Annotated in this window: 106 protein-coding genes, 2 tRNA genes and 4 pseudogenes (1 of these 112 only partly in view); 53 read left to right on the forward strand and 59 right to left on the reverse strand. The window is 54.8% G+C overall.

The window, feature by feature from the left end; genetic code table 11:
- Positions 1-11: 11 nt before the first annotated feature.
- The 5 genes from ECL_RS13010 to hpxU form a co-directional block, all read right to left on the reverse strand.
- Positions 12-749: an amino acid ABC transporter ATP-binding protein gene (locus tag ECL_RS13010; RefSeq protein WP_013097221.1), complete on the reverse strand. Its 738-nt coding sequence runs from the start codon at positions 747-749 to the stop codon at positions 12-14.
- A complete protein-coding gene (locus ECL_RS13015; protein ID WP_044159433.1) occupies positions 730-1,386 on the reverse strand; it encodes an amino acid ABC transporter permease in 657 nt (218 codons plus the stop codon). The genes ECL_RS13010 and ECL_RS13015 overlap by 20 nt, the downstream gene beginning before the upstream one ends.
- On the reverse strand, positions 1,386-2,051 hold the full coding sequence (locus tag ECL_RS13020) for an amino acid ABC transporter permease (RefSeq protein ID WP_013097223.1): 666 nt from the start codon (positions 2,049-2,051) through the stop codon (positions 1,386-1,388). The genes ECL_RS13015 and ECL_RS13020 overlap by 1 nt, the downstream gene beginning before the upstream one ends.
- Before the next feature lie 4 nt (positions 2,052-2,055).
- Complete coding sequence (locus tag ECL_RS13025) at positions 2,056-2,838, reverse strand: transporter substrate-binding domain-containing protein (RefSeq protein ID WP_044158620.1); 783 nt, start codon at positions 2,836-2,838, stop codon at positions 2,056-2,058.
- Between the two features lie 192 nt (positions 2,839-3,030).
- Positions 3,031-3,870: a MurR/RpiR family transcriptional regulator HpxU gene (hpxU, locus tag ECL_RS13030; protein WP_013097225.1), complete on the reverse strand. Its 840-nt coding sequence runs from the start codon at positions 3,868-3,870 to the stop codon at positions 3,031-3,033.
- 145 nt (positions 3,871-4,015) lie between these two features.
- On the opposite strand from hpxU, the pseudogene hpxW reads away from it, so the two are divergent.
- From hpxW to hpxZ, 4 genes and pseudogenes are all read left to right on the forward strand, one after another.
- A pseudogene (gene hpxW / locus ECL_RS13035) lies at positions 4,016-5,599 on the forward strand (oxamate amidohydrolase).
- 10 nt (positions 5,600-5,609) lie between these two features.
- Positions 5,610-5,798, forward strand: a complete 189-nt coding sequence (hpxX, locus tag ECL_RS13040) for an oxalurate catabolism protein HpxX (RefSeq protein ID WP_013097226.1) — start codon at positions 5,610-5,612, stop codon at positions 5,796-5,798.
- Positions 5,795-7,189, forward strand: coding sequence for an AtzE family amidohydrolase (locus ECL_RS13045; protein ID WP_044158617.1), 1,395 nt, complete (start codon positions 5,795-5,797; stop codon positions 7,187-7,189). The genes hpxX and ECL_RS13045 overlap by 4 nt, the downstream gene beginning before the upstream one ends.
- Entirely contained in the window at positions 7,189-7,575 is a 387-nt protein-coding gene (gene hpxZ / locus ECL_RS13050) for an oxalurate catabolism protein HpxZ (RefSeq protein ID WP_013097228.1), read from the forward strand. Before ECL_RS13045 ends, hpxZ begins: the two co-directional genes overlap by 1 nt.
- A gap of 115 nt (positions 7,576-7,690) precedes the next feature.
- On the opposite strand, the gene puuE is transcribed toward hpxZ, so the two are convergent.
- From puuE to ECL_RS13065, 3 genes and pseudogenes are all read right to left on the reverse strand, one after another.
- Complete coding sequence (gene puuE, locus ECL_RS13055; RefSeq protein ID WP_226836439.1) at positions 7,691-8,590, reverse strand: allantoinase PuuE; 900 nt, start codon at positions 8,588-8,590, stop codon at positions 7,691-7,693.
- A pseudogene (gene hpxA, locus ECL_RS13060) lies at positions 8,508-9,384 on the reverse strand (allantoin racemase). Before hpxA ends, puuE begins: the two are co-directional and overlap by 83 nt.
- Positions 9,384-10,100: a GntR family transcriptional regulator gene (locus tag ECL_RS13065; RefSeq protein ID WP_013097231.1), complete on the reverse strand. Its 717-nt coding sequence runs from the start codon at positions 10,098-10,100 to the stop codon at positions 9,384-9,386. The pseudogene hpxA and the gene ECL_RS13065 overlap by 1 nt, the downstream one beginning before the upstream one ends.
- A gap of 144 nt (positions 10,101-10,244) precedes the next feature.
- Between ECL_RS13065 and ECL_RS13070 the strand changes: the two genes are divergently transcribed.
- Both ECL_RS13070 and guaD read left to right on the forward strand, forming a co-directional pair.
- Positions 10,245-11,753, forward strand: a complete 1,509-nt coding sequence (locus ECL_RS13070) for an NCS1 family nucleobase:cation symporter-1 (protein ID WP_013097232.1) — start codon at positions 10,245-10,247, stop codon at positions 11,751-11,753.
- The gene (gene guaD / locus ECL_RS13075) at positions 11,753-13,069 is read left to right on the forward strand and encodes a guanine deaminase (RefSeq protein ID WP_013097233.1); all 1,317 of its coding nucleotides are present in this window, start codon (positions 11,753-11,755) and stop codon (positions 13,067-13,069) included. The genes ECL_RS13070 and guaD overlap by 1 nt, the downstream gene beginning before the upstream one ends.
- Here the strand turns inward: guaD and uraH are convergent.
- Both uraH and uraD read right to left on the reverse strand, forming a co-directional pair.
- Entirely contained in the window at positions 13,049-13,372 is a 324-nt protein-coding gene (gene uraH, locus ECL_RS13080; RefSeq protein WP_013097234.1) for a hydroxyisourate hydrolase, read from the reverse strand. The genes guaD and uraH overlap by 21 nt on opposite strands.
- Entirely contained in the window at positions 13,369-13,869 is a 501-nt protein-coding gene (uraD, locus tag ECL_RS13085; RefSeq protein WP_013097235.1) for a 2-oxo-4-hydroxy-4-carboxy-5-ureidoimidazoline decarboxylase, read from the reverse strand. The genes uraH and uraD overlap by 4 nt, the downstream gene beginning before the upstream one ends.
- 240 nt (positions 13,870-14,109) lie before the next feature.
- On the opposite strand from uraD, the gene hpxO reads away from it, so the two are divergent.
- Genes hpxO through ECL_RS13100 form a run of 3 tightly spaced genes read left to right on the forward strand, consistent with a single transcriptional unit; the run spans position 14,110 to position 17,279 of the window.
- Positions 14,110-15,264, forward strand: coding sequence for an FAD-dependent urate hydroxylase HpxO (gene hpxO / locus ECL_RS13090; RefSeq protein WP_013097236.1), 1,155 nt, complete (start codon positions 14,110-14,112; stop codon positions 15,262-15,264).
- Between the two features lie 17 nt (positions 15,265-15,281).
- Entirely contained in the window at positions 15,282-16,316 is a 1,035-nt protein-coding gene (gene hpxD, locus ECL_RS13095) for a molybdenum cofactor-independent xanthine hydroxylase subunit HpxD (RefSeq protein ID WP_013097237.1), read from the forward strand.
- Positions 16,317-16,328: 12 nt separating this feature from the next.
- A complete protein-coding gene (locus tag ECL_RS13100) occupies positions 16,329-17,279 on the forward strand; it encodes a PDR/VanB family oxidoreductase (protein ID WP_013097238.1) in 951 nt (316 codons plus the stop codon).
- A 44-nt stretch (positions 17,280-17,323) separates the two neighbouring features.
- Here ECL_RS13100 and ECL_RS13105 read toward each other — a convergent pair.
- A tRNA-Ser gene (locus ECL_RS13105) sits at positions 17,324-17,411 on the reverse strand.
- 236 nt (positions 17,412-17,647) lie between these two features.
- Here ECL_RS13105 and ECL_RS13110 point away from each other — a divergent pair.
- The 3 genes from ECL_RS13110 to ECL_RS13120 are packed head-to-tail and all read left to right on the forward strand — an operon-like array spanning position 17,648 to position 20,453.
- Positions 17,648-18,652, forward strand: a complete 1,005-nt coding sequence (locus tag ECL_RS13110; RefSeq protein ID WP_013097240.1) for an ABC transporter substrate-binding protein — start codon at positions 17,648-17,650, stop codon at positions 18,650-18,652.
- Positions 18,652-19,683 carry a FecCD family ABC transporter permease gene (locus ECL_RS13115; RefSeq protein ID WP_044158598.1) on the forward strand — a complete coding sequence of 344 codons (1,032 nt, stop codon included), beginning with the start codon at positions 18,652-18,654 and terminating at the stop codon, positions 19,681-19,683. The genes ECL_RS13110 and ECL_RS13115 overlap by 1 nt, the downstream gene beginning before the upstream one ends.
- Complete coding sequence (locus tag ECL_RS13120; RefSeq protein ID WP_013097242.1) at positions 19,680-20,453, forward strand: ABC transporter ATP-binding protein; 774 nt, start codon at positions 19,680-19,682, stop codon at positions 20,451-20,453. Before ECL_RS13115 ends, ECL_RS13120 begins: the two co-directional genes overlap by 4 nt.
- A 49-nt stretch (positions 20,454-20,502) precedes the next feature.
- Here the strand turns inward: ECL_RS13120 and ECL_RS13125 are convergent.
- Positions 20,503-20,590: transfer RNA gene (locus ECL_RS13125), tRNA-Ser, on the reverse strand.
- Between the two features lie 143 nt (positions 20,591-20,733).
- Positions 20,734-22,362, reverse strand: a complete 1,629-nt coding sequence (locus tag ECL_RS13130; protein ID WP_013097243.1) for an ABC transporter substrate-binding protein — start codon at positions 22,360-22,362, stop codon at positions 20,734-20,736.
- 269 nt (positions 22,363-22,631) lie between these two features.
- On the opposite strand from ECL_RS13130, the gene yccA reads away from it, so the two are divergent.
- On the forward strand, positions 22,632-23,291 hold the full coding sequence (yccA, locus tag ECL_RS13135; protein ID WP_013097244.1) for an FtsH protease modulator YccA: 660 nt from the start codon (positions 22,632-22,634) through the stop codon (positions 23,289-23,291).
- An 87-nt stretch (positions 23,292-23,378) separates the two neighbouring features.
- Positions 23,379-23,708, forward strand: a complete 330-nt coding sequence (gene tusE / locus ECL_RS13140) for a sulfurtransferase TusE (RefSeq protein WP_013097245.1) — start codon at positions 23,379-23,381, stop codon at positions 23,706-23,708.
- Here tusE and yccX read toward each other — a convergent pair.
- Complete coding sequence (yccX, locus tag ECL_RS13145) at positions 23,705-23,986, reverse strand: acylphosphatase (RefSeq protein ID WP_013097246.1); 282 nt, start codon at positions 23,984-23,986, stop codon at positions 23,705-23,707. The two genes, tusE and yccX, sit on opposite strands and share 4 nt — an antisense overlap.
- A gap of 92 nt (positions 23,987-24,078) precedes the next feature.
- Between yccX and rlmI the strand changes: the two genes are divergently transcribed.
- Together rlmI and hspQ are read left to right on the forward strand one after the other, a co-directional pair.
- Positions 24,079-25,269: a 23S rRNA (cytosine(1962)-C(5))-methyltransferase RlmI gene (rlmI, locus tag ECL_RS13150; RefSeq protein WP_013097247.1), complete on the forward strand. Its 1,191-nt coding sequence runs from the start codon at positions 24,079-24,081 to the stop codon at positions 25,267-25,269.
- A 60-nt stretch (positions 25,270-25,329) separates the two neighbouring features.
- On the forward strand, positions 25,330-25,647 hold the full coding sequence (gene hspQ, locus ECL_RS13155) for a heat shock protein HspQ (protein ID WP_013097248.1): 318 nt from the start codon (positions 25,330-25,332) through the stop codon (positions 25,645-25,647).
- 33 nt (positions 25,648-25,680) lie between these two features.
- On the opposite strand, the gene ECL_RS13160 is transcribed toward hspQ, so the two are convergent.
- Positions 25,681-26,097 (reverse strand): CoA-binding protein, encoded by a 417-nt coding sequence (locus ECL_RS13160; protein WP_013097249.1) that lies wholly within the window; start codon positions 26,095-26,097, stop codon positions 25,681-25,683.
- A gap of 172 nt (positions 26,098-26,269) precedes the next feature.
- Here ECL_RS13160 and csgI point away from each other — a divergent pair, with 172 nt between their 5' ends.
- Both csgI and mgsA read left to right on the forward strand, forming a co-directional pair.
- Positions 26,270-26,932 (forward strand): curli synthesis inhibitor, encoded by a 663-nt coding sequence (csgI, locus tag ECL_RS13165; protein WP_013097250.1) that lies wholly within the window; start codon positions 26,270-26,272, stop codon positions 26,930-26,932.
- 80 nt (positions 26,933-27,012) lie between these two features.
- Complete coding sequence (gene mgsA, locus ECL_RS13170) at positions 27,013-27,471, forward strand: methylglyoxal synthase (RefSeq protein WP_013097251.1); 459 nt, start codon at positions 27,013-27,015, stop codon at positions 27,469-27,471.
- A gap of 83 nt (positions 27,472-27,554) precedes the next feature.
- On the opposite strand, the gene helD is transcribed toward mgsA, so the two are convergent.
- A complete protein-coding gene (gene helD / locus ECL_RS13175; RefSeq protein ID WP_044158573.1) occupies positions 27,555-29,609 on the reverse strand; it encodes a DNA helicase IV in 2,055 nt (684 codons plus the stop codon).
- 122 nt (positions 29,610-29,731) lie between these two features.
- Here helD and ECL_RS13180 point away from each other — a divergent pair, with 122 nt between their 5' ends.
- Entirely contained in the window at positions 29,732-30,178 is a 447-nt protein-coding gene (locus tag ECL_RS13180) for a YccF domain-containing protein (RefSeq protein ID WP_013097253.1), read from the forward strand.
- A 19-nt stretch (positions 30,179-30,197) separates the two neighbouring features.
- Positions 30,198-32,360, forward strand: coding sequence for a YccS family putative transporter (gene yccS / locus ECL_RS13185; protein WP_013097254.1), 2,163 nt, complete (start codon positions 30,198-30,200; stop codon positions 32,358-32,360).
- Here the strand turns inward: yccS and ECL_RS13190 are convergent.
- The gene (locus ECL_RS13190) at positions 32,317-32,943 is read right to left on the reverse strand and encodes a TfoX/Sxy family DNA transformation protein (RefSeq protein WP_013097255.1); all 627 of its coding nucleotides are present in this window, start codon (positions 32,941-32,943) and stop codon (positions 32,317-32,319) included. The genes yccS and ECL_RS13190 overlap by 44 nt on opposite strands.
- Positions 32,944-33,160: 217 nt before the next feature.
- Between ECL_RS13190 and sulA the strand changes: the two genes are divergently transcribed.
- Both sulA and ompA read left to right on the forward strand, forming a co-directional pair.
- Positions 33,161-33,670: an SOS-induced cell division inhibitor SulA gene (gene sulA, locus ECL_RS13195; RefSeq protein WP_013097256.1), complete on the forward strand. Its 510-nt coding sequence runs from the start codon at positions 33,161-33,163 to the stop codon at positions 33,668-33,670.
- A gap of 354 nt (positions 33,671-34,024) precedes the next feature.
- Entirely contained in the window at positions 34,025-35,080 is a 1,056-nt protein-coding gene (gene ompA / locus ECL_RS13200; protein WP_044158562.1) for a porin OmpA, read from the forward strand.
- A 63-nt stretch (positions 35,081-35,143) separates the two neighbouring features.
- Here the strand turns inward: ompA and matP are convergent, their stop codons facing one another.
- On the reverse strand, positions 35,144-35,596 hold the full coding sequence (matP, locus tag ECL_RS13205; RefSeq protein WP_013097258.1) for a macrodomain Ter protein MatP: 453 nt from the start codon (positions 35,594-35,596) through the stop codon (positions 35,144-35,146).
- A 186-nt stretch (positions 35,597-35,782) separates the two neighbouring features.
- On the opposite strand from matP, the gene ECL_RS13210 reads away from it, so the two are divergent.
- On the forward strand, positions 35,783-37,543 hold the full coding sequence (locus ECL_RS13210; protein ID WP_013097259.1) for a Lon protease family protein: 1,761 nt from the start codon (positions 35,783-35,785) through the stop codon (positions 37,541-37,543).
- Positions 37,544-37,611: 68 nt separating this feature from the next.
- Positions 37,612-38,130, forward strand: coding sequence for a bifunctional 3-hydroxydecanoyl-ACP dehydratase/trans-2-decenoyl-ACP isomerase (gene fabA, locus ECL_RS13215; protein WP_013097260.1), 519 nt, complete (start codon positions 37,612-37,614; stop codon positions 38,128-38,130).
- A 72-nt stretch (positions 38,131-38,202) separates the two neighbouring features.
- Here the strand turns inward: fabA and rmf are convergent, their stop codons facing one another.
- From rmf to rlmKL, 6 genes are all read right to left on the reverse strand, one after another.
- A complete protein-coding gene (rmf, locus tag ECL_RS13220; RefSeq protein ID WP_013097261.1) occupies positions 38,203-38,370 on the reverse strand; it encodes a ribosome modulation factor in 168 nt (55 codons plus the stop codon).
- 255 nt (positions 38,371-38,625) lie between these two features.
- Entirely contained in the window at positions 38,626-39,192 is a 567-nt protein-coding gene (pqiC, locus tag ECL_RS13225; RefSeq protein ID WP_013097262.1) for a membrane integrity-associated transporter subunit PqiC, read from the reverse strand.
- On the reverse strand, positions 39,189-40,829 hold the full coding sequence (gene pqiB / locus ECL_RS13230) for an intermembrane transport protein PqiB (protein ID WP_013097263.1): 1,641 nt from the start codon (positions 40,827-40,829) through the stop codon (positions 39,189-39,191). The genes pqiC and pqiB overlap by 4 nt, the downstream gene beginning before the upstream one ends.
- A 4-nt stretch (positions 40,830-40,833) precedes the next feature.
- Complete coding sequence (gene pqiA / locus ECL_RS13235) at positions 40,834-42,087, reverse strand: membrane integrity-associated transporter subunit PqiA (protein ID WP_028027912.1); 1,254 nt, start codon at positions 42,085-42,087, stop codon at positions 40,834-40,836.
- Between the two features lie 13 nt (positions 42,088-42,100).
- Positions 42,101-44,008 carry an ABC transporter ATP-binding protein gene (locus ECL_RS13240; RefSeq protein WP_013097265.1) on the reverse strand — a complete coding sequence of 636 codons (1,908 nt, stop codon included), beginning with the start codon at positions 44,006-44,008 and terminating at the stop codon, positions 42,101-42,103.
- Between the two features lie 12 nt (positions 44,009-44,020).
- The gene (gene rlmKL, locus ECL_RS13245; RefSeq protein ID WP_013097266.1) at positions 44,021-46,129 is read right to left on the reverse strand and encodes a bifunctional 23S rRNA (guanine(2069)-N(7))-methyltransferase RlmK/23S rRNA (guanine(2445)-N(2))-methyltransferase RlmL; all 2,109 of its coding nucleotides are present in this window, start codon (positions 46,127-46,129) and stop codon (positions 44,021-44,023) included.
- Between the two features lie 100 nt (positions 46,130-46,229).
- Between rlmKL and ECL_RS13250 the strand changes: the two genes are divergently transcribed.
- Positions 46,230-47,339, forward strand: coding sequence for a YcbX family protein (locus ECL_RS13250; protein WP_013097267.1), 1,110 nt, complete (start codon positions 46,230-46,232; stop codon positions 47,337-47,339).
- Here the strand turns inward: ECL_RS13250 and zapC are convergent.
- Together zapC and pyrD are read right to left on the reverse strand one after the other, a co-directional pair.
- Complete coding sequence (gene zapC / locus ECL_RS13255) at positions 47,336-47,878, reverse strand: cell division protein ZapC (protein WP_013097268.1); 543 nt, start codon at positions 47,876-47,878, stop codon at positions 47,336-47,338. The two genes, ECL_RS13250 and zapC, sit on opposite strands and share 4 nt — an antisense overlap.
- Before the next feature lie 165 nt (positions 47,879-48,043).
- Positions 48,044-49,054: a quinone-dependent dihydroorotate dehydrogenase gene (pyrD, locus tag ECL_RS13260; RefSeq protein ID WP_013097269.1), complete on the reverse strand. Its 1,011-nt coding sequence runs from the start codon at positions 49,052-49,054 to the stop codon at positions 48,044-48,046.
- A gap of 249 nt (positions 49,055-49,303) precedes the next feature.
- On the opposite strand from pyrD, the gene ssuE reads away from it, so the two are divergent.
- Genes ssuE through ssuB form a run of 5 tightly spaced genes read left to right on the forward strand, consistent with a single transcriptional unit; the run spans position 49,304 to position 53,544 of the window.
- Positions 49,304-49,879 carry an NADPH-dependent FMN reductase gene (gene ssuE, locus ECL_RS13265; RefSeq protein ID WP_013097270.1) on the forward strand — a complete coding sequence of 192 codons (576 nt, stop codon included), beginning with the start codon at positions 49,304-49,306 and terminating at the stop codon, positions 49,877-49,879.
- Complete coding sequence (locus ECL_RS13270) at positions 49,872-50,834, forward strand: sulfonate ABC transporter substrate-binding protein (RefSeq protein ID WP_013097271.1); 963 nt, start codon at positions 49,872-49,874, stop codon at positions 50,832-50,834. The genes ssuE and ECL_RS13270 overlap by 8 nt, the downstream gene beginning before the upstream one ends.
- Positions 50,831-51,976, forward strand: a complete 1,146-nt coding sequence (ssuD, locus tag ECL_RS13275) for an FMNH2-dependent alkanesulfonate monooxygenase (protein ID WP_013097272.1) — start codon at positions 50,831-50,833, stop codon at positions 51,974-51,976. Before ECL_RS13270 ends, ssuD begins: the two co-directional genes overlap by 4 nt.
- 9 nt (positions 51,977-51,985) lie before the next feature.
- Positions 51,986-52,777, forward strand: a complete 792-nt coding sequence (gene ssuC, locus ECL_RS13280) for an aliphatic sulfonate ABC transporter permease SsuC (protein ID WP_013097273.1) — start codon at positions 51,986-51,988, stop codon at positions 52,775-52,777.
- Positions 52,774-53,544 carry an aliphatic sulfonates ABC transporter ATP-binding protein gene (gene ssuB, locus ECL_RS13285; protein WP_013097274.1) on the forward strand — a complete coding sequence of 257 codons (771 nt, stop codon included), beginning with the start codon at positions 52,774-52,776 and terminating at the stop codon, positions 53,542-53,544. Before ssuC ends, ssuB begins: the two co-directional genes overlap by 4 nt.
- 51 nt (positions 53,545-53,595) lie before the next feature.
- Here the strand turns inward: ssuB and pepN are convergent, their stop codons facing one another.
- Positions 53,596-56,208 (reverse strand): aminopeptidase N, encoded by a 2,613-nt coding sequence (gene pepN / locus ECL_RS13290; protein WP_013097275.1) that lies wholly within the window; start codon positions 56,206-56,208, stop codon positions 53,596-53,598.
- 425 nt (positions 56,209-56,633) lie between these two features.
- On the opposite strand from pepN, the gene ECL_RS13295 reads away from it, so the two are divergent.
- Complete coding sequence (locus tag ECL_RS13295; protein ID WP_013097276.1) at positions 56,634-56,873, forward strand: DinI family protein; 240 nt, start codon at positions 56,634-56,636, stop codon at positions 56,871-56,873.
- Between the two features lie 102 nt (positions 56,874-56,975).
- Positions 56,976-58,096, forward strand: a protein-coding gene (locus ECL_RS13300) for an IS3-like element ISSen4 family transposase (RefSeq protein WP_087451024.1) whose coding sequence is annotated in 2 segments (ribosomal slippage) — positions 56,976-57,234 and positions 57,234-58,096 — 1,122 coding nt in all. Because the reading frame shifts where the segments join, the coding sequence is not laid out codon by codon here.
- A 28-nt stretch (positions 58,097-58,124) separates the two neighbouring features.
- On the opposite strand, the pseudogene ECL_RS13305 reads toward ECL_RS13300, so the two are convergent.
- The 3 genes and pseudogenes from ECL_RS13305 to ECL_RS13315 form a co-directional block, all read right to left on the reverse strand.
- Positions 58,125-58,634: pseudogene (locus tag ECL_RS13305) on the reverse strand (helix-turn-helix domain-containing protein); the annotation flags it as partial.
- Between the two features lie 167 nt (positions 58,635-58,801).
- Positions 58,802-59,949 (reverse strand): IS3 family transposase gene (locus tag ECL_RS13310; protein ID WP_088581786.1). Its coding sequence is split into 2 segments (ribosomal slippage): positions 58,802-59,712 and positions 59,712-59,949, totalling 1,149 coding nucleotides; the frame shifts between segments, so codons are not numbered across the junction.
- Between the two features lie 44 nt (positions 59,950-59,993).
- Positions 59,994-60,176 (reverse strand): transcriptional regulator, encoded by a 183-nt coding sequence (locus tag ECL_RS13315; RefSeq protein WP_072072180.1) that lies wholly within the window; start codon positions 60,174-60,176, stop codon positions 59,994-59,996.
- A gap of 49 nt (positions 60,177-60,225) precedes the next feature.
- Between ECL_RS13315 and ECL_RS13320 the strand changes: the two genes are divergently transcribed.
- The 16 genes from ECL_RS13320 to ECL_RS13390 all read left to right on the forward strand — a co-directional run bounded on the left by ECL_RS13320 (position 60,226) and on the right by ECL_RS13390 (position 72,677).
- On the forward strand, positions 60,226-61,011 hold the full coding sequence (locus tag ECL_RS13320) for a S24 family peptidase (RefSeq protein ID WP_102135191.1): 786 nt from the start codon (positions 60,226-60,228) through the stop codon (positions 61,009-61,011).
- Between the two features lie 175 nt (positions 61,012-61,186).
- Complete coding sequence (locus ECL_RS13325; RefSeq protein WP_044158727.1) at positions 61,187-61,618, forward strand: helix-turn-helix domain-containing protein; 432 nt, start codon at positions 61,187-61,189, stop codon at positions 61,616-61,618.
- Between the two features lie 66 nt (positions 61,619-61,684).
- On the forward strand, positions 61,685-62,071 hold the full coding sequence (locus ECL_RS13330; protein WP_044158724.1) for a S24 family peptidase: 387 nt from the start codon (positions 61,685-61,687) through the stop codon (positions 62,069-62,071).
- Between the two features lie 106 nt (positions 62,072-62,177).
- A complete protein-coding gene (locus ECL_RS13335; RefSeq protein WP_006811079.1) occupies positions 62,178-62,402 on the forward strand; it encodes a hypothetical protein in 225 nt (74 codons plus the stop codon).
- Positions 62,395-62,802: a hypothetical protein gene (locus ECL_RS13340; RefSeq protein WP_013097278.1), complete on the forward strand. Its 408-nt coding sequence runs from the start codon at positions 62,395-62,397 to the stop codon at positions 62,800-62,802. Before ECL_RS13335 ends, ECL_RS13340 begins: the two co-directional genes overlap by 8 nt.
- Positions 62,774-62,995: a ParE family toxin-like protein gene (locus ECL_RS28005; RefSeq protein WP_023332562.1), complete on the forward strand. Its 222-nt coding sequence runs from the start codon at positions 62,774-62,776 to the stop codon at positions 62,993-62,995. Before ECL_RS13340 ends, ECL_RS28005 begins: the two co-directional genes overlap by 29 nt.
- Positions 62,992-63,405 carry a hypothetical protein gene (locus ECL_RS13345; RefSeq protein WP_013097279.1) on the forward strand — a complete coding sequence of 138 codons (414 nt, stop codon included), beginning with the start codon at positions 62,992-62,994 and terminating at the stop codon, positions 63,403-63,405. Before ECL_RS28005 ends, ECL_RS13345 begins: the two co-directional genes overlap by 4 nt.
- Positions 63,405-63,983 carry a hypothetical protein gene (locus ECL_RS13350; RefSeq protein WP_013097280.1) on the forward strand — a complete coding sequence of 193 codons (579 nt, stop codon included), beginning with the start codon at positions 63,405-63,407 and terminating at the stop codon, positions 63,981-63,983. Before ECL_RS13345 ends, ECL_RS13350 begins: the two co-directional genes overlap by 1 nt.
- Before the next feature lie 11 nt (positions 63,984-63,994).
- Positions 63,995-64,738, forward strand: a complete 744-nt coding sequence (locus tag ECL_RS13355; RefSeq protein ID WP_044158720.1) for an ORF6N domain-containing protein — start codon at positions 63,995-63,997, stop codon at positions 64,736-64,738.
- Positions 64,739-64,740: 2 nt separating this feature from the next.
- A complete protein-coding gene (locus ECL_RS13360) occupies positions 64,741-65,112 on the forward strand; it encodes a hypothetical protein (RefSeq protein ID WP_044158718.1) in 372 nt (123 codons plus the stop codon).
- Positions 65,096-65,353, forward strand: coding sequence for an excisionase family protein (locus ECL_RS13365; protein WP_013097283.1), 258 nt, complete (start codon positions 65,096-65,098; stop codon positions 65,351-65,353). The genes ECL_RS13360 and ECL_RS13365 overlap by 17 nt, the downstream gene beginning before the upstream one ends.
- Positions 65,354-65,397: 44 nt before the next feature.
- Positions 65,398-66,690, forward strand: a complete 1,293-nt coding sequence (locus ECL_RS13370; protein ID WP_013097284.1) for a tyrosine-type recombinase/integrase — start codon at positions 65,398-65,400, stop codon at positions 66,688-66,690.
- A gap of 184 nt (positions 66,691-66,874) precedes the next feature.
- Positions 66,875-68,077, forward strand: a complete 1,203-nt coding sequence (gene pncB, locus ECL_RS13375; RefSeq protein WP_013097285.1) for a nicotinate phosphoribosyltransferase — start codon at positions 66,875-66,877, stop codon at positions 68,075-68,077.
- A 165-nt stretch (positions 68,078-68,242) separates the two neighbouring features.
- Positions 68,243-69,643 (forward strand): asparagine--tRNA ligase, encoded by a 1,401-nt coding sequence (asnS, locus tag ECL_RS13380; protein WP_029882977.1) that lies wholly within the window; start codon positions 68,243-68,245, stop codon positions 69,641-69,643.
- Between the two features lie 605 nt (positions 69,644-70,248).
- On the forward strand, positions 70,249-71,304 hold the full coding sequence (ompF, locus tag ECL_RS13385) for a porin OmpF (RefSeq protein ID WP_013097287.1): 1,056 nt from the start codon (positions 70,249-70,251) through the stop codon (positions 71,302-71,304).
- A 182-nt stretch (positions 71,305-71,486) separates the two neighbouring features.
- Entirely contained in the window at positions 71,487-72,677 is a 1,191-nt protein-coding gene (locus tag ECL_RS13390; protein WP_013097288.1) for an amino acid aminotransferase, read from the forward strand.
- Between the two features lie 57 nt (positions 72,678-72,734).
- Here ECL_RS13390 and ECL_RS13395 read toward each other — a convergent pair whose 3' ends face one another.
- The 7 genes and pseudogenes from ECL_RS13395 to cmoM form a co-directional block, all read right to left on the reverse strand.
- Positions 72,735-73,382 (reverse strand): MBL fold metallo-hydrolase, encoded by a 648-nt coding sequence (locus tag ECL_RS13395; protein WP_013097289.1) that lies wholly within the window; start codon positions 73,380-73,382, stop codon positions 72,735-72,737.
- Between the two features lie 20 nt (positions 73,383-73,402).
- The gene (mepK, locus tag ECL_RS13400; RefSeq protein ID WP_013097290.1) at positions 73,403-73,954 is read right to left on the reverse strand and encodes a peptidoglycan L,D-endopeptidase MepK; all 552 of its coding nucleotides are present in this window, start codon (positions 73,952-73,954) and stop codon (positions 73,403-73,405) included.
- A 174-nt stretch (positions 73,955-74,128) separates the two neighbouring features.
- Positions 74,129-75,952 (reverse strand): L,D-transpeptidase, encoded by a 1,824-nt coding sequence (ldtD, locus tag ECL_RS13405; RefSeq protein WP_013097291.1) that lies wholly within the window; start codon positions 75,950-75,952, stop codon positions 74,129-74,131.
- Positions 75,953-76,132: 180 nt separating this feature from the next.
- Positions 76,133-80,582 (reverse strand): annotated as a pseudogene (mukB, locus tag ECL_RS13410) (chromosome partition protein MukB).
- The gene (mukE, locus tag ECL_RS13415; protein WP_013097294.1) at positions 80,582-81,286 is read right to left on the reverse strand and encodes a chromosome partition protein MukE; all 705 of its coding nucleotides are present in this window, start codon (positions 81,284-81,286) and stop codon (positions 80,582-80,584) included. Before mukE ends, mukB begins: the two are co-directional and overlap by 1 nt.
- A complete protein-coding gene (mukF, locus tag ECL_RS13420) occupies positions 81,267-82,589 on the reverse strand; it encodes a chromosome partition protein MukF (protein ID WP_013097295.1) in 1,323 nt (440 codons plus the stop codon). The genes mukE and mukF overlap by 20 nt, the downstream gene beginning before the upstream one ends.
- Before the next feature lie 3 nt (positions 82,590-82,592).
- Complete coding sequence (cmoM, locus tag ECL_RS13425; protein WP_013097296.1) at positions 82,593-83,372, reverse strand: tRNA uridine 5-oxyacetic acid(34) methyltransferase CmoM; 780 nt, start codon at positions 83,370-83,372, stop codon at positions 82,593-82,595.
- Positions 83,373-83,496: 124 nt separating this feature from the next.
- Between cmoM and elyC the strand changes: the two genes are divergently transcribed.
- Positions 83,497-84,276 carry an envelope biogenesis factor ElyC gene (gene elyC, locus ECL_RS13430; protein ID WP_013097297.1) on the forward strand — a complete coding sequence of 260 codons (780 nt, stop codon included), beginning with the start codon at positions 83,497-83,499 and terminating at the stop codon, positions 84,274-84,276.
- On the opposite strand, the gene ECL_RS13435 is transcribed toward elyC, so the two are convergent.
- The 13 genes from ECL_RS13435 to ECL_RS13495 all read right to left on the reverse strand — a co-directional run bounded on the left by ECL_RS13435 (position 84,253) and on the right by ECL_RS13495 (position 99,179).
- Positions 84,253-85,146: a YcbJ family phosphotransferase gene (locus ECL_RS13435; RefSeq protein ID WP_013097298.1), complete on the reverse strand. Its 894-nt coding sequence runs from the start codon at positions 85,144-85,146 to the stop codon at positions 84,253-84,255. The two genes, elyC and ECL_RS13435, sit on opposite strands and share 24 nt — an antisense overlap.
- A gap of 142 nt (positions 85,147-85,288) precedes the next feature.
- Positions 85,289-86,035 (reverse strand): 3-deoxy-manno-octulosonate cytidylyltransferase, encoded by a 747-nt coding sequence (gene kdsB / locus ECL_RS13440; protein ID WP_013097299.1) that lies wholly within the window; start codon positions 86,033-86,035, stop codon positions 85,289-85,291.
- Positions 86,032-86,214, reverse strand: a complete 183-nt coding sequence (ycaR, locus tag ECL_RS13445; protein ID WP_013097300.1) for a protein YcaR — start codon at positions 86,212-86,214, stop codon at positions 86,032-86,034. The genes kdsB and ycaR overlap by 4 nt, the downstream gene beginning before the upstream one ends.
- Positions 86,215-86,259: 45 nt before the next feature.
- Positions 86,260-87,489 (reverse strand): winged helix-turn-helix domain-containing protein, encoded by a 1,230-nt coding sequence (locus ECL_RS13450; protein WP_013097301.1) that lies wholly within the window; start codon positions 87,487-87,489, stop codon positions 86,260-86,262.
- Between the two features lie 44 nt (positions 87,490-87,533).
- Positions 87,534-88,511 carry a tetraacyldisaccharide 4'-kinase gene (gene lpxK, locus ECL_RS13455; RefSeq protein WP_013097302.1) on the reverse strand — a complete coding sequence of 326 codons (978 nt, stop codon included), beginning with the start codon at positions 88,509-88,511 and terminating at the stop codon, positions 87,534-87,536.
- Positions 88,508-90,256: a lipid A ABC transporter ATP-binding protein/permease MsbA gene (gene msbA, locus ECL_RS13460; RefSeq protein ID WP_013097303.1), complete on the reverse strand. Its 1,749-nt coding sequence runs from the start codon at positions 90,254-90,256 to the stop codon at positions 88,508-88,510. The genes lpxK and msbA overlap by 4 nt, the downstream gene beginning before the upstream one ends.
- 36 nt (positions 90,257-90,292) lie before the next feature.
- A complete protein-coding gene (locus tag ECL_RS13465) occupies positions 90,293-92,557 on the reverse strand; it encodes a ComEC family protein (protein WP_044158715.1) in 2,265 nt (754 codons plus the stop codon).
- A 214-nt stretch (positions 92,558-92,771) separates the two neighbouring features.
- A complete protein-coding gene (gene ihfB, locus ECL_RS13470) occupies positions 92,772-93,059 on the reverse strand; it encodes an integration host factor subunit beta (protein ID WP_003858233.1) in 288 nt (95 codons plus the stop codon).
- Positions 93,060-93,229: 170 nt separating this feature from the next.
- Positions 93,230-94,903: a 30S ribosomal protein S1 gene (gene rpsA, locus ECL_RS13475; RefSeq protein ID WP_008499966.1), complete on the reverse strand. Its 1,674-nt coding sequence runs from the start codon at positions 94,901-94,903 to the stop codon at positions 93,230-93,232.
- Positions 94,904-95,014: 111 nt separating this feature from the next.
- On the reverse strand, positions 95,015-95,698 hold the full coding sequence (gene cmk / locus ECL_RS13480) for a (d)CMP kinase (RefSeq protein ID WP_013097305.1): 684 nt from the start codon (positions 95,696-95,698) through the stop codon (positions 95,015-95,017).
- A gap of 185 nt (positions 95,699-95,883) precedes the next feature.
- The gene (gene aroA, locus ECL_RS13485) at positions 95,884-97,167 is read right to left on the reverse strand and encodes a 3-phosphoshikimate 1-carboxyvinyltransferase (RefSeq protein WP_013097306.1); all 1,284 of its coding nucleotides are present in this window, start codon (positions 97,165-97,167) and stop codon (positions 95,884-95,886) included.
- 68 nt (positions 97,168-97,235) lie between these two features.
- Positions 97,236-98,324 (reverse strand): 3-phosphoserine/phosphohydroxythreonine transaminase, encoded by a 1,089-nt coding sequence (gene serC, locus ECL_RS13490; protein ID WP_028028021.1) that lies wholly within the window; start codon positions 98,322-98,324, stop codon positions 97,236-97,238.
- Positions 98,325-98,486: 162 nt separating this feature from the next.
- A complete protein-coding gene (locus ECL_RS13495; protein ID WP_013097308.1) occupies positions 98,487-99,179 on the reverse strand; it encodes a DUF421 domain-containing protein in 693 nt (230 codons plus the stop codon).
- 127 nt (positions 99,180-99,306) lie between these two features.
- Here ECL_RS13495 and ycaO point away from each other — a divergent pair, with 127 nt between their 5' ends.
- The 4 genes from ycaO (at position 99,307) to pflA (ending at position 105,604) form a co-directional block, all read left to right on the forward strand.
- Positions 99,307-101,067 carry a 30S ribosomal protein S12 methylthiotransferase accessory factor YcaO gene (gene ycaO, locus ECL_RS13500; protein WP_038981416.1) on the forward strand — a complete coding sequence of 587 codons (1,761 nt, stop codon included), beginning with the start codon at positions 99,307-99,309 and terminating at the stop codon, positions 101,065-101,067.
- A gap of 406 nt (positions 101,068-101,473) precedes the next feature.
- Positions 101,474-102,331 (forward strand): formate transporter FocA, encoded by an 858-nt coding sequence (gene focA / locus ECL_RS13505; RefSeq protein WP_013097310.1) that lies wholly within the window; start codon positions 101,474-101,476, stop codon positions 102,329-102,331.
- A 51-nt stretch (positions 102,332-102,382) separates the two neighbouring features.
- Entirely contained in the window at positions 102,383-104,665 is a 2,283-nt protein-coding gene (gene pflB / locus ECL_RS13510) for a formate C-acetyltransferase (RefSeq protein ID WP_013097311.1), read from the forward strand.
- Between the two features lie 198 nt (positions 104,666-104,863).
- Positions 104,864-105,604, forward strand: coding sequence for a pyruvate formate lyase 1-activating protein (gene pflA, locus ECL_RS13515; protein WP_013097312.1), 741 nt, complete (start codon positions 104,864-104,866; stop codon positions 105,602-105,604).
- Positions 105,605-105,640: 36 nt separating this feature from the next.
- Here the strand turns inward: pflA and ECL_RS13520 are convergent, their stop codons facing one another.
- The 9 genes from ECL_RS13520 to ECL_RS13560 all read right to left on the reverse strand — a co-directional run.
- The gene (locus tag ECL_RS13520) at positions 105,641-106,168 is read right to left on the reverse strand and encodes an anti-virulence regulator CigR family protein (protein WP_013097313.1); all 528 of its coding nucleotides are present in this window, start codon (positions 106,166-106,168) and stop codon (positions 105,641-105,643) included.
- A gap of 123 nt (positions 106,169-106,291) precedes the next feature.
- Positions 106,292-107,440 carry an MFS transporter gene (locus tag ECL_RS13525; RefSeq protein ID WP_013097314.1) on the reverse strand — a complete coding sequence of 383 codons (1,149 nt, stop codon included), beginning with the start codon at positions 107,438-107,440 and terminating at the stop codon, positions 106,292-106,294.
- A gap of 274 nt (positions 107,441-107,714) precedes the next feature.
- On the reverse strand, positions 107,715-108,578 hold the full coding sequence (locus ECL_RS13530) for a dimethyl sulfoxide reductase anchor subunit family protein (RefSeq protein WP_013097315.1): 864 nt from the start codon (positions 108,576-108,578) through the stop codon (positions 107,715-107,717).
- Between the two features lies 1 nt (position 108,579).
- Positions 108,580-109,197 carry a dimethylsulfoxide reductase iron-sulfur subunit DmsB gene (gene dmsB, locus ECL_RS13535; protein WP_013097316.1) on the reverse strand — a complete coding sequence of 206 codons (618 nt, stop codon included), beginning with the start codon at positions 109,195-109,197 and terminating at the stop codon, positions 108,580-108,582.
- A 10-nt stretch (positions 109,198-109,207) separates the two neighbouring features.
- A complete protein-coding gene (dmsA, locus tag ECL_RS13540; RefSeq protein WP_013097317.1) occupies positions 109,208-111,652 on the reverse strand; it encodes a dimethylsulfoxide reductase subunit A in 2,445 nt (814 codons plus the stop codon).
- Positions 111,653-111,862: 210 nt separating this feature from the next.
- Positions 111,863-113,155, reverse strand: coding sequence for a serine--tRNA ligase (gene serS / locus ECL_RS13545; protein WP_008499983.1), 1,293 nt, complete (start codon positions 113,153-113,155; stop codon positions 111,863-111,865).
- 92 nt (positions 113,156-113,247) lie between these two features.
- A complete protein-coding gene (rarA, locus tag ECL_RS13550) occupies positions 113,248-114,591 on the reverse strand; it encodes a replication-associated recombination protein RarA (RefSeq protein WP_013097318.1) in 1,344 nt (447 codons plus the stop codon).
- A 9-nt stretch (positions 114,592-114,600) separates the two neighbouring features.
- On the reverse strand, positions 114,601-115,212 hold the full coding sequence (gene lolA / locus ECL_RS13555) for an outer membrane lipoprotein periplasmic chaperone LolA (RefSeq protein ID WP_013097319.1): 612 nt from the start codon (positions 115,210-115,212) through the stop codon (positions 114,601-114,603).
- A 128-nt stretch (positions 115,213-115,340) separates the two neighbouring features.
- On the reverse strand, positions 115,341-115,343 hold the end of the coding sequence (locus tag ECL_RS13560; protein WP_013097320.1) for a DNA translocase FtsK. It continues 3,702 nt past the right edge of the window; the window shows 3 of its 3,705 coding nt (coding positions 3,703-3,705); the start codon falls outside the window, past its right edge; it ends in the stop codon at positions 115,341-115,343.

Genomic DNA, 115,343 nt, shown 5'->3' on the forward strand with positions numbered 1-115,343 from the left:
TTAAGTCCTTATCAGTTGAGGCCGCGCACGGAGGAGATGAACTGCTTCAGTTCGGTGGTCTGCGGGTTGGCGAAAAGCGTTTTGCTGTCGCCCTGCTCCCAGACTTTCCCCTGGTGCATAAACACCACGCGGTCGCCCACTTCGCGGGCAAAATTCATTTCATGGGTCACGAGAATAAGGGTCATCCCTTCTGCTGCCAGCTGCTCCAGCACCTTAAGCACTTCGCCCACCAGTTCCGGGTCGAGCGCGGAGGTGATCTCGTCACAAAGTAAGACTTTTGGCGACATCGCCAGCGCACGGGCAATCGCCACGCGCTGCTGCTGGCCGCCGGAGAGACTCGACGGGTAGTAATCCAGACGATCGCCGAGGCCGACTTTCTCCAGCATCTGCTGCGCCAGCGCCCGGCATTCGGCGGCGCTTTTCTTCAGCACCCGACGCGGGGCGAGCATCACGTTTTCCAGCGCCGTCATGTGCGGGAACAGGTTAAAGTTCTGGAACACCATCCCGACCGAGCGGCTGATTTCACGCGCCTGGGAATCCCGGTCGGTAATGGTCATGCCGCCAAGCTTGATGCTGCCGTCCTGATACCCTTCCAGACCGTTGATGCAGCGCAGCAGGGTGCTTTTGCCGGATCCGCTGCGCCCGATAATCGAAATCACCTGGCCCATGTCGATATCGAGATCGACCCCCTTCAGGACATGGTTATCGCCGTAGTACTTCTGCACCTGATTAATGGTGATGAGAGGCATTAAATTTAGTCTCCAGATAACGGCTGTAACGCGACAGCGGATAACACAGAATGAAGTAGCCCAGCGCCACCAGCGCAAAGACCTTAAACGGTTGATAAGTGACATTGGTGAGCATCGTCCCGGCTTTGGTCAGCTCGATAAAGCCGATGATTGACGCCAGCGCCGTGCCCTTAATCACCTGGACGGCAAAACCGACCGTCGGCGCAATCGCAATCCGCAACGCCTGCGGCGCGACCACCCGATAAAGCGTCTGGCCAAAGGTCAGCCCCAGACAGCGCGACGCTTCCCACTGCCCTTTGGGCAGCGCGCGAATGCTGCCAAACCAGATATCAAGCAAAAACGCGCTGGTGTAGAACGTGAGGGCCAGCGATGCGGCGGTCCATGGCGAGACATCGATGCCGAACAGTGCCACGCCGAAGAACGCCAGAAATAGCTGCATCAGCAGCGGTGTACCCTGAAACAGTTCGATATAGCCGCGGATCAGGCGCATGAACATTCGCCCGCCAGTGAGACGCAGCAGCAGCAGCGGCAGGGTCACCACCGCGCCGCCGACAAACGCCACCAGCGACAGCAGTATCGTCCAGCGCCCGGCCAGCAGCAGGTTGCGAATAATGTCCCAGTCGGTAAAGGTGGTCATCATGCCTGTACCCCCAGCCATTTGCGTCCTGCCGCCATCATCAGCTGACGCAGGGTAATCGACAGCGCTAAGTAAATCCCGGTTGTCACCAGATAAACCTCAAAGCTCAGAAACGTTCTGGACTGGATCAGGTTGGCGGCAAAGGTCAGCTCTTCATACGAGACCTGCGACACCACCGACGAGCCGAGCATCACGATAATGCACTGGCTCACCAGCGCCGGATAAATACGCTGTAGCGCAGGCGGTAACACCACGCGAATGAAGGTCTGGGTGCGGGTCAGCCCCAGCACGCGTCCGGCCTCCCACTGCCCTTTTGGTGTCACCTGAATGCCCGCCCGGACAATCTCCGTGCTGTACGCGCCCAGATTGATCACCATCGCCAGCAGTGCCGCCTCACCCGCCGTCATCTTCAGCCCCATATTGGGCAGGCCAAAGACGATAAAAAACAGCTGCACCACAAACGGCGTGTTACGGATAATCTCCACGTAACCGCCCCAGATCCGGCTAAACCACGTCGCCCGCCCGCTGCGAATGACCGCCCCGAAAATACCAATCGCCAGACCGCCCAGGGTCGCCATCACCGTCAACTGGATGGTGACCCACAGCCCGGCCAGCAGCGCCGGCCAGTGCGGCCAGAGCTCAGAGAAATGGAGTTGCTCTGTCATTGCCTTACACGCCAAGGCTTGCCGGCAGCGGCGCCTTGAGCCACTGCTCAGAGAAGCCGTTCAGGGTGCCGTCATTAATACCCTGTTCAATCAGCGCATCCACTTTCGCCTTCAGCGCCGGTTCATTTTTCTTCAGACCGATAAAGCACGGTGAATCTTTCAGCATAAAGCTCGGCACCGGGGCTTTCTCCGCGTTCTGGCGCGAGATGGCCGCCACCACAAGGTTGCCGGTGGCCACATACTGTACCTGTCCGGACAGATACGCCGACAGCGTGGTGTTGTTGTCCTCATAGCGTTTTACGTCTGCGTCTTTCGGCGCCAGGCTGGTCAGCACCATGTCCTCGACCGCGCCACGCGTCACGCCGATGGTTTTACCGCTCAGGGCGGCGGCATCTTTCAGCTCTGCGCCTTTCGGGCCAAACACCCCGAGGAAGAACGGCGCATAGGCGCGGCTGAAATCGATCACCTTTTCACGTTCCGCATTCTTACCGAGGCTTGAAATGACAAGGTCAACTTTGTCGGTTTGCAGATACGGCACGCGGTTGGCGCTGGTCACCGGGACCAGTTGCAGCTTGACCTTCATCTGTTTGGCCAGATAACGCGCCATATCGATGTCATAGCCCTGCGGCTGCAGATCGGTTCCGACCGAGCCAAACGGCGGGAAATCCTGCGGCACGGCAATGCGAATGGTGCCGCGTTTCTCGATATCCTGAAGCTGGTCCGCCTTTGCCGACAGGTTAGTGAGCAGACAGACGGCCCCGGCCAGTGCAATCAACAATTTTTTCATGGTGCTTCCCCGTAACGTTAACATGAAACAAAAGATTCTTTGAATTGGATTTTGCAACTAATGTGCCAGATAAAGCGAAACGCGGGATTTTGTTGTAAAGCCTGATAAAACAAAGGCGGGGCGAAAAAGCTCTCTCTTTTTCGCCCCGCCTCACTGCACCATTTCAATGCAAAGCACCACACCGATGCCCCATTATCGTTGTTCGAGCTCGTCCAGGTGCTGATACAGGGTGGCGATCTCATGAATGCGCGGACGGCCTTTATCGAGGATTTCATGCAGGAAGGCGTTTGCCAGCAGGTTGATCAGACTGTTGACCGAGGCGTAGCTGTCATAGGCTGAGACGCTGTCCAGCGGAGCGCAGAGCTGCCAGCTCGCCAGCGGAAACAGGCTGTGCGCCTGCGGCTCGCACATCAGCAGCACCGGAATACCACTGCTCTGAAGCTGCTGCAGCAGCGGGCGGATGATGCGCGGGCGGCGGCGAAAGGCCATCATCACCACCAGATCGTCGGGGGTGAGATCCACCAGCTCTTCGCTCAGGCTCTGCCCGGGCTGCGGCAACACCAGCACCTGCCCGCGCGCCTGCAACAGCTGCTGACGCAGGTGCAGCGCCGCGGGATAGGCATTACGCATCCCTATAATGACGATGCGCTTCGCCTTAACCATGCACGCCATCGCGTCGGCAAACTGCCGGGCATCCAGGGCATTCACCCACTGGGTCAGGTTAGCCATCTCCTGCTTATAGTGACGCGCCAGCAGCGTATTGCCCTGCACCGCGTCGCGGTTGTCCGTCAGCGGCATACCGCTCTGGCGCAGGGTACGCAGCTCATCGCGCATGTCCTTATACTTCTCATAGCCCAGACGCTTAAACAGGCGGCTCACCGTGGCTTTCGACACCCCGCTCAGCTGTGCCAGCTCGGCGCTGTTGTAGCTGATCAGGTCGTCGAAGTGATCGAAAATAAAATCCGCCACCCGCTGCTCCTGCGGCGACAGTGACGCGTATTGTGCTTTCAGTCGTTCATCAAGCTGTTCCATAACGCCTCTGTAACGTTTGTTTCATCTCTTGCTCTCTATTCATTAAGCATGCCAGCTTATCAGCCGGGATGACATGAAACTTTTCTTTCATACCTGGAACAGCTTTTGCAGCGCCTTGTGACTTTCAGGGTTATGAGGACTGTTCATGCAAAGTAATGTCTCCGTACACGGAATGGCGGTTGCCCCCCATCATCTTGCCAGCCAGAGCGCGCTGTCTGTGCTGCGCGATGGCGGTAGCGCGATTGAAGCGATGGTCGCGGCAGCGGCCACCATTGCCGTGGTCTATCCCCATATGAATGGCCTGGGCGGCGATGGCTTCTGGCTTATCGTGCCCCCCGGCGGCGAACCGATTGCCATCGATGCCAGCGGCGCGGCGGGATCGCTGGCGATGCTTGCCGCCTATGGCGATCTGGCGCACATCCCCCACCGCGGCCCCCGTGCGGCGCTGACCGTGGCGGGTACCGTCAGTGGCTGGGCGGAGGCACTTAAGGTCTCACACGCGCTGACGGGCAACGCCCTGCCGCTGACGCGCCTGCTGGCAGATGCCATTGACTAAGCCCGCAATGGCACGCCGGTCACGGCCTCGCAGGCCACTGCCACCGCCAGTAAATTCGACGAACTGAAAGACCTGCCCGGCTTCGCAGAAACCTGGCTGGTTGACGGCAAACCACCGGAGGTCGGCAGCCGGTTTTATCAACCGGCGCTGGCCTCCACGCTGACGCAACTTGCCGAAGAGGGTCTGGAGAGTTTTTATCGCGGTCCGCTGGCGGCGCGTCTGGCCCGTGGGATGGAGACGCTCGGCCTGCCCATTACGCTGGCGGATATGAACGCACATGTCGCCCGACGCACCACGCCACTGAAATTAGCGCATCAGCAGGGCGAGGTCTGGAACCTCGCCCCACCGACGCAGGGGCTGGTCTCGCTGGCGATCCTCGGCATCACCGACCGTCTGGCGATGGCCGATGCCGACGACGCCGGGACAGTGCACCGCATTGTGGAAGCCACCAAACTGGCCTTTGGCCTGCGCGATGCTCACATCACCGATCCGCGCGAGCTGAAAACCGATATCCAGAGCCTGCTGGATCCTGCGGCGCTTCAGGCGCTCGCCGACCGGGTTAACGATAACCATGCCGCGCCGTGGGGCACCGGCAAAGGCCCTGGCGATACGGTGTGGATGGGGGTGATGGATAACAGCGGCCTGGCCGTGTCGTTTATCCAGAGCATTTATCACGAGTTCGGCAGCGGGGTGGTGCTCCCGGATACGGGTATCGTCTGGCAGAACCGGGGGGCGTCGTTCAGCCTCGATCCCGCACATCTTCTGGCTCTCGCGCCGGGCAAACAGCCGTTCCATACCCTGAACCCGGCCGCGGCGCGTCTGAACGACGGACGGGTGATGGTCTACGGCTCCATGGGCGGTGACGGCCAGCCGCAAACTCAGGCCACGCTCTTTACCCGCTATGTAGTGCAGGGTCTGCCGCTGCAGGAGAGCATCTCCCGTCCGCGCTGGCTGCTGGGGCGCACCTGGGGACAAAGCTCAGACACCTTAAAGGTGGAAGGCCGGTTTTCCCCTGAAACGATCGCACGCCTGCATGCGCTGGGTCACGAGGTGGAGATCTTCCTGGACTTTAGCGAAGCCATGGGCCACGCGGGCGCGATTGTCCGCCACCCGAACGGGCTGTTTGAAGGCGCGTTCGACCCGCGCAGCAACGGCGGCGCCGCCGGATACTGAGGAGAAAACCATGACAACACAACAACCTGACTGGCATGCCTACCTGGCGCAGATGGAGGCCGTGCTGGGCATTGAGCTGGATGACGCCCGCCGCGCGGAGCTTCACCAGCAGTTTAGCCGCATTGCCGCCATGGCCGCCCCGCTGATGGCGCTGCCGCTTGATGACCGTCTGGAGATCGCAGGAGTATACAAAGCATGAGGCTACACGAGATGAGTATCAGCGCGATCCAGCAGGCGCTGAGTGCAGGCGAGTTAAGCGCCCGCGAGATCGCCCGTCAGACGCTGGAAGATATTGCGCGCATCAACCCGCAGATCAACGCCTGGACGGCGGTTACCGAAGCGCGGATGCTGGCCGAGGCAGAAAATATCGACACCCTGCGCCGGGAAAAGCGCCCCCTGCCGCCGCTGGCGGGCGTGCCTTACGCGGTAAAAAACCTGTTTGATGTGGCCGGGCACACCACCCTCGCCGGAGCCGAGCTGTTCAGCAAGCGTTCCGCTGCCAGCGCAGATAGTTTTGCGGTTCGCCAGCTACGCAGCGCGGGAGGACTGTTGTCCGGGATGGTCAATATGGATGCCTATGCCTACGGCTTTACCACGGAAAACAGCCACTACGGCGCCACGCGTAATCCGCACGATCTGACGCGCATTGCAGGCGGCTCCTCCGGTGGCTCTGCCGCCGCCGTCGCCGCCGGGCTGGTCCATTTTTCACTGGGTACCGACACCAACGGGTCGATTCGCGTCCCGGCGTCCCTGTGCGGAATTTACGGCTTAAAACCGACCTTTGGCCGCCTGTCACGCTCCGGCAGCCACCCGTTTGTCGCCAGTCTCGATCATATCGGGCCGTTTGCCCGCCGGGTGTGCGATCTGGCGTCCGTGTACGATGCGCTACAGGGACGAGACACCAGCGACCCTTTTCAGGCAGAGTCCTCCCGCGAGCAGACGCGGCCTTTGCTCGATCGCGGTCTGGATGGTTTGCGCTGCGCCGTCCTCGGGGGCTATTTCAGCACGTGGTGTAACGACGACGCCCGGGAAGCCGTCGCGCGCGCGGCACGTGCTCTTGACGTCCAGGAGGAGTTGCAGTTCCCTGAAGCCGCGCTGTCCCGCTCTGCCGCGTTTATCATCAGCGCCTCCGAAGGGGGGAACCAGTACCTGCCGTCACTTCGCCGTGAACCGGAGCGTTTTGAACCACACTCCCGCGAACGCCTGCTGGCTGGGGCAATGATCCCTTCCGCCTGGTATATTCAGGCCCAGCGTTTTCGCGCCCACGCCCGACAGGCCTGTAAAGCGCTGTTTGAGCAGGCCGACGTGCTGATCGCCCCGGCAACCCCGCGCAGCGCCACGACGATTGGCGAGCAGATCATGGAGATTAACGGGGAACCACTGCCGGTGCGCGCCAGCATGGGGATGCTGACGCAGCCGATTTCATTTCTGGGTTTGCCCGTCACCACCGTTCCGCTACGCACCGCCCAGGGGGCACCGATTGGTCTGCAACTCATCGCAGCGCCGTTTAATGAACAAGCCTGCCTGCGCGTGGCGCGGGTCCTGGAAGCGAGCGGGATAACCGATGCCCGTCCTGCGGAGATGGCATAATGATGAATCACGACGACATTAACCTTCCCTGGGTGGTGGCGGACGTCACGGCCGCGTTTTATCGCTATGAAGATGCGCTGGTGAGCAACAACATTGCGGTGCTGGATGAGTTGTTCTGGCACGACAAAAACACGGTGCGACTGGGCGCGGGGGAAAACCTTTACGGCATTGATGAAATCCGCGCCTTTCGGGCGGCGCGCCCCTCCGCCGGGCTGCAGCGGACGTTGCGCAATACCGTGATCACCACCTTCGGAGAAGATTACGCGGTGTGCAGCACCGAATTTACCCGCGAGGGCACAGAACGCATTGGCCGCCAGCAGCAGACGTGGGTGCGGTTTGCTTACGGGTGGCGGATCGTGGCGGCGCAGGTGAGTTTGATGGTGTAACGCTGAAAAACCTGCCTGGTGGCGCTGCGCTTACCGGGCCTGCAATGTCCCGTATGCCCTGCGGATGCTGTAGGCCGGGTAAGGCGCAGCCGCCACCCGGCAAAACACGGCACACTTACTTCTGAAACGGATGCACGTCCCGCCAGTGGTCAGCAATCTGCTGGCGGGTACAAACCCAGACCCGCTCATGCTGCTGCACATAATCCAGGAACCGCTGTAGCGCGCGAAAACGGCCCGGACGCCCCAGCAGGCGGCAGTGCATGCCGATGGACATCATCTTCGGCGCGCTTTCACCCTCTTCATACAGCACGTCAAAGCTGTCTTTCAGATAAGTATAAAACTGCTCGGCGGTATTAAATCCCTGGGCGGTGGCGAAGCGCATGTCGTTCGCGTCCAGCGTGTAGGGCACGATCAGGTGCGGTTTACGGCTGCCATCGCTGCAGGCCACTTCCGTCCAGAAGGGCAAGTCGTCGCCATAGTAGTCACTGTCGTAGTCAAAACCGCCGTGCTCGACCACCAGCTGGCGCGTGTTGGGGCTGTCGCGCCCGGTGTACCAGCCCGCAGGCGGCTTGCCAAACAGATCGGTCAGCACGTGCACCGCTTTGTGCAGATGTTCGCGCTCCTGGTTGATATCCATGTTCTGATAGTGGATCCAGCGCCAGCCGTGGCTGACCACGTCGTAATCCGCCGCCTTGATCGCCGCGACAATCTCCGGGTGACGCGCCAGCGCCATCGCCACGCCAAAGACCGTCAGCGGCAGGCCACGTTTCTGAAATTCATGATGAATTCGCCAGAACCCGGCGCGGCTGCCGTATTCGTACAGGGAGTCCATGGACATGTGTTTGTCGGGATAGCTGGCCGCTCCGATGATGTCCGAGAGAAACTGTTCCGACCCGGCATCGCCGTGCAGGACGTGGTTTTCTGCCCCTTCTTCATAATTGAGCACAAACTGCACGGCGATGCGTGCCTGATTCGGCCACTGCGCATGCGGCGGGTTGCCTGCGTAGCCACGCAGATCCCGCGGATAACCCTCTTCAAAAAGCCCCATTGCTACCCCCCCAAAAATTAAAATGGATTCAATGCCTGAAAATGTCCGCTTAACGGTTTGTTCTCCGGGAAGGCCAGATCCCCGTGCTTGCTGGTTGACAGCCCCAGCGCCACCAGCGATTCCACCATCTTCACCGCCGCACTGACGCCGTCGATCACCGGCACGCGCAGCTCGCGCGTCAGCTCCTGGGCGAGCGTTGCCATCCCGCCACAGCCCAGTACGATGGCACCGCAGCCATCCTCTTTCAGGGCCTGTATACAACGCGCGCGCACCTTCTCCTGCGCCAGGCCGCTGCCGTCTTCCAGCGCCAGCACCGGGAGATCAATCGCGTGCAGGGCCGCGCAGTGATCCTGAAAGCCATACTGCTGCAGCAGATGACGGGCGATAATCAGCGTGCGCGGCAGCGTGGTGACGATAGAAAAGCGCGTCGCCACCAGCGTGGCCATGTGCATGGCAGCTTCGGCAATGCCGACAACCGGCCCTTGCGCCAGCTCGCGCGCGGCCAGCAGCCCCGGATCGCCAAAGCAGGCAATCACGTGCCCTTCCACCCCCTGCTCTTGGCCTTTTTTGATTTGCTCAAGTACACCCACGGCGGCAATGGCTTCATCAAAATGGCCTTCGATTGAGGGCACACCCGCACTGGGGCAGACCGCGAGGATCTCCGTGCCCGGCGCAGCCACCGCGCGGGCGGCCGCGCCGATGGTTTCCGTCATCGCGAGGCTGGTATTGGGATTAATGACTTGTATACGGACAGACGACATTACGACTCCTTGTGGCTGGCGAACAGCCGGGCAAAATCGGGCAGGCATTCACCTGCCCGTTCGAAACAGAGGCTGGCGACGATATGTTCAAAATGGTGCATTAAGGCATCACTGAGGGGTTGCAGCGCTTTCTGACGCAGCAGCTCCACAAGCTGTTCGTGGTCATTGCAGCGACACCCCTGACGCCACGGCGCGCCCCAGGTGGCAATCACCAGCGAGGAGCGCTGGCTCAGGCGGGTCACCATCTCCGTCAGGACCTGATTGCCGGAGATGGCCTGCAGCTGAATATGGAAATTTGCGGAGTGGCGGATCGCCGCCGGGCCGTCGTAAGCCTCATGCGCCTGCTGCTCCTGACGGATGATTGACGCCAGCGCGGCCAGATGCGGCGGCTGACAGTGCGCCAGCACGTCCGGTAGATTGGCGACCTCCAGTAGCGCGCGGGTGCGAAAGATCTGCCGGGCCTCTTCGACCGTCGGGCTGGCAACGTGTGCACCACGTTTGGGCGTTAAGGTGACCATTTGCACAGCGGCGAGTCGCTGCAGCACCTTACGGATGCCCGTACGACTCACGCCAAAGACCTCCGCCAGCGCCTCTTCCGGCAATTTGCTTCCCGGCAGCAGCTGATGTTCGACAATCGCGGTCATCAGCGCCTGAAAGATGGATTCGTCTTTGTCTTGCAGGTCTGGCGCGGCGTGCAGACTGTTCACGTTGTTCATTAACCACTCCACTTTTTACTTTTCGCTATCGAATCGTATACATAAAAATAAAATATTGCATACAAGATTTATTATTTTGGCCTGGATCCTGCAACACCGTCTGCACTCCCACTCAACGGGTTTTCATTCACAGGAGCAGGTTTCATGCCAAACAGACAAAATACGCAACACGGTACGGCCGCTGATTCCGGTGCGGTATACAGCCCACGGCTTTGCAATGAAGATCTGGCACCGACGCGTGACCAGAACTGGAGCTGGTACAACATCTTTTCTTTCTGGATGTCCGACGTCCACAGCATGGGGGGATACGTGGTCGCCGCGAGCTTCTTTACGCTCGGGCTGGCAAGCTGGCAGGTGTTGCTCTGCCTGCTGGTGGGAATTTGCATTGTGCAGTTGTGTGCCAACCTGGTGGCGAAACCGAGCCAGATGGCGGGCGTGCCGTATGCGGTGATCAGCCGTCAGGCCTTTGGCGTGTTCGGGGCAAACATTCCGGCGGTGATCCGCGGGCTTATCGCCTTTGCCTGGTACGGCATTCAGACCTATCTGGCCGCTAACGCCCTGATGCTGGTGGCGCTGAAGTTCTGGCCGTCGCTCTCGTCGCTCACCACCGGCGCGTTTCTCGGGCTGTCGCACCTGGGCTGGGTCTGCTTTGCCATTATGTGGGTATTGCAGGCAATGGTCTTCTGGCACGGCATGAATGCCATCAAACGCTTTATCGATATCGCTGGCCCGGCGGTATATGTGGTGATGCTGGCGCTGGCAGGATGGATTGTATACAAGACCGGATTCGACGGGATCTCCTTTACCCTCGCCAGCAAATCCCTGAGCGCGGGCGAGCAGACCTGGCAGATGATCACCGCCACGGCGCTGGTGGTCTCCTACTTCTCAGGCCCGTTGCTCAACTTTGGTGATTTCTCCCGCTACGGCAAAAGCATGGGGGAAATCCGCCGCTGCAACCGCTGGGGCCTGCCGTTTAACTTCCTGCTGTTCTCCATCGTGACCGTGGTGATTGTCTCCGGTACCCAGTCGCTGTTTGGCCGCATGATCACCGACCCGATTGAAACCGTCAGCCGCGTGGGCAACGATCTGGCGGTGGCGATTGGTCTGTTGACCATGATCACCGCCACCATCGGGATTAACATCGTGGCCAACTTCGTCTCCCCGGCGTTTGATTTCTCTAACTGTTCCCCGCAGAAAATCAGCTTCCGCACCGGAGGAATGATTGCCGCCGTCGGCTCGATCCTGTTAACCCCGTGGAACCTGTTTAACTCCCCGGAGCTTATTCATTACACCCTGGATGTGCTGGGGGCGTTTATCGGTCCGCTGTTCGGTATCCTGATTGCCGATTTCTACCTGATTAAGCGTGGCAAGGTATCCGTGGACGACCTGTTCGATGACACGCCAGAAGGGAAATACTGGTACCGCAACGGCTTTAACCCGAAAGCCATCGGCGCGCTGATCCCCTCGGTTGCCGTCGGGCTGGTGATAAGCTTCATCCCGGCGCTGCATGAGGTGGCAAACTTTAGCTGGTTCATTGGCGTGTTCCTTGGCGGGGTAACCTACCGCTGGCTGGCGCGCGAAGAGCGCGAAGGGGCGTCCGCCGCTCACTTCACGTCACCCGAGGCCACGCAAACAATCAGACAGGAGCCGTGATGGATTACCAGACTGCGATACGCGGTGCATTTTTCGATATCGCCCGGGTCTGTGACAGCGCAGACCTGATTGCCGACCATGCGCGCTACCAGGAGGACGGCCTGCTGTTTATTCACCACGGGAAAATCGTGGCGCTCATGGCCTGGCAGGAGGGAGAGCAATATCTTGACCCGCACAAGGGTTACACCGACCTGCGCGGCAAACTGCTGCTGCCCGGCTTTATCGATACCCACGTTCATTACCCGCAGACCGAGATGATCGGCGCCTTCGGCGAGCAGCTGCTGGAGTGGCTGACCACCTATACGTTTCCGGTGGAGAGCCAGTTTGCCGACGAGAGCTACGCAAAAGAGATCGCAGAATTTTTCATAAATCAGCTGGTGAGCCACGGCACTACCACCGCACTGGTGTTTTGCACACTGCATCCGCAATCGGTGGATGCGCTGTTTACCGAAGCATCGCGCCTGAACATGCGCCTTATCGCCGGGAAGGTGATGATGGACCGGCACACCCCGGACTACCTGACCGAAACGGCACAACAGAGCTACCAGCAGACGCGGGATCTAATCCAGCGCTGGCACCACCATGGACGGCTGGGGTATGCCATTACGCCACGCTTTGCGCCCACCTCATCACCGGAACTGCTGGCAGCGGTGCGTTTACTCAGAGAGGAGTTTCCGGACACCTGGCTGCAAACCCATCTGAGCGAAAACCCGAACGAAGTGGCCTGGGTTAATGACCTGTGGCCGGAGCATGAACGTTATCTGGATGTCTATCACCACTACGGCCTCACCGGCGAGCGCAGCATGTTTGCTCACGGGATCCATCTGCACCACAGCGAGTGGCAGTGCCTGCACGACACCGGATCGGCGGTGGCGTTTTGCCCTACTTCCAATCTGTTTCTTGGCAGTGGGCTGTTTCGGTTACCCGCCTGCTGGCAGCACAAGGTGCGAATGGGTATCGGCACCGACGTCGGCGCGGGTACCACCTTCAGCATGCTGCGCACGCTGGGGGAAGCTTACAAGGTGGGTCAGTTGCAGAGCTATCGCCTGCGCGCCAGCGAGGCCTTTTATCATGCCACGCTGGGTGGCGCGCATGCCCTGCGTCTGGATGACAAAATTGGCAACTTCGCACCAGGCAAAGAGGCCGATTTTATCGTGATCGACCCGGCCGTCACCCCGCTGCAGCGCCTGCGTAGCGGGCGCTGCAAGGAAATCTACGAGCAGCTGTTTGTGCTGATGACCCTGGGCGACGAGCGTAATATCAGCCAAACCTGGGTCAACGGCGAGCCAGTGTGGTCAGCTGCCGCGGTAGGTTGACCAGCCACCAGGGGCAATCACAAACGGCAGATGGAAGTGCTCATCTGCCGTTTCGCCGATTAGAAAATCAATCTGAGCGCAGGGATAGAGCGTGTCGCGCCCCGTTTCGCTAAACCAGGCGCCAGTCTCGGCCACCAGCCGATAGCGGCCCGCAGGCAGGACGGGAACAAATTCGGTGATGCGGCCCTGCGCGTTGGTCACGCCAGTTGCGATGATCTCCGCGTCCTGTTCAAGACGTACCGTCACCCCCTGCGCGGGTTTGCCCGTCGAGATATCCAGAATATGTGTACTGAGTGTGCTCATGCGCCAATGACTCCTTCCAGTCGTAATAAGGTAATTTCCCGCAGCTGATCCAGTGCGGCCTGCACCTCCTGCGCATCGCTGTTTTCCAGCCGCGCATTCAGGACCTGCAGGATCTCCTCCCCGCTGCGGCCTTTGGCGCGGATCAGAAAGACGCGCCCGAAACGGCTTTCGTAGCGGGCATTACCTGCCCGCAACGCCTCAGCAAGCTGCGCATCATCATGATTCACCGCTCCCTGCTCCCGACGCGACAGTGCCGCCTCCGCCTGCGTGCCCATGGGCTTCTCACCGATGCGCGGATGCGCGCTCAGGGCCCGCGTGAGCACGTGTTCATCCCAGCTATGCGTCAGCGCCTGGGCCGCGTTAAACAAAACCTCCCGGCTCGGATAAGGCCGCCCGGCGACCAGCGCCTCGGCCCAGCCGGGAATGGCCACGCAAGGGTGTAATAGCGTAAGCACCTCTTCGAGACTTCGGTGATTAAAATCGTCCAGCGTTATCATGGTTCCTCCCGTAACATCATCGTCCCTGAACATTGCACAAAACACGCCACTCTTGCCTGAGACCTGAAACAGTTGATTCCTTAACCCTAAACCGGAAATTATTGATTCATAAAAAGGCATTCCCACCGCGATAACGCACCTTAGCAGTGCAAACATCCCTCCCACAACGCCCTTTACCGCACTCTGCAGCCTGGTACGCAAATTGCTGATGTTAATGACACCCGGCAAAAGGAGAGAAGCATGAAAGCAATCGTCATTGGTGCGGGCATTGGTGGCCTGAGCGCCGCTGTCGCGCTGGAAAAGGCGGGCATCGACTGTACCGTGTTTGAAGCAGTAAAAGAGATCAAACCCGTTGGCGCGGCCATCTCCATCTGGCCCAACGGGGTGAAATGCATGCAGCACCTCGGCATGGGCGACATTATTGAGACATACGGCGGGCCAATGCGCTTTATGGCCTACAAGGATCACCGGCGCGGCGACACGTTGACCCGCTTTAGCCTGGCCCCGCTGGTGGAGCGCACCGGAGGACGCCCCTGCCCCGTCTCGCGCGCTGAACTGCAGCGCGAGATGCTGGACTTCTGGGGTCGCGAGCGGGTGCAGTTCGGCAAGCGCGTCGAACACGTCCGGGAAGATAATGCTGGCGTCAGCGTAACATTTACCGACGGCAGCACGGCGACGGGCGATTTTCTGATTGCCGCCGACGGCAGCCATTCGGCGGTGCGCCCGTACGTGCTGGGGTATACCCCCGATCGCCGCTACGCCGGTTACGTTAACTGGAACGGACTGGTGAAGATTGATGAAGAGATTGCCCCCGCCCACCAGTGGACCACGTTCGTGGGAGAAGGCAAGCGTGTGTCGCTGATGCCCGTCTCCGGTGGCCGCTTCTATTTCTTTTTTGATGTCCCGCTTCCCCTCGGTCTGGCGGAAGATCGCACCACCCTCAGAGCCGATCTCACGGGTTACTTCCGCGGCTGGGCACCGCCGGTGCAGAAGCTGATCGCCGCGCTGGATCCGGATACCACCAACCGCATAGAAATCCACGACATTGAGCCCTTCGACAGCCTGGTACGCGGCCACGTGGCGCTGCTCGGCGATGCGGCGCACAGCACCACGCCGGATATCGGCCAGGGCGGCTGCGCGGCGCTGGAGGATGCGGTTGTGCTGGGTGATTGTCTGCGCGAAAACCACAACATTACGCTGGCGCTGCGGCAGTACGAAGCCCTGCGCTGTGACCGGGTACGCGACCTGGTGCTGAAGGCTCGCAAGCGCTGTGACGTCACGCACGGTAAAGATATGGCGTTAACCAGAGCCTGGTATCAGGAGCTGAGAGAGGAGACCGGGGAGCGCATTATCAACGGTCTGTGCGACACCATTCAGGGCGGACCATTAGGCTGAACGTAAGAGGAATACACATGAATAAAGCACCTGTACCACCCGCCCATTGCACGTTTGAGCCAGAGGACTGGCTGCGTCTGGCAAAGTGCTGGCATCCGGTTGCGCGCGCTTGCGACATTGGCGCGGCGCCGGTTAAGGCGACCCTGCTGGACGAAGCGCTGGTTATCTACCGCGTGAAAGGCCAGGTCGTGGTCGCCCGCGACGTTTGTCCGCATCGCGGCGTGCCGCTGACGCTGGGCTTTCATGATGAGCACGGGATTATCTGCCCCTACCATGGCCTGCGCTTCGGGGAAGATGGCCGCTGCAACCGTATTCCCTCCAGCCCCGACCAGCCAGTACCGGCGAAACTCAACCTGATTAACTACGCCGTGGAGGAGCGCTTTGGCTTGATCTGGACGTGTCTGGCGTTTGACCCGGACAACCCGATGCCGCTGCCCACCATGCCACACTGGGATGACGATGGCTTTCAGCAGATCAACTGTCCGGCGTTTGAGGTGAATGGCTTCGCTGGCCGTCAGGTGGAAGGATTTTTGGATGTGGCGCATTTTGCGTGGATCCACACCAGCACCTTTGCGGACCCGGATAACCAGCTCGTCCCGACCTATCAGCCACAGGAAACACCGTTTGGCTTTGTAGCGGACTACTGGAGTTCGGTGAGCAATTATCCCGCCAGCGCTGACGTGCAGGCGCCGGAAGGCTTCCAGTGGCTGCGCCATTTTGAAATGCATTTGCCGTTTACCGCCACCCTGACGATCCATTTTCCGGGCGAATCCCGGCTGGTGATCATGAACGCCGCGTCGCCGGTCTCGTCACGCGTCACCCGCATGTTTGCCCCGATTGCGCGCAACTTTGATCTGCATATCCCGGTGGAAGAGGTGCATGCCTTTAACCTGCGGATTTTTGAGGAAGACCGCCTGATGGTCGAGACCCAGCGCCCGGAAAGTTTGCCGTTGGATCTGACCCTTGAAGCCCATATTCCCGCGGATAAAAGCTCGATTGCCTATCGCCGGGGGCTGAAAAAGATGGGTTTTGGCGCGTTTTTCCTGGTCTGATGGAGGGCTGTCATGAGTGATATTTTAAGCGTTATCGTCGACGGGCTGTGGCGTCAGGGGAACAAAAGCCTCGCCGTCAGGCTGGTGGCGGAAAACGGTGAAGCGCTGCCAGAGTGGCAGCCCGGTGCGCATATCGACGTGCATCTGCCCTGCGGGGTAATTCGTCAGTATTCTCTGACCGGCCCATGCGGGAGTGAAGGCTATCTGATCTGCGTGGGCCGGGAAACCGCCTCGCGCGGCGGGTCGCGCTATATTCATGAGACGCTGCGTCCCGGTCAGACGCTGCTGATCTCCGCGCCGCGCAATCTGTTTGCCCTGCAGGAGGCCGAACGGGTGTTGCTGCTGGCTGCGGGGATCGGGATTACGCCACTGTATGCCATGGCCCTGCAGCTGGAAGCAGCCGGAACCCCGTTCACTCTGCACTATTATGTCAAACACGCTGAAAGCGCGGCTTTCGCCTGCGAGCTGGCGCAGTTGAAGCACGGCGAATGCGTTATCCATACCACCAGCCCACGCACGTTGCTGGCAGAGCATATCCCGATGGCCGCGGCGGGTCTTCACGCCTGGGTCTGTGGCCCGGCCGGGTTTATGGAAATGGTACGTGAGGTGGCGACGGCGAAAGGCTGGGATGGCGCCACGATCCACAGCGAGGCGTTTCAACCCGCTGCGCCTGATACCGGCGCTGAAAGCGGCGAGATCTTCACGATTAAACTGGCCTCCACCGGAGAGCGCTGGCCTGTGCCCGCAGATAAAACCATTGCTCAGGTGCTGCAGGAAAACGGTGTGGCCGTACCGCTCTCCTGCGAGATGGGGATCTGCGGTGCGTGTCTGACACCGGTGATTGACGGCGTGGTGGATCACCGGGACAGCGTACAGTCAGAGGCAGAGAAAAACGCCCCGAACCCGCATGTGGCGCTGTGTTGCTCAAGAAGTCATTCCGCTGAGCTGGTGATTGGGCTGTAAAACGAAAAAACCCTGCGATAGTGCTATCGCAGGGTTTTCGAATTTGGCGGAAGCGTAGAGATTCGAACTCTAGAACCCTTTCGGGTCGCCGGTTTTCAAGACCGGTGCCTTCAACCGCTCGGCCACGCTTCCAAAGTGAGGCGCACTATAAACATCTCTGAGCATGATGTAAAGCGTGAAATTGCATAAAGTTACACTTGCTCACCATCACCCCGCCCTCTGGCGTCATGACTCACTTCGGCGACGTTAATCTGGATGTGAAGTTTCCCTCTCATTACAGGCACCGGCAAATGTCCGGCAGGCAGCGTGTTGCGCTCAATCACAATATATGTATTATGTTATAACATAACAATTTGGGATTGATTTTTATGCTTCTGAAAAAAGGGTTATTACTGATAGTACTGCTGGCCATGGCACCAGCCACGTTTGCAGCAACAACTTACCCGCTGACGATTGAAAATTGCGGCGTCAGGCAGACCTTTACGCAAGCGCCACAGCGCGTCGTTACCGTGGGTCAGCATGAAACGGAATTGCTGCTCGCGCTGGGGCTGGAAAAATCTGTCGCCGCAACCTCAGTCTGGTTCGGCAAACTCCCGGATTCGCTGGCTGATGCCGGAAAAAAACTCCCCCGGCTTGCGGATAACTCCCCCTCTTTTGAAGCCGTGGTGGGACAAAAACCGGAACTCGTCCTCGCTCAGTATCACTGGCATATTGGCCCGCAAGGCGAGGTGGGAACACGCGAGCAGTTTGCATCACTGGGGATTAAGACGTGGATCTCCCCTGCCGACTGCACGGACAAAACGGTGACGGCAACCTCAAACGCTGACGGAGCACGGAGCACGCCGTTTTCACTGGCAGAAATAAAACACGAAGTCACAGACCTGGCCGCCATCTTTGATGTTCCCGCGCGTGGCGAGCAGCTCAATCGTGAGCTGACAGAACGGATTCAGAAAGCGCAGGCGCGCATCTCAGCAAAACCCCTGAAGGTTGTCTTTTGGTTTTCAAGCAGCCGCCTGAATGGCGATCCCTGGGTGGCAGGGAATTACGGCGCGCCTGGCTGGATAAGCCGCACGCTGGGGTTAAAGAACGTTATTGACTCGCATGATGAATGGCCCGCTGTCACCTGGGAACATATTGCCCAAATGCAGCCAGACGTTATCGTCATCGCTCAGATGTCACGCAGGCTCTACCCTGCCGATGACGCCGCGATAAAAGAGGCCTTTTTACGACGCGATCCGGTGACAAGAAACATTCCGGCGGTCAGGAATAATCAGATTATTGTGGTGCCCGCAATGTCGTTAAACCCTTCTTTGCGTAACGTCGACGCGGTTGAGCTTATCAGCGATCGGCTGGCTTCATTCCAGGGCGAATAATGAGTCATGTATCTTCTCCCCGCCGCCAGCAGGGGTTAATGGCGTCAGGCGCCGTGGCATTGCCGCTGATGCTGGTCTTTGCCGCAAGTATCGGCGATATGCCGGTATCGTATGCCGTTACCGGAAAAGCGATCCTCAATGGTCTTGGGCTGACTGCATACGTTCTGCCGCAACCCGAGGAAGGCATCGTCTGGCAGTACCGCATGAGCCGCGCATTAATGGCAGCATGCAGCGGCGGCGGCCTGGCGCTGTGCGGGCTGGTGCTCCAGTCAATACTGCGTAACCCCCTGGCGGAGCCCTATCTGCTGGGCATCTCCGCAGGCGCTTCGCTGGGGGCCGTCTGCGTGATGCTGCTCGGTATCGGGGGGAGCGTGATTGGCGTGAGCAGCGGTGCGTTTGTTGGCGCCTGCGCCGTTTTTGCGCTCATCATGTTGATTACAAACGGCATGAGCGCAAGCCCGTCACGCATTTTGCTGGCAGGCATTGCGGGCACACAGCTCTTCAACGCCATGACTGCGTATATCGTCAGCACCTCCGCCAATGCCGAGCAGTCGCGTAGCGTTATGTTCTGGTTAATGGGCAGCCTGAGCGGTGTGCGCTGGCCAGACGCGCTGCTGGCGCTGGCCGTTACGTTGACGGGCCTGCTGATGGTATGCCTCTTTTCGCGGGCGCTGGACACCTTTACCTTTGGAGACGAGGTCTCTACCACCCTCGGGATTCCGGTGACCGCTGTACGAATTATCCTGTTGCTGACCTGCGCGTTCGTCACCGCAACCCTGGTTAGTGCCATAGGCGCAGTGGGATTTGTGGGTCTGGTCATTCCCCATGTGACGCGCATGCTCAGCGGTCCGGGCCATCGCCGCACGATCCCGCTGACGTTTCTTATCGGCGCGCACTTTATGATCCTGGCCGATGTCGTGTCACGCACGCTGATTGTGCACCAGGTGCTTCCCATCGGCGTGGTGACGGCGCTGGTGGGCGCACCTGTCTTTGTGGCGCTGCTTTATCAAAACCGGAAGGAGCATCCATGAATATTTCCGTCTCCGGGTTAAGTGTGACCCGACAAGCACAGACAGTGCTTGAGGATATCGATCTCGACCTGTCATCCGGGCAGATTGTCGGCCTGTTAGGGCCAAACGGCTCGGGCAAATCAACGCTGTTACGCTGTCTTGCCGGGCTGTTTCCACACCACAGTGAACGCGTCGCGCTTAATGGCACGTCGCTTAGCGTGATGCCGTTAAAAACGCGCGCGCGGCAGTTAGCTTTCGTCCCGCAACATGCCGACGTTGAGGGAGAACTGACCGTCGAGGAAATCGTGCGGCTGGGACGTACGCCTTACCGGAAGGCGTTTCAGAGAAGCACTCGCGATGATGATATGGCGGTGGAAGAGGCGATTAGGCTCATGCGGCTATGCGGATTACGCCAGCGGCGGTGGCAGCAACTGTCTGGCGGGGAGCGTCAGCGAACACAGATAGCGCGAGCGCTGGCACAGCAGCCCCGGGTGTTGCTGCTTGATGAGCCGACAAACCACCTGGACATTCAGCACCAGCTGGAGCTGATGCGACTTATATCGCAACTGCCTCTTACGGTAGTGGTGGCGCTGCACGATCTCAATCTGGCGGCCAACTACTGCCAGCGGCTGATCCTGCTGAAGGCCGGGCGTATCGCGGCCACGGGCGCGCCTGCGGAAGTGCTCACCCCTGAAAATATCGAGCAAACCTGGTGCGTCAAAGCGAACGTCTACAGGGCAGACGCCGGGATGACGATCGGCTACAACATGGGCGGCATGGCGGAGGTGTAGAGCCAAAGCAAAAAACCCTGCGATATTGCTATCGCAGGGTTTTCGAATTTGGCGGAAGCGTAGAGATTCGAACTCTAGAACCCTTTCGGGTCGCCGGTTTTCAAGACCGGTGCCTTCAACCGCTCGGCCACGCTTCCTAAGTGAGGCGAACTATAAACACCTCACCGCAGGCTGTAAAGAGCACGCGCATTCGTTCGCTTTAAAAATAGCCAAATTACGTTTAATCGGTTGAATAGACAACATATTGGCCATTTTGCCAGCATAATATCCAGCGATTGCCTTAGTGTTTTTTGATGTACATATCTTTCGTGTAGTAGTACCCGAGCTTATCCGGCGTGAATCCCCCCACCCACGGCTTCACCAGGTGCGTACGAACGTAGTGATAGACAGGGATCGCCGGCACATCACGCCCCAGCAAATCCTCTGCCTGTTGATAAAACTTACCGCGCTCTTGTGCCGTTTTCGACTTCGCCGCATTCACCAGCGCTTGATCGTACTCAGGATTGCTGTACTGCGTGGTGTTTTGGCTATCCCCGGTACGGAAGTTATTCAGGAATGTGGAGGCGTCATCGTAATCGGCAATCCAGGCGTAGCGCACCGCGTCAAAGTTATGGGTGTGCATGGTATCGAGCATGGTTTTCCACTCCTGGTTCTGCAGCTTCGCCTCGACGCCGAGATTTTTCTTCCACATTGAGCTGGCAGCAATCGCGATACGCTGGTGCGTTTCAGAGGTGTTATACAGCAGATTAAAACTCAGTGGATGGCTGGCGTTATACCCGGCCTCTTCGAGCAGTTTTTTCGCCTCGGCAATACGCTTTTCCCGCGGCCAGCTGGCGTAATCCGGGTTCTGTAACTTAACGCCACCAATGTCCGGCTGGCTGATAAGCCACGCCGGACGCTGTCCCTGCCCCATCACTTTATCTGCGATGATGTCTTTATCGAGCGCCATATTGAGCGCCTTACGCACGCGCGCATCGTTGAACGGCGGACGGGCGGTGTTGAATTCGTAATAGTAGGTGGCAAGCTGCGGAGAGACATCCAGCTGGCTGCCCAGCGTTTTCTTAAGCTGGGCAAACTGGTTGACTGGCACCGTGTAGACAATATCGATTTCTCCCGCTTTATAGCGGTTCACATCAGCCGCCTCGGAGGTGATAGGCAGATATGTCACCTTATTGATCACAGTATGGGCATTATCCCAGTAGCGCGGGTTACGCTCCGCCACAATGCGTTCGTTAACTACCCATGAGGACAGCTTATAGGCACCGCTGCTGACGATGTGCTCGGGCTTGGTCCACTTATCGCCGAAACGCCCCACCAGGACTTTATCTATTGGCACCAGAGACGGGTGTGCCAGCATCGCCAGGAAAGCAGCATTCGGCTGCGAAAGCGTGACCTCCAGCGTGGTGTCATTGATGGCTTTCACGCCCAGCGTATCGGGCGCTTTTTTACCTTCGGCAATTTCAGTGCCGTTGACGATAAGCATGCTACCGGGATAGCTGGCATACGGTGAGGCGGTTTTTGGGTCAACCAGTCGCTGCCAGCTCCAGACGATATCTTCCGCGGTGATGGCGGTACCGTCGCTCCAGGTGATGCCCGGACGCAGATGGAACGTCCAGACGGTGTTGTCCTTGTTCTCCCATTTTTCCGCCAGCCGTGGCTGGATTTCACCCGCCGGGGAGACACTGACCAGCCCGTCGAATAAATCGCTGATAATATTGAATTCGACATCGCTTTCGACTTTATGCGGGTCGAGCGAAGCGGGTTCACTTCCGTTATTCCTGACCAGTTCCTGCTTATCGGCCAACTGCGTTCCTGCCGGCACGTTAGCCGCCCAGGTTGCCGTGCTGGCACACAGGATCCCGGCCGCCAGTAAAGAGAGTGTAAAGTGAGTGCGTGTTTGTGGTTTCATTTCCTTCGCCTTATTGTCTGTATTGTGACGATCCGGAAATAACTCTTAGCGGCCTTATGGTAATAAGGCAATATTTTTCAGTAACCTATAAGAGCTTGATCTGATTAATTGTGCCAAACCGCTGTTCATACTGATGAAACGTCTTTCTGCAGAATAAATAACCAGCTCCGGCGCTAACCTGCTGAGTAAAGATGGGTAAAACCACTTTGAGACTGGCGCGCCGTTTCCTATTCTTTCCGTTAATTACATCTGTCATAAGAGAGTGACTCATGGATCGTATAATTACTTCCTCACGCGACCGCACATCGCTACTCAGCACCCACAAGGTGCTGCGCAATACGTACTTTATGCTCAGCCTGACGCTGGCGTTTTCGGCGATCACCGCCACCGCCAGCACCGTGCTGATGCTGCCGTCTCCGGGGCTGATCCTGACGCTGGTGGGGATGTACGGTCTGATGTTCCTGACCTACAAAACCGCTGACAAACCGGTCGGTATTCTTTCCGCGTTCGCCTTTACCGGCTTCCTGGGTTATATCCTGGGGCCAATCCTGAACGCGTACCTGTCTGCCGGCATGGGTGATGTGATCGGTATGGCGCTGGGCGGCACCGCGCTGGTGTTCTTCTGCTGCTCCGCCTACGTGCTGACCACCCGCAAGGACATGTCTTTCCTCGGCGGTATGCTGATGGCAGGTATCGTGGTGGTGCTGATTGGTATGGTGGCTAACATCTTCCTGCAGCTCCCTGCCCTGCACCTGGCGATTAGCGCGGTGTTTATCCTGCTGTCATCCGGCGCGATCCTGTATGAAACCAGCAACATCATTCACGGCGGTGAGACCAACTACATCCGCGCCACCGTGAGCCTGTATGTGTCGCTGTACAACATCTTCGTCAGCCTGCTGAGCATCCTGGGCTTCGCCAGCCGGGATTAAGCCAGAGTGTTGTGTACCGAGCCCCGCTTATGCGGGGCTTTGTTTTTTGGTACACTGCGGCGGTTTTTGACTGATGCGTGAATAACTATGTTGAGCTTTGAAGGTAAAGAGATCGAAACCGATAACGACGGTTATCTGAAAGACAGCCACCAGTGGAGCGAGGCGCTGGCGGAAGTGATTGCAGAAAAAGAGGCGATCGCGCTCTCCCCTGAGCACTGGGAAGTGGTGCGCTTTGTGCGCGAGTTCTATCTCGAATTCAATACCTCTCCGGCTATCCGGATGCTGGTTAAAGCCATGGCCAATAAATTCGGTGAAGAGAAAGGCAACAGCCGCTATCTGTATCGTCTGTTCCCGAAAGGCCCGGCCAAACAGGCCACCAAAATTGCCGGCCTGCCTAAACCGGTGAAATGCATTTAGTAGCGAATACCGAAGTTCATGTATTCCCGGCCGGGTTGATGCGGTTCGGTTAAGACCTTATCAACCCGGGCACTGCGCGGCCCACCCGCTTTCAGCCACGCCAGCAGTTTTTCAACCTGCTCTGCCTCGCCACAGGCGACCACCTCAACGCTGCCATCATCCATGTTTCGCGCATATCCCGTTAGCCCAAGCTGAACGGCCTCGCGCTGCGTGCTGTAGCGAAAGCCCACGCCCTGAACGACGCCGTGAACCCAGGCGATAGTGCAGACTTTTGACATCTTCCTTCTCCTTATCCGTCTGGCGCGTTGCATTTCCCCGGCGAACTCGGGAAAATGGCGGCCATTTTCTTGAATCGACAGAATAGCAAATTATGAGTGTACGTTTAGTGTTGGCCAAAGGGCGCGAGAAGTCATTACTGCGCCGTCATCCCTGGGTCTTTTCCGGCGCGGTTGCCCGTATGGAAGGTAAAGCCAGCCTCGGTGAAACCATTGATATTGTTGACCATCAGGGGAAATGGTTAGCACGAGGCGCCTACTCGCCAGCCTCCCAGATCCGCGCGCGCGTCTGGACCTTCGACAAAGATGAAACCATCGATATCGACTTCTTCGTGCGTCGTTTGCAGCAGGCGCAGCAGTGGCGCGACTGGCTGGCCAAACGCGATGGTCTGGACAGCTACCGCCTGATTGCCGGAGAGTCCGACGGTCTGCCGGGCGTGACCATTGACCGCTTCGGTAACTTCCTGGTCCTGCAGTTACTGAGCGCTGGGGCGGAATACCAGCGCGCCGCGCTGATAAGCGCCCTGCAGTCTCTGTTCCCGGAGTGCGCCATCTATGACCGCAGCGATGTGGCTGTGCGTAAAAAAGAGGGAATGGAACTGACCCAGGGTCCGGTGACCGGCGAACTGCCGCCTGCCCTGCTGCCTATCGAAGAACACGGCATGAAGCTGCTGGTGGATATTCAGGGTGGTCATAAAACGGGCTATTACCTCGACCAGCGTGACAGCCGTCTGGCCACGCGTCAGTACGTTGCCGACAAACGCGTGCTCAACTGCTTCTCTTACACCGGCGGCTTTGCGGTATCGGCTTTAATGGGCGGCTGCGCGCAGGTGGTGAGCGTGGATACGTCTCAGGAAGCGCTGGATGTGGCAAAACAGAACGTCGAGCTGAACAAGCTGGATCTGAGCAAAGCCGAATTCATTCGCGACGACGTCTTCAAACTGCTGCGTAAATATCGCGATCAGGGTGAGAAGTTTGACGTTATCGTGATGGATCCGCCTAAGTTTGTGGAGAACAAAAGCCAGCTGATGGGTGCCTGCCGCGGCTATAAAGATATCAACATGCTGGCCATTCAGCTGTTGAACCCAGGCGGCGTGCTGCTCACCTTCTCCTGCTCTGGACTGATGACCACAGATTTATTTCAGAAAATCATCGCCGATGCCGCAATAGATGCTGGTCGTGATGTACAATTTATAGAGCAGTTCCGTCAGGCAGCCGATCACCCGGTGATCGCTACCTACCCGGAAGGGCTGTATCTGAAAGGGTTTGCCTGTCGCGTCATGTAACTTGAAAAGAGAAATATTGCCCGCACATAGAGTGTAAGTAGTGTTTCCCGGGAGGTGACTATGATTGCCAGCAAATTCGGTATCGGCCAGCAGGTCCGCCACACTTTGCTCGGGTATTTGGGTGTGGTCGTGGATATCGACCCGGAGTATTCCCTTGATGAACCGTCGGCGGATGAGCTGGCGGTGAACGCAGAGCTTCGCGCCGCACCCTGGTACCATGTGGTGATGGAAGGTGATGATGGACAACCCGTCCATACTTATCTTGCTGAGGCGCAGCTAAGCAGTGAATTGCAGGATGAGCATCCGGAGCAACCCACGATGGATGAACTGGCTCAGACTATCCGCAAACAGTTACAGGCTCCGCGCCTGCGGAACTAAGCGTGTAAAAAAAGCCCGATAACGGGCTTTTTTTTATGACTTTGTCAGCCCCAGCCGGGGGATTTCAATCGCCGGACAGCGGTCCATCACCACCTTCAGCCCCGCCTCGCGCGCCAGCACCGCAGCCTGTTCGTTAATAACGCCTAACTGCATCCACAGCGTTTTCGCACCGATGGCAATGGCCTCCTGCGCCACGCCCCATGCAGCCTCGGAATTACGGAACACATCCACCATATCAACCTTTTCCGGTACGTCGTTTAGCGTGGCGTATCCTTGCTGGCCCAGCAAGGTCTTACCGGCCACTTTTGGTGACACAGGGATGACGTGGTAGCCCTGATCGAGAAGGTACTTCATTACCCGATAGCTTGGACGATCCGGTTTATCGCTCGCCCCCACCAGCGCAATGGTGCGTGTGGACGTCAAAATCTCGGCAATATCATTCTCTTTCATGCTTTTCCTCCTGGCTTTTTAACAAGTGTATGTCAAAGCGCACATCTCAACCATCCATCCCATACAGATGTATGAGAGCAAAAGGCCAGAATATGTCTATATGTTAGTAAACATGATTATCGACAAATTTAGATACATTATCGCGGTAAGCGTACGTTAAACAGGAGCCCCTATGAAAGCCGGCCTTGCCACTGCTGTGATTGCGTTAGTGATGCCGGTTTGCGTTTTTGCAACCACGCTTCGGCTTTCTTCCGACATTGACCTGCTGGTGCTGGACGGGAAAAAAGTCTCCAGTTCGTTATTACGCGGTGCCGACAGCATCGAACTGGATAACGGCCCTCATCAGGTGGTGTTCCGGGTGGAAAAAACCATCCGCCTTGCTAATCATGAACAACGCACGTATCTCTCTCCCCCGCTGATTATGAGCTTTAACACCCAGCAGGTAAGCCAGGTGAACTTTACGTTGCCGCGTCTGGAAACGGAAAAAGAGTCGGCGACGTTTGACGCCTCGCCGCGTGTGGAACTGGTGGATGGCGATGCCACCCCGATCCCGGTGAAGCTGGATATTCTGGCGCTGACGTCGTCACCGACGGGCACAGATTATGAGGCCGCAACCCAGGCCTATAACAAAGCGGGTAAGCGCGCCTCGCTGCCCCGGTTTGCCACCATGATGGCTGACGACAGTACACTGCTGTCCGGCGTCTCAGAGCTGGATGTGATCCCCCCTCAATCCCAGACGCTGACAGAACAACGCCTGAAATTTTGGTTTCAGCAGGCCGATCCCGACACGCGAGCCCGCTTTTTACAGTGGGTGAAGCAACAACCTTCGTCGTAAGCCACATTTTTTTCGCCTTTCTCTTGCAGCATAAGGCGGTTCCCGTCATCGTGTAGCCAGTTAACCTGATGGATATGATTATGGAACTGACAACACGCACATTACCGGCACGCAAGCACATTGCGCTGGTTGCGCACGATCACTGTAAACAAATGCTGCTTAACTGGGTTCGTCGCCATCAGTCCTTGCTGGAAAAGCACGCCCTCTCGGCGACGGGCACCACCGGTAACCTTATCCACCGCGAAACGGGTCTGGAGGTGAACGCCATGCTGAGCGGCCCGATGGGTGGCGATCAGCAGGTGGGCGCACAGATTTCTGAGGGGAAAATTGATGTTCTGATCTTCTTCTGGGATCCGCTGAATGCGGTTCCGCATGACCCGGACGTGAAAGCGCTGCTGCGTCTTGCCACCGTCTGGAATATTCCGGTGGCGACAAACCTGTCGACGGCGGATTTCATCATTGAATCACCGCAGTTCAACTCGCCGGTTGAAATTCTCATCCCGGATTATCAGCGTTATCTTTCCGAGAGACTGAAGTAGCGTTATGCCCGGCGGCGCTACGCTTGCACGGGCCAACGAGTTTTGTCGGCCGGGTCAGGCGAAGCCACCACCCGGCAATCCCGCTACGGCTTGCGCGCCACCGGCACATCAATACTCTTCAGAATATCGACAAATACTGACGGCTCCTCTTTGTTGAACAGCAGCCACACGCGATGACGCGCGCGGGTGATCGCCACGTACAGCAAACGCCGCTCTTCGGCATCCGGGAAATCCTCCGGTACCGGCAGTAATGCTTCTTCCATCACCGACTCACGGGCAGGGGCCGGGAACCCATCGCTCCCCTCTTTCAGCCCGACCACAATGACGTAATCGGCCTGCTGGCCTTTGCTTGCGTGGATGGTCATAAAATCAAGCTGCAGCTTCGGCCAGCGAGTCGCCGCCTTCTCCAGCGCCGCAGGTTTTAGATGGTGATAACGCGCCAGCACCAGAATACGTTCATCTGGCTTTGCGTAGCCGCTGAGTTTGTCCAGCAGCGGCTCAAGCTGGTCGTCCGCCAGCAGGGTTACGGCTTTTTTATCTCCCGCCCTCAGGCTATTAAGCGGCTTGGCCAGCTGATGGGGGTTCTGCTGAATAAAGCGGTTCGCAATTTCGCCAATTCGGGAGTTAAAGCGGTAGGTAGTATCCAGATCGCTGCGATCGCCTTCGCCAAAATAGTGATGGAACGCGGTGGTCAGTGAAAGCTGCGCGCCGCTAAAGCGGTAGATGGCCTGCCAGTCATCCCCTACGGCAAACAGAGAGGTATGTTTATTTTGCGCCCGTAACGCCGAAAGCAGCGCGGCGCGCTGCGGAGAGATATCCTGGAACTCATCAACCAGAATGTGTTTCCACGGGCTGACAAAGCGCCCCTTCTCCAGAATGATGATGGCCTGATGGATCAGGCCTGAGAAGTCGACGGCGTTTTCCTCCTTCAGCGCTGTTTTCCAGGCTTTCAGCAGCGGCGCCATCAGTTTGACCCGCTTTGAAAAAAGCGCGCGGATGTCCTCCGGCGCACTCTCAATCATCTCAGCCTGCGTTCCACCGTGCATGCGCATCAGGCTCACCCAGCGGTCGAGACGCGAGCCAAGCCGTCGCGCCAGCTTTTCATCCTGCCAGAAACTGCCTTCCGGCACGTCCCAGTTGAGCTCGTTTTCCAGCCATTGTCGCCACCCTTTCGCCTGCGCTTTTTTCTCGCTGCACTGCTGCCGCCACGCCTTAATAAACAGGGCCTGACGCGCCTGGGTGTCGTTTTCCAGTTTACTGATGGAAGGGACTTTTTTGCTGCCCTGCTGAATGATGTGCAGGGCAAGGGCATGGAAGGTTCGGGCGGTAATATCCCGGGTGTGCAAACGCTCCTGAATGCGTTCGTCCATCTCCTGCGCCGCCTTGCGACCAAACGCCAGCAGCAGGATCTGATCGGCGACGGCCTCGCCCGTTGTCAGCAACCACCCCGCCCGCGCGACCAGTACGGACGTTTTGCCGCTCCCGGCTCCCGCGAGCACCAGCAGCGATTGTTCGCCGTTAACCACGGCGCGAGCCTGGGCAGGATTCAGCGGCGACGACTCCACCGTACTGAAGAAATCGGCATAGCGGGTGAGCATTTCGTCAGTCCACGCCTGGTTATGCGCCAGCCGGCTCTTGTCTGCGTCGCTCAGCCAGGCCTGACACTGTCGCCAGGCGTCACGGCAATTATCAAACTCATTGAGACGCGTCACCGGTAACGGCAGCGCCGTCAGCGCCTGCCTGATTTTTTGCTGCAGACCGGCGGTCTGCTGACGGGTCAGCCATGTTTGTTGGGCATTACTCTGCGCGATATCACTCAGCACCTGCTGCAGGACCTGTGCGGCTATCACGCTCATATCGTGACTCCACTGCTGCCAGAGCTGGTTCAGATGATGATGAAAACGCTGGGTTTCGCCCCACTCCGTACCGTGAAGACGCACGACTTTATCTGCAGGGAGCACAAACTCCAGTTCGCCCCATACCAGCCCGCGTTTGCAGTGGATGGCCAGGAGTTGATTGAACGGAATGAGGTATTCGTGGCGTTCACCGGAGACCTTTACTCCCGCGTTGAGGAGGACAACCTTGTCGTAAGGGTGTTGCGCCAGGCGTTTGCCCATTGAAGTTGCTTTCAGTTCCATATCCAGCCGGATCCACGAAGAGATAATTGCCTGATAGTTTAACTGCCAGTTTTAAGGTGCTCCAGCCTAAAAAAACGTTACAATCATTGGGCGTTAATTTTATCGAAAGGAAGTGAGGGTTTATGCGTACCGTTCTGAATGTGTTGAATTTTGTGCTGGGCGGTTTTGCCACCACCCTTTCCTGGCTTTTTGCCACCCTGGTGAGCATCGTCCTGATTTTTACGCTTCCCCTGACCCGCTCCTGCTGGGAAATCACCAAACTCTCCTTTATCCCTTACGGGAATGAAGCGGTTCACGTTGACGAACTGAACCCGGAGAATAAAAGCGCGCTGATGAACACGGGCGGAACCGTGCTGAACATTCTGTGGCTGATTTTCTTCGGCTGGTGGCTGTGCGTAATGCATATTTTTGCCGGTATTGCGCAGTGCATCACAATCATTGGTATTCCGGTGGGGATCGCGAACTTTAAGATCGCCGCCATCGCTCTGTGGCCTGTCGGGCGCAGGGTAGTTCCGGTCGAAGTGGCCCAGGCGGCGCGTGAAGCGAATGCACGTCGTCGTTTTCAGTGATTAAGGACTGGCCGCGTCTATGCTAAGCCCACTGCTTCGCCGTTACACCTGGAACAGCTCCTGGCTCTATAACGTCAGGATTTTTATCGCACTTTGCGGCACGGTTGCGCTGCCGTGGTGGCTGAACGATGTCAAGCTCACCATTCCGCTCACGCTGGGGGTGGTTGCGGGAGCGCTGGCGGATCTCGACGATCGCCTTGCCGGGCGTCTGCGCAACCTGGTCATCACCCTTATCTGTTTTTTTATTGCCTCCGCGTCCGTGGAGTTGCTGTTCCCGTGGCCATGGCTGTTTGCATTAGGCCTTACGCTTTCCACCAGCGGGTTTATTTTGCTGGGTGGGCTGGGGCAGCGCTATGCCACCATCGCGTTTGGCGCCCTGCTGATTGCAATCTACACCATGCTGGGGGTGTCACTTTACGACCAATGGTATCAGCAGCCTGTACTGCTATTGCTGGGGGCCATCTGGTATAACCTGCTGACGTTAACCGGCCATCTGATCTTCCCGGTTCGTCCTCTGCAGGATAACCTTGCCAGAAGTTACGAGCAGTTGGCCCACTATCTTGAGCTCAAATCCCGGCTGTTTGACCCGGATATCGAAGAGGAGAGCCAGGCTCCGCTCTACGATCTGGCTCTGGCGAACGGCCAGCTTGTCGCCACGCTTAACCAGACAAAAGCGTCGCTGCTTACCCGGCTTCGCGGCGACCGTGGCCAGCGAGGGACGCGCAGAACGCTGCACTATTACTTTGCCGCTCAGGATATTCATGAACGCGCCAGCTCGTCTCATGTTCAGTATGCGGCCCTGCGCGAGAAGTTTCGCTACAGCGACGTTATGTTCCGCTTCCAGCGTCTGCTTTCCATGCAGTCCCAGGCGTGCCAGCAGCTGGCGCGCTCCATTCTGCTGCGCACGCCTTATCAACACGATCCACGCTTTGAACGCGTGTTCAGCCATCTTGATGCGGCAATTGACCGCGTGCGAGCCAGCGGAACGTCGCCGGAGCACATTAAAGCGTTGGGATTTTTGCTCAATAACCTGCGGGCGATTGATGCTCAGCTGGCAACGATTGAGTCTGAACAGGCCATGGCGCTGCCGGGCAATGAGGCAGACAGTCAGCTCGCGGATGACAGCGTGCACAGTTTTAGCGATATGTGGCTCCGGTTAAGCCGAAACTTTACGCCGGAATCCGCCCTGTTTCGCCATGCGGTACGCATGTCACTGGTGCTGTGCGTGGGTTACGCCTTTATCCAGATAACCGGTTTACATCACGGATACTGGATCCTGCTGACCAGCCTGTTCGTCTGCCAGCCGAACTATAACGCCACCCGACACCGCCTGGCGCTGCGTATTATCGGCACGCTGGTTGGGGTCGCAATCGGGCTACCGGTGCTCTATTTTGTGCCCTCGGTGGAAGGCCAGCTGATCCTCATCGTAATCACCGGGGTGCTGTTCTTCGCCTTTCGTAATGTGCAGTACGCCCACGCGACGATGTTCATCACCCTGCTGGTGCTACTCTGCTTTAATCTGCTGGGCGAAGGGTTTGAAGTCGCCCTGCCCCGCGTGATCGATACGCTGCTCGGCTGTGCCATCGCCTGGGCGGCAGTGAGTTTTATCTGGCCCGACTGGCGTTTTCGTAATTTGCCGCGCGTCCTGGACAGGGCGATGAATGCCAACTGCCGCTATCTGGATGCCATTCTTGAACAGTACCACCAGGGACGCGATAACCGTCTGGCTTACCGCATTGCCCGACGTGATGCGCATAACAGCGATGCTGAACTGGCTTCCGTAGTCTCTAATATGTCAACGGAGCCGCGCGCCACGGCAGAAATTCGTGAAACGGCTTTCCGCCTGCTGTGCCTGAACCATACCTTCACCAGCTATATCTCAACGCTCGGTGCCCACCGCGAAAAACTGACAAACCCGGGCATCCTTGCCTTGCTGGATGATGCTGTCTGCTATGTCGATGATGCGCTACATCACCGCCCAGCCGATCAACCGCGTGTCCAGCAGGCGCTGGATGAACTGGCTCAACGGATTGCGCATCTTGACCCAGGAAACGACAGCAAAGCGCCGCTGGTTCTCCAGCAGATTGGTCTGCTTATCGCTCTGCTGCCAGAAATTTGCCGACTGCAACAGCAAATCGCTACCTGGAGGAGCGATTCTCCTGTGGCTCAGGCAGCGCATTAAACCACTCCGTCAGCTCCCGGCGAATTTCCGCCGGGAGTGCCGCTTCATGCAGGCCCTCAATCGCCCCTTCCAGGGCAAACAGTACTTTAATACTGAGCGCTTTATTCTTTGCCCGCAGCTTTAGCCAGCTCGTTCTGGCTCCCAGCGACCGGAGGGTATCTTCGTTGGTAATCCCGGCTTCACAGAGCAGGACTTCCAGCTGAAAAGTCAGGTTGGGCAGATCCTTTAGCCGGTTTCGCTGGTAGCGTTGTATGCGCTCTTTACGCGCGGCATTAAGCGCGTAAGAGGAAAGCTGAAGCAGCCGCTCCCTGTCCTGCCAGAGACCGTCATCCACACGATAATAGTTGAGAAGGATCGGCCGGCCGCGTTTCATTAAGGTCAAAAATGAGGATCCGTTTTTTACACAGTACTTCGCACTTTCCTCACAGGCGCGAAGGTAAAGCTCACCGTCTGACACCATGGCAAACACCGCCTCATCGACGGCCAGGGTATAGCCACCAAAAAGCGCACGATGATGAATTTCTCCTAATGGAGAGAGGTATTCCTGGGATTTATAAATCCGTTCATAAGATATCTTTTTCATGATATTTCCATTAAAAATCAGATATTAACGACGACATTTCTTACTAACGGATCCGTTAACAGGAAAATAGGCAACTTATTGCCGATGAGCAAGATGATTTTTTCAGGTTCGCCAGGAATGAATGAATTTTGCGAGTCGCTTTCCGAAATTGAGGTTGATCTTTATGCATACAGGGGTTACTGTATATTCATACAGTAACTACAGGGCTGGAATGATTATGTACACTTCAGGCTATGCAAATCGCTCAACATCTTTCTCTTCTACCGCTGGCGATGTCGCACAGAACGCCGTCGGGCGTGTTTCGACAGGGCTTATCAGTGAAGTGGTTTATCGTGAAGACCAGCCCCTGTTGACCCAACTTCTGTTACTGCCGCTCTTGCAGCAGCTTGGTCAGCAATCGCGCTGGCAGCTCTGGCTGACGCCGCAGCAGAAACTGAGCCGGGAATGGGTTCAGTCTGCAGGCCTGCCGCTGACGAAGGTCATGCAAATTAACCAACTCTCTCCTTGCGATACGGTTGAGTCGATGATCCGGGCATTACGTACAGGGAATTACAGCGTGGTGATTGGATGGTTATCAGACGAATTGACGGAGCAGGAACATTTTCGCCTCACCGAAGCGGCAGAAGAAGGCAATGCGATCGGCTTTATCATGCGCCCGGTTCGCCAGGATTCTTACCGCAGAGGACAACTTTCTGGGCTAAAAATTCACTCAAATTTGTATCACTGAACAAATTTAAGAGTTTTCCTGGAATTTTTTTCGACCTTAAGATGCGCTTTTAGTTCCATCGTCCAAAACGGCGGCAAGGCTTGTCTGGTGCGGTTCTTCTTAATTTTATTGCACAAATTTCGTTCAGAAATTGTTAAATAATCGGTATACGGAACTTTTTTTTTCATATGCCTGACGGACTTCACACTTGTAAGTTTTCAGCTACGTTGTAGACTTTACATCGCCAGGGGTGCTCGGCCTAAGCCGAAGATATCGGTAGATTTATATTTGACCACGCCCCCCGGTGAAGGATTTAACCGTGATTCTCGATTGAGATTTTCATGGCGAATTTTGGATGATAACGAGGCGCAAAAAATGAAAAAGACAGCTATCGCGATTGCAGTGGCACTGGCTGGCTTCGCTACCGTAGCGCAGGCCGCTCCGAAAGATAATACCTGGTATGCAGGTGGTAAACTGGGCTGGTCTCAGTTCCATGACACCGGCTGGTACAACAGCGCAAACAACAATGATGGCCCGACTCACGAGAGCCAGCTTGGTGCAGGTGCGTTCGGTGGCTATCAGGTTAACCCGTATGTTGGCTTTGAAATGGGTTACGACTGGTTAGGTCGTATGCCTTACAAAGGCAACGAAACCAATGGCGCTTTCAAAGCTCAGGGCGTTCAGCTGACTGCTAAACTGGGTTACCCAGTAACTGACGATCTGGACGTGTACACCCGTCTGGGCGGCATGGTATGGCGCGCTGACTCCAGCAACAGCAACGCTGGCGACGACCACGACACTGGTGTTTCCCCAGTATTCGCTGGTGGCGTAGAGTGGGCTATGACCCGTGATATCGCTACCCGTCTGGAATACCAGTGGGTTAACAACATCGGTGACGGTGCTACCGTTGGTGTTCGTCCAGACAACGGCATGCTGAGCGTAGGTGTTTCCTACCGCTTCGGCCAGCAGGAAGATGCAGCACCAGTTGTTGCTCCAGCGCCGGCTCCAGCTCCAGAAGTACAGACCAAGCACTTCACTCTGAAGTCTGACGTTCTGTTCAACTTCAACAAAGCGACCCTGAAACCAGAAGGTCAGCAGGCACTGGATCAGCTGTACACCCAGCTGAGCAACCTGGATCCTAAAGACGGTTCTGTAGTGGTTCTGGGCTTCACCGACCGTATCGGTTCTGACGCTTACAACCAGAAACTGTCTGAGAAACGTGCTCAGTCTGTTGTTGATTACCTGATCTCTAAAGGTATCCCAGCTAACAAGATCTCCCCACGTGGTATGGGCGAATCTAACCCAGTTACTGGCAACACCTGTGACAACGTTAAAGCTCGCGCTGCTCTGATCGACTGCCTGGCACCAGATCGTCGCGTAGAGATCGAAGTTAAAGGCGTTAAAGACGTTGTAACTCAGCCAGCGGCTTAAGTTATCGTCTTATAAAAAAACCCCGCCATGCGGGGTTTTTTATTATCTGAAGAAACTCAAAAGTTATTTTTTACCCAGCAGCGCCTGAAGATCGTTCTTCAGCGTAGACATCTGGTTGGCGTATTTCTCTTTATGCTCGGCATCTTCAATCAACTGCACCACCGTTTCTGACAACGTTTTTCCCCGCCGTTGCGCAAGCCCTGCAAGACGCTGCCAGACCATGAATTCCAGGTCGATGGATTTTTTACGGGTGTGCTGATGCTCAGCATTAAAATGCCGTTTGCGTCGTGCACGGATAGTTTGCTTCATCCGGTTCAACAGTGCCGGATTGATATGTTTCTCAATCCAGCCATTCACCTGTACCGGTTCATTTTCGAGGGTCAGCAAAATATCCACGGCCTCTTGTGCGGCGCTGGCTTCGATGTAGCAGGTAATCAGCTCCCCTTCTCGGTGCTTTTTGACCAGGTACTTCCATTTCCAGCCGCTTTCGAGATTTTCCAGTTGTTGATATTTCATTGCGATCTCAGTGTTACCACGTAACTCTGTTCAGAATATCAGTTTTTTAGCAATCTGCTGAAAAGAAATCATATCCTGTGAAGCGTTGCAGGCGATTCGCTTCCCGAAAACCCCAATCCTGCTTGGGAAGAGCCCCCCGCTTACGGTATACTCCACGGTTTTACATCTGACTAAAAAACATCAACTTTGACCATTACGAAACTTGCATGGCGTGACCTTGTTCCGGATACCGAAAGTTATCAGGAATTGTTTGCACAGCCAGACCTCGCACAAGAACACGAATTCATACTTAGCGATACACAACCGCGTTTGCATTACGCACTGGAGCAGGTGTTAAGCCCGTGGGCGACATCTCCCTTCATGCTGCTCAAAGCCCCGGAAGAAGCCGAGTATTTAACGCTTCTGGGTGATGCCATGCGCCAGTTGCAGCCGGAAGCCAATGCTATTTACGGCGGCCAGTATCGTATTTCAGGACATGATGTCACTTTCGAACCCGCAGAACAGGCTGATGGCCGTTTTGCGGTAAAGGGCGAAGTGGTATCCGCTAACTGGGCCGAGGCCGAACAACTCTTTGGTTGCCTTCGCCAGTTCAACGGTGAGTTATCGCTGCAACCGGGCCTGGTGCATCGCGCCAATGGCGGCGTACTGATCATTTCCCTGCGTACCCTGCTCTCCCAGCCGCTGCTATGGATGCGCCTGAAAACAATTGTGAGCCAGCAACGATTTGACTGGGTGGGCTATGACGAGTCTCGGCCTCTGCCGGTCTCTGTCCCTTCCATGCCGCTGTCGTTGACCGTGGTGCTGACGGGTGACCGTGAATCGCTGGCTGATTTCCAGGAAATGGAGCCGGAGCTGGCTGCACAGGCGGTGTACAGCGAGTACGAAGACAATATTCAGATTGCTGATGCCGATGACATGGCGCAGTGGTGTCAGTGGGTGATGGCCGTTGCTGCCCGCTTTGCCCTGCCGACGCCTGCGGCTGACGCCTGGCCGGGACTTATCCGCGAAGCGGTTCGCTATACCGGTGACCAGGAGACGCTGCCGCTGTGTCCGCTCTGGATCAGCAAACAGCTGCGTGAAGTGGGTGCGATCAGTGGGAATGGCGCATTTACCGGTGAGCAACTTTCCCAGATGCTGGCCCAAAGAGAGTGGCGGGAAGGCTATCTGGCCGATCGTATGCAGGATGAAATTCTGCTGGAGCAAATTCTGGTCGAGACCGAAGGCGAGCGCATCGGACAGATCAATGCCCTGTCGGTGATTGAATTTCCCGGGCATCCGCGTGCGTTTGGCGAGCCTTCACGCATCAGCTGCGTCGTCCATATTGGCGATGGCGAGTTTACCGACATCGAACGGAAAGCCGAGCTGGGTGGAAACATCCACGCCAAAGGCATGATGATCATGCAGGCGTTCCTGATGTCAGAGCTGCAGCTTGAGCAACAAATCCCCTTCTCTGCCTCGCTGACGTTTGAGCAATCCTACAGCGAAGTGGATGGTGATAGCGCCTCTATGGCCGAGCTGTGTGCCTTAATCAGCGCCCTGGCGGAAGTCCCGATCAATCAGAACATCGCCATTACCGGTTCGGTCGATCAATTTGGTCGTGCCCAGCCAGTGGGGGGCCTGAATGAAAAGATTGAGGGCTTCTTCTCTATTTGTCAGCAACGCGGGTTAAACGGCAAACAGGGTGTGATTATTCCAGCCCCCAACGCACGCCATTTAAGCCTCAGCCAGGCACTGCTGGATGCGGTAGAGCAGGGACAATTCTCCCTCTGGGCCATCGAAGGCGTCGAGGATGCACTACCCTTACTGACAAACCTGGTATGGGACGGCGAGGGACAAACGACCCTGATGCAGACCATCCAGGAGCGCATTGCTCAGGCGACCCAGCAAGATGCTCGTCATCGTTATCCGTGGCCGTTACGCTGGTTAGGTTGGTTTAGTTCAAACTGATCGGACTTGTTCAGCGTACACGTGTTAGCTATCCTGCGTCCTTCACTAAAATAAGGCTTACTGAGAACATGGTAGATAAACGCGAATCCTATACAAAAGAAGATCTTCTTGCCTCTGGTCGCGGTGAACTGTTTGGCGCGAAAGGCCCACAGTTACCGGCCCCGAACATGCTGATGATGGACCGTGTCGTGAAAATGACCGAAACCGGCGGCAACTTCGATAAGGGTTACGTAGAAGCAGAACTCGATATCAATCCGGACCTGTGGTTCTTCGGTTGCCACTTTATTGGCGATCCGGTAATGCCTGGCTGCCTGGGCCTGGATGCGATGTGGCAGCTGGTTGGCTTCTACCTGGGCTGGCTGGGCGGCGAAGGTAAAGGCCGTGCGCTGGGTGTGGGTGAAGTGAAATTCACGGGTCAGGTTCTGCCATCTGCGAAGAAAGTGACCTATCGTATTCACTTCAAACGCATTGTTAACCGCCGCCTGATTATGGGCCTGGCGGATGGCGAAGTGCTGGTAGATGGCCGTCTGATCTATACCGCGAACGACCTGAAAGTGGGCCTGTTCCAGGATACATCTGCTTTCTAAACGCTGCTTTACGCGGCTTCAGAAAGGCGAAACCTCCGCATTGCGGAGGTTTCTGTTTTTAAAGAGACGTTATCAGGCTATGAGTGCCCTGTCGCCGATGGCTTCTCGCCAGCCTCCCAGCCATTGTGACCTTTGATTAATCGTCTGATAAGGACACATTTCTTTAGATCGTCCAGCGATGCCGGCCTGATAACCACGTTGATGAGCCCGTTCCAGGCGATCTCGTTTCTGTCTCTTCATGCCTCGTTTCCCTCATTCTTTTGTCTGGTGGAAAGAAAACAGTGACTGCACAATGCGTGCAGGCACAGATAACGAATACCCCGAATTAGTCGTAGCGTCAACGTTCAAAATTCATACGGATGTCATATTTGTGAGCTAGCCAGAAGATCATTTGTACAAAAATTGTGACCCGGGACAAGTAACGGTCTGACGTAAAACCGAAAAAAAACCGCAATCAGTGGCACACCGATTGCGGTTTTTGATGATGAATTTTACTTATGGCAGCCGGGAGATTTCTCTCGCGATGTTGGCCGATTCCTGTGCCCACCCCTGGGCAAGCACTTTCACCATTTCATCATAGCCATCTTTTTGCTGCTTGAGCTCCAGATGGAACGGACGCTTAATCAGCTGTCCCTGATGGTTAAGCAGCCATTCTCCGCTGATGACAACGGCACCGTCATAACGACCATGGAAGCCCGTTACCGTCACGTTCAGCGTGTCCTGGTCGCTTCCAAGAGGCTGGGAGGCGACAACCCAGCCCGGAAGCTGGCTGCTGAGATTCGCCACCAGCGTATTGCGCAACTGTTGATCCAGCGGGCTGGCCCACAGGTTATTATTCGCAATCACATACTGCACATCGCTGGTCTGGTAAACCACCCCGTTGCCGGCCAGATAATCTGGCACAGCCACTTGCTCAACCCACAGCAGACGGTTGCCCTGTGAGGCGGTGCTCTGCGTACCCACCTGCGCCATCAGCGGCAGCTGATAGTAGCTTTTCGTTTCACTCCCTGAGCTACAGGCCGTGAGCACCATCGCACCTACAATCGCTAGCCATTTTTTCATTGTTTCGCCCTCTTCGGCTCAGGATCCTTTTTATCTTTTGCTTCAAACACCAGCGCGTTGCTCTTCTCATTGAGCGTTTTCAGTACGGGCTGCAGTTCGCGCAAGACCTGATCAAGACGCTGCATATCAGCCACCATCTTGTTGTAGGCCGCTGAACCAGGCTGGAAGCCCTGCATGCTACGGTTCAGTTCACGCAGCGTTTTCTGCATATCCTGCGGCAATTGCTGCATGCTCTGGCTTGCCGTGAGCTTATTGATGTTATCCAGCGTGGTTTGCAGACGCTGCATCGTCTCCTGGCTCTGATGCAACGAGCCTGTCGCCGCTTCAATCATCGGATTCAGTGGCAGATTGTTGATCTTATCCAGTGTTTCCATCAGACGCTGCTGGATTTGAGCCAGACCGCTGCTCACCGTTGGAATGATCTTGTAGCCGCCAAATTCACGGATACCGGTAATCGGCGGAGCTTTTGGATAGAAATCCATATCCACATACAGCGCACCAGTCACCAGGTTGCCAGTCTTCAGCGAGCCGCGCAGGCCACGGTTCATTAAATCGGTAATATGCGCGCCGATATCCTGATTCTCGCCAATCTGGTTAACCAGACGCTCTGGCTCAATGCGGATCAGTACCGGAATACGATAGTCATCATCAAGTACTTGCTGAAGTCCCGGCACAAAGAACGGCACCTGTCCGACCGTACCCAGACGAATACCGCGGAACTCAACGGGCGCACCCGGCTGCAGGCCGCGGACGGAATCTTTAAAGAACATCAGGTAATCAATATGATCGGTATAGAGCGCGTCCTGAATGCTTCTTTGATCGTCAAAGAGCCTGAAGGCCGTTTTCTCGGCCACCGGCTGCCCCAGATCCAGCCCTTCCGGCACGTCAAAGCTGACGCCGCCGCCAAACAGGGTGGTCAGCGACCCCATTTCAACGCGCATACCTGCTGAGGTGAGATCGACCGCGATCCCGCTGTCTTTCCAGAAGCGTACGTTGCTGGTCACCAGACGATCGTTTGGCGCATTGATGAACAGCTGATAGCTGATGGTCCTTTTTTGCGGATCAAAGGTGCTGGTCTCGACCGAGCCAACACGATAGCCGCGGAACAACACCGGGTCGCCAGGTGAGAGCTGGCCCGCTTTTTTACTGTCGAGAATCACGCGGATCCCTTTTGCATCAGGCGGGGCTAGCGGTGGAGAGTCTAAAAGCTGATACTGGGCTGGCTGCGCCCCTTTTGCCCCCGGCTGTAGCTCAATATACGCGCCCGAGAGCAGCGTGCCTAAACCACTGATCCCTTCCCGACCGACCTGCGGTTTAACCACCCAAAAAACGGAGTCACCGTGAAGCAGCTTTTCCATCCCGGCATTTAACCGCGCTTTAATTTCTACATGCGTTAAATCATCCGTCAGGGTGGCGCTTTCAACCACCCCTACATCCACGCTGCGGCTTTTGATGGTCGTTTTACCGCCCTCAATCCCCTCGGCATTGGTGGTGATGAGCGTCACTTCCGGTCCCTGATGGCTGTAATGATAAAACAGGATCCATGCACCGATCAGCGCCGTCACGATGGGAAAAATCCACACCGGTGACCAGTTTTTGACCTTCTGCACTTTCGCCTCTCCACTCTTATTTTCCATGCTCTTACTCTTCCTCATGGCTTGATTCAGGCTCACGATCCCACGATAAACGAGGATCGAAGGTCATGGCCGCAAACATGGTCATAATCACGACCAGCGCAAACATTAAAGCCCCCATCGCAGGATAAATACTCATCAAACCGCCCATCCGCACCAGTGCAGAGAGAACGGCAATGACAAACACGTCAATCATTGACCAGCGTCCAACAAACTCGACAACTTCATAAATGAGGTGCATGCGTTCGCTGTCGCGTTTGCCGTGCCCTTTCGCATCCCAGCAGAGCCAGGCAATCGCGATCATTTTTAAGGTAGGCACCATAATACTGGCGATAAAAATCACCCCAGCCACCGGATAAGATCCCTCGCCCCACAGCAATATCACCCCGGCGAGGATCGTCGAGGGCATTTTGTCACCGAGCAAATCGGTGATCATAATCGGCAGAATATTCGCGGGAAGATACAGCATGACAGAGGTCACCAGCAGCGCCATGGTCCACTGCAGGCTATTTTTGCGTCGCACATGACCTTTGGTTTCACAGCGTGGGCAGACGTCCAGATCCGCGGGCAGCACGGCAGTACAGCAGGAGCAAGAGCGCAGTCCCTGGCGGATCCCCGGCACGCCAACCTTCACCGTCTGGGCAAGTGTGGGAGCCGGAGCGATATCATCCCATGCCCAACGTCGGTCAACGCACTGGAATGCGCGCAGCTGCAGCACGCAATAGAGACACCACGGGATAAAGCTGCTGCCAATCCCCACGTCACCGTAGGCCATCAGCTTTACGAAGCTGACCAGAATACCCGCCAGAAAAATCTCGGCCATCCCCCAGCTTTTAAGCTGAAACAGGACTCGCGCCAGTTTGATTTTCAGGGCTGCGGGCATTTTTACGCGGTTGACCAGCAAAAGGATGACAACCAGACAAAAAGCCGGAACGATCTGCACAAACAGAAGGAAGAAGGTGCCGAGGCTGGCGTAATCTTCCGAGAACATCACCCCCGGAATTTCAAGCAGATCAACCTGGCTTGTCATCCCTCCCACCTTCATATAGATGAAGGGGAAGAGATTAGAGAGCAACAACATGAACAACGCGGCCAGCGCATACGCCGTGGGACGCTGTCTTGGCGCGTCCCATTCGGTTGTCAACGTTGTGCCGCAACGCGGGCACAGGGCCTTATGTCCGTGACCAAGCTCTGGCAACGCCACGAGCATATCGCATTGCGAGCATAATATATGCCTGTCGGCATGGTGCTGGTCACACATATGTTATCCCTGTTTATGCGCCGTTTTTCAGAGACTCAAGGTACTCCCAGCGCTCAAATGCTTCTTCCAGAGCTTTTTCAGCTGCGGACAATTCGGCCAGGACTTTTTGAGTATAGTCGTGCGATTGGGTGAAGAAGGATGCATCGGCAACCTGCGCTTGCAGCGCCTCCAGCGCGGCCTCCAGCTCCTCAAGACGCTGAGGCAAACCCTCCAGTTCGCGCTGCAGGTTATAGCTTAGTTTAGCCGAGGTTTTCTTGACAGTTTCTGCTTTTGTTACAACAGGTTCAGTCGTTGTTTTAGACTTCGCCTGTTTTTGCGCCAGCGACTGTGCCTGCTGCCCTTTCGCGTCGTGGTAGCCACCCACATATTGACCAATCCGCCCTTCGCCTTCGAAGATCCAGCATTCGGTCACGGTGTTGTCAACGAACTGACGGTCGTGGCTCACCAGCATCACGGTGCCCTGATAACCATCGATCAGCTCTTCCAGCAGTTCGAGCGTTTCGACATCCAGGTCGTTGGTTGGTTCATCGAGAATCAACAGGTTGCTTGGTTTCAGGAATAACCGCGCCAGCAGAAGACGGTTTCGCTCACCGCCAGACAGCGCACGCACCGGGGTCATCGCCCGTTTAGGGTGGAACAGGAAGTCCTGGAGATAGCCCAGCACATGGCGCGGCTTACCGTTTACCATGACCTCCTGCTTACCTTCGGCAAGGTTATCCATCACCGTTCTGTCCGGATCCAGCTCTGCACGGTGCTGGTCAAAATAGGCCACTTCCAGTTTGGTGCCGCAGTGAATTCGGCCACTATTCGCCTGCAACTGGCCCAGCATCAGCTTCAGCAGCGTGGTTTTACCGCAGCCATTGGGGCCAATCAGGGCGATTTTATCCCCGCGCTGAACCTGGGCGGAGAAGTCTTTCACCAGCACTTTCCCGTCAACCTGGTAGTTAACGTTTTCCATCTCGAAGACGATCTTGCCGGAACGGGAGGCCTCTTCTACCTGCATTTTGGCGCTGCCCATCACTTCGCGACGTTCGCTGCGTTCACGACGCATCGCTTTCAGGGCACGAACGCGGCCTTCGTTGCGGGTACGGCGGGCTTTGATCCCCTGACGGATCCACACCTCTTCCTGCGCCAGTTTGCGGTCGAATTCGGCGTTTTGCAGCTCTTCCACGCGCAAGTTTTCTTCTTTTTCCAGCAGATAAGTATCGTAATCGCCGGGATAGGTAACCAGCTTGCCACGGTCGAGATCGACAATGCGCGTCGCCATATTGCGAATGAAGGAACGGTCGTGGGAGATGAAGATAATGGTACCGCTGAAAGTTTTCAGGAACCCTTCAAGCCAGTCGATCGCTTCAATGTCCAGGTGGTTGGTTGGTTCATCCAGCAGCAGCACCTTCGGCCCGCTGACCAGCGCGCGGCCCAGTGCCGCCTTACGCAACCAGCCGCCAGATAGCGCAGACAGCTGCATATCCGGCTCCAGGCCCAGCTGAGCCAGCACCTCGTTAATACGGTTCTCCAGCTGCCACAGGCCGTGATGATCGAGCATCTCCTGGACTTTCGCCAGTTCGTTAAGATTTTTGTCGCTCGGGTCGGTCATCACCAGATGAGAAATCTCGTGATAGCGCTTCAGGTATTCAGCCTGCTCCGAAATCCCTTCCGCCACGAAATCGTACACGCTGCCGGTGACATGACGCGGCGGATCCTGCTGCAGACGGGAGACAATCAGATCCTGCTCGTAAACAATACGCCCGTCATCCAGACCCTGCTCGCGGTTGAGGATTTTCATCAGCGTGGATTTACCCGCGCCGTTACGGCCCACCAGACAGACGCGTTCGTTGTCTTCGATGTGCAGTTCAGCATTGTCGAGAAGCGGTGAGTCGCTGAAGGAGAGCCACGCACCGTGCATACTAATTAAAGACATTTATTTTTCCTTTCAGGCCGCGGTGATAAGCCAGCAGTTATGGATCTGACGATTACGGGCAAAGTCCTGAGACAGCGTTTTTTGGCTGATTTCTTGTGCTTTCAGTCCCAGAGCGGCCAGGCCGTCGTGATCCATGCGGAAACCGCGTTTGTTATTCGAGAACATAATCGTGCCGCCTTTACGCAGGAGGCGCTTCAGGTCGGTCATCAGGCGCAGGTGATCGCGTTGTACATCAAAGCTATCCTCCATACGCTTGGAGTTGGAGAACGTTGGCGGATCGATGAAGATCAGATCGAACTGTTCATCGGTGTCACGCAGCCAGCCCAGGACATCAGCCTGCATCAGACGATGCTGGCGTCCGGTCAGGCCATTGAGACGCAGGTTGCGCTCCGCCCACTCCAGATAGGTGCGCGACATATCCACCGTAGTGGTGCTGCGCGCGCCGCCCAGGCCCGCATGCACGCTGGCGCTACCGGTATAGGAAAACAGGTTAAGGAAGTCCTTACCTTTGCTCATCTGGCCCAGCATACGACGGGCAATGCGGTGGTCGAGGAACAGCCCGGTATCGAGGTAATCCGTCAGGTTAACCCACAGGCGAGCGTTGTATTCGCCCACTTCAATAAAGTCGCCCTTCTCACCCATCTTCTGATACTGGTTTTTCCCTTTCTGACGCTCGCGGGTTTTCAGCACCAGTTTGTTTGGCGCAATGCCAAGCACGGCAATCGTCGCTGCGATCACGTCCAGCATGCGCTGGCGCGCTTTTTGCGCATCAATGGTTTTTGGTGGAGCATATTCCTGAATCACCACCCAGTCTGCATAGCGGTCAACCGCCACGTTGTACTCCGGCAGATCGGCGTCATACAGGCGATAGCATTCAATGCCTTCCTGTTTGGCCCATTTTTCAAATTTCTTCAGGTTCTTGCGCAGACGGTTAGCGTAATCTTCCGCCACGCCCGACGGTTTGCTGTCCGCCGCTTTCTCCGCCAGATGGTAGTTTTTCTGCACACAGTCCAGCGGGCCGTTCTTCGCCTTAAACTGGCGATCGGCACGCAGCTGCAGACAGCTCAGCAGTTCTGGTGAAGCGCTAAACAGGGAGAGATTCCAGCCGCCAAAGTAGTCTTTCATATTGCGGCCCAGCAGGCTGTGCAGGGCAATCAACGCCGGTTCGCTATCCAGACGCTCGCCGTATGGCGGGTTGCTAATAACAGTACCATACGGGCCTTTCGGCAGCGGGTTGGTCAGGTTCGCGACATCTTTCACTTCAAAGGTCACCAGCTCACCGATACCCGCGCGACGGGCATTGCTGCGCGCGCGTTCAATGACGCGCGGGTCACTGTCAGATCCATAGAAATGGGAGGTGTACTCCGCCAGGCCTTTACGCGCACGGGCCTGCGCTTCGGCTTTGACCTCTTTCCAGATTGTTTCATCGTGCTGCGCCCAGCCGCTAAAGCCCCAGTGGCCGCGATGCAGGCCGGGAGCGCGGTCGGTGGCCAGCATCGCGGCTTCAATCAGCAGCGTACCGGAACCACACATTGGGTCGAGCAGCGGCGTGCCCGGCAGCCAGCCGGAGCGCATCACGATAGCGGCAGCCAGCGTTTCTTTGATGGGTGCCATACCGGTGCGATCGCGGTAGCCACGCAGATGCAGACCGGCCCCGCTCAGATCCAGAGAGATGCTGGCGGTATCGCCATTGAGCCAGACGTTAATGCGCAGATCCGGGTTTTCACGATCGACGTTTGGTCGTTCTTTGTTTTTACGGGTAAAGCAGTCCACGATGGCATCTTTCACACGCAGCGCGCCGTACTGGCTGTTGCGGATCTCATCGTTTACACCGTTAAAATGCACCGCGAAGGTCGCGTCTGGCGTGAAGATCTCTGTCCAGTCGATCATCTGTACGCCGGTATAGAGATCAAGATCGCTGTAGACCTTGCACTCTTTCATCGGCAGCATGATGCGCGACGCCAGGCGGCTCCACATCAGGCTCTGGTAAATAAGCCGTGTGTCGCCCTCAAAATGGACACCACCCTGAACCACCTGGCACTCTTGCGCGCCCAGGGCTTCCAGTTCAGTTTTTAACAGCTCTTCCAGCCCACGGGCCGTACTGGCAAACAGAGAATTCATATCGTCACTTTTACTCTAAGAAAATTGTCGCGCATTATAGCTAATATGACGTGTATGTCATAAAGTTGAAGGCTTATTTTCATTCGAGGGACTGTGCACAGTGGCGACGTTATCCAGGCTTTTTATTCATCCGGTGAAATCCATGCGCGGTATCGGCGTTTCTCACGCCCTGGCTGACATCAGTGGATTTGCCTTCGATCGTATTTTTATGGTCACCGAGCCTGACGGTACGTTCATTACCGCACGCCAGTTCCCGCAGATGGTGCGCTTTACGCCTTCACCGCTGCATGACGGCCTGCACCTCACCGCCCCGGATGGCTCAAGCGTATTGATTCGCTTTGCTGATTTTGCGCCTGTCGATGCGCCAACGGAAGTGTGGGGCAATCATTTTACCGCTCGCATCGCTCCGGACGAGATTAACCGCTGGCTGAGCGGCTTCTTCTCCCGCGAGGTACAGCTGCGCTGGGTGGGTCCGGCGCTGACGCGACGCGTCAAGCGCCACGACGCGGTTCCCCTCTCGTTCGCCGATGGTTTCCCGTTCCTGTTAACCAGCGAAGCCTCGCTGCGTGACCTGCAGCGTCGCTGTAAGGCCAGCGTGCAGATGGAGCAATTTCGCCCGAATCTGGTGGTGACCGGTACGGAAGCCTGGGAGGAAGATACCTGGAAAGTGATCCGCATCGGCAGCGTCATTTTTGATGTCGTGAAGCCGTGCAGCCGCTGCATTTTCACCACCGTAAGTCCGGAGAAAGGCCTGAAGCATCCTTCCGGCGAACCGCTGAAAACCCTGCAATCATTCCGTACCGCGCAGGATAATGGCGACGTGGATTTCGGCCAGAATCTTATTCCGCGCTCAAGCGGAGTGATCCGCGTGGGTGACGAGGTGGAAATTCTCACCCGTGGGCCTGCGCGCGTGTACGGTGCGGGTCAGGAAGAAGAAATGGTAGACGTTGAGACGCAAGCCAGTTCGGCAGTGGATATTCACTGGCAGGGCAGCGTTATACGGGGTAACAATCAGCAGGTGATACTTGAGCAGCTGGAGCAAGCCGGGATCCGTATCCCGTATTCCTGTCGGGCGGGTATCTGTGGTTGCTGTCGAATCAAGCTGGTCGGGGGCGACGTCAGTGCGCTGAAGAAATCCGCAATCGGTGATGACGGGACGATCCTGTGCTGTAGCTGTATTCCAAAAACGTCGATACAGCTGGAAGCTTAAACCGCCTGTTCCAGGCTGAATGAATCCACGCGCAGCTGCGGTTTCAGCCTGTCATTCATGACCTTAATGGCATCCCCGAGCTGCATCGTCCGCCCGGCAATGGTCACGCCGGGCTGGGCCAGCAGACAAAGCGCGGCATTTTCGCCAGGTTCCACCACCAGTAAACTCACCTCTTCTGCGGTATCGCTCAGATTGACGCTGGCCGCATCGCCCGTGGCTGGCGTCCAGTTCATATCATGCGGCAGAAAATGCCAGCTTTTCGGCATTTGCGGTTTCAGGAAACGAATCGCCACCAGCGCGTTTAATATCAGTTCGGCACGCTGTTCTTTTGAGAGCAGCAGGTCACGGCATTTCTCTTCAAAGGAGAAATAAAGCGCAGCATCGTCTACACAAAAGCCAGACGGGGAGAAAGCGTCCGGGGTTAACATTCGACGCGCAAAACGAGAACGGAACAACATGCCATTGGCTAAATCGAGCATCATTCGGTCATGCTCTTCACAAAAATACCAGCGCCAGTTATCGTCAGGTTTAATTCGCATGTGTCTCTCCCGTACCCAAACGTCCTGTACTAAAAATGTCCCATTCGCCGCTTCGTTTATAACACCATTAATAAAAGACTATAATGTTTAAATAAGCAACAGTGACGGAATATAAAACAACCAGGGCTGGAAATAAAGCCCTGGTTGTCTGATTAAGAGAAAAGATTAGATATGAGTAACGATTTCTTTTATGAGCGGCGGGCCTTTAAAAATAAAGCCGGAATAGATTTGCACCAGTGAGGCGCCCGCAGCCATCTTCTCGCGCGCAGCAATCACCGAATCGATACCACCGACACCGATTATTGGCAGGCGACCTTTTAATTCGGCGGAGAGCGCCCGAATAATTTCCGTACTTTTTAATTGTACCGGACGTCCACTTAACCCACCCGCTTCGTCACAGTTTTTCATTCCCTGGACGAGGGATCGATCGAGCGTCGTATTGGTCGCAATCACACCATCAATATTATGGCGAACTAAGCTGTCGGCAACCTGGATCAATTCTTCAGCAGAAAGATCCGGTGCGATCTTAACCGCCACCGGAACATATTTATGATGGATCGCCTGCAGCTCATTTTGTTTATTTTTAATGGCGCTGAGAAGATCGTCCAGCGCTTCACCATATTGCAGAGAACGTAGCCCCGGGGTATTCGGCGATGAAATATTCACGGCGATATAACCGGCATAGGCGTAGACTTTTTCCATACAAATCAGGTAGTCATCTTTACCCTGCTCAACCGGCGTGTCTTTATTTTTGCCAATATTGATGCCTAATACACCATCAAAATGGGCTTTTTTAACGTTTTCTACGAGATGATCCACGCCGAGGTTATTAAAGCCCATGCGGTTGATCAGCCCCTCGGCTTCGACCAGACGGAACAAACGCGGCTTATCATTACCCGGCTGTGGACGCGGCGTTACGGTACCGATTTCGATGGAACCAAAGCCCATCGCGCCCAGGGCATCAATGCACTCGCCATTTTTATCCAGACCTGCCGCCAGACCCAGCGGGTTTTTAAAGGTCAGACCCATGCACTGCACAGGTTTTTCCGGCACGTTCTGACGCACCAGCGCGGCCAGCGGCGTTCCCGTAATACGGCGTAATTGCTGGAATGTAAATTCATGAGCGCGCTCAGGGTCGAGCTGGAAAAGGGCTTTACGAACGAAGGGGTAGTACATGAACTCTCCTGGATTCCCGGTGTGCAAACCGGGAGGGGATTATGTGCGATCCTGCCCGGAAAGGGAATTGACCTGCGGCAAAAAAATCAGCGTAAAACGCAAACGTTTACTTCCCCGTACACTTCTTATGCGCTTTTTCGCATTTTAATTGCGGATAAATCATTTAGTGGAATAACCACGCAGTGTCACACTCCTGAAAATTGTTATGAATGTTAGATAAAAGCAAACAATTAGTTATAAGGAGCACACATGCGCGTCATCACCCTGGCCGGAAGTCCACGTTTCCCTTCTCGTTCCAGCGCCCTGCTGGAATATGCCCGCGAAAGGCTTAATGCTCTGGATGTGGAAGTGTGCCACTGGAATCTGCACAACTTTGAACCTGAGGATCTGCTCTACGCGCGCTTTGACAGTCCGGCATTGAACACCCTGATTGAACAGCTAAAAAGTGCTGACGGTCTTATCGTCGCGACCCCGATTTATAAAGCCTCATTTTCCGGCGCACTGAAAACCTTGCTCGATCTGCTGCCTGAACGTGCACTTGATGGAAAAGTGGTGTTGCCGCTGGCTACGGGCGGTACGGTTGCGCATTTACTGGCCGTGGATTACGCCCTGAAGCCGGTACTGAACGCGTTGAAGGCGCAGGAGATCCTGCACGGCGTTTTTGCCGATGACTCGCAGGTTATCGATTACCAGCACAAACCGCATTTCACCCCGAATCTGCAAACCCGGCTCGACACTGCGCTGGAGACATTCTGGCATGCCCTGCACCGTCGCGATATTCAGGCACCTGCGTTTGGACAGCCACAAGGAGTCGCACATGTTTAAAACACTTACCCGTATCAGCCTGGCTGGTCTGCTCACACTCTCGTCCCTGACCCATGCAGCAGAGACGGCACCTGACAGTTTGCGCATTGGTTACCAGAAAGGCAGCGTCAGTATGGTGCTGGCAAAAAGCCACCAGCTTCTGGAAAAACGCTTCCCACAGACCAAATTCTCCTGGGTGGAGTTTCCTGCCGGGCCACAAATGCTGGAGGCGCTGAACGTTGGAAGCATCGATTTAGGCAGTACTGGCGATATTCCACCGATCTTTGCGCAGGCGGCCGGGGCCGATCTGGTCTACGTTGGCGTTGAGCCACCAAAACCTAAAGCCGAGGTGATTCTGGTGCCGGAAAATAGCGCCATTAAAAATGTCGCCGAACTTAAAGGTCACAAAGTCGCATTCCAGAAAGGTTCCAGCTCGCACAACCTGCTACTCCGCGCCCTGCAGGAGGCCGGGCTAAAGTTCACCGATATTCAGCCCGTCTATCTGACCCCTGCTGATGCCCGCGCCGCCTTCCAGCAAGGCAATGTCGACGCGTGGGCTATCTGGGATCCTTACTACTCCGCGGCATTACTTCAGGGCGGCGTACGGGTATTGAAAGATGGCACAACCCTGAAACAGACCGGTTCGTTCTACCTTGCAGCCCGTCCGTATGCAGAGAAAAACGGTGCCTTTGTTCAGGACGTCCTGAATACCTTTACCGAAGCCGATACCCTGACGCAAAGCCAGCGCCCGGAGAGCATCACCCTGCTGGCGAAAACCATGGGCTTACCGGAGGCGGTGATCGCGAGCTACCTCAACCACCGTCCACCCACCACCATTATCCCGGTGGACGCACATGTCGCAGCCCTGCAACAACAGACTGCCGACCTCTTTTATCAAAACCGCTTAGTCCCAAAACAGGTGAACATTCGCGAACGCATCTGGCAACCCGCAGCCAAAGAAGGAGCCAAATCATGAGTCTGAATCTTTTCTGGTTTTTACCCACCCACGGTGATGGACACTATCTTGGTACCGAAGAAGGGTCGCGCCCGGTTGACCACGGCTATCTGCAGCAGATTGCGCAGGCGGCAGACCGAATCGGTTTCACCGGCGTGCTGATCCCCACCGGACGCTCGTGCGAAGACGCCTGGCTGGTCGCCGCGTCGATGATCCCGGTCACCCAGCGCCTGAAATTCCTGGTGGCATTGCGTCCGAGCGTGGTTTCCCCGACCGTTGCCGCACGTCAGGCGGCAACGCTCGACAGGCTCTCCAACGGACGCGCGCTGTTTAACCTGGTCACCGGCAGCGATCCGCAGGAACTGGCCGGTGACGGCGTGTTCCTCGATCATACGGAACGCTATGAGGCCTCCGCCGAGTTTACCCGCGTCTGGCGACGTCTGCTTGAGGGGGAAACGGTCACCTTCGATGGCAAGCATATTCATGTTCGCGACGCGAAACTCTACTTTCCTCCGGTACAGCAGCCGCGTCCACCGCTCTACTTCGGCGGATCGTCGGATGTGGCACAGGATCTGGCGGCAGAACAGGTCGATCTCTATCTGACCTGGGGGGAGCCGCCTGAACTGGTGAAAGAGAAAATTGCCCAGGTGCAGGCCAAAGCCGCCGCCCATGGCCGCAAGGTGCGCTTTGGCATTCGCCTGCACGTGATTGTGCGTGAAACCAACGAAGAGGCCTGGCAGGCCGCTGACCGGCTGATCTCGCATCTGGACGATGAGACCATCGCCAAAGCGCAGGCGGCGTTTGCGAAAACCGACTCCGTTGGACAGCACCGGATGGCTTCGTTACATAACGGCAAACGCGAGAATCTGGAGATCAGCCCCAATCTCTGGGCGGGTGTCGGCCTGGTACGCGGTGGCGCAGGTACTGCGCTGGTGGGTGACGGCCCGACCGTCGCGGCGCGTATCAACGAATATGCCGAGCTGGGTATCGACAGCTTTATCCTCTCGGGCTATCCGCATCTTGAGGAGGCATACAAAGTGGGTGAACTGCTGTTCCCGCATCTGGATGTCGCTATCCCGGACATTCCGCAGCCCCGCCAGCTGCAGCTTCAGGGCGAAGCCGTGGCCAACGAGTTTATTCCGCGAAAAGTCGCGCAAAGCTAAGGAGTGGCTATGTCTCTCACCACACAAAAATGGCTGTTGCGCGCCGCCCCGTGGTTTTTACCTGTCGGCATTGTCCTTATCTGGCAACTGGCCTCCTCCACCGGCTGGCTGTCGAACCGTATCCTGCCCTCTCCGGAGGGCGTAATCGAAGCCTTCTGGTCGCTGAGTGCCAGCGGCGAGCTGTGGCAGCACCTGGCCATTAGCTCCTGGCGCGCGGTGATTGGGTTTTCCATCGGCGGGAGCATCGGCCTGACGCTGGGGTTGATCAGCGGCCTGTCCCGCTGGGGGGAACGGTTGCTGGATACCTCCATTCAGATGCTGCGCAACGTACCGCATCTGGCGCTGATCCCCCTGGTCATTCTGTGGTTTGGTATTGATGAGAGCGCCAAAATTTTCCTCGTGGCGCTGGGCACGCTGTTCCCGATTTACATCAATACCTGGCATGGGATCCGCAATATCGATCGCGGGCTGGTTGAGATGGCACGCAGCTACGGATTATCAGGATTTGCCCTGTTTATCAACGTGCTGCTGCCGGGCGCCTTGCCCTCCATTATGGTTGGCGTTCGCTTTGCGCTCGGCCTGATGTGGCTGACGCTGATCGTCGCGGAGACCATTTCAGCCAACTCCGGCATTGGCTATCTGGCAATGAACGCCCGCGAATTCCTGCAAACGGACGTGGTGGTAGTCGCCATTATCCTTTATGCCCTGCTGGGCAAACTTGCTGACGTCAGCGCCCAGTGGCTGGAACGCAGCTGGCTGCGCTGGAACCCGGCCTATTTCTCTCAGGAGGCGAAAGCATGAATACCGCCCGACTCACTAAGGGGACACCGCTGTTACTTAACGGCGTCACGAAACGCTACGGCGACAAAACCATTCTTAACGCCCTGGATCTGCATATCCCCGCCGGACAATTTGTGGCCGTTGTCGGCCGCAGCGGCGGCGGCAAGAGTACGCTGCTGCGCCTGTTAGCCGGACTGGAAGCGCCGAATGGAGGGGAGATTCTGGCAGGGACAACGCCGCTGGCCAATATTCAGGATGATACTCGCATGATGTTTCAGGATGCGCGCCTGCTGCCCTGGAAAACGGTGATCGATAACGTCGGGCTGGGGCTGAAAGGTCACTGGCGGGAGGAGGCGCGTCAGGCGCTGGCCGCCGTCGGGCTGGAGGATCGCGCCGGTGACTGGCCTGCGGCCCTCTCTGGCGGGCAAAAACAGCGTGTAGCGCTGGCGCGGGCGTTGATACATCGTCCAGGCCTGCTGCTGCTTGATGAGCCGCTCGGGGCACTTGATGCCCTGACGCGGATTGAGATGCAGGATTTAATTGCCTCGCTCTGGCAGGAGCATGGTTTTACGGTCCTGCTGGTGACGCACGACGTGAGCGAAGCCGTCGCCATGGCCGACCGGGTGCTGTTAATAGAAGAGGGAAAAATTGGTCTGGATCTGACGGTGGATATTTCACGCCCTCGCCGTGTGGGATCGGCAAGACTGGCAGAGCTGGAAGCGGAGGTGCTGGAGCGGGTGATGAGGCGCGGTGTGAATGAGCGCGCCTTGATTACGGCTAATGCCTGATGCCTTCACCCGGCCCTCTCCCACAGGGAGAGGGTGGGATTAACGTTTATATTACGCCAGCGCCTTCGAAATCTTCTCGTACAGATCGCCAGAGAGATTTTCCAGCCCTTTAAGCTGCTCAAGCGCGGCACGCATCTTCGCCTGGCGCTGCGTATCGTAGCGTTTCAGGCGGATCAGCGGCTCAATCAGACGTGATGCCACCTGCGGGTTGCGGCTGTTCAGCTCGGTCAGCATTTCCACCATGAACTGATAACCGCTGCCGTCTTCCGCGTGGAACGCAGCCGGGTTGCTGCTGGCAAACGCGCCAATCAGGGAGCGGACGCGGTTCGGGTTGCTCATAGTAAAGGAGCGATGCTTCAGCAGGCTGCGCACGTTGCTGAGCGCATCGGCTGCCGGACTGGTCGCCTGCAGAATGAACCACTTGTCCATGACCAGGCCATCCTGGTGCCACTTGTCGTCATACTCTTGCATCAGCGCATCACGGCACGATAACTCGGCTGCCACGCTTGCCGCCAGGGCTGCGAGCGCGTCGGTCATATTATCCGCTTCGTGATACTGCTTGCTCACCAGCGTGTTCGCCAGGTCTGTTTCACCAAAGGCCAGGTAGCGCAGACAGGTATTGCGCAGGGAACGTTTACCAATGTCGTCATGTTCCACGCGGTACGCATCCAGCTTGTTGGCGTTGTAGATCGCCAGGAACTCATCCGCCAGTTCGGCCGCCAGCGTGCGAGTCAGCGCTTCACGCACAGCCACGATGGCAATAGGATCGATGGTCTCGAACAGCTCAGCGATTTCGGTCGCGGACGGCAACGTCAGGATTTCAGCCGCGAGGGCCGGATCAATCTGTTCATCCAGCAGAACCGCACGGAACGCGTCAGCCACGTGAACCGGCAGCGACAGCGGCTGGCCCTGCTGATGACGATTAACGTTCAGCTTGATGTATGTCGCGAGCAGGCTTTGCGCGGCATCCCAGCGGGAGAAATCGTTGCGCGCGTGACGCATCAGGAACGTCAGCTGCTGATCGCTCCACTTGTACTCCAGCTTCACTGGTGCAGAGAATTCACACAGCAGCGCAGGCACCGGCTGGAAATAGACGTTATCGAAGATAAAGGTCTGCTCTGCCTGGGTCACGTTTAGCACGTGGTGTACCGGATGACCGCCCTTCTGCAGCGGGATCACTTTGCCTTCGTTATCATACAGTTCAATGCTGAACGGAATGTGCAGCGGATATTTTTCTTCCTGCTCAGCCGTTGGCGGCGTGCGTTGGCTGATGGTCAGGGTGTACTGCTCGGTCTCCGGATTGTAATCGTCTTTAACGGTGACAATCGGCGTACCGGCCTGGCTGTACCAGCGGCGGAAGTGAGAGAGATCCACATTCGACGCATCTTCCATTGCCTGCACAAAATCATCGCAGGTGGCAGCGCTGCCGTCGTGACGCTCGAAATAGAGCTGCATCCCTTTCTGGAAGTTCTCCTCGCCCAGCAGGGTATGGATCATACGGATAATTTCCGCCCCTTTTTCATACACCGTCAGGGTGTAGAAGTTATTCATCTCGATGACTTTGTCAGGACGAATTGGGTGCGCCATCGGACTGGCATCTTCCGCGAACTGCAACCCACGCATGGTGCGCACGTTGTTGATGCGGTTAACCGCCCGCGAGCCCAGATCGGAGCTGAACTCCTGGTCACGGAATACGGTCAGGCCTTCTTTAAGGCTCAGTTGGAACCAGTCGCGGCAGGTGACGCGGTTACCGGTCCAGTTATGGAAATATTCGTGGCCAATAACCCGCTCGATATCGAGGTAATCTTTATCGGTGGCGGTATCGGTACGGGCCAGCACGTATTTGGAGTTAAAGATGTTGAGACCTTTGTTCTCCATCGCCCCCATGTTGAAGAAGTCGACGGCGACAATCATATAGATGTCGAGATCGTATTCCAGACCAAAACGCTCTTCGTCCCATTTCATGGAGTTGATGAGCGAGGTCATCGCCCATGGCGCGCGATCGAGGTTGCCACGGTCAACGAACAGTTCCAGCGCCACTTCTCGGCCAGAACGGGTTTTGAAGGTGTCACGTAAGACGTCGAAATCACCCGCCACCAGCGCAAACAGGTAGCATGGTTTCGGGAACGGATCCTGCCACTGTACCCAGTGACGGCCGTTTTCCAGCTCACCCTCACCCACGCGGTTACCGTTAGAGAGCAGGAAAGGATAAAGCGTTTTATCCGCGATGATTTTGGTGGTAAAACGCGCCAGCACGTCCGGACGATCAAGATACCAGGTGATGTGGCGGAAACCTTCCGCTTCACACTGGGTACACAGCGCCACGCCAGACTGGTAGAGCCCTTCCAGCGCCGTATTGGCGGCAGGGCTGATTTCATTCACGATGCGCAGCGTAAAGCGTTCCGGCAGGTTATCGATCACCAGCTGGTTGTCTTCTTCTTTATAGTCAGTCCAGGCTGCATCATTAATATGCAGGGAGACCAGCGTCAGGTCTTCACCATCCAGACGCAGCGGCACTGCCGTCGCGCTCTGGCGCGTCACCTGGCTTACCGCCGTCACAACGGTTTTAGTGGCATCCAGGTCAAAAGTCAGATCGATATCGCTAATCAGGTAATCCGGCGCACGATAGTCGTGGCGGTATTTGGCTTGTGGCTGTTGTGTCATAGAAAACCTTATGCATCGTTTGTCGAATAACGATTCCAGTCTATTCCTGTTGTGTAGATCGCGCTATGCAGAATGTTCATCTTTTCAGGTACAAACACCCTTTTTGCTACATTTGTATAATATGAACTCATAGTTTTTAAAATCGATAAAGATCGTCCAGGAGCGCTTTAAACAAGGGATGAGCGAGATCGAGATAAAGCTTGATTAACGAACTTTTACGAACTTCACAGACCACTTTTGCCCCATCCATGCCCCACGCATAATTCTAGTCAGCGCCAGACCACATCAGCCCTGTAGGGCAAATCGATAACAAACAAGCCAGCAGTATGTTCCCCAAAATTAAAAAACAAGTGGTTCATGCCTTGACAGACAAAACCTTCAAAGCAAAAATACTGTATATTCAAACAGTGATTAGCGGAGCACGTATGTTCGTAGAACTGGTATATGACAAGCGTAATGTTGCGGGGCTCGAAGGAGCCAGAGAGATCATTCTGGCCGAGCTGACGAAGCGGGTGCATCAGATTTTCCCTGATGCCGAAGTGAAGGTGAAGCCAATGCAGGCGAACGCCTTAAACAGCAACGCCAGCAAAAGTGATCGGGAAAAGCTGAACCGCATGCTGGAGGAAATGTTTGAAGACGCAAATATGTGGCTGGTGAATGATTAGCAAAGCCCGTGTTCGCTTCGTGCATACCTTCTGACCTGCTCCCCGTTGATTAGTACACCCCGATGTTAGTAATGTCTTCATAAGCCACATGAGGACATCCCCATGAAGAAGCGTTTTTCCGACGAACAGATCATCAGTATTCTCCGCGAAGCCGAAGCTGGGGTACCCGCCCGTGAACTCTGCCGCAAGCATGCCATTTCCGATGCCACGTTTTACACCTGGCGTAAGAAGTATGGCGGTATGGAGGTGCCTGAAGTTAAGCGCCTGAAGTCGCTTGAGGAAGAGAACGCCAGACTCAAGAAGCTGCTTGCCGAAGCCATGCTGGATAAAGAGGCGCTTCAGGTGGCTCTTGGGCGAAAGTACTGACGACAGACCAGAAGCGGGAAGCCGTGATGTTGATGTGTGATGCGACCGGTCTGTCGCAACGTCGTGCCTGCAGGCTTACAGGTTTATCCCTGTCGACCTGCCGCTATGAGGCTCACCGTCCGGCTGCTGATGCGCATTTATCAGGGCGCATCACTGAGCTGGCACTGGAGCGCAGGCGTTTTGGCTACCGTCGTATTTGGCAGTTGCTGCGCCGTGAAGGGCTTCATGTTAATCATAAGCGCGTGTACCGGCTTTATCACCTCAGTGGCCTGGGCGTAAAACGCAGAAGACGTCGTAAAGGGCTGGCAACAGAACGTCTGCCGCTGCTCCGTCCGGCGGCGCCCAATCTGACCTGGTCGATGGATTTCGTCATGGACGCACTTTCCACCGGTCGCAGGATCAAGTGTCTTACCTGCGTCGATGATTTCACAAAGGAATGCCTGACGGTCACTGTTGCCTTTGGGATTTCAGGCGTTCAGGTCACGCGTATTCTGGACAGCATTGCACTGTTTCGAGGCTATCCGGCGACGATAAGAACTGACCAGGGGCCGGAGTTCACTTGCCGTGCACTGGATCAATGGGCCTTTGAGCATGGTGTTGAGTTGCGCTTAATCCAGCCGGGCAAGCCAACGCAGAACGGATTTATTGAGAGCTTTAACGGACGATTTCGCGATGAATGTTTGAATGAGCACTGGTTCAGCGATATCGTTCATGCCAGGAAAATTATTAATGACTGGCGGCAGGATTATAACGAATGCCGCCCGCACTCCACGCTGAATTATCAGACACCGTCTGAATTTGCAGCGGGCTGGAGAAAGGGTCATTCTGAGAATGAAGATTCCGACGTTACTAACTGAGTGTTGTATCTAATCGTGGGGGCAGGTCATATGCCTGCCATGCCTGCTCGAACTCGTTGGAATAGTTTCCCTTGGAAGAGCGATTTTCAGAATCGTTGTCAGATGAACCGTTATATTTAGGTTCTATGACTGATTCATTGACTGGTTCAAAAGAGTGACTGATTCTGGGTGCAGCTCCTGCACTACCCCCTAGTGAATCTCCTGCACTATGGGGTGAATCTCCTGCACCAGGTAGTGAACTATTTGCACTACCCCCTAGTGAATCTCCTGCACTACTGAAATCAAGCCGATATACATTACTTGAGTTACCTTTTGGACCTGGGCGAAGTTCTTTTTTTACCAGGCCGCATTCACATAAAGCATCAATGTGAATCATCACAGATCGCTTACTGATTTCGCACTGATCGGCGATATGTTGATAGCTTGGCCAGCACTCGCCATGGTCACTAGCGTTATCTGCAAGCTTCAGTAGCACGAGCTTACGCAGTGGATTTCCCACCTTGACCTTCATTGCTTTAACCATCAGTTCCATGCTCATGCGACACCCGCCAACTCATTTTCGTTACTGAATTCAGCCACCAGTAAAGGTTCGCTGACGCAATAATGCCGTGACATGTCACACCTCATTGCCCGGACGTGGGAAAACAAGCATTTCTCGCTTGAGGGGTTTTTTACCCACAAAAGTTCTGAATCGCCACGGATAATCTAGACACTTCCTAGCCGTTGATAATACTGGTTTTCATATTCTGTCGGTGACATCTGATCGCTGGAACCATGCCGACGCTTACTGTTATAAAACATTTCGATGTAATCAAAAATATCGCTGCGGGCTTCTTCCCGCGTTCCGTAGCTCTTTTTCTTTATCCGTTCGCGTTTCAACAACTGGAAAAAGCTTTCTGCAACCGCATTATCATGGCAGTTACCGCGACGGCTCATGCTGCCCTCCAGGCCGTGTGATTTCAGGAACGACTGCCACTCATGGCTTGTGTACTGACTGCCCTGATCCGAATGAACCAGCACCTGTTTTTGGGGATTACGGCGCCATACAGCCATCAGCAGTGCGTTCAGGACAATGTCCTTTGTCATCCGGGATTGCATGGACCAGCCGATAATTTTGCGTGAGAACAGATCAACAACCACGGCAAGATACAGCCAGCCTTCGTGGGTCCTGATGTAGGTTATGTCCGTTACCCAACGCTTATCCGGAGCATCCGGATTGAACTGTCGCTGGAGCCTGTTGGGCGACACGATACTGGCCTCGCCTTTACGTGCCCGCGGGCTCCGGTATCCGACCTGAGCCTTTATCCCGACACGTTTCATCAGTCGCCAGACTCTGTTCACTCCGCACTGTTGCCCGCTGTCCCGCAGATCCAGATGGATTTTGCGATAACCATAGACGCATCCCGATTCCAGCCAGAACTGTTTAATCTGTCCTGTCAGTCTCAGGTCTGCCTGATGGCGTTGTGAATGCGGCTGCTGAAGCCAGGCGTAAAAACCACTGGGATGAACATCCAGCACCCGACAGAGCAGGCGAACAGGCCAGCAACAGGTGTTGTCACGGATAAAGGCGTACCTCAGTCGGACAGCTTTGCGAAGTACGCCGCGGCTTTTTTTAATATGTCCCGTTCGTCGGTAACCCGCTTCAGCTCTTTCTGGAGACGGCGGATCTCGGCCTGAGCATCTGACTGTTCTTTATTAGCGGAAGAATCCGGACCGTACTTCTTTATCCAGGCGTAAAGGCTGTGGGTGGTGATATCGAGACGTGTTGCAACGCTGGCAACAGAATAACCGCGATCAACAACCTGTTTGACTGCTTCAGTTTTAAACTCTTCGGGATAACGCTTACCGCTCATGGGCACCTCTCTTTAAGCCATCTTAAATGACTCTGAGGTGTCTGTTAAACCCGTGGCGATTCAGTTCTACTTGCTGCTTCAATAGAAGTTGCAAGTTTTGGTGACGCATTTCTGTATCCGTAGGCAATAAGATTCAAATATCCTGTTGATGTACCGCTCTTAACTGCCAAAGCGTGCCACTCTTCTTTAGTGGAAGCACGACGCCAGGAAAGAAGTTCGTTTTCCATACCCACACCTCAATTTATCATTTTGGTAAAGTTTATCTTTACGATAACTATGAGGCAAGATAAATTTATCAAATTGGGTATTTATCATATTGCTAAAAAGTGGGAGTATTTGGTCATGGACATAAAAAACATTCGACGCCAGAACCTAAACAGGTTGATTGGTGAGTACATCGTGGAAGGTTATACCAAGGCACAAATTGCTGAAAAAATTGGTATACCCCCTTCTCAACTGAGTCAGTTATCTGGCTCTAACGCCTCTCGTAACATTGGCGACATAATAGCTAGGAGAATTGAGTCAAGTATGGGCCTGCCCCATGGCTGGATGGATTCAAAGAGAGCAGATGTTGATGCATCTGGTACCAAGCCTAACTTTTTCATAAATCCACTGACAAAAAATCAGCAACAATACCGAATTGAGGTGATGGACACTGAGTTCAGTTGCGGAAGTGGCAGGATGAACATGGACTATCCTGAAATAGTTAAATCGATTGAACTTGATCCAGAGGAAGCTAAAAGGATGTTTGGTGGGCGTAGCCCTACCTCCCTGAAAATCTGCACGGTTGTCGGAGATAGCATGCTCGGGACTATTTTCCCTGGGGATCTTGTCGTTATAGACGTTACGGTAAACCGGTTGATAGGTGATGGGATTTATGCGTTCGTTTATGGTGACAACTTTCATATCAAACGCTTACAGCTGCTTAAGGACAAGCTGGTAGTCATCAGCGATAATTCAACTTACGAAAAATGGTTTGTATCTGAAACTGATCAAAGCGAGTTTCACATTCAGGGCTTAGTTGTCGGTAGATGGCAAATGTCATACAACCGTTTGGGTTGAGACTCATACATATAAAAAACCAGCTTCGGCTGGTTTTTTTATGCCCTGCACAAAATAATTTACCATATATATCAAAGGCATAACTATTAATTTATCATAATTTATCAAAAAGATATTTACCAAAATTTATCTTTGAGATAAAGTTCATTCATCGGCAAACAATGGAGCCAATGAAATGAATACTCAAATCACCGTAGCCAAAACCATCGGCAAAAGAATATTAAATCAAAGATCTTCGCTTCGACTCTCTCAGGATTTTTTGGCTGATCATCTTGGTTTAACAACCGAAACCATTAACAACTGGGAAACGGAAAAAACTGTTCCTTTTGCTGACCAGTTAATCCAATTGGCTAACATTCTTCATTCTGATGTTCTGTGGCTCATTTCAGGAAACGAGCAGTGCGGTGAATTTACAGAACCAACAAGTATTATAACGTCCAATCAACTTAACTCATGGTCTGCTGATATTGGCAATTGCAGAATGGCTTTATCTAACGCTATGGATTGCATGCCTCCGGAATTGTCGTCTATCGGTACACTAACTATCGTTTATGAAAAATTAGACGACTTGCAAGAAACCATCTGCAAGCAAGCCGACAAAATTTAAAATTAATTAACATTATTTAATTAACACCTTTCTTGGTGGGGACAAACTCACCCTTAGGAAATGAAAATGCAAAATTCCGTCGCAATTAATCAGCCGATTAAAACGCCTCAAATGCTGTTCGGATCTGACAACATTAATGACTTTGGTAACCGCGTTCAAAGCTGCCGGATGGAAGGTTACTCCATGCAGCCGACCATCGAACCATGTGAGGTTGTGGCTTTCGTTGATTGCGGTGGACATGCGCTTACCTCTGGCATTTATGTTTACACAATGGATGCTTTTGGTCGCCCATGCCTTTTCATTAAGAGAATCGAGCCATTAGCTGATGGCTCATTAAAAATCATTTCTGATAACCATCATTACGAAACTTTCACCCTTAATACCGATGAACAGAAAGAAATCAAAATTCACGGTCGGGTGGTGGCTTCTTTGGCTGTGAGGCGCTTCGTATGACTTTCATCATTGATAAATCGGCATATAGAACAGCATGCCTTTATGCGGCCTGCGGTTACGAGGTAATCGCTCGTCTTTATCTTAAAAAAGCATATGGTCGGTAATTATGAGCTTATTAAAAAGGCAAGACATTCAGGTTGTGAACATCAAAGCCGAGCAACTGGCTGGTTTATCGCAAACATTATTTGAATATCACGACAAACTGGACCATTTCCAACTTAAAACTATTTGCTCTCTTGTTTATGACATTGCTGGCGAAATTCATGATTGGACCGAAAAAGAAGAGGAAATTGTTATGAGCTTAGAGGAGGAGGCTCGCCGCAATGGATAAATTAATCGAGACATATCGCCGCCGAATTTTAAAGGCAGCGTTATTACGCCACCAGCGAAAAACGGGCAGTAACTGCCTTGTTATTAAGCTCAATAAAGGTGGCATTAACACGGTCGAGTTAACAGAGATTCTTCTCGATGGATTATTGAGAAAATTCGAAAGGCTTGCGATCAGTGAGTACGGGAATGTCGAAGGCGTAAAAGCTATCAAGGGAATTTACAGCAGCGCTGTTGATGTTAATGGCAGCGGTGAATTCCTTACGGATTGCGGGAAGGAATTAATCGACGAGCTCATTTCTGAGCTGGTTGAGTTCGTCAAAAAACAAAAAGTAGAGGCTCCGAAAACGGAGGGTCATGAAATGGGGGGATCTGATGGCACTGACAGCGATACGAATTCCTGAGTGGGTTCACCTCAAAGCAGCACACGTTTTAAGCCAGTTCAGAGCAAGGCGCATTCACCCCTGCCGTATGCACGGCTCCGGTAATTTGAGCCTCAAGGTTAACCACCGCTGGCGGCTACTCTCCCGCGATGGCGGCAAGAACTGGGAAGTAATGTCCCATGAGCGTTATTCAAAAGTTAAGGATCGGAAATGAACGATAAACGCACCGTAAGCACAATTGATCTGGCATTGCAGAAACACGATACGCCAGTTGGCCCGCTTTTCGTGGCAGTACGCCACGGACGCATTAAAAAATGCTTCACTCGAGACACAGCGATCCGCTATCTGGCGTTCTTCATGACCACCGAGGCTTTTGAGCGTTCAGGTTTTCCACAGCGTCACCCGCGGGTGCGTATTGATCGCGATGATATGGAGGTATGGCGAGACGGGGAAACAAAGGCGGAGTATCTGGCCGCCCACCAGCGTTGTATTCGCCGTCTGCGTCGTATCCTGGCGCGCAAGCGAGAAATGGAGAAATGGTGTGAAAAATGGGACGCGATGCATGACCGGTTCATTAAAGAGGTCGATGCACTTCAAGCCATCAAGCCTAAAGGAGTGTATTGATGATTGCTTCAGCCTTTACTCCGGAGCCGACATCAACAGGCATCCGTTTTGGTAACCGCGTCATTGGTTATTCCGTCGCGGTTCGCCAGCTCGACAATGGCAACTATGACAAACGAATTCCGGATGGATTAGATCTGCTGGCTTGCATCATGGAAGCGATTGAAAGCGGCTGGTTTACCCCTGGCATCGAGAAAGAAATCATCATTTGGCGTTGGATGCTTGTTGCGGTCTTCATTACCGAGGAGCAGGCAAAGAACGGCACAGTTGAGGTTGCCAACGATTCTGGAGGGTTTGACACCGCAGTTATCTACTCCGGACAGCACGGTTCAATCAGTGTTTATCCTGCGCCAGAGCGGTTCGCACTCGCAAGCCATGTGGAAGGGTTAGCCATTGAGAAATACGGTCAGGAACTCGGCCAGCAGATGGCGCTGCGCATGTACCGGGACATGTTAGATACGGACGCTGAGAACGGGCTTCAACTCTCAAAAATGGGCCGGGAAGGTTTTAATCTCCTTCATGACAGCTTCATTGAACAGATTCAGAAAGAAGGTATGCCTGACAAGCCGGTTATGCACTGAGGAGGACGAAAATGAACACAGTAACGATCAATAACAAACAGCTGCCGGCAGTCGAATATCGCGGTCAGCGCGTTGTGACATTCGCAATGATTGACGAAGCTCACCAACGACCAGATGGAACAGCAGGACGTAATTTTCGTGAAAACAGGAACTACTTTGTCGAGGGGGTAGATTACGTTGAATTAGGTTCCGACGCTATACGCCGGGACCTTCCGGAAGGTGTGTTTTCTAAGTTTGCGCCCTCTGGAATTGTGCTTTTCGAGTCTGGATATCTGATGGTGGCGAAGTCACTCACGGACGATCTGGCCTGGCAGGTTCAGCGTGAGCTGGTTAACAGCTATTTTCGCACTCGCGCACCGCTGACGGAAATCGAGATGATCGCCGCAATGGCCGCCGATGCCGTTCGCCAGCAGAAGCGCCTGAATCATGTTGAAGAGCAGATCGAAACAGTCACAGAAGCTGTGGAGAACATCAAACGCGGGACCATGCGCGCCGGATATGTCGGTTACCGCCAGGTGGTAGCCAAAAGCGGAATGAGTGACGCCAAGTGCCGAAATTTGGTCAATGCCTACCGCATCCCTACAGACACGCACGAATTTATGACTCCAGACGGGCTTTTGTCACGTAGGGCTATCGTCGAACTGGAGCCGTTTATGGCCGCGTTTCGCCAGATGATGTCAGAAGCTGAACCGCGCGGCACCCGCTGGTATCACCCTAAAATGGGCCTGTTCCAGGCGATTGGGTGGGAGGGTTAAGAATGCACAAATTCTTCGTGGAGACAAACAACCTGAACACTATCAGCGATTGCCTGCAGCAGCTTGTTAACGCAGAAGAAGCGCAGCTCAGTATTGAAGAGCAACTGGCGAGATCGAACAGCAGTAGTGACTGGAGCACATGGCGCAAAAAGGCAGAGAACGCGCTGCGGCTGATCAAAGGGAAGCGTCGCATCATCACAGCCCGTCTGGCAGTCCTGCGTCATGAGGAAAAAGAACGCAACCTGGAACTGCACCAGCAGCACAACGATTTCCTGGTTCAGGCTCTGCGCGAAATTGTAACGCCCTCCTCTTTTGCGCGTTGCGTGCGTCTGGCTAAAGAGAAAATGGAGGAGATCCATGCAAACCAGTGCTGAAATCGTTCTTCTGGTGCCGAATGACTGGGTTAGCGAAAAGGTTCTGATTGCGGTTACCGGGCTTAAGCCCGGAACCATCACCCGCGCCAGAAAAGAATCCTGGATGCTGGGCCGCGAGTACCTGCACATTTCACCAGATGGTAATCCTAAGCCTTCGAGCGAATGCATGTATAACAGGAAAGCCGTTGATCAGTGGATCGAGGCGCAGAAAAAAAATCAACCAGGTGCGAAGACAGCATGAAAAGCAGTACACTCGTCAACGCTCCTGGACGTCAGGAGGGATCAATGGCTAATGCATCATACCCGACAGGCGTCGAAAACCACGGCGGTTCGCTCCGCATCTGGTTTCTGTATAAAGGTAAACGTGTCAGGGAAAACCTCGGTGTCCCTGACACTGCAAAAAATCGCAAGATAGCTGGTGAGCTGCGTTCTTCGGTTTGTTTTGCGATAAGGATGGGGAATTTTAACTATGCAGAAAAATTCCCAAACTCACCGAACCTTGCCCGGTTCGGTCAGGATAGAAAGGAAATTACTGTGCTGGAGCTTACCGAAAGATGGTCAGAGCTGAAGAGAATGGAGATCAGCTCTAATACCATGAGTAGGTACGAATCCATCATAAAAAACATGCTTCCGCGCATCGGCGAAAATAAAATGGTTTCTGCGGTTACCACTGAAGATTTGCTGTATGTAAGGAAGGAGTTGCTGACGGGCTTCCATGTAATGAAGAAGGATCACCGTACACAGGTAAAAGGCCGGAAGTCTTCCACGGTGAATAATTACATGATGCTGATGGCCGAGATCTTCCAGTTTGGAGCTGATAACGGCTACGCAAAGGAAAACCCGTTTAGCGGAATTAACCGTCTCAGGAAGGCAAAAGACGAACCAGATCCACTCACTACAGACGAGTTCATCAGGTTCATTCAGGCATGCGGCCACCAGCAGATGCGAAATCTCTGGACCGTCGCCGTTTATACCGGAATGAGGCATGGGGAATTATGTGGTCTTGCATGGGAAGACATCGATCTCACCGCGGGAACCATTACGGTTAAGCGCAACCTTACCCAAACGTATGAGTTCACCCTGCCAAAAACCGAGGCAGGCACTGACAGGGTGATTTATCTCATACAACCAGCTATTGATGCCCTTAGGGATCAGGCCCAACTGACGCGCCTTGGCCGGCAGCATGAGGTTGAAGTGAATTTGCGGGAATATGGCCAGTCAGTCATACATCCATGCACTTTCGTTTTCAGCCCTCAATGCGTCAAACGTGGACCTCGCACAGGATATCACTACGCGGTTAATTCGATTAATAAAATTTGGGCCCCGATAATCAAGCGAGCCGGTATTCGTTACCGCAACGCGTATCAGTCACGACATACCTATGCGTGCTGGTCATTATCAGCTGGAGCTAACCCAAACTTTATAGCAACTCAGATGGGGCATACCGATGCACAGATGGTTTACAAGGTGTATGGAAAGTGGATGTCAGAGAAGAGTGCCGAACAGGTTTCCCTGCTCAACCAGGCGCTTTCACGCTTTGCCCCATCACTGCCCCAAAGCATGGTTGTAGCACAGTAGTAAGCTGTAAATTCAAGTGGTTAGCAGCCATATCGCTACATTTGTATAACACGGGGCACAAAATGCCCTCGACCATAAAGAGCGCTTATGTTGTGATCGGGGTTCAATAAATCACTAAACAAGGTATACTCCGGAGTTGTTTATTGTACTAAACGCTCCTGTGAGAGGATGCTACTGCGCACCTATGACTCGATTCGCTTCTCCTGTTCTGCATACGTTGCTGGATACCGACGCGTATAAACTGCACATGCAGCAAGCCGTTTTCCACCATTACTATGATGTTGATGTTGCGGCGGAATTCCGCTGCCGTGGCGACGACTTGCTCGGTATCTACGCAGATTCCATTCGTGAACAGGTCGATGCTATGCAGCATCTGACGTTGCAGGACGACGAATACCAGTGGCTTTCCGGCCTGCCTTTCTTTAAAGCGGGCTATCTGAACTGGCTGCGCGACTTCCGTTATAAGCCAGAGCAGGTCACCGTCACGAATGATAACGGCAAGCTGGATATTCGCCTTGAAGGCCCATGGCGTGAAGTGATCATGTGGGAAGTTCCGCTGCTGGCTGTGATCAGCGAGCTGGCTCACCGCTACCGTTCGCCGGAAACCGGGGTGACTCAGGCACTGGCCGCGCTGGAAAACAAACTCGCAGGGTTTGCCACCCTGACGGATGGGTTGGATATGTCCCGCTTCCGTCTTATGGACTTTGGCACGCGTCGCCGTTTCTCCCGCGACGTTCAGCAGGCCATTGTTCAGCGTCTGCAGCAAGAGTCGTGGTTCGTGGGCACCAGTAATTACGATCTGGCACGTCGTCTGAACCTGACACCCATGGGTACCCAGGCGCATGAATGGTTCCAGGCGCATCAGCAGATCAGTCCAGATCTGGCCAACAGCCAACGCGCCGCACTGGCCGCGTGGCTTGACGAGTATCCGAATCAACTCGGCATCGCCCTGACCGACTGTATCACGATGGATGCGTTCCTGCGTGATTTCGGCCCTGAGTTCGCTGAGCGTTACCAGGGGTTACGTCATGACTCCGGGGATCCGGTTGAATGGGGTGAGAAGGCGATAGCGCATTACGAAAAACTCGGCATCGACCCGATGAGCAAGGTGCTGGTCTTCTCCGACAACCTCGATCTCGCGAAAGCGGTTGAACTCTATCGCCATTTCAGTACCCGAGTGAACCTGAGCTTCGGGATTGGCACCCGTTTAACCTGCGACATCCCTCAGGTAAAACCACTGAATATCGTGATAAAACTGGTGGAATGTAACGGCAAGCCGGTAGCCAAGCTCTCCGATAGCCCGGGTAAAACCATCTGTCATGATAAAGCGTTTGTCCGCGCGTTACGCAAAGCTTTCGATCTCCCTCAGGTCAAAAAAGCCAGTTAAGCGCTTAAGGGAGCCAAATGGCTCCCTACTTCTTATTTATTTCTTAATTCTTCTCTTTTGACTGCGAAATTTACTTGTCTGATAGCGGATGGCAGGTAACATAGATATCCCCCCATTTGGGTGGACAAGTGTTTATTTTTTCCGACTATTAACAGAGAGAATATTATGAGCGTTGTGCCTGTAGCCGACGTACTCCAGGGCCGTGTCGCCGAAGACCTAGAAGTCACCGTGCGCGGATGGGTGCGTACCCGCCGAGATTCTAAAGCTGGCATCTCCTTCCTTGCCGTCTATGACGGTTCCTGCTTTGATCCTGTACAGGCCGTCATTAATAATTCTCTGCCCAATTACAATGATGACGTTCTGCACCTGACAACCGGTTGTTCCGTAATTGTTACCGGCGTGGTTGTCGCATCACCGGGTCAGGGTCAGAGTTTCGAAATTCAGGCCACTGCCGTTGAAGTAACTGGCTGGGTTGAAGATCCTGATACCTACCCGATGGCCGCAAAACGTCACAGCATCGAATATCTGCGTGAAGTGGCTCACCTGCGTCCACGCACCAACCTTATTGGTGCGGTGGCCCGTGTCCGCCACACGCTGGCGCAGGCACTGCATCGCTTCTTCGATGAGCAGGGTTATTTCTGGGTATCTACCCCGCTGATCACCGCCTCCGATACCGAAGGCGCTGGCGAGATGTTCCGCGTTTCTACGCTGGATCTGGAAAACCTGCCGCGCACGCCGGAAGGTAAAGTGGACTTTGACAAAGACTTCTTTGGTAAAGAAGCCTTCCTGACGGTATCCGGCCAGCTCAACGGCGAAACCTACGCCTGTGCGCTGTCTAAAATCTATACCTTCGGCCCAACCTTCCGTGCGGAAAACTCCAACACCAGCCGTCACCTGGCAGAATTCTGGATGCTGGAGCCTGAAGTTGCTTTCGCAGATCTGAACGATGTCGCTGGCCTGGCGGAAGCCATGCTCAAGTACGTCTTCAAAGCGGTACTGGAAGAACGTGCTGATGACATGAAATTCTTCGCTGAGCGTGTCGATAACGAAGCGATTGCACGTCTGGAGCGCTTTGTTTCCTCCGACTTTGCCCAGGTGGATTACACCGATGCGGTCGCTATTCTCGAGAAATGCGGTGAGAAGTTTGAGAACCCGGTTTACTGGGGCGTGGATCTCTCTTCCGAGCATGAGCGTTACTTGGCTGAGAAGCACTTCAAAGCACCGGTTGTTGTGAAAAACTACCCGAAAGACATTAAGGCGTTCTATATGCGCCTTAACGAAGACGGTAAAACCGTTGCCGCAATGGACGTACTGGCGCCGGGCATTGGTGAAATTATCGGTGGTTCCCAGCGTGAAGAGCGTCTGGACGTGCTGGATGCGCGCATGCAAGAGATGGGGCTCAATCCGGCGGATTACAGCTGGTATCGCGATCTGCGCCGTTACGGTACTGTGCCACACTCAGGCTTTGGTCTGGGCTTCGAACGTCTGATCGCCTATGTCACAGGTGTTCAGAACGTACGTGACGTTATTCCGTTCCCACGTACGCCGCGTAATGCCAGCTTCTAAGTAACCAAAATCATAATGGCCAGCATTTGCTGGCCATTATTTTATTCTGCTCTGTCAATTTTCGTCAGCGTAAAGTAAGCACCTTTCAACTTTGACCCCGTCACAACCACTAGTTGTTACGTTTTGTTTCCACGAAATATCTACGAACAAAAAATAAACCCTATTCTTATTGCGATTATTTAATCCTCAAGCAATAGCACAAATTTCAACCAAAATCACAGCCATCCAGAAGTCCTTTCTGGGTCATAAGAAAAAATGAGTCGTTGAAGATGCGGGTATACGAATTGCCTTTATCTAAATTAATTATAAGGAATTCATATATATAGGAATCCACTTGCTGTTTAATTCGCCAGGTCTTTCTGAAATTTGAGATGGTTCACAAAGTTCCGAAAAATACACATTTAGTTACATATAATTTCTTTTTGTTACTCAATCTTGAAAACTGTAGCACTTTCAGGCTAGCGAAACGCTTCTATGAATGGAAAGATGCCTGACAGATACATAAAGACACCAAACTCTCATCAATAGTTCCGGAAATATTTATTGACGGAATTTATTGGCGGCAGTGGCGAGTGTCATAAAAAAACCAATGAGGGTAATAAATAATGATGAAGCGCAATATTCTGGCAGTGGTAGTCCCTGCCCTGCTGGTAGCCGGTGCAGCTAACGCTGCAGAAATCTATAACAAAGACGGCAACAAACTGGATCTGTACGGGAAAGCAGTTGGCCTGCATTACTTCTCTGATAATGACGGCAACGATGGCGACAAAACTTATGCTCGTCTGGGCTTCAAAGGCGAAACCAAAATCAACGACCAGCTGACCGGCTATGGTCAGTGGGAATATAACTTCCAGGGTAACAACTCTGAAGGCGCTGATGCTCAGTCAGGTAACAAAACCCGTCTGGCATTCGCAGGCCTGAAATTCGGTGACGCAGGTTCCTTCGACTACGGTCGTAACTATGGCCTGGTTTATGATGCAATCGGTATCACCGATATGCTGCCTGAGTTCGGTGGTGACACCGGCGTGAGCGATAACTTCTTCTCTGGTCGTACCGGTGGTCTGGCGACTTACCGTAACAGCGGCTTCTTCGGCCTGGTTGATGGTCTGAACTTTGGCGTTCAGTACCTGGGCAAAAATGAGCGTACCGATGCGTTGCGTTCCAACGGTGACGGCTGGGCAACCTCTCTGAGCTATGATTTCGATGGCTTCGGTATGGTCGGTGCTTACGGCGCGGCTGACCGCACCAATGCCCAGCAGAATCTGCAATGGGGTAAAGGCGATAAAGCTGAGCAGTGGGCAACCGGTCTGAAATATGACGCGAATAACATCTACCTGGCAGCACTGTACGGTGAGATGCGTAACGCGGCTCGTCTGGACAATGGTTTCGCTAACAAAACTCAGGACTTCTCTGTTGTAGCTCAGTATCAGTTCGACTTCGGTCTGCGTCCATCCATCGCTTACTACAAATCTAAAGCGAAAGACGTAGAAGGCATCGGTGACGAAGACTACATCAACTACATCGACATCGGCGCGACTTACTACTTCAACAAAAACATGTCCACCTATGTTGACTACCAGATCAACCAGCTGAAAGACGACAACAAGCTGGGCATCAACAACGATGATACCGTTGCTGTAGGTCTGGTTTACCAGTTCTAATCAGTACACCACTTTGTTATATGCTTAATGAACAGGGCTTCGGCCCTTTTTTTATGCCTGACAGAAAATAATGGCGACTTTTGAAAAGCCGCACGCTTTTCGTCGCAAACGGTTGGCATTTTGTAAATCTACCGTTAACCTGATAGCGGATTTCACTTCTGTAATCACAATGGAACTTCGTCATGTTTGAGAACATTACCGCCGCTCCTGCCGACCCTATTCTGGGCCTGGCCGATCTGTTTCGTGCCGACGACCGCCCTGGCAAAATCAACCTGGGTATTGGTGTATATAAAGATGAAACCGGCAAAACCCCGGTACTGACCAGCGTAAAAAAAGCTGAGCAGTATCTGCTGGAAAATGAAACCACCAAGAACTACCTCAGTATTGATGGTATCCCTGAGTTTGGTCGTTGCACGCAGGAGCTGCTGTTCGGTAAAGGTAGTACAATTGTGAGCGACAAACGCGCGCGCACAGCACAAACGCCTGGCGGTACCGGCGCACTGCGCGTGGCGGCGGATTTCCTTGCAAAAAATACCGCTGTTAAGCGCGTATGGGTAAGCAACCCAAGTTGGCCGAACCATAAGAGCGTCTTTAACTCTGCGGGTCTGGAAGTGCGCGAATATGCCTACTACGACGCCGCAAATCACGCTCTGGACTTCGACGGTCTGCTGGCGAGCCTGAGTGAAGCCCAGGCGGGCGACGTGGTACTGTTCCACGGCTGCTGCCACAACCCAACCGGCATTGATCCGACGCTTGAACAGTGGGAACAGCTGGCGAAACTGTCTGTCGAAAAAGGCTGGCTGCCGCTGTTTGACTTCGCTTACCAGGGCTTCGCCCGTGGTCTGGAAGAAGATGCTGAAGGTCTGCGCGCTTTCGCAGCCGTCCATCAGGAGCTGATCGTTGCTAGCTCCTACTCCAAGAACTTTGGCCTGTACAATGAGCGTGTTGGTGCCTGCACGCTGGTCGCAGCAAACGAAGAGACTGCCGATCGTGCGTTCAGCCAGATGAAATCAGTTATCCGCGCTAACTACTCTAACCCACCAGCACACGGTGCCTCTGTCGTTGCCACCATCCTGAGCAACGATGCGCTCCGCGCGATTTGGGAACAAGAGCTCAACGATATGCGTCAGCGTATTCAGCGCATGCGCCTGCTGTTTGTGAACACCCTGGCAGAGAAAGGTGCAGACCGTGATTTCAGCTTTATTACTAAGCAGAACGGTATGTTCTCTTTCAGTGGCCTGACCAAAGAACAGGTTCTGCGTCTGCGTGAAGAGTTTGGCGTGTACGCCGTGGCCTCTGGCCGCGTGAACGTTGCAGGTATGACCCCTGACAACATGGCGCCACTGTGCGAAGCGATTGTCGCCGTACTGTAATGTAATTAGCGCCCACAAAAAAGCCTGCACGATGCAGGCTTTTTTTATTATCCGGATTTACCAGACAGGCATTTCATCCTGAAGGAAGGGGTTATGCACCCGCTCGTAGCCCAGCGTCGACATCGGGCCGTGTCCAGGGATAAACGTCACGTCATCACCCAGTGGCAATAACTTCTGTTTAATCGACTGGATCAGCTGTCCGTGGTCGCCACGCGGAAAATCGCTGCGCCCTACGCCACCTTTGAAAATCACATCTCCGGAAATCAGCAGACGGGACTGGTCATCAAAGAAGACAATATGGCCTGGCGTATGCCCAGGACAATGCAACACCTGTAAAGTCACATTCCCTACGTTCACACGCTCTCCTTCGTTTAACCAGCGATCGGGCGTCAATGGCTGACACTCATCGAGGCCAAACATGCGGCTTTGGGCTGGCAAACCCTGCAGCCAGAACTCATCTTCTTTTTCCGGACCGATCACCGGCACTCCATAGTGCTGTGCCAGCTCCGCCGCTGCGCCGACATGGTCAAGGTGACCATGCGTCAGTAAAATCTGCATCAGCGTCACACCGCTTTCTGCAACTTCCTGTTTGATCTTCTCAGCGTCACCGCCGGGATCGACAAGCGCGGCCAGTTTGGTTTGTTCACACCAGATCAATGAACAATTCTGGGAGAACGCCGTAACCGGAATAATACGATAGTTCATACTGCTCCTGTGTTTCGTTATTACCAGTGCCGAACTGGACCGGTATCAATATGCACAAAGTTACTACTTGGGTAATATCCTACACCACCTGCGCGCATAGATAACGCAGCTTTGCGAATATTGGCTAACGAAACGCCTTCAATATGGAAATCCATTGCCTGTCCCCTGGTGTGATAGCTTTTTTTCGCTACCCCACGGCTGCGGGCGCGCAATTCATTATTGGTATCAATGGAACGATAACCCGAAATGAGTTGCACCGGCTTGCTGGTACCCAGCAGGCCCTGAAGGCGGAACAACTGGTCAAATAATCCTGGGTCGATGGCTTTTACTTTATTCGCGCGGAAATCACGGAAAAAATGGTTAAGTCTTGCTAATTCATCCTGAATATAGCCTCTGCCATCGAAGAATTCCGCTTTTAGCGACTCACCAGTATGCAGATTGTTGAGCGTTAAAATACGCGGACGAGGTGTCGAGAGGGTGGCAAATGCTGGCGTCGGCAGGATGGCCGCTGCGCCGAGCGCAACGCCACCTAACGCCAGCAGTTTGCGGCGATTAGCGTCAAATTTGTCCATGATAATCAGGTCTACAGGTCAAAGAAATCGTAATATGCTTAGCGCACGAAGGGCACCTTAACTGGCAAAGCCGACGACGTCAAGGCACCCAACCCCAGCAAACACGCGGCTTCCAGCCATATCGCCACGTATTTGCCCTAACTTACGACAACCTATTTTCCCGAACTGCTTCATTTACCTGATTAATTGTTCAGCTTTTGGCAAAATTTGTGCGCCGGATCGCGCCGTGAGATCATAATTGTAAATATCTGTACGATACTGGGTACGTCCATCTTCACCAACAAACGCCGTCAGATAGTAAAGATTGACCGGTATATTGTGTCGAATGTTAACGTAACGGGTGTCCCCCTGCTTGAGGGCATCGGAGATCCGCGTGTCGTTCCAGCCCGCATCCTGCAACAGCATATTCGCCAGTTCCGATGCCTTATTCACACGGACGCAGCCTGAGCTGAGCGCGCGGGCATCTTTCTGGAACAGGTTATGGTTCGGCGTATCATGCAGATAGATAGCGTCCGAACTTGGCATGTTGAATTTATAGCGCCCCAGCGAGTTATGCGCACCCGGTGCCTGCTGGAAACGGAATGGCAGGTTCGACGGCGTAATTGTTGACCAGTCAACCATCCACGGATCGATCGTCTCTTTGCTGTTCCAGCCGCGGATCACCGTATAGTTATGACGCTCCAGATAACCAGGATCGTTCCAGACCTTAGGCAGAATATCCTTGCGCGCCAGCGTCGGCGGCACGTTCCACGGCGGGTTTACCACTACGTTATTCAGGGCGCTGCTCATCATCGGCGTTTTACGGTCAGGACGTCCGACAATCACACGCGACGCCAGCACCTCGCTACCGTTCTGATAATAAACCAGCGAATACGCTGGTATATTCACCATAATCCCGGTCGACAGTGTTCCCGGCAGCAGACGTAAACGCTGGATATTCAGCGCCAGCACTCCAGCACGCTGGGCAGGCGAGACGTTCAGCCAGTCGCGGGTGGATGGACCGATCACCCCGTCTGCGCCCAGCCCCTGCGCGGCCTGGAACTGCTTAACCGCCGCGACCAGTTCGCGATCGTAGGCGGCGGGTTTGTTGCTCTGTGCAACGGCCTTTTTCTCTTTTACCGGGGCCGACGGGCTGACGACCGCGCTTTGCGTATCGTCGCCGGGCAGCGCAATCTTAGGACCGCTTTCGAGAATGCCGGAGCGTTTCATAATTTCGCGGATCGCCGGGACATCGCTGCTCCACTGTCCCGGACGAAGCGTGGTTGTGCCACGCACCTGAGGCCACGGGCGGGAATCCGCAACCAGCTCAAGCAGCGACTGATGCATGGTGGCATACTGCGGATGGGCCGGTGCCAGGCTTGCGATAAAGCGCGGCAGGTCACCGTTATCCAGCGCCAGTTGCCACTGGTTAATGACCGACAGCGCCGGCGTCGCCAGCTTGTACGGTTTTTGACTGTATAACCAGCGGTTGCCATTGACCGGAATGCCCGCCACGAACTGGAGGTAGCCCATCATGGCATCAGACAGCACCACATCACGCGCCTGACCGGTAACGGCAGGATCGGTCAGAAGCTCAACCCAGGTGGTAAATTGCGGCTGAAAACCAGCAATGGCGACTTCCGCCAGCTGCTGCTGGAAAGCGCGCACGGCGTCCCGGTTTTCCCACATCGGCTTCATATCACGCGCGGCATAAAGCAGCGTAAGCTGGTTAATGTAAGCAGGCGTGTATCCTGCAGGAAGCCCGGTAAGAAGCTGCTGGCGGAGCGCGCCGGTGTCGATACCTTCGGGTAGCGGTCTGATACCCGCTAAAATGGCCGTCGCGGGAGATTGATCCAGCGGTTGTGACAGCGACGTCGGCTGCGCACCCATCGTCGCGGAACTGTCTGACGGTACAACTTCAGGCTCATCGGCCTGAGCGCTTAACAGTGGAGCAAACATCACCGCCAGACACAAACTCAACGCTGACAGCTGATGACCACGATTTTTCTTTAGCAACATCCCTTGCCCCCTGTTTTCTCACGACATGCCCATCACACTGGGGCTTTTATTCATTATAGGAAGGCACAAACGCAGTTGCCTTACCTTATGTAAAGAAGTTTAAAGATAACGCAGCCGTAAGCATAAGTTAAGCGTAAAAAAAAAGCGGCGCTAATGCGCCGCACTTTGTAACAACACGCCTCAAGAGGCGTCTGCTGTGCCCGGTAAGGACTCCGGCGGCTGCGGAGCAAAGCCACGCAGGCCTACAACATGAACGTGCTCGCTGTTCTGGAACACTTTACGCACCAGTTTATAGGTTGTGCCTTTTTCCGGACTAATATTTTCCGGTGCCGCAATAATGAGCTGCATATCCAGACGTTCGCAGAGCTCAAACAGCGTGGCGATGGAGCGGGCATCCAGACGCGCTGCCTCATCAAGGAACAGCAGACGGCATGGGGAAATATCTTTGCCGCGCAGACGACGCGCTTCATCTTCCCAGCTCTGCACCACCATCACCAGAATCGACATCCCGGTACCGATAGCTTCACCGGTCGACAGTGCCCCGGATTCCGCACGCAGCCAGCCATCTGAACCACGGTTAACCTCAACTTCCATCTCCAGGTAGTTACGGTAATCCAGCAGCTCTTCACCGATGGTTTGCGGCGTACGTTGCCCCATATCAATCTGCGGATTCAGACGCTGATACAGCTTCGCCAGCGCTTCGGAGAAAGTCAGACGGTTGCTGTTAAACAGATCCTGATGCTGTTCATGCTGCTCAGAGAGCACATCCAGCAGCGTAGAGTGCGCTTCACGCACGTTTACATTCAGACGTACGCTGTTCACCTGACCAAACGATACGCTCTGCAGACCCTGGTTCAGCTGGCGAATACGGTTCTGCTCGCGCTGAATGGTCTTGCGGATGATGTTCGCCACGCTACGGGAGCTGATAGCCAGCTTCTGTTCACGGGAGGTCAGCTCTTCCGTCAGGCGCCCCAGTTCAATTTCCATCTGTTCAATGGCTTCGACCGGATCGTCGGTACGGATGATGTCCTGACGAATACGCTCACGCAGATGCTGGTATACCGCCACGAAGAACTGAATTTTACGCTCAGGACGCTTCGGATCTTCAGACATACGCAGCACATCGCGCAGATGTTCGTTATCGGCCACCGCCAGACGCAGCGCACCCAACGCCTTATCCGACATGGATCGCAGTTCATCCGCAGAGAGGTACGCCAGTTCACGACGATGCAGACGGCGTTCAACATTATTGTCTTTCACCATGCGCATCACCGCGCACCAGCCAGCCTTCGCAGATACCACCTGCTCGCGCATTTCGTGATAGTCGCGCTCCAGCTTGCGCAGGCGGCGGGTCAGGTTATCCATCTCCGCTTCACAGAAGGTCAGCGCTTTTTTCCAGCTGATTACGACGCGCACGGTTATTGCTCAGCTGGGCATGCAGCTCATCACGACGAACACGCGCCCGCTCTTCTGCCCCGCTGTCGGCACGGACGCCGATATCCTGCAGCTCTTTTTGCAGATCGTTTAACAGCTCTTTCTTGGTATCAAAGGAGCTTTTTAGCGAGGCCAGAACCTGATTGTACTGGTTCAACTGGGCCGCGTGGCTACGCATCGCTTCACGGGCACGCGTACGTTCCGCTTCAGCCTGCTCAAGGCGCTGGCGTAATTTCTCGTTCAGATCGCTGTTACCGCTCAGCATTTCCGCCGAGTCAGAGTAGCCGAAGTGAGCGCGACGCTGCACCACTTCCGTCAGGGCAAACGCCTGCTGGCGTGCTTCACGCTGCACCTGCTGGGACCAGGCATAATCTTCTTTTAGCTGCTCAAACTGCTCTGGATCGCTCTGAAGCACCGAAACGACCGGCTCCAGCTTCGCCAGCTGATTACCGTGTTGCTGCACGAAGCGCGCAGCCTCCTGCGCTTCATCCAGACGTTCCTGGATTTCATCCACACGGTCAGCCAGCGTATCGTCCGCCAGCAGATTCAGACGCGGCAGAATGCGGTTCAGGGCAGCAACGCCCTCTTTCGCCTGTTCAAACTGAACGCGGCTCTGCTGGTTGTCATTTTCATGGCTGGCAATCGCGCGCTCAAGCTCACCACGGCGGGTGTTAAGCTTGCGAATTTCCGCTTCCGGGTCAGCCTCAAAGGCCACTCCCAGATGGCTACCGATAAAGCGGCTAAATGCCTGATGCAGGCGCTGGGTTTTCTGCACGTCAAACGACAACGTCGCAAAACGTTCAGACAGTGTTTCACGCTCAGCGTGCAGGCTCTCAATACGACTTTCACGCGCGGCGCGGCCAAACAGAGGAAGTTCCGGGAAGCGCGAGTAACGCCACTGACGGTCAGCGATTTTCACCACTACCGCTTTTTCCAGCTCGTCAACGCTGAACACGCTGTCATCGAACGATTGCGGATCCCCTTCGATCAGATAGAGATCTTCCGGGCAATCTTCCAGCCCTTCGAGCTGTTCGGCAATCAGAGACAGATCCGGCACCACAATCGCGTTACGCGACGGGCCATACAGCGCGGAGAAGTACGGCGCATCGTCCAGACCCACGTCATCATAAATTTCTGACAGCAGTACGCCACCGAAACGCTCCGCCAGCGTATTCAGGCGGGCATCTTCCGCACCGCCCGGCTGGCTTAAGCGTTCAATCTCTTCGTCAACCTCGCGCTTGCGCGCACCAACTTCATCACGCTCAACAATCGCCTCGCGCTCGCGCTCAAGCAGCTGTTGCAGATATTCGGTCACTTCCTGGCTGGATTCGAACGTTTCACCGCACTGTTCGCTGAGCTGGTTCAGGCTGCTTTGCGCCGCCAGCCAGACGGGTGCGCGTTGCAACAGCGTCTGCGAGCGGGACTGAAGCTGCTCCAGCTCCTGACGCAGCGTCATCCGCTGTTCGCTGGCGCTGGATACCGTATCGGAAAGGGCGGCGATACGGGCTTCAAGCTCCTGGTGCAGAGCCTCGAGATCGTCAATATCGTAATGTTTACCCTGACGCTTACAGAACTCGGCCAGCAGACGCTCGGCCTCCTGCTGCTCGCGCAGACGCTGTTCCAGCTCGTTCAGACGCATACGCAGCGGTTGCACCTGCTCAGCCAGATGACGCTGGTTGACGCCGTCGCGCAGCAACTCGCGGGCTACGTCCCACGCTTCGTTTCGCGCCAGCGGGCCGTTAATCGCCACCACCAGCTGATAAGCTTGTTCAAACTGGCTGTGCGCGGTCTGCGCGACGCTCATTTTCTGTTCCAGGGAGAGCAGTTTTTCCGTGGCTTCCTGCTCTTTCGCCTGGAAGGTGTCCAGCCATTCATCGGCGCTGTCCGGCGTCAGGTCAGGCAGATGGCATAGCTCTTTCGCACGCTGCAATGCCTGCAGGGCCTGGTTGTACTGAATTGCACGCGTCTGCTGCACGTCCAGCGCCTGCTGGTAATCGGCGAGCTGGCTTTTCAGCTCATCCACTTCCAGTTCGGCGGCTTCGGCACGCGCTTCGTTCTCTTCCTGCATGTCGGCGGCTTCGGCCACCACTTCGTTTTGCTCTTCGAGACGAATTTGCAGTTCATCGAGATCGGCTTCGTAGCGCTCGATTTTTTCCTGCTGGCGCAGCGCGGTCTGAACCAGGTTCAGGTGATCGCTGGCGGCCTGATAATCGGCTTCCAGATCGCCTTCAGCCCCGTTGTGTTCGCCCAGTTCACGGGCCATTTCAACGTGCTTATACTGCTCGGCCACCAGCTGTTTACGCGAGGTGAACAGCTCGCGGCGGTACTCTAATGCCTGATCGAGATGCACACGACGCTCGTTGGCGTGACGCATATAATCCGCCGCCACATAGTTGGTGGCTTCACTGATCAGGTGTTTAAACAGATCGCGGTCAGACTGGGTAACGCGAATCGCTTCCAGCGTCATGCGGTTTTCACGCAGCGCGGCTTCCATGTCCTGGAAGGCCTTACGCACGCCGCTGTTTTCCGGCAACAGGTAGTCGCGCAGGGAGCGGGTAATGGCGCTGGAGATCCCGCCGTACAGGGAGGCTTCAATCAGACGGTAATATTTGCTGCGGTCGGATGCGGTACGCAGACGACGCGCCACCACGCCCAGATCGAACATCAGGGAGTGGTAATCGGTAATCGAGTTGAACTGCTTGAACTGCACGCCTTCGATAGCTTCGAGCTTGTCTTTCAGCTCCTGCAGCGTCAGTACGCGCGCCTGGCGCTCATTGAGCGTTTCCGTCAGCAGCGCCGTTGGCTGCATTGAGGTTGGCAGGCCCTGAATCGCGAACGGTTTGATATCCACTTTTCGGTCGCGACCGGCGACCTGCTGTAGACGCACGCCCACCACCACACGCTGATGACGGGAGTTGATCACATCCAGCACCGAATAACAGACGCCAGCTTTGAGCTTACCGTGCAGGCCTTTATCGCGGGAGCCGCTTGTCGCCCCCGCTTCGGTGGTGTTACGGAAGTGCAGCAGCGTCAAATCAGGGATCAGCGCCGTCACAAAGGCCGCCATGGTGGTGGATTTACCCGCACCGTTACCGCCGGAGAGCGTTGTCACCAGCTCATCAAGATCAAAGGTTCGGGCAAAAAAGCCGTTCCAGTTAATCAGCGTTAGTGAGCGAAATTTACCGCGTTCAATCATTACTCTTCCTCCCCGCTATCCGGCTGATTGTCTTCAGGCTCGTCATTGAGCTGCAAATGGTTTTCCACCGGCATCGCCTCACCGTCGCGGATCATGCGAAGCTGCGCTTCACGCGCGTCGTCGCCCGCACGCACGTCGGCACCGAAGCGGAAAACAGATTCCGTAATGCGGAATTTGCTGCTGTCGTGGCCCATAAACCAGACCATCCCCAGACGACGCAGACGGTTCAGAGAAGAGCGAACTTTTTCCTGCAATTTCTGACGATCGAGATCCGACCCCGTAGAACGGTTGTTCACAAGCTTCAGCAGCTTGCTTTCGTCTGCCAGCGTCAACAGCTCATCGTAAAGCTCCTGCTGGGTGAAGATCCCTTCATTTGCCAGACGTTCCGGGCTGAGGTAGAGGTAGCACAGAATTTTGCCGACCATCATATCCAGCTCGGAAAGCACAGAGCGCGGAATAAGCGTGGTGGAACGCGGACGCAGGTAGAAGAAACCTTCCGGCGCGCGGATAAGCTCAACGTTATAGCGTGCGTAAAACTCTTCCAGATACTCCTGGAAGTCCATCAAAAAGGCGTGATTATCCAGCTCGTCGAGGCCAATATGACGACCGGCACGCAGCTGGCTGTCCAGCGCCGGAAATAACGGATTCGCCAGCGCCTGTGCCAGCTTTAATGGCATCACTTGTTCAATATTTGTCAATGACATGCGCCTGTACCTTGGCTCCGTAATCGTTAATCGGCTGCCACTTCGGCGGCAGTCCGGTGAAATCTGCTTGCGCGATACCCAGGCGAACCGCCTGATCTACCACAATGCGGGCAACGTCGAAGTGGCGCGCGCGAGGATATTGCGCCAGATAGTCGCGCACCACGAGACCAAGATCCAGCGGTACCTGTCTGGTTTTGTAGACAGCGAGCTGTTCTTCGATCATGGCCGCAAGTTGCTCACGAATTTCGTTGAATTCTTCGTATTCCAGATCCGGTGGCAGCTCACCGGTTACCTCTTCATCACGCAACGCCATCTCTTCGTCACGCATATCAAGCAGACGATCGGCATTGGCGTAGGTTAGCGCCCACGGCGCATCGAAGTAGGTTTGAACAGACTGACGCAGACGCTGAGCAAAGACGCGGTTTTTATCCATATCGATGGCGGTACGGATAAATTTATGTACATGACGATCGTAACCGATCCACAGGTCAATCGATTGCTGGCCCCAGCTAATGATGCGATCGAGCTTGCTCTGCAAATCAAAGACCAGACGGTCGATAAAATGCAGATCGTCATGTGCCATGGTCGCATCCTGAATGCGCAGCAGGTTGGCCTGGAGCTTATCGCCTGCGGCCTCCAGCGTATCCTGCAGTTCACGCAGCGTGCCGGAGGTTTCCGACAGCAGCAACTCACAGCTGGAGATGGCCGCACGCCAGTCTTTATTCAGCAGTTGCGCGATATCATCTTTCACCTGCTGCTGCTGTTCGTCCATCAGACGCTGGGTCAGATCGATACTGTCAAAAATCTCCGCTACCGAATATTTCAGCGGCGCGTAGACGTTGCGGTGCCAGTGGAATTCATCACCGTTTTCATCCGCGGCATCGGCTGCACGCTTGAGTTCACCCGCCACAATCGAGAGCTGCATGGAAAGACGCAGCGTGGAAAACTCACGCTGGCGGATGTAGTAATCGGTAATGCCGATGCCCAGTGGCGTCAGTCGATAAATGGCGTTACCTTCCGCCTGCTCGCTGGTAAAGCGGTTCAGCAGACGTTGACGCACCATATCGTTGATTGCGTTGTTGGCACGCACGCTAATGGTTTCGCTGGTTTGCTCAAACGCATCACTCACATGGCGGAACGCATCCACCAGTTCACCCTCGCTCATTTCGCCATCGAGCCGTTCGCCGTTCAGCGTGGCAACCGCCAGCAGGAAAGAGAGTCTGTCTACCGGCAGCGAGATGGAGAAATCATTTTTCCTGGCCCAGGCAACCAGTTCGGGGACTGTCTGGGAAAATTCACTCATAGGTTATCCTTGCATCTGCGGCTTGTGCGCGGTGACGTGAATATAGCGGCCAAGACTGATAAACGGTTCCTGACGGCAATACCGCGTTTCTAATTCTGTTAAGGTGTCAAAACAGTCACGCTGTTTGTGTTTTTCACGCAGATAATCATGAAACACCCTGACGCCCGTCTTCCCGGTTATCTGCCAGCCAATCTCTTCCAGCCAGCCGTAAACCTGCTGGGGATCGCGCGGATAGTCCGGGGAAAGCGTGCGCTTTTTCTTTTTCGGCATTCCGACCTGAACATAGTCGAAGTTGCCCGCAACCATGTTGTGCATCAGGAAGCCGTTAGCATTGTAGAACATCAGCGACAGCGTACCGCCCGGGCGTAGCATCGACCACAGAGTTTGTAACACGCTTAACGGATCGGCTACCCATTCCAGCACCGCATGAAACAATATCAGATCAACCTGGGTTTCCAAATGCTGTGCGATGTCCTGAGCGGCGCATTGTACAAAATGCATGTTGTCGCTCACACCTTTCTCCTCTGCTGCACGCGTGGCACGCGCAACCATCTCAGCAGAAAGATCGCAAAGTGTGACGTGATGACCGCGCTCAGCCATTTTTATGGCCGTCTGCCCTTCACCGCCTCCGGCGTCAAGCACGCGCAACGTTTGACCGCCATACGTGGCCAGAATGGTGTCCAGATCCTGCCAGAGGATCGTCTGACGTAACTGCCCTTTTGTGGTGCCGTATATGTTGCGCGAAAACTTTTCCGCGATGTCATCAAAATTGCGATCCCGCATTGGGAGAGTTCCACTCGCTAACTGCAAAACCGCTATTTTGTCACACCCGCGCGGAGAATGAACCTCTCTGGTGTAATATCACGGGTATTCGCCTGCTATATGGTTAAAAAAGGAACCAAAAAGGATGCTTTTTACCCTGAAGAAATACATTGGAGGCATGATGCTTCCCCTTCCGCTACTGCTGCTCATCATCGCGCTGGGGCTGGGGCTGGTGTGGTTTAGTCGCTTTCAGAAAAGTGGCAAAACGCTGATCACCTTCGGCTGGCTGGTACTGCTGCTGCTGAGCCTGCAACCCGTCGCAGACAAACTGTTACGTCCCATCGAAAACACCTACCCGACCTGGCAGGGAAACCAGAAAGTGGAGTACATCGTGGTGCTGGGCGGCGGGTATACCTGGGATCCAAACTGGGCCCCCAGCTCTAACCTGATCAACAACAGCCTGCCGCGCCTGAACGAAGGTATTCGCCTGTGGCTGGCTAATCCGGGATCAAAAATGATCTTCACCGGCGCGCCAGCCAAAACCAACCCGGTCAGCACGGCTGAAGCCGGCGCCAGGGTGGCAGAATCCCTCGGCGTGCCGCGCTCCGCTATTATCACGCTGGACAGTCCGAAAGATACCGAAGAAGAAGCCGCGGCGGTGAAACAGGCTATTGGCGATGTTCCGTTCTTACTGGTTACATCTGCTTCGCATCTGCCAAGGGCAATGATTTTCTTCGAAAAACAAGGACTGCACCCGCTTCCCGCGCCGGCGAACCAGATGGCCATTAACGCCCCGCTAAACCCATGGGAACGGGTGATCCCGTCCCCGATGTGGTTGATGCATAGCGATCGCGTCGGCTATGAGACGCTGGGACGCATCTGGCAGTGGCTGAAAGGCTCCTCAGGCGAGCCAGGGCAGGAGTGATTTTGTCGCAAGGTCAAAGTTGGCGCGGTTGAAACGTCCGGTATTCACCAGCTGCGCCACTTCATCCCACAATAAATAAAGCCAGCGCCGCCAGAGAAACGCCTCCGCAACGGGCGCGCGCTGCAGATAGTGCCACAGCAAGCCTTCAGCGGCCGCGCTATCGCTGAGCCTGAACAGGTCATACTCGCGTGGAGCCCACAGCATGACCCCTGGCCCCAGCATCGCCAGAAGCTGATCGCTACGAGAATCTTTAAGCATGCTACGCAGGGTAAAATTACCGTGTATCAACACGCAGTTGTCGTTAAAGCCCTCAAACAGCGCCGGTAAACACTCCCGGGTGCGGAACAGGATACGTTTATCCTGCATGGTCAAGCCGGTGTTGTTGAACTGATTAAGCGTTCCCCACAGCACCTCCACCCGCTGGCGATACCACAGCGGCCAAAGATTTTCCTGAGTGCTGTCGACGGGTCCCACAAGACCACGGCTATCCTGCCGGTGCCAGGCCAGCAGAGCCTCCACAATCTGGTCTTTCAGCTGTTCCCAGCGCTCCGGTGTACGCGCCGGGGCTTCAACGGATACTCCGCGTAAACGCTCAATCAGCAGAACATCCGGACCGGGGTGCTCTTCATGCGTCATCACTCCGTAAACCGTCGGCATACGCACGGTTCCTTGCCGCGCGAGCATTGAAATTTTCCAGGCGAGCTGCCTGGCCACACCCGGCGAGGTAAAGCTTCGGGCCATCAGCGGCATTGGGTTTCCCTGACTGTCGTACAACGACCAGAGCGCGGTATCTGCCTTTTCACTTACACATTCCACCCGGCTTAACTTCTCGCCAAGCAGGTGACTCAGTTCGGCACGCAGCTGTTCCATATGAGATTACCCCCATTAAGACTACTGCTTTTATAATGAGCGCGCAGGACGCAGATGTCACCCTGCGGAGATCAATTATGGAAAAGATAAGAGAAAATAAACGGCGGAGTGCATCCCTCCCAAAAGAGGGATGCCGCAAGGATTAACGCAATTCAGCGCGAACGCGCTCAAGATCTTCTGGGGTGTCTACGCCTGTACCAGGCACCTCTTCGGCGACGGCAACGTGGATCTTTTCGCCGTACCAGAGCACACGAAGCTGTTCCAGCATTTCAATATGCTCCAGCGGACTCGGTGTCCAGGTTACATACCGGCGAATAAAGCCAGCGCGATAGCCGTAGATGCCAATATGGCGCAGGAAGGTATCGCCAATGGTCTCTTTGGACACCGCAAAGCGATCGCGATCCCACGGGATGGTGGCACGGGAGAAATAAAGCGCATAGCCCTCCGCATCCGTCACAACCTTCACCGCGTTCGGGTTGAACGCTTCTTCCGCGTGGTGGATAGGTACCGCGAGAGTTGCCATGCCAACCTGACGCTGCGCCAGGTTTTCCGCCACCTGACGAATAATCGCCGCCGGGATCATCGGTTCGTCGCCCTGCACGTTAACGATTACCGTATCGTCGCTGAATGCGCATTTCTCAACCACTTCAGCCAGACGTTCAGTACCAGACTGGTGATCGGCACGGGTCATGCATACTTCCCCGCCTGCGGCTTCAACCGCACGCGCAACATCAGGATGATCGGTGGCCACGATAATACGGTCAGCGCCGGACTCACGGGCGCGTTCAAGGACATGCACAATCATTGGCTTGCCGTTGATATCTACCAGCGGCTTACCCGGCAGACGCGTTGAGGCGTAACGGGCAGGAATAATGACGACAAAGCTCATGGTTTGCTCTCTTCAGCCACCAGGGAACGGGCTTCGTTTTCCAGCAGTACCGGAATACCGTCACGCAGCGGGAAAGCCAGGCTGTCCGGTTTGCAAATCAGCTCTTGTTTGTCCTGGCTATAGTAGAGTTTGCCGTTGCACACCGGGCAGGCAATAATTTCAAGTAAACGGTGATCCATAGTTCCTCCGTATGGGTAATCGCTAAAGCTTATCACATTCCCTTTTCAGGGCGTGCCTGTTTCCCAGCCACTTCGACAGGATGTAAAGAGTCCGTCAGGCACGCGGCCCAGCGTCACTTCGCAGGCCTTCTGCCAGCAGGCGAAATCATTGATGGCGGATGTTAACCCTTTTTCCAGGGTCGCGGTTATCCTGACGCCCTCTTCCAGATACAGCGCAATGACCTCTAGCGTGCCGGTTTTACGGTGCATTTTGGCATCCATGCGCCCTACCAGTTGTCCCTTGTGCAGCAGGGGCAAAACAAAGTAACCGTACTGGCGCTTTGGCGCGGGAGTGTAGCACTCCAGCCGGTAGCTGAAATCAAACAGCTGCTCGGCCCGTTTTCTGTCCCAGACCACCGGATCAAAAGGTGACAGCACCGCGCTATGGGTTGCCTGAAGTTTACCTGCTTCAGCTTGTGGCAGTAGCGGGAGTAAATCCACATGCAGCCACATATCGCCCAACCTCTCTACAGAGACCGGGATAACCCGCTGCTCGCGCTGCCAGTTATCCAGCAACGGTTTCAGCGTGGGCTGTCGGAGACGGTAATAATCGGCCAGCCATTGCGGACGGAAAATACCCAGACTGCGGGCGCTGTTTTCAAGCATGACGGCTTCGGCTGCCTCCTGTGTGAGCAGGTCGCGCTCGTCGTCCCAGTGAGGCATCACCCGCTGCGTCAGGTCGTACACCCGTTGAAAATTACGCCGCTCGACTACCATCACCTTGCCTGATGTAAACAACCCTTCCAGATGACGCTTGTGCGGTTTCCATTCCCACCAGCCGCTTGCCCCTTTTCGCGGATGTTCAAAATCCGCGGAACGTACTGGCCCCTTTTCCGCGATATGGGCAATGAGCTGCTCAATTTCAGCCGCATGCTCGTGCATCCACGCCTGCCGGTATTTCCAGCCCATTTTTTCCGGGGCAAGCATACGATGGCGAACCAGGGCAAAATCGCTGCGGGGCAGGAAACAGGCTTCATGTGCCCAGTATTCCATCAGCTCTCCCTTGCTGAGCGCATCATCGAGCCACTGAGGCGGATAATTGCCCAGCCGGCTGAACAGCACCAGGTAGGGGCTACGAGCCACAATGTTGATGGTGTCGATTTGCAACAACGACATGCGTTGCACGGTAGTGAGGATATCGGCAGGCTGCGCGCGGCGACGGGGCTTTTTAAGAAGTCCTTGCGCGGCAAGGTGCAAGTTACGTGCGGCTGAAAGCGAGAGTTGTGGTAAAGACATGCGTTTTCCTGTCAGTCAAAGCGCCACCAGAACCGCGTAAGCTCTTAATGCACCAACGCAATCAGTTCCTGGAGCAAGTGTTCCGGCTGCTCGCCGCTGAGTTCAGCGTCAACCGGCAGATACCACCAGTTTTCTTTCGCAAAAGCGCGGCATTTCACCGCATCTTTTTCGGTCATGATTAATGTCTGACCGGATGTTGTCAACGCGTCTACCTGCTCCGCCACCAGCGCCTGGTGATCGGCCAGCGGAACACGTTTATCAAGGCGGGCACCACACTGTTCCAGCGTTGCGAAGAAACGCGGAGGATGACCAATACCTGCCATCGCGACCAGCGCGGGTAGCCGGGAAACGGCCTGTCGTTCACCGGTCAACAGGTTAATAGCCATGCCTGGCTGGAGTTGCATCGGGATCTCCCCCGGCAGTGCCGCACCGCCGTTAACAATCACCGCATCCACGGACTTCAGGCGCGAAGCGCGTTCACGCATGGGGCCTGCAGGCAGCCACCAGCCGTTGCCAAAACGGCGGACGCCATCAATGACCACAATCTCTTTATCACGCGCCAGCGCGTAATGCTGCAGACCGTCATCGGTAATAATTATTTGCACGTCGTGTTCGGCAAGCAACGCCTTAACAGCATCACTACGCACCGGAGAGACTGCGACAGGCGCGCCAGTACGCTGATAAATCAATACCGGCTCATCCCCCGCCTCGGCGGTCGTCGTGTCCGGCGTCAGGAGCAGTGGATAGTGCGCCGCTTTGCCGCCGTAACCTCGCGACACCACGCCGGGGCGGATGCCGCGCTTTTGCAGTTGCTCAACCAGCCAGATGACCACCGGGGTTTTACCGTTCCCCCCTGCCGTGAGGTTGCCCACCACGACAACCGGCACCGGCGCACGCCACGCCCGCTTTAGCCCCAGACGGTAAAGCAGACGAATAATGCCGCTCACCAGACCATACAGCCAGGAGAGCGGCAGAAGCAGCAGCCATAGCGGGGACTCACCGGACCAGATACGGGCAATCATTCGCCGAACTGCATCTTATGGAGCTGAGCGTAAACACCACGCTGTGCCAGTAAATCGGTATGGCTACCGCGTTCTACAATGACCCCATCCTCCACAACGACGATTTCGTCTGCCTGTTCAATCGTTGACAGGCGGTGCGCAATCACCAGTGATGTACGGTTCTTTTGCAGTTCATCTAGCGCAGACTGAATTGCACGTTCAGATTCTGTATCCAAAGCAGAGGTTGCTTCGTCAAGGATCAGAATAGGGCTGTTACGCAGCAGTGCACGGGCGATGGCGATACGCTGGCGTTGACCACCGGAGAGCAGAACCCCATTCTCACCGATGATGGTATCCAGGCCGTTGTCCATCTTGTTAATAAAGTCCATGGCATAGGCCATACGAGCGGCTTCTTCAATCTGCTCGCGGCTGTACTCTTCAGTGCGCGCATAGGCAATGTTGTTCGCAACAGTATCGTTGAACAGATGCACGTTCTGAGACACCAGCGCAACCTGGTTACGCAGCGACTGCAGGGTGTATTCCCGCAGGTCGTGACCGTCTAACAAAATTTCACCCTGATCGATGTCGTAGAAACGGGTAATCAGGCTGGCAATCGTCGATTTACCCGAACCAGAACGGCCAACCAGCGCAACGGTTTTGCCTGCCGGAATGGTCAGGTTGATGTTACGTAATGCTGGAACTTCACGGCCAGGGTAAGTGAAGGTCACGTTGCGGAATTCGACATCGCCCTTTGCGCGCTCAATGACGCGAGTACCTTCGTCTTTCTCTTGCTCAGAATCCAGGATGCTGAACAGCGTCTGGCATGCTGCCATCCCGCGCTGGAACTGGGCGTTAACGTTGGTCAGCGACTTCAGCGGACGCATCAGCGCAATCATGGAAGAGAACACAACGGTGATGGTTCCCGCCGTCAGCGTTTCCATTACGCTCGGGAAGCTTGCCGCATACAGGACGAATGCCAGAGCCAGAGAGGCAATCAGCTGAATAATGGGATCAGAGATTGAAGAGGCCGAGACCATTTTCATCCCCTGCAGACGCATTTTGTTGCTGACTTTATCGAAGCGTTTTGTTTCGACCTCCTGCCCGCCGAAAATCAACACCTCTTTATGTCCTTTCAGCATCTGTTCAGCGCTGGTGGTCACCTGCCCCATCGTATTCTGCATATTCTTACTGATATTGCGAAAACGCTTTGAGACGACGCGGATCGCGACAGAAACAACCGGCGCCAGCACGATGAGGATCAGCGACAGCTGCCAGCTGTAATAGAACATCATCACGAACAGACCGATAATTGACGCACCTTCACGCACAACGGTAATCAGTGCGCTGGAGGAAGAGGATGCCACCTGTTCTGAGTCATAGGTAATACGTGACAGCAATGTACCCGTCGATTGTTTGTCAAAGAAGGCCACCGGCATGCCCATCATGTGGCTGAACAGCCGACGGCGCATTGTCATGACCACTTTTCCTGACACCCAGGAGATGCAATAACTGGAAATATAGCTGGTGATACCGCGTAAGATCATCAGTCCGATCACCACCAGAGGCATCCATAGCAACACTGAGCGATCCGTTTTACCAAAACCGTCATCCAGTAACGGTTTGAGGAGCGATAACATAAAAGTATCGCTGGCTGCGTTGAGAACTAACGCTATACCCGCCACGATTAAACCTGCTTTAAAAGGTGCAATCATCGGCCAGAGTCGGCGGAAGGTTTGCCACGTGGAGAGATCTTTGTCGTTATGCATTCAAAAAACCAGCATCTGTTGAAATAGCCGCATATTCTACCCGTTATCGACGGGCGCGCCAAACCACTGATGATACCAACGCGGTAAATATTGCTCCCGCAACCGTCGGATTTGCCAGGCATGTTGCGAAAACGTCACCGATATTTGGCCCGAATGTGGGGTATCGTGCCAGACATAGCCCTCTTTTCGATAACGCTTCACCACCTTCACTGACGGGAATCGCCACGCATTGTAACGGGCCGCAGAATCCAGCGCGATTTCGCCTCCCACCCGTTGTACCAGCGGCAACGATGAGGAGGTATTACTGCCATGGTGTGGCACCTGTATCACCGTTGACGTCAGATAACGCCAGTAATGGCTAAGCATAGCCTGTTCCGCTTGCGCTTCAATGTCCCCTGTCAGCAAAACACTCTGCTCACCGTCATCAATTTTAACCACGCAGGAGCGATTGTTACCCTGGGCAGTGGATCCAGCCGGTGGCCAGTGAACGGTCAATGTTAGCCCCTGCCATTTCCACTGCTGCCCGCGAAAGCAGGAAAGATGCTGCGCCCACCCCAGCGGGCTGCGTACCCATAAGCCGGGCCATGCCGCCTGCAGCGATGCCAGACCACCTGCATGGTCCAGGTGCTCGTGACTGAGAATAACGCCCTCTGGTTGCAGGTGATGCCAGCGTAACCACGGAATAATCAACTGCTGCGCACTGTCTCCCCCAGGCCAGCCGGGACCGGTGTCGTATAGAAGCGCTTTACCCTGCCGCTCAATAACCATTGATAGCCCCTGCCCCACATCCAGCATATGCAACGTCCAGCTATCGGTTTTCTCCGTTTGCATGAATGGGGATGCCAGCACGACAGTTCCTGTCAGACACACCGCCGGCATGCTTTTCCAGGAGCGAAAGCGCCAGCCGATAATGGCCAGCCAGGGCAGCAATGCCAGGTACTGCCAGCGCTCATCGACATCCTGCCAACCATCAGGCAGACGCTGCAACAGCCAGAACAATCCGGCCAGGGACTTATTTGCCGCAAACCATACGCCAGTCTCCAGGGAGACTAGCGGGAGCAGGTGCAGTAGCATACCGAGCAGGATCAGCGGAACCGAGATAAAGGTCACCAGCGGAACGGCAAAGAGATTGGCCACCAGCGAAGAGACGCTGAAGCCATGGAACATCAACACCTGCAAAGGCAGGAGCAGCAGCAACATCCCAACCTGCAGATTGAGTAAATTTACCAGGGGTCGCACCCGGCGAGTCCAGCGCCAGCTGGGGAGTGGCAGCCACTGATACCAGAAAATCAACGCCGCGACAGCAAACGCTGACAACGCCAGGCTTTGAGAAAGCACCGCCAGCGGATCAACGATGAGTATCGCTGCAATACAGCTACACCAGACCTGCCATGCAGACCACTGACGCGCGCCGATCCGCAGAGCGGCCAGCACCGCAAGCGCGATGACCGTGCGTAATGCTGGCGGCTGCAAACCCGTCAGCCATGCGTAGAAGGCCGCAAAAAACAGTCCCGCAAGCAGTGGCATCTGCCAGCGGATCCACTGACACGGCAGTAAAAACTGTAAACCCCTGGCAAGCAACCAGACGATGGAGGCCGCCAGCGCAATGTGCAAACCCGAGATCGCCATCAGATGCGACGTGCCGGTTTCACGCATCAGTGTTTTTATTTCCCGGGGCACATCCAGGCGCTCGCCCATCCCCAGCCCCAGGATCACCGCTCCCCATCGATAGGCTGAAAGGGTGTCGTGCAGCGATGACAGATAGCGGGCACGCAAGCTGCAGCGTTCATCAATGATTTCTGCCCGTGTAAAACGTCCGCTTAACGTTTGATGCCGGGCAAAAGCATTTCGCTGAGGATCATATCCCCCGTCGTTCAGTTCACCGTGTACAGGCCTGAGCCTGAGCGTCATGGCCCAGCGCTGACCCGCGCAGGCCTTTTGCGGCAGGTAATTGCCATACAACACTATGCCCGTCGATGCCCACCAGCGTTTGCCATTAAGTGCAACGAGTTTCCCCTGATGGACTGTTGCGCCATCGGTGGCGGTGATCTCTACCTCAGCCTTGACTGCACCGGTGGTTAGATGCTGCATCGGCCAGACGCTTTCCTGCGCTGCCAGAATGCCCCACGCGCAAAATAACAACCCCATACCGATACACTTCAGACTGAAGCTTCGCTGTAAGCCCAGCACCAACCCACCGGCAACCATGATCCATACAGTATGCCGTGCAGGTAGTTCAGGTAACCAGAGTAGCGGCACTATCGCCAGAATGGCGCACAGACTTAGTGTGGGAATTCCCATTACGACCTCCCTGTTTCAGGGCGGCAGTATGTAAGAAGAGGGAGAGAGGCGTCAGTTGAATAAAATGCAGGTTACAGCGCGCGCTGCACTGTTTTTGTCGGTTTGCAGAAAACGACACGGGGATTGCGGCACGGCTTCAGAATAAAAACGATAAGTACAAAAAAAGCACCCGGAGGTGCTTTCTTTTGAACCCAGTTTAACCTGATGGCTAAACTCAGTTGCCGTAAATATTGGCGCGATCGCGCAGTTCTTTACCCGGCTTAAAGTGTGGAACGTACTTACCTTCCAGCTCGACTTTATCACCAGTCTTCGGGTTACGCCCGGTACGTGGAGCACGATAGTGCAGAGAAAAACTACCGAAACCGCGGATTTCAATGCGCTCGCCCTGGGCAAGAGTGGTGGCCATATGCTCCAGCATCTCTTTTACGGCATCTTCCACTGCTTTAGCTGGGATATGCGGTTGCTGACTGGCAAGTCTTTCAATCAATTCTGACTTGGTCATGATTCCTCCGGTTCCTTTCAAACCAATTAGCTGAACAGCTCATTAAACAAGGGCGGCCGTAGCCGCCCTTTGTTATTGATTACAGGACGAATCCTGCAATCTGTCAAGTTTGCTCCTCATCCTTCGCGCGATAAATGCGTTACCGCTCAAAGGATGCTGAGGACTTGATATTACTCGCCTTTAGCTGCTTTGAAAGCTTCAGCCATTGCGTTGTTAGAGAAGTTTGCATCTTCCTGTTTGTTAACAGTAGCGATTGCATCTTTCTCGTCAGCTTCGTCTTTCGCACGAACAGACAGGCTGATTGCACGGTTCTTACGGTCAACACCGGTGAACTTAGCTTCAACATCGTCGCCAACGTTCAGAACCAGAGTGGCATCTTCAACGCGGTCACGTGAAGCTTCAGAAGCGCGCAGGTAACCTTCAACGCCGTCAGCCAGTTCTACGGTTGCGCCTTTAGCGTCAACTGCAGTCACTTTACCGTTTACGATTGCGCCTTTCTTGTTCAGTGCAACCCAGTTGTTGAACGGATCTTCTGCGAGCTGTTTAACGCCCAGAGAGATACGCTCACGCTCTGCGTCAACCTGCAGAACAACTGCTGCGATTTCGTCGCCTTTTTTGTATTCACGAACTGCTTCTTCGCCTGCAACGTTCCAGGAGATGTCAGACAGGTGAACCAGGCCGTCGATGCCGCCGTCCAGGCCGATGAAGATACCGAAGTCAGTGATAGACTTGATTTTACCTTCAACACGGTCGCCCTTGTTGTGGGTTTCCGCGAACTGCTGCCATGGGTTGTTTTTGCACTGCTTCAGGCCCAGGGAGATACGACGACGTTCTTCGTCGATATCCAGAACCATAACTTCCACTACGTCACCAACGTTAACAACTTTGGATGGGTGGATGTTTTTGTTGGTCCAGTCCATTTCGGAAACGTGTACCAGACCTTCAACGCCTTCTTCGATTTCAACGAAGCAGCCGTAGTCAGTCAGGTTGGTCACGCGGCCAGTCAGTTTGGTACCTTCTGGGTAACGCTTAGCGATAGCTACCCATGGATCTTCGCCCAGCTGTTTCAGGCCGAGGGATACACGAGTACGCTCGCGGTCGAACTTCAGCACTTTAACAGTGATTTCGTCGCCCACGTTCACGATTTCGCTTGGGTGCTTAACGCGTTTCCACGCCATGTCGGTGATGTGCAGCAGGCCATCAACGCCGCCCAGGTCAACGAATGCGCCGTAGTCAGTGAGGTTCTTAACGATACCTTTGACTTCCATGCCTTCCTGCAGGTTTTCCAGCAGCTGATCGCGTTCTGCGCTGTTTTCGGATTCGATAACGGCACGACGGGAAACAACAACGTTGTTACGCTTCTGGTCCAGCTTGATTACTTTGAACTCAAGCTCTTTGCCTTCGAGGTGCAGGGTGTCACGGACTGGACGAACGTCTACCAGAGAACCTGGCAGGAACGCACGAATACCATTCAGCTCAACAGTGAAGCCACCTTTAACTTTGCCGTTGATAACACCGACCACAGTTTCAGCTTCTTCGTAAGCTTTCTCCAGCGTGATCCATGCTTCGTGACGTTTAGCTTTTTCACGAGACAGCAGGGTTTCGCCGAAGCCGTCTTCTACTGCGTCCAGAGCAACGTCAACTTCGTCACCTACCTGGATTTCCAGCTCGCCCTGGGCGTTTTTGAACTGCTCTGCCGGAATGGCGGACTCAGATTTCAGACCGGCGTCAACCAGTACTACGTCTTTGTCGATAGCAACAACAACACCGCGAACGATGGAACCCGGACGGGTTTCGATTTCTTTTAAGGATTCTTCAAACAGTTGAGCAAAAGATTCAGTCATGTTTAATCTTCAGGTTAATATTAACGTCCACCTGGCTCCGTGCCGGATGGGGTTGTTTCACATACCCGCCGTCAATCCATTGCAGCGGGGGTACTGCTAAATCGGTCGCAATTACGCGAGTGCCAGTTTTTGGCGCGCATATTGTAGCGCTTTTTCAATCACTTGCTCAATAGTTAAACTGGTGGAATCCAGAACTAATGCATCTTCTGCAGGAACAAGTGGGGCGACGGCGCGGTTACGGTCGCGGTCATCGCGCTCTTTTATCTCGGATAAAAGGCGATCAAAGTTAACACTAAACCCCTTCTCCTGCAACTGAAGCATGCGGCGTTGAGCCCGTTCTTCCGAGGAGGCGTCAAGGAAAATTTTCACTGGCGCATCAGGGAATACCACCGTCCCCATATCTCGCCCGTCAGCGATCAGGCCGGGTGCTTCACGGAAAGCACGCTGACGGCGTAACAGGGCCTCACGAACGCGCGGGAAAGCCGCCACCTGAGAGGCCGCGTTAGCAACCTCCTGCGTACGAATTTCGCCGCTCACATCTTCCCCTTCCAGGATCACTTCGAGGTTGCCATCGGTCGAGACAAAACGCACATCCAGATGCGCAGCCAGCGGAACCAGCGCCTCTTCAGACGCAACATCCACATGGTGATGCAGCGCTGCCAGCGCCAGCACGCGATAGATAGCTCCCGAATCTAAAAGATGCCATTGCAATGCTTCCGCCATCGCCTTGCACAGAGTTCCTTTCCCTGCGCCACTAGGCCCATCAATGGTGATTACCGGGGCAACTGCCGTCATCTTTTTCTCCTTAATAAAGGCATACCGTTAACATGAACGCCGCGCATTATACGCGCCAACGTGCGCAACTGTTACCTTTGCGTGCAAATTACGGAATTAATGAAGCAGAGTGTAGAAGAAATGTGCGGGAACAAACGTCAGAAAACGTAAGGAAATGCCGCATCGGGTGATGCGGCATCTTGTCATCAGGCCAGTGTACTGATGCGGGCCAGCTGTTCGAAATAGTCCGGGAAGGTTTTCGCCGTACATTTCGGATCGAGGATTGTGACAGGTGTATCGGACAAGGCCACCAGCGAGAAGCACATCGCCATACGGTGATCGTTGTAAGTTCCGATTTCCGCGAACTGCAGTTTTGCCGGAGGCGTTACGCGAATGTAGTCTTCGCCCTCTTCCACTTCGGCGCCTACTTTACGCAACTCGGTAGCCATCGCGAACAGACGGTCGGTTTCTTTCACGCGCCAGTTGTAGATGTTACGCAGCGTCGTGGTACCTTTTGCAAAGAGCGCAGCGGTGGCAATGGTCATTGCCGCGTCAGGAATGTGGTTCATGTCCATATCGATGGCGTTGAGTTCACCACGTGTACAGGCGATGAAATCCTCCCCCCAAGTCACCACCGCACCCATTTTCTCCAGCACATCAGCAAAACGAATATCGCCCTGCACGCTGTTACGGCCAATACCGGTCACTTTCACCGTACCGCCTTTAATAGCACCTGCCGCCAGGAAGTAAGACGCAGATGAGGCGTCACCTTCAACCAGATAGTTACCCGGAGACTGATACTGCTGCGCACCGCGAACCACGAAGCGCTGATACGCCTGGTTTTCCACCTCCACACCAAAGGTTTTCATCAGATGCAGGGTGATATCAATGTACGGCTTAGACACCAGGTCGCCCTTGATGGTGATGACCGTATCCTGCGGTGCCAGCGGTGCAGTCATCAGCAGTGCCGTCAGGAACTGGCTGGAGACGCTGCCGTCCACCTCGACGTTGCCGCCGGTAAAGCCACCGCGAAGGCGCAGTGGTGGGTAATTTTCTTGCTCCAGATAGTCAATCTGGGCACCGCCCTGACGAAGGGCATCCACCAGATGGCCGATCGGACGCTCTTTCATGCGCGGTTCGCCGGTGAGAACAATATTGTTGCTGCCCAGGCACAGAGCTGCCGCCAGTGGGCGCATGGCGGTTCCCGCGTTACCCAGAAACAGTTCCAGTTCCTCGGCTGAACGTAGCGCACCGCCATTCCCCGTCACTTCACAGCGGGTACGGTCGTCAGACAGCGTGTAGTGAACTCCCAACGCTTTCAGCGCATTGAGCATATGGCGCACGTCATCGCTGTCCAGCAGGTTCGTGAGGACGGTGGTGCCGTTTGCCAGAGCTGCCAGCAACAGAGCGCGGTTCGAGACACTTTTTGAACCAGGCAGATTGATGGTGCCATCTACCCGCGCGATAGGTTGTAACGTCAGGGATTCCATGAAACTTAACTCTCAACTCAACATAATAAAAACCCCGCAGCAGGGCTACGGGGGTGAAAACAGCGCAATCAACCGTGGCGACGTTCGAAGTCAATCATGAAATCGGTCAGGGCTTTAACGCCTTCCAGCGGCATGGCGTTATAGATGGAGGCGCGCATGCCGCCTACCACACGGTGACCTTTCAGCGCATGAAGACCTGCGGCGAAGGACTCTTCCAGGAAAACTTTATCCAGGTTGCTGTCCGCCAGCTGGAACGGCACGTTCATGCGGGAACGGTTGGCTTTCGCCACATCGTTACGATAGAAATCACTCTTATCAATGACGCCGTACAGCAGTTCAGCTTTCTGCTGATTGATCTTGTCCATCTGCGCCACGCCGCCGTTTTGCTTCAGCCATTTAAAGACCAGGCCGGAGAGATACCAGGCAAACGTCGGTGGGGTGTTGAACATGGAGTCGTTATCGTTCAGCACAGTGTAATCAAGAATCGACGGGCAGGATTTATGCGCTTTGCCCAGCAGATCGTCACGTACGATGACGATAGTCAGGCCTGCAGGGCCGATATTTTTCTGCGCACCCGCATAGATGACACCGTAGCGGCTGACGTCAATCGGAGCAGAGAGAATGGTGGAGGAGAAGTCAGCGGCAACCACCACATCTTTACCGAAGTTCGGCGTCTCGTCGATGGCAATCCCGTCAATGGTTTCGTTCGGGCAGTAGTGCAGATACGCGGCGTTGTCAGAGAGCTGCCACTCGCTCATTGGCTTAACGGCACGCAGGCCATCAACGGTCACTTTGGCGTCGATAACGTTTGGCGTGCAATACTTATGCGCCTCTTTCACCGCGCTGGCAGCCCAGTAGCCAGCGTCTACATAGTCTGCCGTGGTTTTGTCACCCAGAATATTCAGCGGTACGCCAGCAAACTGGCCGCGCCCACCACCATGGCAGAACAATACTTTGTAGTTCGAGGGAATGTTCAGCAGATCGCGAAAATCCTTTTCTGCCTCTTCCGCCACCTGAATAAACTCTTTACCTCGGTGGCTGATTTCCATCACCGACGTACCCAGACCGTTCCAGTCACAAAGTTCCTGTTGAGCCTGTTTAAGCACGTCTGCCGGTAACATTGCCGGACCTGAACTGAAATTAAAGACTTGAGCCATTTCCCCTCACCACGCTAAAAGCCATAAGTTATAACTGTGGATATCGGTTTTATCATTCAGTGACACGCGCCGCAATGTCTAAAACTTATGACCGGTGAAATGTGCCCTTCGTCACACAATACAATCTGTCGCCTCGCTGTCACAAAACCGACAAAATGGCTGTCAGACAAGGCGTTTGGCCCGGCTAACCTTCGACCATTCCGGATTTGTACAGCGGGGACATAATTGATGATCGCCCACGTGCATGGCAACGACATGGCTACATCTTACACAGGCATATTCGCCGGATTCCGGTACCGTTTTAAACCGCTCGATCAACATATCCGGCAGAATACAGAGCCCTGGCTTAACCTCGTCGTCAGGATAGTAATACACGCTGATTTGCCCATTCGTTTCCATTATCGCCAGACGCACTTGCCCAAGCTGCTCCACGCTGTTCAGCCGCAGCTCCATAAAGAACTCAAATTCGGTCATATTGGCGCTTTGGACATTTTCCCAGGCCAGCTGTCCGTTCTCAACGATAACGACGGGTTTCCCTTCAAGCATGTCTTCCAGCTTTTCGCTTTTCGACATCAGCCACATGACCAGCCGGTAAAGCAGCGCCAGCGTGACGAAGACAATAAACACCGGCACCATTGGCACATCATCGTAAAAAGCGACATCCCCCGCCGCTGAACCCAGCGTCAGAATGATCAGCACCTCAAACAGCGACATCTGCCGTACGCCACGCCGACCGGTGATTTTAAGAAACAGGAAGACCAGGACGAAGGTATACAGACTACGCAGCGCCACTTCGCCTAAAAATTCGGGTGGGACTTTATCAAACGCCATCCTTTGCAGATCGAATGCTTTCATTTTTTTATGCCTTAACAGTCAGTTACTGACAGTAAGCATAGCCCAGTCTTTTATTTTCGCCGGAGATAGCACCCGTCACGCAAAACCCGTATCATTGCGCGCTTTACGTACGATAAAAGTGAACGCCATGACTCAAACGTTTATCCCCGGCAAAGACGCCGCCCTGGAAGATTCCATCGCTCGCTTCCAGCAGAAACTGACCGACCTGGGCTTTAATATCGAAGAAGCCTCCTGGCTTAATCCAGTGCCTCACGTCTGGTCCGTGCATATTCGCGATAAAGACTGTGCACTGTGCTTTACCAACGGTAAAGGCGCGACGAAAAAAGCGGCGCTGGCTTCTGCGCTGGGTGAGTATTTTGAACGTCTGTCGACCAACTACTTCTTCGCCGATTTCTGGCTGGGTGAAACCATCGCTAACGGCCCGTTCGTTCACTATCCCAATGAAAAATGGTTCCCGCTGACCGAAGACGATGAATTGCCGGAAGGCATTCTGGATGCGCGTCTGCGTGCGTTCTACGATCCGGAAAATGAACTGACCGCCAGCATGCTGATCGATCTGCAGTCGGGTAATGAAGAGCGTGGTATCTGCGCCCTGCCGTTCACCCGTCAGTCTGATGAACAGACCGTGTACATCCCGATGAACATTGTCGGTAACCTGTATGTCTCTAACGGCATGTCCGCCGGTAATACCCGCAATGAAGCGCGTGTGCAGGGGCTGTCAGAAGTGTTTGAGCGCCACATTAAAAACCGCATCATTGCTGAATCCATCAGTCTGCCTGAAATTCCGGCCGACGTGCTGGCGCGCTATCCGGGCGTGGTGGAATCCATTGCTAAGCTGGAGGCAGAAGGCTTCCCTATCTTTGCGTATGATGGCTCGCTGGGCGGTAAATACCCGGTTATCTGCGTTGTGCTGTTTAACCCGACGAACGGCACCTGCTTCGCCTCCTTCGGCGCGCATCCTGACTTCGGCGTGGCGCTGGAGCGTACCGTCACCGAGCTGCTGCAGGGCCGTAGCCTGAAAGATCTCGATGTATTTACTCCACCAACCTTTGACGACGAAGAAGTGGCCGAGCATACCAACCTCGAAACCCACTTCATCGACTCCAGCGGTTTGATCTCCTGGGATATGTTCAAGCAGGACGCAGACTATCCATTCGTCGACTGGAGCTTTGCCGGTACGACCGAAGAAGAGTTCGCTACCCTGATGGCCATCTTCAACGCGGAAGATAAAGAAGTCTACATTGCTGACTACGAACACCTGGGTGTTTACGCCTGCCGTATTCTGGTGCCGGGCATGTCCGATATCTATCCGGCTGAAGATCTGTGGCTGGCAAACAACAGCATGGGTGCGCACCTGCGTGAAACGCTGCTGGCCCTGCCGGGCAGCGAGTGGGAAAAAGAGGATTATCTGAACCTGATCGCCCAGCTGGACGACGAAGGCCATGATGACTTCACGCGCGTACGTGAACTGCTGGGTCTGGCTACCGGTAAAGACAACGGCTGGTATACCCTGCGCATCGGCGAGCTGAAAGCGATGCTGGCGCTGGCTGGCGGCGATCTGGATCAGGCCCTGGCCTGGACCGAGTGGACCATGGAATTCAACCAGTCAGTGTTCTCTGCCGAGCGCACCAACTACTACCGCTGCCTGCAAACCCTCCTGCTTCTTGCGCAGGAAGAGGATCGTGAGCCACTGCAGTACCTGAACGCTTTCGTGCGCATGTACGGTGCAGAGGCGGTAGAAGCCGCCAGCGCGGCCCTGAGCGGCGAAGCGCCATTCTACGGACTGCAGGCGGTAGACAGCGATCTGAAAGCCTTCCCTGCGCATCAGTCGCTGTTGAAGGCCTATGAAAAACTGCAGAAAGCAAAAGCCGCTTATTGGTCAAAATAAGCGCATATAACATTATCAGCAGTAGGCGTATTTAATCGTCTGGGCTATATTACGGGGCAATTTCATTGCCCCGTTTTTTATTTTTTTCGGCAATGAACGTTGAATGTAATAATAAAGTTAAATATGGGTAAATATAATAATATTTACCTGGGCTTTACTGTTACTTTTTATGGCAAATACTCCATATTAATTAACTGTTTCAGAGGTGGCCGACCGAAAAAATTCAACTCTTTTCATAACTTTTAAAATTTATTTTTATACGGATAATCAAAAACTTACACCGCATTTGTCGTAAAACCATACACACTGCGGGCCTATAAGCCAGGCGAGATATGATCTATATCAATTTCTCTTCTATAATGCTTTGTTAGTATCTCGTCGCCGACTTAATAAAGAGAGAGTTAGTGTGAAAGCTGACAACCCTTTTGATCTTTTACTCCCTGCTGCGATGGCCAAAGTGGCCGAAGAAGCAGGTGTCTATAAAGCAACGAAACACCCGATGAAGACGTTCTATCTGGCGATCACGGCCGGTGTGTTCATCTCTATCGCGTTCGTCTTCTACATCACTGCCACCACCGGTACTGCCGCGATGCCTTACGGCATGGCCAAACTGATTGGCGGCATTTGCTTCTCACTGGGTCTGATTCTGTGCGTTATCTGCGGCGCCGACCTCTTCACCTCAACGGTGCTGATTGTCGTAGCAAAAGCCAGCGGAAGAATTACCTGGGGTCAACTGGCGCGCAACTGGCTTAACGTCTATGTTGGTAACCTGATTGGCTGTCTGCTCTTTGTTTTGTTGATGTGGCTCTCTGGCGAGTATATGACCGCCAACGGTGGCTGGGGACTGAACGTCCTGCAGACCGCAGACCACAAAATGCACCACACATTTATCGAAGCGGTTGCACTTGGCATCCTCGCGAACCTGATGGTCTGTCTGGCGGTATGGATGAGTTACTCCGGCCGTAGCCTGATGGACAAAGCCATGATTATGGTTCTGCCGGTTGCGATGTTTGTTGCCAGCGGCTTCGAGCACAGTATCGCGAACATGTTTATGATCCCAATGGGTATTGTAATCCGCAACTTTGCGAGCCCGGAGTTCTGGACTGCAGTTGGTTCAACCCCGGAAAGTTTCTCTCACCTGACTATTATGAATTTCATTACTGATAACCTGATCCCTGTCACTATCGGGAACATTATCGGTGGGGGTCTGTTAGTTGGGTTGACATACTGGGTCATTTACCTGCGTGGCGACGATCATCATTGATGGTTATCTCAGGCAGTAAATAAAAAATCCACTTAAGAAGGTAGGTGTTACATGTCCGAGCTTAATGAAAAGTTAGCCACAGCCTGGGAAGGTTTTGCAAAAGGTGACTGGCAGAATGAAGTAAACGTACGTGACTTCATTCAGAAAAACTATACCCCGTATGAAGGTGACGAATCCTTCCTGGCTGGCGCAACTGAAGCGACCACCAAGCTGTGGGACAGCGTAATGGAAGGCGTAAAACTGGAAAACCGCACTCACGCGCCAGTTGATTTTGACACCTCCGTTGCTTCCACCATCACTTCTCACGATGCTGGTTACATCAACAAAGCCCTTGAGAAAATCGTTGGTCTGCAGACTGAAGCACCACTGAAACGTGCGATCATCCCGTTCGGTGGTATCAAAATGGTTGAAGGTTCCTGCAAAGCGTACAACCGCGAGCTGGACCCAATGCTGAAAAAAATCTTCACCGAATACCGTAAAACCCACAACCAGGGTGTATTCGATGTTTACACCAAAGACATTCTGAACTGCCGTAAATCCGGTGTTCTGACTGGTCTGCCAGATGCCTACGGCCGTGGCCGTATCATCGGTGACTACCGTCGCGTTGCGCTGTACGGTATCGACTTCCTGATGAAAGACAAATACGCGCAGTTCGTTTCCCTGCAGTCCGATCTGGAAAACGGCGTAAACCTGGAAGCCACCATCCGTCTGCGTGAAGAGATCGCTGAACAGCACCGTGCGCTGGGTCAGATCAAAGAGATGGCTGCTAAATATGGCTGCGATATCTCTGGTCCTGCAACTAACGCTCAGGAAGCTATCCAGTGGACCTACTTCGGCTACCTGGCCGCAGTTAAGTCTCAGAACGGTGCAGCAATGTCCTTCGGTCGCGTATCCACCTTCCTGGATGCGTACATCGAACGTGACCTGAAAGCAGGTAAAATCACCGAGCAAGACGCTCAGGAAATGATTGACCACCTGGTCATGAAACTGCGTATGGTTCGCTTCCTGCGTACCCCTGAGTATGATGAACTGTTCTCTGGTGACCCAATCTGGGCAACCGAATCTATCGGTGGTATGGGCGTAGATGGCCGTACTCTGGTCACCAAAAACAGCTTCCGCTTCCTGAACACCCTGTACACCATGGGTCCTTCTCCGGAGCCAAACATCACCGTTCTGTGGTCTGAAAAACTGCCTCTGAACTTCAAGAAATTCGCCGCTAAAGTGTCCATCGACACCTCTTCTCTGCAGTATGAGAACGATGACCTGATGCGTCCGGACTTCAACAACGACGACTACGCTATCGCATGCTGCGTAAGCCCAATGGTTGTTGGTAAACAAATGCAGTTCTTCGGTGCGCGTGCAAACCTGGCGAAAACCATGCTGTACGCTATCAACGGCGGCGTTGATGAAAAACTGAAAATGCAGGTTGGTCCTAAGTCTGAACCAATCAAAGGCGATGTGCTGAACTATGACGAAGTCATGGATCGCATGGATCACTTCATGGACTGGCTGGCGAAACAGTACGTTACTGCACTGAACGTTATCCACTACATGCACGACAAGTACAGCTACGAAGCCTCTCTGATGGCGCTGCATGACCGTGACGTTATCCGTACCATGGCGTGTGGTATCGCAGGTCTGTCCGTTGCTGCTGACTCCCTGTCTGCTATCAAATATGCGAAAGTTAAACCAATTCGTGACGAAGACGGTCTGGCTATCGACTTCGAAATCGAAGGCGAATATCCGCAGTTTGGTAACAACGACGCTCGCGTTGATGACATGGCGGTTGACCTGGTTGAACGTTTCATGAAGAAAATTCAGAAACTGACCACTTACCGTAACGCTATCCCGACTCAGTCTGTTCTGACCATCACCTCTAACGTTGTGTATGGTAAGAAAACCGGTAACACCCCAGATGGTCGTCGTGCTGGCGCGCCATTTGGCCCAGGTGCTAACCCAATGCATGGTCGTGACCAGAAAGGTGCGGTTGCCTCTCTGACTTCCGTTGCAAAACTGCCGTTTGCTTACGCGAAAGATGGTATCTCTTACACCTTCTCTATCGTGCCAAACGCGCTGGGTAAAGACGACGAAGTGCGTAAAACTAACCTCGCGGGTCTGATGGATGGTTACTTCCACCACGAAGCGTCCATCGAAGGTGGTCAACACCTGAACGTGAACGTCATGAACCGTGAAATGCTGCTCGACGCGATGGAACACCCTGAGAAATATCCTCAGCTGACCATCCGTGTATCTGGCTACGCAGTACGCTTTAACTCCCTGACTAAAGAACAGCAGCAGGACGTTATCACCCGTACTTTCACTCAGTCCATGTAACTGGAATTGACTGAAATCACGCGTTAAAAAGCGTACAATAAAGGCTCCACGTCAGTGGGGCCTTTTTCTTCCCCACCCCAGTCTCTTTTGGCCGCTATCTATACTGAATGGATAACAGCCAAAACAGACTCGACATAGCCTTTGAGCTGTGCATCAACACAGGCCCCGGGATGGGCCAAATTCGGAGATATCACCGCAATGTCAATTATTGGTCGCATTCACTCCTTTGAATCCTGTGGCACTGTTGATGGCCCGGGCATCCGTTTTATCACCTTTTTCCAGGGCTGCCTGATGCGCTGCCTGTACTGCCATAACCGTGACACATGGGATACGCACGGCGGCAAAGAAGTGACCGTTGAAGATCTGATGAAAGAGGTGGTGACTTACCGCCACTTTATGAACGCGTCCGGCGGGGGCGTCACCGCATCCGGTGGTGAAGCCATTCTTCAGGCGGAATTTGTGCGCGACTGGTTCCGCGCCTGCCACAAAGAAGGCATACACACCTGTCTCGACACGAACGGGTTTGTGCGCCGCTACGATCCGGTCATCGATGAATTGCTTGACGTCACCGACCTGGTCATGCTCGATCTCAAACAGATGAATGATGAGATCCACCAGAACCTGGTTGGCGTATCCAACCACCGTACGCTGGAGTTCGCCAAATATATTTCAGCCAAGGGCATCAAAACCTGGATCCGCTATGTCGTCGTTCCTGGCTGGTCTGATGATGATGATTCCGCACATCGCCTGGGCGAATTTACCCGCGATATGGGCAACGTCGAGAAAATTGAGCTTCTGCCCTACCATGAGCTGGGTAAACATAAATGGGTGGCGATGGGTGAAGAATATAAGCTTGATGGTGTTAAGCCGCCGAAGAAAGAGACGATGGAGCGCGTGAAAGGTATTCTGGAACAATACGGACACAAGGTCATGTATTAAAGAAGAGGCCCGGTGAGAACCGGGCCTTTTTGTATTTTATTTAAAGACACCATTAATAATGGAAGTCACAATCGCAGTACTCAGCGCAACCAGGACCAGATCGTCACCGACCACGCGCCATTCATAGCCAGGATAGTTAGGGAGCTGGCCCAGCATGGAGGCTGGCACGGTTTTCTTCGCAATACCTGGAGGCAGTGGTTTGCCGCGCGCGAGGTTTTTAGCGATGCCCGGAGGCAGCGATTCATACCCCGTTAATCCATAGTTCACTGCCAGATGGCGAGCATGATCGAAGCTCACGCGAGCTGCGACATCATCGCTGACGCTTTTATTCGATTTACCCGGGTTGTCCAGACCACTTTTTTTATTGCCATGAGTATCGGACATTCCGTTGCCATGATTGCCGGAATTCCCGTTGCCGTGATTACCGCCATTACCTTGTCCGCCACTGTTACCGTGACCACCACCGCCATTCCCGTTTCCAGGGTTAGCCATGACCGGTGATGTAGCAAACGTTAAAGACAACACTACTGCCAGTGCGGTAGTGGTTAAACGACGTGTAGCCATGATTGCTGCCTTTTAGTGTTAGAACTCACCTGAATTATCGCCTGGCGCGATAAACAAACAATGCGTAAAATTCTTATATGTGATGGGGACAAAAAAGCCAGTCAATGACTGGCTTTTAATTCATCAGGCATGCGCCACTGGCGTGGGATGTTCGCCCGCTTTGCGCAGTAGCATTAAGAGATAAATAAACGACACGCTGGCAATCATGATAAACAGCAAATTGTCGGAATAATTCTGCATCAGCATCGCGGTGAATGTCGGCCCCAGCAAACTGCCAATGGTATAGCTTAATAACAGCGCCTGGTTCATCGCCACCAGCTGGTGATGTTCAACTTTTTCACAAGCCCAGGCCATCGCGACCGGATAAAGTGTGAAGCCTGCCGCCCCCAGAATAAACAGCGCTGGCGCCATCGCGGCATTGCTGAGCATGGCAAGGCAACCCATGATCACCACGAAGACCTGAACGCGCAATACCAGCAGACGCCCAAAACGGTCTGCCAGACGGCCAATCGGCCACTGTCCGACGATGCCCGCGCTGACCATTACCGCCATCCAGAAGCCGATCCCGGAATCACTGACGCCCTGATGGTTCAGATAGAGCGGCATCAGGCCATAAAGCGACCCCAGAACAATCCCGGAGATGATGCAGCCGTTCACGCCCAGACGCGCCTGTCGCAATCTCAGCATCGGCCAGACGTGGGTCGCTTCCTGATGCTCACTGTTCTGATTCACAATGCGTGTAAAGAGCAGCGGCAGGATCGCCGCCAGGACCATGCCCGTTACCCACGGCAGAACGCTCATCAGGTCGGTCGGCAGTTTGCTGACCATTAATTGCCCAAGCACGGTTCCGACGTAATAGACCATCATATACGCTGCCAGCAGACGTCCCCGGTTGCGCGAGGTACCGCTGCACATCAGCGCACTTTCCACCACGACCCAAATCATCGCGCAGCCTACGCCAGCGATAAAGCGCCAGATCATCCAGCTCCAGAAGCCGACCATCAGGCCCAGCCCGGCACAGCCGGCAGCGAAAATCAGCGAGGCCAGATAATAGCTGCGGTTAAAGCCAACGCGTTTAATCAGGCTCCCTGTCATCAGCGTGCCCAGCAGGTTCCCCGTGAAAAAGGACGAGCTGACCATACCCACCTGCCAGGTTGGTAAGTTTTCATGGGCAAGCCATAGCGGGACGAGCGTATTCAACACTGCGATCGCCAGGGTCAACAAAAGCAGGCCACAGAGCAACAGGAGCACTGGCCGGGTATAGATGGTCATGGATTAAAAACCGTGAGGAAGTTCAGATTTCGTGCGCATCATGCCACTGGCAAAAACAAAGTCAATCCACCGATTCAGGCGTCACGCACGATATGTGCCATGTCGATTTAAAAAACTCATCCTGCTAATGCAAAGTCTGCTACTGATATTAATTATCTGGTTGTTTTTATTTATTTCAGGGGATTTTTAATACCAAACATCAGTCGAAAAATTTCATGATGGAAAAAAGAAAAGCCGGGCGCTATGTCCCGGCTTTTTATAACGAAAAATCAAATCAGCTGGCGATAGCCATGCCTACCGTCATATGCAGGCCGTAAAACACACCGCGACCGATCAACTCCCCTGCCAGCACCAGCACAAAGGCCACTGACAGTAACGGCAGTGCGGGCTGATAACCTTTAAGCTGAGGGGCAATCCAGCACACCAGCGCAACAGCCAGCAACACCACACGCCAGGCCATCAGAGAACCGTAATCTGGCACCAGGGCTGAGGCCTGCTGAATGGAGCTGTGAATGGTTGCCAGCTCAGCGCCCTGCATCAGCGCAACCATCGTGCTCACCACCAGCGCCAACAGCGAAACGGCGGGAAGCAGACGCATCGCCCAACCGTCCACACCCGCCACGCGCAGCAGCAGGTAGCCCAGCAGCGGCCCACCGATAAACATCGTCAGGAAGAAACTCATTGGCGTCCAGACGCTATACCAGGTGGGAACGGTATCGATGGTGTTATAAACCCGCACCATCATCCACACGAAGACCACGCCCAGCACCATTGTCACGATCAGCCACACGTTGCGCAGCCCCGCAGGAAGCTTTTTCAGGGCTGCCAGCAGCCACCCCAGCCCACCGACGGCAAAGAAGATCGCCCCGCTGGCAATTTCGTTACTCAGTGAGGATGCCCCCACGCGATTGAGAGAGTTGAACGCGCGCATTGGCGAGCCGAGGTGCAGCGTAGAGGCAATAAAACCGATCCCCATCAATACCCACAGACCAAACATACTCAGCACCACGCGCTGCTGCTGTTCAGCTTTCAAATCGCCTTTCAGTAACGCCAGCGCGAGCACAATAAAACCACCCGCCACGCACTGCCCAAAGACCGTGAAGATCATCAGCGGCCATTCATGCCATCCACTTCCCATCTCACACCTCCTTCGGGTTTGCCAGATAGCCGGTGGTATCTCCCGTCGGGCGGCTGTTGGCGTTAGGTTTAATCACAATGCTCGGCTTGGTGAAGTGCGCGGACGGCAGTGGCGCGACGGCCGCAAGCTGACCGTGTTTTTTACGCAGCTCGTCAATCGGGCCGAAGTCCAGCGCGCGCAGCGGACAGGACTCCACGCAAATCGGCTTTTTGCCCTCTGCGACGCGGTCGTGGCAGCCGTCGCACTTGGTCATGTGGCCTTTGGCGGCGTTGTACTGCGGCGCACCGTACGGGCAGGCCATATGGCAGTAGCGGCAGCCGATGCAGACATCCTCATCCACCACCACAAACCCGTCGTCACGCTTGTGCATTGCCCCGCTCGGGCACACTTTGGTGCAGGCCGGGTCTTCACAATGGTTACAGGCAATCGACAGGTAATAGGCAAAGACGTTCTGATGCCAGACGCCGTTATCCTCCTGCCAGTCGCCGCCCGCGTATTCGTAGATCCGGCGGAAGCTGACGTCCGGGGTCAGGTCTTTGTAATCCTTGCAGGCCAGCTCGCAGGTTTTGCACCCGGTGCAACGGCTGGAGTCAATAAAAAATCCATACTGGGTTGTCATCGGTTACTCCTTACACCTTCTCAACCTGAACAAGGTTTGTGTGGGACGGGTTGCCTTTCGCCAGCGGCGACGGGCGCTGCGTGGTCAGTACGTTAATACTGCCAGCCTGGTCGATGCGGTTTGCATCCGGGCTGTACCACGCGCCTTCCCCCAGCGCGACAACGCCAGGCATCATGCGCGGCGTCACTTTGGCTTCAATATGCACCTCGCCGCGACCGTTAAAGATACGCACGCGATCGCCATTGCTGATGCCTCGCGCTTTCGCATCCATCGGGTTAATCCACATCTCCTGGCGGCAGGCGGCTTTCAGCACATCAACGTTGCCGTAGGTGGAGTGAACGCGCGCTTTGTAGTGGAATCCGGTCAGTTGCAGCGGGAATTTTGCGGTCAGCGGATCGTTATAGTTTTCAAACCCGGGCGTGTAGATCGGCAGGGGATCGATAACATCCCCTTCCGGCAATTCCCAGGTTGCGGCAATGTTTGCCAGCTCTTCGGAGTAAATCTCGATTTTGCCCGATGGCGTGGTCAGCGGATTCGCCTGCGGATCGTCGCGGAAGGCTTTGTACGCCACGTGGTGCCCTTGCGGATCGCGCTGTTTATAGATGCCCTGCTTGCGGAAGGTATCGAAATCCGGCAGGTCAGGGATCGCTTTACGGGAAAGTTCATGCAAATGACGCATCCACTCTTCCTGAGTGCGGCCTTCTGTGAACTGTTGTTCGACGCCAAGACGTTTCGCCAGCTCAGAGGTCATCTCATAGATGGTTTTGCACTCGAAACGCGGTTTGATGGCCTGGTCGGTGAAGATCACGTAGGACATGTTGCCGCAGGAGGCATCCAGCGCGAAATCCATCTGCTCCGAGGCGGTGCAATCCGGCAGCAGAATATCCGCATATTTCGCCGATGAGGTCATGTGGCAGTCGATCACCACAATCATCTCGCACTTCTTGTCATCCTGCAGGATTTCGTGGGTGCGGTTGATCTCCGAGTGCTGGTTAATAAGGCAGTTACCGGCATAGTTCCAGATCATCTTGATCGGCACATCCAGCTTGTCTTTGCCCCGTACGCCATCGCGCAGGGCGGTCATCTCCGGCCCGCGCTCAATGGCGTCGGTCCACATAAACATGGAGATACTTGTCTGAACCGGGTTTTCCAGGGTTGGCATCCGTTCAAACGGCAGCGAATAGGAACCTTCGCGCGCGCCACTATTCCCACCATTAATACCCACGTTACCGGTCAGAATGGACAGCATCGAAATAGCACGAGTGGCGATTTCGCCATTCGCGTGACGCTGTGGCCCCCAGCCCTGGCTGATATAGGCCGGTTTCGCTGAACCGATTTCACGCGCCAGCTGGACAATACGTTCCGCCGGTATCCCGGTGATTTTTGATGCCCACTCCGGGGTCTTCGCCACGCCGTCACTGCCCTGGCCCAGAATATACGCCTTGTAATGCCCGTTGGCAGGCGCACTGGCGGGCAGGGTTTTCTCGTCATAGCCGACGCAGTATTTATCGAGGAATGGCTGATCGACAAGGTCCTCGGTGATCATGACCCACGCCAGCGCGCTGACCAGCGCCGCATCGGTACCCGGGCGAATAGGGATCCACTCATCTTCCCGGCCTGCCCCCGTATCGGTATAACGCGGATCAATGATGATCATCCGGGCGTTAGATTTGGCGCGAGCCTGTTCAAGGTAATAGGTTACCCCACCGCCGCTCATCCGCGTTTCACCAGGGTTGTTACCGAAAAGCACCACCAGTTTACTGTTTTCGATATCGGACGGGCTGTTACCGTCTGCCCAGCCACCGTAGGTGTAGTTCAGGCCGGCAGCAATCTGTGCAGAAGAGTAGTCACCGTAGTGATTGAGATAACCGCCGCAGCAGTTCATCAAGCGCGCCACCAGCGTTTTGCCCGGTGGCCAGGAGCGGGTCAGCGTTCCCCCGAGCGTTCCGGTGCCGTAGTTCAGGTAGATGGATTCGTTACCGTACTCTTTTATCAGACGCTGCATATTGCTGGCGATGATATCGTAAGCTTCATCCCAGCTGATGCGCTCGAACTTCCCTTCCCCGCGCTTACCGACGCGTTTCATCGGGTACTTCAGACGGTCCGGGTTATAAACCCGGCGGCGCATTGAGCGGCCACGCAGACAGGCGCGAACCTGATGCAAGCCGTCGTAGTTATCGTCACCGGTATTGTCGGTTTCGACGTATTTGATCTCGCCATCCACCACATGCATACGTAATGGACAACGGCTACCACAGTTTACGGTACAGGCGCTCCACACCACGTTTTCCGGGGCCGTAGCCGGGGACAACGCATCCGCCGCCGACGCCAGTCGGGTAAAAGGGAGAGTGAAGGCACTGCTGGCAACGGCGAGACCGCCAATTGCCGTGGTTTTCATCAACCCACGGCGAGTGACCTCGGCAGCCATTAACGCTTCAGGCGCTTTGATTTTCATAAAGACTCACTTTGGTTGCTCACAAAGAATAAGGGGCGGAATTAACCGCGATATAGTTTTATATATAACGAGCTAATGCGTTATGCGTGTTTTATGCTGGCTTTCATTCGCAGGAGTATTACTACTTTAGAGGGAGGGGGTATTGCGTCGTATCAAACCGAGGGTATAAAAAAAGCGCCAAAAGGCGCTTTTTTGTTGTAAGGCAAAGAATTAGCCGATGTACTGCTGGCCTTTCATGTATGGGCGCAGTACTTCAGGGATCTCAATACGTCCGTCTGCCTGCTGATAGTTTTCCAGCACGGCAACCAGCGTACGGCCAACAGCCAGACCAGAGCCGTTCAGGGTATGCACCAGACGGGTTTTCTTGTCGGACTTGCTGCGGCAGCGTGCCTGCATACGACGCGCCTGGAAATCCCAGACGTTAGAGCAGGAGGAGATTTCACGGTAGGTGTTCTGCGCGGGTACCCACACTTCCAGATCGAAGGTTTTGCAGGCGCCAAAGCCCATATCACCGGTGCACAGCGCCATACGACGGTACGGCAGACCGAGCAGCTCCAGCACTTTCTCCGCGTGGCCGGTCATCTCTTCCAGCGCGTCCATGGACTCTTCCGGACGAACGATCTGTACCATCTCAACTTTATCGAACTGGTGCATACGGATCAGACCACGCGTGTCACGGCCGTAAGAACCCGCTTCAGAGCGGAAGCACGGAGAGTGCGCCGTCAGTTTGATTGGCAGGTCGTCTTCGTCGATGATCTCATCACGCACGAGGTTGGTCAGCGGCACTTCCGCGGTTGGGATCAGCGCGTAGTTGCTGCTGTCGGCTTCCTCGTCCAGCGGACGGGTATGGAATAGATCGCCGGCAAATTTCGGCAGTTGTCCGGTACCGTACAGAGTATCGTGGTTAACCAGATACGGAACGTAGGTTTCGCTGTAACCGTGCTGCTCAGTGTGCAGATCCAGCATGAACTGTGCCAGCGCACGGTGCAGATGAGCAATCTGACCTTTCATCACCACGAAGCGAGAACCGGTCAGCTTCACGGCTGCCGCAAAGTCCAGGCCCGCGTGCATTTCGCCCAGAGTAACGTGATCGCGAACCTCGAAGTCGAACTCACGAGGCGTACCCCAGCGTTTCACTTCAACGTTGTCGTTTTCGTCTTTACCGACAGGAACGCTGTCGTCAGGAATGTTCGGGATAGCCAGGGCGATATCACGGATTTCGGCCTGAAGAACGTCCAGTTCAGCTTTCGCCTGGTCCAGCTCTTCACCCAGTTTGTTCACTTCCAGGCGTAATGGCTCAATGTCTTCCCCGCGCGCTTTCGCCTGGCCGATGGACTTCGATCGAGAGTTACGCTCTGCCTGCAGATTTTCAGTTTGTACCTGCAGAACTTTACGACGCTCTTCAAGAGCGCGCAGCTTATCTACATCCAGCTTAAAGCCCCGGCGTGCCAGTTTTTCAGCGACTGCGTCTGGCTCATTACGCAGCAGATTGGGATCGAGCATGCTTATCCTGTGCTTATCGAATTAAAATAGGAAAATGTGGCCACAGCCTGCGGCCACAGGGATACAATGCCAACATTACCGCAACGACTGAACTAACGGTAGCGTTTTATAGGGCTATTTTGATCCTGTCCGGCGAGCCAGGCGAGCTTTTCGCCAATCTTGCCTTCAAGACCTCTGTTTGTGGGGTGATAATAGCGGGTTTGTGCCATTTCCTGCGGGAAATACTCCTCCCCGGCCGCGTAAGCGTTGGGTTCATCGTGAGCGTAACGATACTCCTGCCCGTAACCCATCTCTTTCATCAGCTTCGTTGGCGCATTACGCAGATGCACCGGCACATCGTAGTCCGGGCGCTCACGCGCATCCGACATGGCCGCTTTGAATGCGGTATAGACGGCATTACTTTTCGGCGCGCAGGCCAGATAGACAATCGCCTGAGCAATAGCGCGCTCACCTTCTGCCGGCCCGACGCGAGTAAAACAATCCCAGGCCGAAAGCGCCACCTGCATGGCGCGCGGATCGGCATTGCCAACATCTTCTGAGGCAATCGCCAGACAGCGACGCGCGACGTACAGCGGATCGCCACCGGCAGTGATAATGCGTGCATACCAGTAAAGCGCGGCATCCGGCGCGCTGCCGCGTACCGACTTATGCAGCGCCGAGATCAGATCGTAAAAGCGATCGCCTTTGTTATCAAAACGGGCGCTACGCTCACCGGCAATTTCGGTCAACAGTTCCGGTTTTAATACCCGTTTGCCGGCGTCGTCGACTTCGGCCATATCGGCCATCATTTCCAGGGTATTCAGCGCCCGCCGCGCATCGCCGTTGACCAGCTCCGCAATTGCCCGACGCGTGTCGTCAGGCAGGACAATGTCCTGTCCGCCATAGCCGCGGGCTTTGTCGTCCATCGCCTGGGTGAGGACGTTTTCAATATCCTCGGTGGTGAGCGATTTAAGCAGGTAGACGCGCGCCCGGGAAAGCAGTGCCGAGTTGAGTTCAAACGACGGGTTTTCGGTGGTGGCACCAATGAAAAAGATGGTGCCGTCTTCGATGTGCGGCAGGAATGCATCCTGCTGACTTTTATTAAAGCGATGGACTTCGTCCACAAAGAGGATGGTTCGTCGCCCGGCGTTACGGTTCTGGCGCGCGCGCTCGATTGCCTCGCGGATCTCCTTCACACCGGATGTGACGGCCGAGATGCGCTCGACGTCCGCGTTAGCGTAGCGGGCGATCACTTCAGCAAGCGTGGTTTTACCGGTACCGGGTGGTCCCCAGAGGATCATCGAGTGCAGATGCCCGGCCTCAATGGCCCGCGGCAACGGCTTACCCGCAGCCAGCAGGTGCTGCTGGCCAATATACTGAGCTAAATTTTCTGGCCGCATACGCGCGGCCAGAGGTTGAAACGCATTATCTGAAAAATCGAGCGACAGGTTGCCCACTCATGCCTCTTACTTACGTTGGTCGTCCACCGTTACGCCCTGCGGCGGGGTAAAGGTAAATTTAGATGCATCGACAGCGCCATTTTGCTGTGATTTGAGCTGATAGCTGCTGCGCTGATCGTCCTGCTCAACGGCGCCGAACTGATTGATGGTACCGTTGGTGCTTACATTGATGGTGAACTGCTTCAGGTTGCCGTTGCTGCCTTTTGGCGTCAGGACAAACTCATCACCGTTCTGTTTAATATTATACTGCTGCCAGTCGCTGGCCTGGTTACGGGCAATCAGCATAAAGGGCGTGTTGCTGGTCGCATCTTTCAGCCAGGTGGCGGTTGCCTGCTCAACAAACGGGTTGAAGAACCACAGGGTTTTGCCGTCAGAGACCAGGATGCTCTCATCCGGCTGAGTCATGTGCCAGTTGAAAAGATTTGGGCGTTTTACCCACAGATCGCCCTGGCCTTCCTGCACCGCATTACCGCTGCCGTCAGTCACTTTTTGCGTGAAGCTGGCGTGGAAGCTGCTCACTTTATCCAGGCGGCTTTTAAGGTCGCTGGCCGCATCAGCCCAGACGCTGCTGGCGACAAAACTGGTGAGTAATGCACAGGCGATTGCGATTTTTTTCATTGTTGTTCCTTAAAATACGTCATCCCGAAATGGGGTTTCCGTTTTCTATTCTGGACCTGCCCGCAGGCAGGTGACAGAAGAAAATGCTTAAATTTGGCTGATTTACCCTTCTTTGCACACGCTGAAGATCA

Origin of the sequence: Enterobacter cloacae subsp. cloacae ATCC 13047, assembly GCF_000025565.1 — a bacterium.
GTDB classification, from domain to species: Bacteria; Pseudomonadota; Gammaproteobacteria; order Enterobacterales; family Enterobacteriaceae; genus Enterobacter; species Enterobacter cloacae.

Bases quoted from the DNA above. Each gene is read 5' to 3' on its own strand.
- ECL_RS13010 (WP_013097221.1), bottom strand. From the start codon at position 749: ATGCCTCTCATCACCATTAATCAGGTGCAGAAGTACTACGGCGATAAC.
- ECL_RS13015 (WP_044159433.1), bottom strand. From the start codon at position 1,386: ATGACCACCTTTACCGACTGGGACATTATTCGCAACCTGCTGCTGGCC.
- ECL_RS13020 (WP_013097223.1), bottom strand. From the start codon at position 2,051: ATGACAGAGCAACTCCATTTCTCTGAGCTCTGGCCGCACTGGCCGGCG.
- ECL_RS13025 (WP_044158620.1), bottom strand. From the start codon at position 2,838: ATGAAAAAATTGTTGATTGCACTGGCCGGGGCCGTCTGTCTGCTCACT.
- hpxU (WP_013097225.1), bottom strand. From the start codon at position 3,870: ATGGAACAGCTTGATGAACGACTGAAAGCACAATACGCGTCACTGTCG.
- hpxX (WP_013097226.1), top strand. From the start codon at position 5,610: ATGACAACACAACAACCTGACTGGCATGCCTACCTGGCGCAGATGGAG.
- ECL_RS13045 (WP_044158617.1), top strand. From the start codon at position 5,795: ATGAGGCTACACGAGATGAGTATCAGCGCGATCCAGCAGGCGCTGAGT.
- hpxZ (WP_013097228.1), top strand. From the start codon at position 7,189: ATGATGAATCACGACGACATTAACCTTCCCTGGGTGGTGGCGGACGTC.
- ECL_RS13065 (WP_013097231.1), bottom strand. From the start codon at position 10,100: ATGAACAACGTGAACAGTCTGCACGCCGCGCCAGACCTGCAAGACAAA.
- ECL_RS13070 (WP_013097232.1), top strand. From the start codon at position 10,245: ATGCCAAACAGACAAAATACGCAACACGGTACGGCCGCTGATTCCGGT.
- guaD (WP_013097233.1), top strand. From the start codon at position 11,753: ATGGATTACCAGACTGCGATACGCGGTGCATTTTTCGATATCGCCCGG.
- uraH (WP_013097234.1), bottom strand. From the start codon at position 13,372: ATGAGCACACTCAGTACACATATTCTGGATATCTCGACGGGCAAACCC.
- uraD (WP_013097235.1), bottom strand. From the start codon at position 13,869: ATGATAACGCTGGACGATTTTAATCACCGAAGTCTCGAAGAGGTGCTT.
- hpxO (WP_013097236.1), top strand. From the start codon at position 14,110: ATGAAAGCAATCGTCATTGGTGCGGGCATTGGTGGCCTGAGCGCCGCT.
- hpxD (WP_013097237.1), top strand. From the start codon at position 15,282: ATGAATAAAGCACCTGTACCACCCGCCCATTGCACGTTTGAGCCAGAG.
- ECL_RS13100 (WP_013097238.1), top strand. From the start codon at position 16,329: ATGAGTGATATTTTAAGCGTTATCGTCGACGGGCTGTGGCGTCAGGGG.
- ECL_RS13110 (WP_013097240.1), top strand. From the start codon at position 17,648: ATGCTTCTGAAAAAAGGGTTATTACTGATAGTACTGCTGGCCATGGCA.
- ECL_RS13115 (WP_044158598.1), top strand. From the start codon at position 18,652: ATGAGTCATGTATCTTCTCCCCGCCGCCAGCAGGGGTTAATGGCGTCA.
- ECL_RS13120 (WP_013097242.1), top strand. From the start codon at position 19,680: ATGAATATTTCCGTCTCCGGGTTAAGTGTGACCCGACAAGCACAGACA.
- ECL_RS13130 (WP_013097243.1), bottom strand. From the start codon at position 22,362: ATGAAACCACAAACACGCACTCACTTTACACTCTCTTTACTGGCGGCC.
- yccA (WP_013097244.1), top strand. From the start codon at position 22,632: ATGGATCGTATAATTACTTCCTCACGCGACCGCACATCGCTACTCAGC.
- tusE (WP_013097245.1), top strand. From the start codon at position 23,379: ATGTTGAGCTTTGAAGGTAAAGAGATCGAAACCGATAACGACGGTTAT.
- yccX (WP_013097246.1), bottom strand. From the start codon at position 23,986: ATGTCAAAAGTCTGCACTATCGCCTGGGTTCACGGCGTCGTTCAGGGC.
- rlmI (WP_013097247.1), top strand. From the start codon at position 24,079: ATGAGTGTACGTTTAGTGTTGGCCAAAGGGCGCGAGAAGTCATTACTG.
- hspQ (WP_013097248.1), top strand. From the start codon at position 25,330: ATGATTGCCAGCAAATTCGGTATCGGCCAGCAGGTCCGCCACACTTTG.
- ECL_RS13160 (WP_013097249.1), bottom strand. From the start codon at position 26,097: ATGAAAGAGAATGATATTGCCGAGATTTTGACGTCCACACGCACCATT.
- csgI (WP_013097250.1), top strand. From the start codon at position 26,270: ATGAAAGCCGGCCTTGCCACTGCTGTGATTGCGTTAGTGATGCCGGTT.
- mgsA (WP_013097251.1), top strand. From the start codon at position 27,013: ATGGAACTGACAACACGCACATTACCGGCACGCAAGCACATTGCGCTG.
- helD (WP_044158573.1), bottom strand. From the start codon at position 29,609: ATGGAACTGAAAGCAACTTCAATGGGCAAACGCCTGGCGCAACACCCT.
- ECL_RS13180 (WP_013097253.1), top strand. From the start codon at position 29,732: ATGCGTACCGTTCTGAATGTGTTGAATTTTGTGCTGGGCGGTTTTGCC.
- yccS (WP_013097254.1), top strand. From the start codon at position 30,198: ATGCTAAGCCCACTGCTTCGCCGTTACACCTGGAACAGCTCCTGGCTC.
- ECL_RS13190 (WP_013097255.1), bottom strand. From the start codon at position 32,943: ATGAAAAAGATATCTTATGAACGGATTTATAAATCCCAGGAATACCTC.
- sulA (WP_013097256.1), top strand. From the start codon at position 33,161: ATGTACACTTCAGGCTATGCAAATCGCTCAACATCTTTCTCTTCTACC.
- ompA (WP_044158562.1), top strand. From the start codon at position 34,025: ATGAAAAAGACAGCTATCGCGATTGCAGTGGCACTGGCTGGCTTCGCT.
- matP (WP_013097258.1), bottom strand. From the start codon at position 35,596: ATGAAATATCAACAACTGGAAAATCTCGAAAGCGGCTGGAAATGGAAG.
- fabA (WP_013097260.1), top strand. From the start codon at position 37,612: ATGGTAGATAAACGCGAATCCTATACAAAAGAAGATCTTCTTGCCTCT.
- rmf (WP_013097261.1), bottom strand. From the start codon at position 38,370: ATGAAGAGACAGAAACGAGATCGCCTGGAACGGGCTCATCAACGTGGT.
- pqiC (WP_013097262.1), bottom strand. From the start codon at position 39,192: ATGAAAAAATGGCTAGCGATTGTAGGTGCGATGGTGCTCACGGCCTGT.
- pqiB (WP_013097263.1), bottom strand. From the start codon at position 40,829: ATGGAAAATAAGAGTGGAGAGGCGAAAGTGCAGAAGGTCAAAAACTGG.
- pqiA (WP_028027912.1), bottom strand. From the start codon at position 42,087: ATGTGTGACCAGCACCATGCCGACAGGCATATATTATGCTCGCAATGC.
- ECL_RS13240 (WP_013097265.1), bottom strand. From the start codon at position 44,008: ATGTCTTTAATTAGTATGCACGGTGCGTGGCTCTCCTTCAGCGACTCA.
- rlmKL (WP_013097266.1), bottom strand. From the start codon at position 46,129: ATGAATTCTCTGTTTGCCAGTACGGCCCGTGGGCTGGAAGAGCTGTTA.
- zapC (WP_013097268.1), bottom strand. From the start codon at position 47,878: ATGCGAATTAAACCTGACGATAACTGGCGCTGGTATTTTTGTGAAGAG.
- pyrD (WP_013097269.1), bottom strand. From the start codon at position 49,054: ATGTACTACCCCTTCGTTCGTAAAGCCCTTTTCCAGCTCGACCCTGAG.
- ssuE (WP_013097270.1), top strand. From the start codon at position 49,304: ATGCGCGTCATCACCCTGGCCGGAAGTCCACGTTTCCCTTCTCGTTCC.
- ECL_RS13270 (WP_013097271.1), top strand. From the start codon at position 49,872: ATGTTTAAAACACTTACCCGTATCAGCCTGGCTGGTCTGCTCACACTC.
- ssuD (WP_013097272.1), top strand. From the start codon at position 50,831: ATGAGTCTGAATCTTTTCTGGTTTTTACCCACCCACGGTGATGGACAC.
- ssuC (WP_013097273.1), top strand. From the start codon at position 51,986: ATGTCTCTCACCACACAAAAATGGCTGTTGCGCGCCGCCCCGTGGTTT.
- ssuB (WP_013097274.1), top strand. From the start codon at position 52,774: ATGAATACCGCCCGACTCACTAAGGGGACACCGCTGTTACTTAACGGC.
- pepN (WP_013097275.1), bottom strand. From the start codon at position 56,208: ATGACACAACAGCCACAAGCCAAATACCGCCACGACTATCGTGCGCCG.
- ECL_RS13295 (WP_013097276.1), top strand. From the start codon at position 56,634: ATGTTCGTAGAACTGGTATATGACAAGCGTAATGTTGCGGGGCTCGAA.
- ECL_RS13315 (WP_072072180.1), bottom strand. From the start codon at position 60,176: ATGGAAAACGAACTTCTTTCCTGGCGTCGTGCTTCCACTAAAGAAGAG.
- ECL_RS13320 (WP_102135191.1), top strand. From the start codon at position 60,226: ATGAGGCAAGATAAATTTATCAAATTGGGTATTTATCATATTGCTAAA.
- ECL_RS13325 (WP_044158727.1), top strand. From the start codon at position 61,187: ATGAATACTCAAATCACCGTAGCCAAAACCATCGGCAAAAGAATATTA.
- ECL_RS13330 (WP_044158724.1), top strand. From the start codon at position 61,685: ATGCAAAATTCCGTCGCAATTAATCAGCCGATTAAAACGCCTCAAATG.
- ECL_RS13335 (WP_006811079.1), top strand. From the start codon at position 62,178: ATGAGCTTATTAAAAAGGCAAGACATTCAGGTTGTGAACATCAAAGCC.
- ECL_RS13340 (WP_013097278.1), top strand. From the start codon at position 62,395: ATGGATAAATTAATCGAGACATATCGCCGCCGAATTTTAAAGGCAGCG.
- ECL_RS28005 (WP_023332562.1), top strand. From the start codon at position 62,774: ATGGCACTGACAGCGATACGAATTCCTGAGTGGGTTCACCTCAAAGCA.
- ECL_RS13345 (WP_013097279.1), top strand. From the start codon at position 62,992: ATGAACGATAAACGCACCGTAAGCACAATTGATCTGGCATTGCAGAAA.
- ECL_RS13350 (WP_013097280.1), top strand. From the start codon at position 63,405: ATGATTGCTTCAGCCTTTACTCCGGAGCCGACATCAACAGGCATCCGT.
- ECL_RS13355 (WP_044158720.1), top strand. From the start codon at position 63,995: ATGAACACAGTAACGATCAATAACAAACAGCTGCCGGCAGTCGAATAT.
- ECL_RS13360 (WP_044158718.1), top strand. From the start codon at position 64,741: ATGCACAAATTCTTCGTGGAGACAAACAACCTGAACACTATCAGCGAT.
- ECL_RS13365 (WP_013097283.1), top strand. From the start codon at position 65,096: ATGCAAACCAGTGCTGAAATCGTTCTTCTGGTGCCGAATGACTGGGTT.
- ECL_RS13370 (WP_013097284.1), top strand. From the start codon at position 65,398: ATGGCTAATGCATCATACCCGACAGGCGTCGAAAACCACGGCGGTTCG.
- pncB (WP_013097285.1), top strand. From the start codon at position 66,875: ATGACTCGATTCGCTTCTCCTGTTCTGCATACGTTGCTGGATACCGAC.
- asnS (WP_029882977.1), top strand. From the start codon at position 68,243: ATGAGCGTTGTGCCTGTAGCCGACGTACTCCAGGGCCGTGTCGCCGAA.
- ompF (WP_013097287.1), top strand. From the start codon at position 70,249: ATGATGAAGCGCAATATTCTGGCAGTGGTAGTCCCTGCCCTGCTGGTA.
- ECL_RS13390 (WP_013097288.1), top strand. From the start codon at position 71,487: ATGTTTGAGAACATTACCGCCGCTCCTGCCGACCCTATTCTGGGCCTG.
- ECL_RS13395 (WP_013097289.1), bottom strand. From the start codon at position 73,382: ATGAACTATCGTATTATTCCGGTTACGGCGTTCTCCCAGAATTGTTCA.
- mepK (WP_013097290.1), bottom strand. From the start codon at position 73,954: ATGGACAAATTTGACGCTAATCGCCGCAAACTGCTGGCGTTAGGTGGC.
- ldtD (WP_013097291.1), bottom strand. From the start codon at position 75,952: ATGTTGCTAAAGAAAAATCGTGGTCATCAGCTGTCAGCGTTGAGTTTG.
- mukE (WP_013097294.1), bottom strand. From the start codon at position 81,286: ATGTCATTGACAAATATTGAACAAGTGATGCCATTAAAGCTGGCACAG.
- mukF (WP_013097295.1), bottom strand. From the start codon at position 82,589: ATGAGTGAATTTTCCCAGACAGTCCCCGAACTGGTTGCCTGGGCCAGG.
- cmoM (WP_013097296.1), bottom strand. From the start codon at position 83,372: ATGCGGGATCGCAATTTTGATGACATCGCGGAAAAGTTTTCGCGCAAC.
- elyC (WP_013097297.1), top strand. From the start codon at position 83,497: ATGCTTTTTACCCTGAAGAAATACATTGGAGGCATGATGCTTCCCCTT.
- ECL_RS13435 (WP_013097298.1), bottom strand. From the start codon at position 85,146: ATGGAACAGCTGCGTGCCGAACTGAGTCACCTGCTTGGCGAGAAGTTA.
- kdsB (WP_013097299.1), bottom strand. From the start codon at position 86,035: ATGAGCTTTGTCGTCATTATTCCTGCCCGTTACGCCTCAACGCGTCTG.
- ycaR (WP_013097300.1), bottom strand. From the start codon at position 86,214: ATGGATCACCGTTTACTTGAAATTATTGCCTGCCCGGTGTGCAACGGC.
- ECL_RS13450 (WP_013097301.1), bottom strand. From the start codon at position 87,489: ATGTCTTTACCACAACTCTCGCTTTCAGCCGCACGTAACTTGCACCTT.
- lpxK (WP_013097302.1), bottom strand. From the start codon at position 88,511: ATGATTGCCCGTATCTGGTCCGGTGAGTCCCCGCTATGGCTGCTGCTT.
- msbA (WP_013097303.1), bottom strand. From the start codon at position 90,256: ATGCATAACGACAAAGATCTCTCCACGTGGCAAACCTTCCGCCGACTC.
- ECL_RS13465 (WP_044158715.1), bottom strand. From the start codon at position 92,557: ATGGGAATTCCCACACTAAGTCTGTGCGCCATTCTGGCGATAGTGCCG.
- ihfB (WP_003858233.1), bottom strand. From the start codon at position 93,059: ATGACCAAGTCAGAATTGATTGAAAGACTTGCCAGTCAGCAACCGCAT.
- rpsA (WP_008499966.1), bottom strand. From the start codon at position 94,903: ATGACTGAATCTTTTGCTCAACTGTTTGAAGAATCCTTAAAAGAAATC.
- cmk (WP_013097305.1), bottom strand. From the start codon at position 95,698: ATGACGGCAGTTGCCCCGGTAATCACCATTGATGGGCCTAGTGGCGCA.
- aroA (WP_013097306.1), bottom strand. From the start codon at position 97,167: ATGGAATCCCTGACGTTACAACCTATCGCGCGGGTAGATGGCACCATC.
- serC (WP_028028021.1), bottom strand. From the start codon at position 98,324: ATGGCTCAAGTCTTTAATTTCAGTTCAGGTCCGGCAATGTTACCGGCA.
- ECL_RS13495 (WP_013097308.1), bottom strand. From the start codon at position 99,179: ATGAAAGCATTCGATCTGCAAAGGATGGCGTTTGATAAAGTCCCACCC.
- ycaO (WP_038981416.1), top strand. From the start codon at position 99,307: ATGACTCAAACGTTTATCCCCGGCAAAGACGCCGCCCTGGAAGATTCC.
- pflB (WP_013097311.1), top strand. From the start codon at position 102,383: ATGTCCGAGCTTAATGAAAAGTTAGCCACAGCCTGGGAAGGTTTTGCA.
- pflA (WP_013097312.1), top strand. From the start codon at position 104,864: ATGTCAATTATTGGTCGCATTCACTCCTTTGAATCCTGTGGCACTGTT.
- ECL_RS13520 (WP_013097313.1), bottom strand. From the start codon at position 106,168: ATGGCTACACGTCGTTTAACCACTACCGCACTGGCAGTAGTGTTGTCT.
- ECL_RS13525 (WP_013097314.1), bottom strand. From the start codon at position 107,440: ATGACCATCTATACCCGGCCAGTGCTCCTGTTGCTCTGTGGCCTGCTT.
- ECL_RS13530 (WP_013097315.1), bottom strand. From the start codon at position 108,578: ATGGGAAGTGGATGGCATGAATGGCCGCTGATGATCTTCACGGTCTTT.
- dmsB (WP_013097316.1), bottom strand. From the start codon at position 109,197: ATGACAACCCAGTATGGATTTTTTATTGACTCCAGCCGTTGCACCGGG.
- dmsA (WP_013097317.1), bottom strand. From the start codon at position 111,652: ATGAAAATCAAAGCGCCTGAAGCGTTAATGGCTGCCGAGGTCACTCGC.
- serS (WP_008499983.1), bottom strand. From the start codon at position 113,155: ATGCTCGATCCCAATCTGCTGCGTAATGAGCCAGACGCAGTCGCTGAA.
- lolA (WP_013097319.1), bottom strand. From the start codon at position 115,212: ATGAAAAAAATCGCAATCGCCTGTGCATTACTCACCAGTTTTGTCGCC.